The sequence below is a fragment of the Tardiphaga sp. OK246 genome (assembly GCF_900188215.1).
Lineage (GTDB): Bacteria > Pseudomonadota > Alphaproteobacteria > Rhizobiales > Xanthobacteraceae > Tardiphaga > Tardiphaga robiniae.
On record NZ_FZOX01000003.1, the window covers coordinates 743964 to 859306 of the forward strand.

Below are 115343 nucleotides of genomic sequence, written 5' to 3' on the forward strand. Positions count from 1 at the left end.
TCTTCACGCTGCCAAGACAACGGCATGGCAACGGCGGCGTTATCCCGGCTCGCTATCCCACCGGCAGCGGTGCGTCGCGCTTCACTTCTTCCATGACGGCGTAAGTACGGCTCTCGCGCACGCCGGGAAGTGCCAGCAGACTCTCGCCGAGAAAGCGACGATAGGCGCTCATGTCGGCAACGCGCGCCTTCACCAGATAATCGAAACCGCCGGCCACCATGTGGCACTCCAGCACTTCCGGCGCGAGCCGCACGGCGCGGGCGAAGCGCTCGAACACGTCGGGCGTGGTCTTGTCGAGCAGCACCTCGACGAAGACCAGGAGGCCAAGACCGAGCATCTGCGGATTGAGCCGCGCGCCATAGCCTTCGATATAGCCTTCGCGTTGCAGCCGCTTCAGCCGCTCGCCGATCGAGGTCGGAGACAGGCCGACCTTCTCGGCCAGCTCGACATTGGCGATTCGGCCGTCAGCCTGCAGGACGGCGAGGATTTTCCGGTCAATCTTGTCGATATCGCTCATACCGGGTGTATAGCACGGCTATTTACGGATTATCTAAGGTAAAATCGCGATATCTCCTATCGAACTACGGGAAGACCGGGATTAGGCTTGCGGGATATCCGAGGAAACGCCCATGACGCCCGATTTCATGCCTCCCTTCACCGCTCTCTATGCACCGGATGATGGGGCCATCGCCGCCGGGCTTCTGGCCGACGCAGCCATGACGCCCGCCCAGGACGCGCGGATCGACGCAACGGCCACGCGCCTGATCGACGCGATCCGCGCCAAGGACGACCGCTTCGGCGGCGTCGAGGACATGCTGCGGGAATATGCGCTCTCCACCAAGGAGGGCCTGGCGCTGATGGTGCTGGCCGAGGCGCTGCTGCGGGTGCCGGACGCGCGGACCGCCGACGCCTTCATCGAGGACAAGCTCGGTCAGGGTGACTTCATTCATCACGAGACCAGATCCAGCGCCTTCCTGGTCAACGCCTCTGCCTGGGCGCTCGGCATCTCCCAGCGGGCGATCCAGCCCGGCGAGACGCCGACGGGCACGCTAGGCCGGCTGGCCAAGCGGATCGGCCTGCCCGCGGTGCGCACCGCGACGCGGCAGGCGATGCGGCTGATGGGCAGCCATTTCGTGCTCGGCGAGACCATCGATGCGGCGCTGGCCCGCGCGCGTGCACCGTCCGAGCGTCCGGCGCGCTATTCCTTCGACATGCTCGGCGAAGGCGCGCGCACCAAGGACGACGCGCAGCGCTATTTCGACTCCTATGCCTCGGCCATCTCGGCCATCGGCCACGCCGCGGGCAACAACCCGCTGCCCGACCGGCCGGGTATCTCGGTCAAACTCTCGGCATTGCATCCGCGCTATGAGGCGGTGAGCCATCAGCGCGTGATGCATGAACTCGTGCCGCGCCTGATCGTGCTGGCGCAGCAGGCAAAGGCCTATGACCTCAATTTCACCGTCGATGCCGAAGAAGCCGACCGGCTCGAACTCTCGCTCGATGTCATCGATGCGGCCTTTGCCGATCCGTCGCTGACGGGTTGGGACGGCTTCGGGCTTGCGATCCAGGCCTATCAGAAGCGCTGCGCGGATGTGATCGATCACATCGACGCGCTGGCGCGCCGTCACGATCGCAAGATGATGGTGCGGCTCGTCAAGGGCGCTTATTGGGACACCGAGATCAAGCGCGCGCAGGAACGCGGCCTCGCTGGCTATCCGGTGTTCACGCGCAAGGCGATGACCGATCTCAACTATATCACCTGCGCACAGAAGCTGCTGGCTTTACGGCCGCGCATCTTCCCGCAATTCGCCACGCACAACGCGCTCTCCGTCGCGACCATCCTCGAACTGGCTGGCACCAGCGGCGGCTACGAATTCCAGCGCCTGCACGGCATGGGCGACGCACTCTATGAGCAGCTCGGCCAAGATCATCCCGCGATCCGCTGGCGCACCTATGCGCCGGTCGGCAGCCACCGCGATCTGCTGGCCTATCTGGTACGACGTCTGCTGGAGAATGGCGCGAATTCATCTTTCGTGGCGATCGCCGCGGATGACGCTGTGCCTGTCGCCACGTTACTGCAGCGACCGGCCGCGATTATCGGCGCGCCCGATCGTGCGCGGCATGCGAAGATTCCATTGCCTGTCGATCTCTATCGACCCGAGCGCACCAATTCACGCGGCATCGAATTCGGCGAACGCGCTGCGTTGAACAAATTGCTGGCCGAGATTGCGGCCAGCAAGCCAGACATGGACAAGGTGGTCGATGCCAATGCCGAGCAGGCAGGTGCTGCAGTGATGGCAGCACGCGCCGGCTTTGCATCGTGGAGCAGCAGCCCGGCCGAAGACCGCGCGGCGATCCTCGACAACGCCGCCGATCGTCTGGAACAGCGCCGCGCGTCCTTCATCGCATTGCTGCAACAGGAAGGCGGCAAGACGCTCGACGATGCGCTGTCGGAGGTCCGCGAAGCCATCGACTTCTGCCGTTACTACGCCGCGCAAGGCCGCAAGCAATTCGGCGAGGGCGAGGTGATGCCCGGGCCCACCGGCGAGAGCAACGTGTTGAGCCTGCGCGGCCGCGGCGTCTTTGTCGCCATCTCGCCGTGGAATTTTCCGCTGGCGATCTTTCTCGGCCAGGTGAGCGCCGCGCTGATGGCCGGCAATGTCATTGTCCCCAAGCCGGCCGAACAAACGCCACGCATCGCGACGCAAGCCGTGCGCCTGCTCCATGAAGCCGGTGTACCCACATCAGCATTGCATCTGATCCAGGGCGACGGCCACATCGGCGCGGCTTTGGCGGAGCATCCCGCCATTGCTGGCGTGGTGTTCACGGGATCAACAGAGGTGGCCCGATCGATCAACCGCACCCTCGCCGCCAAGGATGGCCCGATCGTGCCACTGATCGCCGAGACCGGCGGCATCAATGCAATGATCGTCGATGCTACGGCTCTGCCCGAGCAGGTCGCCGACGATGTGGTGATGTCCGCGTTCCGGTCGGCCGGGCAGCGCTGCTCGGCACTGCGGCTGCTGCTGGTGCAGGACGATGTCGCCGACCGCATGATCGAGATGATCGTGGGCGCGGCCCGGGAACTCAAGCTGGGCGCCCCCCGTGATGCCGCCACCCATATCGGCCCAGTGATCGATGCCGAGGCGAAGCAGAAGCTGGATGCGCATATTGCGCGCATGACCATCGAGGCACGCGTGCACTTTGCGGGCACGGCACCTGCAGGCAACTTCGTCGCACCGCATATTTTCGAACTCGCGAGCGCACGTGAGCTCACCGAAGAAGTGTTCGGTCCGATCCTGCATGTGGTGCGCTACCGCGCTGCCGACTTCGACAAGGTGCTGCAGGACATTGCCGACACCGGCTTCGGGCTCACGCTCGGCGTGCATTCGCGGATCGACGATATGGTTGAGCGCGTGATCGCCCGCCTGCCGGTCGGCAATGTCTACGTGAACCGTAACATGATCGGCGCCGTGGTCGGCGTGCAGCCCTTCGGCGGCTTCGGCCTGTCCGGCACCGGCCCGAAAGCCGGTGGCCCGCATTACCTCGCCCGCTTCGCCACCGAGCAGACGGTCACGATCAACACGGCTGCCGCAGGTGGCAATGCAGCATTGATGACAGATCAAAACTGATCCTTCTTACCCTCCCCTGGAGGGGAGGGTCGGTGAGCAGCACGCAACGCGTGTTGCGAGACGGGGTGGGGTGAAGCCACAACGACGGAGCTTGCTGCTTCACCCCACCCCGCTGCGCGCTATGCACGTAGCGACCCTCCCCCTCCAGGGGAGGGTTAGCTGAGCCCGTTGCATCACCCGTCGAAGATGGGTCAAATGCGCCACCGGATTCCGGATGGAATTAAATTCCGGCAGACGGCAAGAACAACACGCAGAACAAAAGCGACGGGAGTGACGTATGGAAGACGGTCTGTTCAAGGGGCTGAAGGTGCTTGACTGCGCGAGTTTCATCGCCGCGCCCGCCGCAGCCACAGTGCTGTCCGACTTCGGCGCCGACGTCATCAAGATCGAACCGCCGGGTGCCGGCGACCCCTATCGCAACCTGCCCAACCTGCCCGGTTATCCCAAGAGCGAGCACAACTATGCGTGGATGATGGAGAGCCGGAACAAGAAGAGTCTCGCGCTCGATCTGGCCAAGCCGGAAGGCCAGGCGGTGCTCTACAAGCTCATTGCCGAAGCGGACGTGTTCATCACCAATTTCCCACCGCCGGTGCGCAAGCGCCTGAAGATCGCCTATGAGGATATCGCGCCGCTGAACGAGAAGCTGATCTATGCCTGCTTCACAGGCTATGGCGACAAGGGCGCGGAAGCCGACAAGCCAGGTTTCGACTCCACCGCTTGGTGGGCACGCTCCGGCATGATGGATCTGGTGCGCGCCGACGAGGACACCACGCCCGCGCGTTCGATCGCCGGCATGGGCGACCACCCCTGCGCCATGGCGCTCTACGGCGCCATCGTCACCGCGCTCTACAAGCGCGAGAAGACCGGCAAAGGCTGCCAGGTGAAGTCGAACCTGATGGCCAATGGCGTATGGTCGTCGAGCGTGCTGGCGCAGGCCAAGCTGGTGGGCGCCAAATTCGAGAAGCGCCGCTCGCGCGAGGAAGCGCTCAACGCCGTCACCAATCACTACAGGTGCCGCGACGGCCGCTGGATCATGCTGTCGCTGCTTGCCGAAGAGCGGCAATGGCCGGCTTTCACCAAATGCCTCGGCCGCGAGGACCTGCGCGACGATCCGCGCTTCGCAACCAAACCCGATCGCCATGCGCGCTCGGTCGAACTGATCAAGATCCTCGACGAGGTGTTCGCGACCCGCGACCTCGCCGACTGGCGCGAGCGACTTGACGGCAATGGCCTCGTCTTCGGCTTCGTCGGCATCCTCGACGATATTCCGAACGATCAGCAGATGAAGGACAACGATGTGCTGATCCCGTTCGAGGGAACCGACATCCTCACCATCAACAGCCCGATCTGGATCGGCGGCGAGACCAAGCGCAAGCCGCATCTGCCGCCATCCATCGGCCAGCACAGCGATGAAATCCTGCGCAGCGCCGGCTTCGATGACGCCGAGATCGCACGATTGCGCGCTTCCGGCACGGTAGCATAGTCGCGCAAGCCGCGGGTTACGCAGCCCGCGCGAAAGAGTTTCAAATTGCGATGCGGCCTGTGATCACGAAGTGGTCACAGGCCGACCTGAAACCGCCTCCCCTAAAACGCGTAGCTGGTCTCGTTAGCGCAACAGGCACTCGCCATGTCGCGCGGCAACGAGATCACCACGCCTGCGGATTCCCCGCCGGCGACGCCACTATCAACCGGGAGACGACCATGTCCAAGAAGCGCATTGCACTGCTGTCATTTGCCGCCTTCAGCACGCTGATGATTTCGGCGAGCTTCCTTGAGCCTGCTGCTGCCAAGATGATGAAGGGCGAGAACACCGTCATGGTTGGCGGCGCCGCGATGTATCCGTCGAAGAACATCGTCGAGAACGCGGTGAATTCGAAGGATCACACCACGCTGGTCGCCGCCGTGAAAGCTGCCGGCCTCGTCGATACGCTGGCCAGCCCCGGCCCGTTTACCGTCTTCGCGCCGACCAATGCCGCATTCGGCAAACTGCCGAAGGGCACGGTCAATACGCTGGTGCAGCCCGAGAACAAGATGACCCTCGCCAAGATCCTCACCTATCATGTGGTGCCCGGACGGCTCTCGGCGGCCGACCTCACCGATGGCAAGAAGCTGACGACTGTTGAAGGCGAACAGCTCACCGTCAAGCGTTCGGGCGGCAAGGTCACGATCGTCGATGCCAAGGGTGGCGCTTCCACCGTGACGATCCCGAACGTCAACCAGTCGAACGGCGTGATCCACGTCGTCAACACCGTGCTGATGCCGGGCTGATCGTTCCAACGCACAGTCCGAATTGACGCATCTCGCCTCTCCCTGTCCGCAGGGAGAGGCATATTTTTCGACTACCGCGCCAGCAGCCAGCCGAAGAAGCCGAGCCCGAGCAGAACCGCCACACCGATCGCCCAGACGCTGACGCGGATGCTGCTTGTCGTCTGCTGTTTGCTCTCGTTCTCGGCGATCGCGATGTCACGTTCCTTGATCTCTTTGTCGGTCTCGTTCATCGCGCCCTCATTTCATTTCACGAAACACATGCCGATCGCAGACGATGCATCGGCACCAATCTGCTGACAGGCGAGACCTTCGGCACAGGTCCAGGTCGCGAAACTCTTGTCCGCGACACCTTTCAGCTTCGGTCGATAACATGTCGCACCCCAGCCATCGAGGAGAGGCGATCCCGCGAGTTCATTGTTACCACGCATCTGCGGGCGATCGGAGAAGCCGCGCGAAAAATCCGGCGCCTTTCCATCGCGCATCGCCATGACGATATCGCGACGGCGGGGCTGGTCACCGATGAAATGCGGCGATGCGGCAACCGTTCCCTGCGATTGGTCTGCCAGCGTGTCCGCGCCCGGAAAATGGAAGCCACCGATGCCGCGGATCTGGTGGCAACCACCGCAGGTGATGTCGTTCAGCCGCCGCGCGAAGCCAGCCGGCGAACGGATATTCTCCAAGGCGCCGCCCTGCGCCACTGCCCGCTCCAGCGCGGCGACGACGTCACGCTCGCTGAACACGCCCTTCCCCTTGCTGTCTATCAGCCCGAATTCCGGCTGCAGGGCCGACGGTGCAAAGCCGGCTGGTGTCGACGACAGCGACGTGGTCGCAAGGAATTTCTCGGGGATCAAAACTGTACCGCGATCGAAAGCAAGGAGATTGACGGGCGCAAGCAGCCAGTCGCGAAACGCGCGACCGAGCGCCGCATCAGCCAGCAACCGGTCACGGTCGATCTGGTTCTCCATGGGTGCCTCGCGAAACTGCTTCACGGTGGCATCGAAGCGAAACACCTTCTGCAAATAGTCGGTGCGGAATTCCTGCGTCTCGGACTTCGGTCGATGCACAATCTGCAGATTGGTCTCGACGCGATCGACATGCGCGGCTGTGATTGTCGCAAGCGGACCATCCGGTTTCAGCAAGCGATCTGCGCGTGCTGCGCCAGTCTCGGTGAATGACGCAGAGTCGAGCCAGCGCCCGGCGAGATCCGTGCATGTCACCGACCTATCATTCGGGTCCTTCGCATGAAGCACAAGATTGAGCGTCATCGGCAGACGCGGCGGCGTCGTGCCAGCGGCCGTGCGTGTGAGGCGATAGATCAGCCTGATTTCACCGCAGGTATCGGGTGCGACATAGGCGCGATCCATGCGGTTGACGATTCCGGCGAGCACGAACCGCGCGTCCGGCGATGTCAGCATCGCCTGGTCGAACAGTTGCACATCATGGCCGGGGCCGACACCAATGCTCACGCGCGGCTGGCGGCTCCGGTGATCGGCGAGATAGCGCGTGAACGCATCATCCAACGCGGCGCGGACCGGCGTCATCGCAGGCAGAGCGAACAGGGTATCACTGGGGATCGGTACCGATCGCGCGGGATCGAGCAACTGCGCGAGACCGAGACCGTGGGTCCCGTGCGTCTCCAGCGCCCGCAACACACCGGGATCGGTGACGGCGAGACCGTTGCCCTCGTCAGCCTGCGCGACGGGAGCCACGAGGCACAGCAGGATAGCGATGAAGTTCAAGCGAAGTCGCACGGCGCAATCCCGACGGGTCAGGACGCAAGGCTAGCGCAAAACAAAGGCCGCTGCACCAGCAGCGGCCCGAACGCTTTCATCGCAGGAGGAGGGAATCAGCGGGCGACGATCAGGCCGCGGCTCGTGACCACCGTCCAGCGGCCGTCTTGCTTGCGGATCGCATCGACGCGGCCGAGACCCGGAACCGGATCGCCGGCATAGACTTCGAAGATTCCGGCACGGCCCTCGATGGTGGCGCCGCCGCCGGCGATGTCGATGATGCGCCAGCCTTCGACCATGGGCAGGCGCGCAACTTCGGGCTTCGGTGCCGGGGTCGGCACCGGGGCGTTGATCGAACCGGTCACTTCCTTGGCCGGTGCCGAGGCAACCGGTGCAGGGGCCGGCGCGGGTGCAGCAGCAGGCGGCGGCGTGGTGCGCAACTTTTCGACGGTCTCGCTCAGCTTGGCGAGTTTCGCGGCCGGTTCAGCCTGCGCCTTCTCGAGCTTGTCGAGACGCTCGGCAGACTTCGCGCGCGCCGCAATGGACTGCTTGGCGTTGCGGTCTACCTCGGCCTTGAGCGCCGAGAGTTCGCCGTCGAGACGGGCAATGTGTTCTTCCAGTGCCTGGTTGGTCGACTTGGTGTCGTCGGCGGCAAACAGCTTGCCGAGGCCCGACATCGCGACCGAACCGCCGACTGCGCCGACGGTGATGCCCAGCGCGATCATCGCGGCAATCGCCATCATCCGGCTGCGGCCAGCCTTCTCTGCCGACTCAATCTTCGGCTCGGAATTGACGAAGTCTTCCCAGGAGCGCTCGCGCGACGCATTCTCACGGGAAGCGCCCTCATGCGGGCCGCTGTCGCGGGAGGGAGCCATGATGGTGATCCGGCCGGGCGCTCCGAGCTTCGGCGCTTCCCTCTTTGGCATCTGGGCGGGCCGCTCCTCGCCCTGCTCCGGTGCGAGCTTCGGCGAATCCACGTTGATGTCAGCATCGTGGGAACCGGCCGCCGCCGCCGCGCCGGTGTCGACGTGATCGCCGCTGACGTCTGGGGTGGAATCGGCCTTGTGCTCGCTCACGATCAAATTCTCCGGAATAGATGAACACTTTGGTAACTTTCATTGCTTGCCAAATCCTTACCGGGTGCAGTGCTTACGAAAATTTCACCTCTTGTCCGGCGATGGGAACCGTTGCTTGACGCGCACGCGCCCCGCCCGCACAACACCGGCAAACAGAACAATCGGGGAAATGCCATGAAGCTCTACGATTCCATCGGACCGAATCCGCGCGTGGTGCGCATGTTCATGGCCGAGAAGGGCATCAGCCTCCCCGTCCAGACCGTCGATCTTGCTGGTGGTGAGAACCGCGAATCCGCGCATCTGGCGCGCAATCCGCATGGGCAGATGCCGACGCTCGAACTCGACGACGGCGCCTATGTGTCCGAAACCGTCGCGATCTGCGAATATGTCGAGGAGACCCATCCAACGCCGCCGCTGATCGGCACCACGCCCGAACAGCGCGCCGAAGCGCGAATGTGGCGGCAGCGCATCGATCTCAACATCTGCCAGCACATCGCCAACGGCTATCGCTTTTCGGAGGGATTGAAGCGCTTCGAGACGCGCATCGTCTGCGTACCCGAAGGCGCGCCGGGCCTGAAGACAATTGCCATCGACCGGCTGCGCTGGCTCGACGGACAGATGGCCGGCAAGACCTTCATCTGCGGCGAACGCTTCACGATGGCCGACATCGTGTTGTTCTGCTGGCTCGATTTCGCCGACAAGGTGAAGCAGCCGTGGGACCGAGGGAATGCGAAGGTCGCGGCGTGGTTCGAACGCGTGAATACGCGGGAGTCGGTGAAGGCGTAGCGCTACAGCACCACCGGCGCATCTGGCAGTTCATTCACCGAGCCGGCATCGCGCGGAAAGTGAGCCGCCAGATGCTGCGTCACCGCGTCGATCCCCTTGATCACGCCGCGCTCGAAATGCCCAGCGCGAAACTCCGCTTCCATCATCTGGCAGATCGCTTCCCAGCCGGCTTTGCCGACGCGGGCATCGATGCCGCGATCGACCACGATCTCGACGTCGCGATCGGCGAGCAGCAGATAGATCAGCACGCCGTTGTTATGCGCGGTGTCCCAGACGCGCAGTTGCGCGAACACATCGATGGCGCGTTCGCGCGCGGATTGATTGCGGAACAGCGGCGCGCCGTCGAGCGCGCCCTCGACCACGAAGCGGATCTGTCCGGCATGGCTGGCTTCGGAGGCCTTGATGGCCTGTTCGATCGCCGCCAGCGATTGCGGCGGGAACGCCTTGCGGACCCGCGAGCGATTGCCGAGCAGATGGTTGCCGATGCGTTTCAGGCTCATCACCAACTCCCCGAAGCGCCGCCGCCACCGAAACTGCCGCCGCCTCCGCTGAAGCCGCCGCTGCTCGATGAACTCCCTGATGACCAGGAACCGCCGCCGCCCCCGATATAGCCACCGCCGCGACGTCCACCGCCTCCGCCACCCGACATGAGGGCCTCGCTGATCAGCGTAAAGAAAAACGCGACCGCGCCGAGAATGCCGCCGAACAGCAGGCTGCCGGCGACCAACCAGACCACCGCGGTGACGAGCCCGCCGGTGGCCAATGAGCCGAACAGCCGGCCGAAGATATTGCGCAAGATGCTGCCGAAGATCAGCACGCCGAACAGCAGGAACGGCGCATATTCCATGATCTGGTCGAGGGCATTCGAATTGCCCTTCCATTCATCTGGCGCCGGCAGCGGCTCGCCGTCGACCACCTTGATGATCTGGTTGACACCCGCCGAGATGCCACCGGCGAAATCGCCGGTCTTGAAGCGCGGCGTGATGATCTCGTCCATGATCCGTTTTGTCGTGACGTCGGTCAGCGCGCCTTCGAGGCCGTAGCCAACTTCGATGCGGAGCTTGCGATCGTCCTTGGCGACCAGCAGGATCGCGCCGTCATCGACTTTCTTGCGGCCAATCTTCCAGGCTTCGGCAACGCGGATGGAGTATTGCGCGATGGCTTCCGGCGCCGTGGTGGGCACGATCAGCACCACGATCTGGCTGCCCTTGCGCGACTCGAAATCACGCAGCGTGCTGTCGAGCGATGCCTGTTCGCCCTGGCTCAGCGTCGCGGTCTGATCGACCACGCGCCCCGTCAAAGCCGGCACGGCCACATCGGCCAGAGCGACGGCGCTCCAACACAGCAGCAATGCCAGCAGACAGGCTTTGATCGCCTTCATCGGATCGGCCTGATCGGCACCGGCCTATTTCGCGGGCGCCGGCGTCGGGTTGAAGTCGACCTTCGGCGCGGTCGAGATTTCGCTCTCATTGGCGACGGAGAAATTCGCCTTCTCCTTGTAGCCGAACATCATGGCGGTGAGATTGTTCGGGAAGGTGCGCACGCCGACATTATAATCCTGCACCGACTTGATGTAGCGGTTGCGCGCCACAGTGATGCGGTTCTCGGTGCCTTCGAGCTGCGACATCAGATCCTTGAACAGCGCGTCCGACTTGAGCTGCGGATAGTTCTCGGTAACCACGAGCAAGCGCGACAGCGCGCTGGAGAGTTCGCCTTGCGCGGCCTGGAATTTCTGCAGCGCGGCGGGATCGTTGACCACATCGGGCGTCGCCTGCACCGAGCCGACCTTGGCGCGTGCATTTGTGACGCCCAGAAGCACGTCTTTCTCCTGTTGCGCAAAGCCCTTCACGGAATTCACGAGATTCGGCACGAGGTCCGCGCGGCGCTGATACTGGTTGACCACCTCCGACCAGGCCGACTTGACCTGCTCATCATTGGTCTGGATCGCGTTGTAACCGCAATTGGTCAGGCTGAGGGTCGCCAGTGCTGCCAGCACGGTCAAAAACTTGCGCATGAAATTCTCCTGTGACGCGGCTCAAATGGCTCGACCGCTTCTAGCACAGGCAAACGACGAAAGCCGCCACAAGTTCATCGCGAATGCTGCAATGCCCATACGGGTTTATGTTTGCATGCCCGGCATTCATTGTTAGCCTTGCCGCAACCATCGGCCCGCAGAAGCCGAGGACATTTGGGGAGGTTTCCATGACGGACGTGCTGAACACGTTTCCGACCGTTGGCGCGCAGACCCTGCGGGCCCTGGCGCGCTATCCGGATCGCATCGCTTTCAGCTGGCCCGGCGGCTCGATCACCTATCGCGGCACCACGGACCTGATCGGGCGGCTGCAGAATGTGTTCATGAACCTCGGCGCATCGCCCGGCACGAAAGTGGCGCTGCTCACGGCCAACCGCGCCGACACCTGGTGCGCCGGCGTCGCCGCGCAACTGTCGCGTTTCGCAATCTCCTGGCTGCACCCGCTGGGCTCGATGCAGGACCAGATCGACCAGATCGAGGACGCCGAAGCAACGATCCTGATCATTGACGCCGACAATTTCCTGCAGCGCGGCGGCGAGCTCGCCTCGCGCGCGCAGGGCCTGCAACACGTATTCACGCTGGGCCGTGCAGACTACGGCATCGATCTGCTGAAAGTCGTCGGCTCGGGCGGCAGCGCCACCGCGCGGGACTTTGCACATGTCGATGATATCGCCGTGCTCAACTACACCGGCGGCACCACAGGAAAGTCCAAGGGTGCGCTGCGCCGCCATCGCGAAGTGTCGGGTTTTGCCAGCGCCATTCTGTCCGACTTCGAGATCCCGGACACGCCGAGCTATCTCACGGTTGCGCCGATCAGCCATGTCGCCGGCACCAAGGTGCTGCCGACGCTGATGCGCGGCGGCACGGTGCATATGCTGAAAGGTTTTGATCCCGAGACGGTGCTCAAGACCATCGAACGCGAGCGGATCAATTTCACGCTGTTCGTGCCGACCATGATCTATGTGTTGCTCGATCATCCGACACTGTCAAAGACCGATCTATCGTCGCTCGATCTGGTGCTTTACGGCGCATCGCCGATGTCACCGAGCCGGCTGGTCGAAGGCATCGAGCGGATCGGTCCGGTGTTCTCGCAACTTTATGGACAGACCGAATGCTATCCGGTCTCGGTACTGCGCAAGACGGATCATGATCAGAAGAAGCCCGAACTGTTTTTGTCCTGCGGTTTTCCGATCGCGGTCTGCGATGTCCGCATTCTCGACGATGACGATCAGGAGGTCTCGCCCGGTGAGGCCGGCGAGATCTGCGTGCGTGCGCCGCATGTGATGAAGGAATACTGGAAGCGGCCGGAGCAGACGGCCGAAACGCTCAAGAACGGCTGGCTGCACACCGGTGACATCGCCCGCGCGGACGAGCGCGGCTACATGTTCATCCTCGACCGCAAGAAGGACATGATCGTCTCCGGCGGCTTCAACATCTTCCCGCGCGAGATCGAGGATGTGCTCACCACGCATGCCGATGTCGCCATGTGCGCCGTGGTCGGCGTGCCCGACGACAAATGGGGCGAAGCCGTCACCGCCATCGTGGTCGCGCGTGGCGGTGCGAAGCCGGATGCGGATGAGCTGATCAATCTGGTGAAGACCCGCAAGGGTTCGGCCCATGCGCCGAAGCACATCAAGTTCGTGACGGAGCTGCCGATGACCGGCGTCGGCAAGATCGATAAGAAGGCGCTCCGTGCGAGCTTCTGGGTCGGACGCGAGCGGATGGTGGGGTAAGGGGCTTAGCACTAACGCCGTCATTCCGGGGCGCGTGTGCATCTTGCGCACGCGAACCCGGAATCTCGACATGGCTGAACACTTCGGGATTCCGGGTTCGCCTGCCAGCGGCTTCGCCGCTGACCTGCGCCCCGGAATGACCGTGGAGGGTCACCACCAAGTTACTTGCATGATGATAGTTACTCCCCTATCTTCCCGCCATGGAGCGCAAGAGTTTCGAAAAACTGGAATGCCCGGTCGCCCGCAGCCTCGAGCGCGTCGGCGAGTGGTGGAGCATTCTGATCATGCGCGATGCCATCTACGGCATGACGCGGTTCGATCAGTTCCAGAAGAACCTCAACATCGCGCCGAACATGCTGACCCGTCGGCTGGCAGTCCTGGTCGAGGCGGGGCTGCTCACGAGGCGGCAATATTGCGAAAAGCCGCCGCGCTACGAATATATCGTGACCCCGCGCGGCCGGGATTTCCGCTCCGTGCTGTGGTCGCTGCAAAGCTGGGGTAACCGGCATTTCGCGCCTGAGGGTGAAAGTGTTGTTCTGATCGACAAGGAGACCGGCGAGACCGCCGACCCCATCCTGGTCGACCGCCGTACCGGCAAACCAATCACCGAAGCCACCCACGCCAATGCGCCCGGCCCTGCCGCGAGCGCACGCGTGCAACGGCGGCTCAGCAAACCGCGCCCGCAGAAGGACGGATCACCATGAAACTGGAAACGCCGCAGGCCATCGTCGCCGCCACGGCCGCGCCCGTCCACGAGATGAACCCGCGGACGCGCATGCTGCTGCAGGCGCCGATCGCTTCCACGCTGGTCAAGCTGGCCTGGCCCAATCTGCTGGTGATGCTGGCGCAGGCCTCAACAGGCCTGATCGAGACCTGGTGGGTCTCGCATCTCGGCTCTGATGCGCTGACCGGCATGGCGGTGGTGTTTCCCGGCTTCATGATGATGCAGATGCTGTCGGCCGGCGCCATGGGCGGCGGTATTTCCTCGGCGATTGCGCGTGCGCTCGGCGCGCGGCGCACCGACGATGCCGAAGCACTGGTGATGCATGCCACGCTCATCAATATCCTGCTCGGCCTGATCGGCTCGGCAATCTTCCTGATCTGGGGCCGTGCGATTTACACGGCGATGGGCGTCAGCGGCGGCGCGCTGGACGCGGCCATGCAGTATTCTAACGTGGTGTTCGGCGGCAGCGTTTTAGTTTGGCTGATGAACGGCTTTGCCAGCATCATCCGCGGCACCGGCAATATGCTGGTGCCGTCGCTGTCGATCTGTATCGGCGTGGTGCTGCTGATCCCGCTGTCGCCGCTGCTGATCTTCGGCTGGGGACCGATTCCGGCCCTCGGCATTGCCGGCGGCGGCTGGGCCGTGGTGCTGTCGACCTTCACCGTGGGCGCGGTGCTCGCAGGATACATCCTCTCCGGCCGCTGCATCGTCCATTTCAAGCTGGCCCGCCTGCGCTGGGATCTCTCGGCCGACATCTTGCGCGTCGGCGCCATCGCTGCGGTGATTTCGCTGCAGACGAGTTTCACGGTGCTGCTGACCACCGCACTGGTCGGCGGCTTCGCTGGCGGCGACGCCGTGGCGGGTTTCGGCACCGGCGTCCGGCTGGAATATCTGATGGTGCCATTGGCGTTTGGATTTGGCGGACCTCTGGTGGCCCTGGTCGGCACCAATATCGGCGCCGGACAGGAGCAGCGCGCGCTGCGGGCGGCGCTGATCGGCGGCGGCATGGTGTTCGTGATCACCGAAACCGTCGGCCTGGCGGCCGCGATCTGGCCAGCCGCGTGGCTCGGCCTGTTCGGGTCGGATCCGCAGATGATCGAGACCGGCAGCGCCTATCTGCGGATTGTCGGCCCGGCCTATGGCTTCTTCGGCCTCGGCCTGTCGCTGTATTTCGCCTCTCAGGGCGCCGGCAAGATGCTCTATCCCCTGCTCGCCGGCGTGCTGCGGCTGCTGATCTCGATCGGCGGCGGCTGGCTGGCGCTGCGGCTGACGGGATCGCTGACCTGGCTGTTCGCCTGCCTGACCTTCGCGCTGGTCGTCTACGGCACTATCATCGTCACGGCGGTGGCGTCCGGGACCTGGTTCAAGACCAAGCCGGTCTGACGGCGATGTGATCGCCAGCGATGTAATCGCCTGACAGCGATGTGATCAGCCGAAAGCGGATTTTCCGCTGGGAATAAAGATGTGCATATGCCTCATGCAGTTACACGCCTGTAGGGGCAAAGCGAACTATCCTAGATAGCGCGGATCGGCGGTCAGTTCGGCCGCACCCAGGAATCCCCAGCTATGGCAGACGGTATCGTGGCACAGGCTCCCCAGCCGACGGAAGGGCTGACGCCGAGCCAGCAGCGTTGGGCGCGGCTTGCCATCTTTACCGCCCTTGCCATGGCCTCGCTCGATACCGCCATCGCCAATATCGCGTTGCCTTCCATCGCCAGCGACCTCCATGCCACGCCAGCGGATGTGATCTGGGTGGTCAATGTCTACCAGATCGCCATGGTCGCCACGCTGCTGCCATTCGGCGCGCTGGGCGAGATTGTCGGCCATCAGCGCATCTATCTCGGCGGGCTGATCCTGTTCACGATCGCGTCGGTCGCCTGCGCATTCGCGTGGTCGCTGGACACTTTACTGTTCGCGCGGGTGCTGCAGGGCCTCGGCGCCGCCGGCGCCATGAGCGTCAATGCCGCGCTGGTCCGCGTGGTTTATCCCCCAAGCCATTTCGGCCGCGGGCTCGGTCATAACGCCCTCGTCGTTGCGACGGCCTTCACCCTCGGCCCCACCATCGCCTCGGGCATCCTGTCGGTTGCAACCTGGCCCTGGCTGTTCGCGATCAACCTCCCCTTCGGCCTCGCCGCCATTGTCATCAGCCTCAAGACACTGCCAAAGACCGCGCGCGCCACCCATCGTTTCGATTTTCTCGGTGCCCTGCTGACCTCGCTCTGCCTCGGCCTGCTGATCCTCGGCATCGACAGCGCCGCCCATCACACGGCGCCATCCATCGTCGTCGCAGAACTGGTTGCCGGCCTGTTGTTCGGGTGGCTGCTGCTCCGCCGGCAGGCCGATCACCCTGCACCGATGCTGCCGATCGACCTGTTTCGCCGCCCATTGTTCGCGCTGTCGGCGGCCACGGCGGTTTGCTCCTTCTCCGTCCAGGGCCTCGCCTTTGTGTCGCTGCCGTTCTATTTCGAAGAAGTTCTGCATCGTTCGGCAGTCGAGACCGGCTTCTTCCTGACGCCCTGGCCGCTAGTCGTCGGCATCATGGCGCCGATCGCCGGCCGGTTGTCGGACCACTATCCCGCCGGGCTTCTTGGCGGTATCGGCATGGCCCTGCTCGGCATCGGCATGGTGCTGCTGGCCACCCTGCCGCCCGACCCGAGCGTCGCCAATATCGTCTGGCGGATGGTGATCTGCGGCGCCGGCTTCGGCTTCTTTCAGGCCCCGAACATGAAGGCGATCATGTCGAGCGCGCCGGCCGGCCGCAGCGGCGGCGCCAGCGGTATCGTGGCCACCGCCCGGCTCACCGGCCAGAGCATGGGCGCGGCACTCGCCGCCTTCTGCTTCGGCCTGTTCGGCCATGGCGGCGCGACCTGGGCGCTGGCGCTCGGTGCCGGCTTTGCCGCGCTCGGCTGCGTCATGAGCTTCCTGCGGCTGATCGTCCCGTCGTCACCCAGTCACTGATTTCAGAGATAATTTAGCGAACTCACATTTCTCTTTTGCAATGCCGTATTAAGTGATGTGATATACTGCAGTGCAGAGACAGATATTTTGCAGCGCAAGTAACAAAACTGAGTTCCATTGCCCTTCGGTTCCGTAAGTACCCAAAGACGCTGGACCAGTTTCGTATCCTTGTAGCCGCGGCGGGCACGAGGGCATTTCTTGAGGGTACTGTTCGTCACTCCAGAGATTGACGACTTCATCCGGGTGGGCGGCCTTGCAGCCGTGTCCGCCGCTCTCCCTAGAGCCCTGCGCATCTGGACCGACGTTCGCATCATCCTTCCCGGCTACCGCGACGTCGTCACGCAGTTTCCTGACATCGAGATCGTCGGCGAATGCCCGGCACTGGCGGAAATGCCCGCCTGCTCGGTCGGTCTGGCTGCGACCAAGGATGGACTGCCGATCTACATCCTGCTCTGCCCGCAGCTCTATGACCGTCCCGGAAATCCCTATGGCGACGCCTGCGGCCGGGACTGGCCGGACAATGACATCCGCTTCGCACGCTTCGCCTCCGCCGCGGCACTGCTCGCCTCCGGCAAGCTCGACAAGAACTGGTCGGCCGATCTGGTTCACGCCAATGACTGGCAGGCGGCCCTGGTGCCGGCCTATCTCGCCTGGAGCGGGGTGAAGATCCCGACCATCCTGACGATCCACAATCTCGCTTATCAGGGCCTGTTTCCGAAGTCTTCGCTGCGCCGGATCGGTGCGCCGGCGGAGTCGTTCCATATCGACGGGCTGGAATTCTACGACAAGCTCTCCTTCCTCAAGGGCGGGCTGATCTACTCATCGCACCTCACCACGGTGAGCGAGACTTACGCGCGCGAGATCACCACGCCGGAACTCGGCTGCGGGCTGGAAGGCCTGCTCACCAAGCGCTCCAACGAGTCGCGCCTGACCGGCATCCTCAACGGCATCGATGAGAGCTGGGATCCGCGCGTCTGCGCGGAGCTCATGAGACCGTTCGGCGCGGGCGACTGGGAAGCCAAACGCGCCAATGCCGACGGGGTACGTCAACAATTTGGGCTCGCACTCTCCCGCGGGCCCATTTTTGGTTTGGTCGCCCGCCTCGTGCATCAGAAAGGCGTCGACCTCGTATTGTCGGCGGCCGACGCCATCGTGTCCGCCGGCGGACAGATCGTCGTCACCGGCCGCGGCGAGACCGAACTCGAAAACGCGCTGATGGACGCGCATCGCCGCCGTCCGGATGCGATCGGCGTCGCCATCGGCTTCAACGACCGCGAGGCACGGCGCATCTTCGCCGGCAGCGACTTCACGCTGATGCCGTCGCGCTTCGAACCCTGCGGCCTGAGCCAGATGTATGCGCAGCGCTTCGGCTCGCTGCCGATCGGCCACCAGACCGGCGGCCTCGCCGAAACCATCGTCGATGGCGAGACCGGCTTCCTATTCACGCAGCCCTCCACCGAGTCATTTCTGGGCGGCATCCTGCGGGCCTTCGCGACCTATGGCTCGAAGGATCGCCTGAACTCGATGCGCCGCAGCGCCATGTCGAAATCGTTCAGCTGGAATATTTCTGCCGCCAGCTACAGCGCGCTGTATCGCAAGACGATCGTCGCCGGGGTGTGATACCTGCGAGAGTCTCGAGCTGCGCCGTTGTCTATCGATCCGTCATTGCGAGGAGCGAAGCGACGCGGCAATCCAGTCTTTACCTACTACCAAGGAAGACTGGATTGCTTCGCTACGCTCGCAACGACGAAGGATAGGCCTAGACCTTCGTCAGACTTCCACCACGCGCTCGACATGCACGCGGCGGCAATCCATCTCGTATTCGAGATCGACGACCGGCGGGCGGTTGAAGTGCCAGGTCAGGCCGTTGCGGAACACACCGCGGCGGCCGAGTTCGCTTTCCAAGAGCGCATAGACGTCGCGCACGGTGTAGAGCTGCGCGCCGGTGGTCTGATCCCAGGTGCCGGAGAATGCGCTCATGCGGCGCTCCATCTCGTCGAGCACGAACTTGGCTTTTTCCAGCATGCCCGATGGGCTGATGTCGCCGAGGCGTACCGTGTTGTCGCGATAGTCGCCCTTGCCCTCGGCGGCCTCGCCGCTGCCGGCGATGACGAAGGATGCCGGCGCATTCGGCGCGAAGGTCGTGAAAGAGAAGGCGTGGAAGCCGGGCTCCGACGGCGGATCGATCTTCGGACACACATTGCTGCGCGCAATCGGATTCACGCGATCCTTCATGACGCCCCACTCTTCGAGCGTCTTGATGTAGATCTCGTTGAAGTCGATGAACCCCTGCTCCGTGAACGGCGCCGGCGAGCGCAGTTCGCAGGCTGCAAAGGCGGTCAGTGGCCGGCCGGCCGCCTTGATGATCTCGGCAACCCTGGCGAACCCCTCCTTCAGCGGAACGACTTTGGAGAAGCGCACGCGCTCCAGCGCAAAGCCGGGCAGCGCACCGACGCCGCAGGAATACTGGCTGACGCCGGGCATGTAACGGTAGCCGCTATTGGGGGCTTCGACGGTCTCGATCATGTTTGCCTCTTCAGGTGAAATCAAAGTCAGTCTTCGAGGACGCCGAGATAGGCGTCGCGAATGATGGGATCGGCCAGCAATTCGGCGCCCTGCCCGGTGCGCACGATGCGGCCCATATCCATGATGTAGGCGTGATGGCAGAGGTCGAGCGCCGTGGTGACGTCCTGCTCGACGAGAAGGATCGACATGCCTTCGGAGTTCAACTGGCGCAGCGCCGCGACCAGTTGCTCCACCAGCAATGGCGACAGGCCGAGCGAGAGTTCGTCGATCATCAGGAGGCGCGGCGCGCTCATCAGCCCGCGGCCGATGGCGCACATCTGCTGTTCGCCACCGGACAATGTCGCCGCCGCCTGGTTGCGGCGCTCACGCAGCTTCGGGAACGTCGTATAGACGCGGTCGAGATCGCGATTGAGCTCAGTACGGCTGACGCTGCGCGAATAGGCGCCCATCAGGAGATTGTCCTCGATGCTCATCGCACCGAACAGACGGCGCCCTTCCGGCACATGGACGATACCATGAGCCAGCATCTGTGCAGCTATCGCCTTCGACAGATCGACGCCTTCCGAGACATATTTGCCTGATGTCAGCGGGATCAGCCCGGACAGTGCGCGCATCAGCGTGGTCTTGCCGGCGCCATTGGAGCCGATCAGCGCGGTAATCTCGCCGGAGCGGACCACCATATCGATGCCCCACAGCACCTGGATTTCGCCGTAACCGGCGCAGACCCCATTCAGTTCGAGCATCGGATGATCAGCCACGGGCGGCGTTCCGTTGTGCATATTGCTGGCCCAGATAGGCATCGACGACGGCGGGATCCTTAATGATGTCGCGCGGCGCACCGTCAGCAATCAGCCGTCCGTTATGCAGCACCGCGATGCGGGTGCAGACATTGAGCACGACCTTCATCAGATGTTCGATCATCACGATGGTGATGCCATCGGCCGCGAGCTGGTGAATGAGCTTGGTGGCGCGCTCGACTTCGGCGCTGTTGAGACCGGCATTGACCTCATCGAGGAACAGCAGCTTCGGCTTCATCGCCAGCGCCTTGGCTAGCTCCAGCCGCTTGCGCATGGCCAGCGTCAGCGTCGCCGCGGACTGGTCGGCCTGTGCGTCGAGGCCAACGAATGCGAGATGCGCGCGGGCGGCCTCGCGCGCCGATTTCAGGCTCTCGCCCGGCTGCGAGAACAAGGCAGCGGCAGCGACATTGTCGAGCGCCGAAAATTCCGCAAAGGGCTGCACGATCTGGAAGGTGCGTGACAGACCGAGTCGCGCAGACTGATAGGTCTTGATCCGCGTGATATCCTTGCCATCGAAGGTGACAACGCCCGACGATGCCGGGGTGACGCCGCAGATGGTGTTGACCAGCGTGGTCTTGCCGGCACCGTTCGGACCGATCAGGCCGACCACCTCGCCTTTGTTGACCGAGAGCGAGACGTCGCTCAGCGCCTTCAACCCGCTGAAGTTTCGCGAGACGTTGCTCAGATGCAGGATTTCGTGACGGATCTCAGACATGCTTTGCCTTTCGTCCGGTCAATCCGCGCCAGATCTTGCCGGCATGGAGGGATATCAGCCCATGCGGCAGGAACAGCAGCAGCAGGATGATGAGGACACCCAGCACGCCCGAATGGATCTGGATGTAATTGCGCCAGACCACTTCCTCGAGGCCGAGATAGACGAAGGCGCCACAGACCACGCCGAGCGGCGAACCGAGCCCGCCCATCAGCGCCATCACGATCGGCTTCACCGAATAGAGGATGTCGAATACATCGGACGGATCGATGTAATGCACCCAGGCCGCATAGAGCCCGCCGGCCGCACCGACGGAACAGGCGGACAGGCCGAAAGCCACGGCCTTGTAGAGCGTCGAGTTGAGACCGACCATGTTCGAGGCCGTCTCGTTCTGCCGGATGCAGTTGAGACCGAAACCGAGCTTCGACATCGACACCGCGATGACGACGATCGCGGTGATCAGCAGCAATCCCCACATCGCGTAAAAGAAGAACGTCGCGTCGGAGAGGACACTGGAGCCAGACACCAGCGGGATATTCAGGCCCATGCCGCCGCCGGTGAGGTCGGTGGCGTTGTTGACGAGTTCGCGAAACACCTCGACCAGCGACAGGCTGGCGATGGCGAAGTAATGGCCACGCAGCCTGAGCAGCACGGCGCCGAGCGCCGCAGCCAGCACCAGACACAGCACAAGCGAACCAAGCAGCGACACGGTGAGCGGCACGCCCTTGTTCATGAGAATGCCGGTGGTGTAGGCACCGAGCCCGAAGAAGGCCGCCGTCGCGAAGGACGGATAGCCGGCGAAGCCACCGACGATATTCCATGATAGCGCGAAGATCGCATACATGCAGGCCATGGTGCCCAAGCGCAGCGCATAGGCGTCGCCGAACAGCGGCAGCGATGCTACGCAGGCAATGAGGACGAGAAGCGCGATATTGGTCCGGGTCATTCAAAACCCTTTCGGCCGAGCAGGCCCTGCGGCCTGACCACAAGGAAGATGATGAGCAGGACGAAAGACAGCGTCACCGCATGGGCCGGCCCGAGATAGACCGAGCCGACGCCCTCGACGAGCGCCAGCAGCAAGCCGCCAGCCAATGCGCCGGACACGCTGCCGAGACCGCCGAGGACACAGACCACGAAGGCCTTGCCGAGATAGGCCGACGAGGTCAGCGGCGAGATCGGGAAGATCAGCGCCATCAGCACACCGGCGCAACCGGCCAGCGCGGCACCGAGGCCGAAGGCGATGGCGTAGATCGATTTGACATCGACGCCCATCAGCACGGCAGCGTCGCGGTCGAGCCGGACCGCAACGATGGCGCGACCGACTTTCGAACGCCGCAGCAGCAGATAGAGCAGGAATGTCAGCGCCAACGCTGAGGCGGTTGCGATCAGACGGTCGACGGGGACGACGACGTCGAAGATCGAGATCGATCCCGTGGGCGGATTGAGGATCAGCTTCCGGTAGTCGGCCTTGAAGTAATAGATCATCGCATTGTTCAGGATCAGATCGAGCCCGAAGGTCAGCGTCAGCGTCACCAGCACCGGCGCAGTGATGACACGGTTGAGCAGCAGCCGTTGCAGCAGGTAGCCGAACACGAAGAAGGCCGGCGCGGCGATCAGCAGCGCATACCACGGCGATAGTCCGAGCGAATTATAGGCGCCCCAGGCGAGATAGGCGCCGAGCACGATGAAGGAGCCGTGGATCAGGTTGATGACGTTGAGCACGCCCCAGACCAGCGAGAAACCGATCGCAATACAGGCATAGAGACACCCGAGCACGAGTGCATTGATCAGGACCTGGATGGCCAGCATATCGATCCCCCGCCGATCCCAGCCGTGCTCAGTTCACGCCGAGCTTGAATTCGCCCTGCTTGATGGCGTCCGGGAATAGCACCACCGGCTTGCCGGCCTGGATCTGGAAGACCGGAGGTTCGAGTGAGTTGATCTGGCCATTGGCGCCGAACTTCACCGGCCCCCAGAAGGTCACGACATCCATCTTGGCGAGTTCGTCACGCACCTTGTCACGGTCCAGCGAGCCGGCCTTCTCGATAGCCATCTGGAACAGCGCACCGCAGACCGCAGCCGACGCATGGGCGTAGTCGGGCTCAAGCTTGTACTTGTCCTTGAACAGCTTCACGAAGTTGGCCGTGGTGCCGAAAATGTCCTTGCCATTGTACTGTTCGGCCGGATGCCACCACGAGGCGCTGGAGATGTTCTCGGCGCTCTGCCCGGCGGATTCGATGAATTCCTGATAGGCCGGACCCGCGATCATGGTCACGACATTGGCCTTCATCTGCTGATCGACCATCTGTTTGCGGATCAGCAAGAGGTCGTTGGTGTAGCCGGTGACGAACACCCATTGCGGATTCAGCGACTTGATCTGCGACAGGGTCGCGGAGTGGTCGAGCGTGTTGATGGCGTATTTCTCGAAGTAAACGACTTCGAGACCGTTGGTCTTGGCGGATTTCTCCATTTCCTGCGCGATGGCCAGCGGAAACAGATCGTTACGTGCAAGGATCGCGACCTTCTTGACGTCGGCCGCCTTGGCCTTGACGAGCTGCGTCAGCGGCGTGGTCAGCGTGTCGTTCGGGGTGAAGGTGCCGAACAGATATTTGTAGTTCTGGTCATAGACCTGGGATGACGATGCCGTCGCGGCCAGCATCGGCACCTTGTACTTCTCGGCGATCGTGCTGGCGGCCTTGGCGGCACCCGAGCCGAACGGGCCGAACATGAAGTTCACCTTGTCCTGGGTGATCATCTGTTCGGTGGTCTGCACCGAGCGCGGCGTGTTGGACTGGTAGTCGGAATAGACGATCTCGACCTTGTACTTCTTGCCGCCGACATCGATGCCGCCGGCCTTGTTGGCCTGCTCGGCCCAGAGGTCGTAGCCCTGCTGCTGCTTCACGGCTTCCGGCGCCAGCGGCCCGGTGATCGGCAGCGGCGCGCCGAAGCGGATGACATCCTCCGCCGAAGCCATTGAGGAGGTCGCTCCCAAACCAGCCGCAGCCAGCAGGAGGGATGCGGAAAAAGCCGAGACAGCAAGCCGGGGATGAAACATCCAAATTCTCCATCGATGACGGGACCGTGACCTGATCAAAACTCTGTCAAATTTAGATTTCGAATAAAAGCATTGAATTTCGATGTGAGAGGTCTGAAAATCAGAACGCTAGTCAGGTCCTGCCATCGCGCTGGGCAGCCAGCCGCGAGGGACTGACGATGATCGAATCCACCGCCATTCGCTATTTTCGCGTGGTTACCGAGTCCGGATCGATCAAACAGGCGGCCGCAGCGCTCCGCATCGCCCCCTCCGCCATCAGCCGGCAGGTGCAGGGTCTGGAGGAGGAGCTTGCGGTCAAGCTGTTCGAGCGCGGCGCGCGCGGCATGAACCTGACCGATGCCGGCCACGTGCTCTATCGCTATGCAGTCGAGAACCGCAGCCAACTCGACGGGCTGCGTAGCCAGGTCGAGGAATTCGCATCGCTGCGCCGCGGCCAAGTGAAGATCGCCACTGTCGAAGGCATGCTGTCGAGCTTCCTGCCCAACTCCTTCGTCGACCTGTCGCAGCAATATCCGGGGATCGCACTATCTGTCACTGCCGTGGGCGCTCGCGATGTGGTCGAGATGGTCAGCCAGAACGAGGTCGATCTCGGCCTGATCTTCGGCCGCGCGCCACGACGCGATCTGATCGAACTCGGACGCATGCGACAACCGGTCTGCCTGATCGTCGCGCCCACGCATCCGCTCGCCGGCCAGAACTCTTACGCGATGAAGGATCTTGCAGGGTTGCGCGTGATCCTTCCGGATCCATCCTTCGGCATTCGTCAGGAACTCGACAAGTCCTGCGCACAGGCCAGTGTGCGGCTGGAAATGTGCAGCGAGACCAACTCGCTGGCCTTCACCCAGACCGTGGCTGCCCGCACCGACCTTGCGACCTTCCTGCCGATGGTCTCGGCGACGGCGGCGATCAATGCCGGCACACTTGTCGCGATCCCGCCGCGGGACCGCAGGCTGGAGTCAACACAGGTGACGCTGGTGCAGTCGGCCGCACGCATGGCATCGCCCTCAACGCGATTGGTTGCCGAAATGCTGGTGGCGCAAATGAAGGACAATGAGGAAGGGTAGACGCCCCGCTTATGCAGCGGTCGTTTTCGTCAGTATCCTGGCCAGCGCGCGGAAACGCTCAAGCTGATCCTGCTTCAGCGCGCGGGTCTCGTCGCGGCCCACGAAGACCTTGAACATGACGCCACCATCGACATTGAGAAATGCGACGAAGGCCGACGACTTGCCCATGAACGGGCGCTCGACAAACGCCACGCCGCCGCAGCGCTCGTGACGCAGATGGCCATGCAGGCCCTTGGGCTGCGTCAGATTGTAGTAGCCGTGGCCGATGGCGCCCGGCGACAGCGGTGCGGTCGTTTCGAAGATGCCGTCCTCGGTATGCACGATCAGCGTCACCTCGCCCCATTCGGCGATATCCGTCATCGCCGTGACGAACGCATCGCCGCCGCCACCGATGGTCACCATTTCCGAAGGCAGCGCTTCAAGCACCGCACGCGGCGTGATGTTGCGCTCGCGCGCAACGGTCTCGATCACGGCACCGGGATTCTCCGCCATATAGGTCTTCAGCGCGGCGAGATCCGTGTTCAGCATGAGATGGCTCCGTGATCGATCATTGGTGTGAGACGCAGTGCCTGCGATCAGGCCGCAGCGCTCTTACGGCGCTCGGACTGGATCACCTCGAAACCCTCGAACTTGGGGTGACCGAGATAGAGGCTGGCGCCTTCCGACTTGTTGTCCGCGCGGGCATGCGCCTTGCGGAACTGCTCGGACTTGGTCCAGCCCTCGAAGTCCGCCTTGCTGGCCCAGACCGTATGCGACGAATACAGCGTGTGATCCTCAGCTGCCGGCCCTTTCAGCAGGCTGAACTCGATGAAGCCCGGCAATTCTGAGAGATAGGATTCGCGGGTCGCCCAGATATTCTCGAAAGCGGCTTCGGATCCGGTTTTGACCTGAAAGCGGTTCATGGCGATGAACATGGATGTCTTTCCTTTCGTGACGTCGAGAACCTATCATAACCGAAATCGCGCCCGGACATGAGCGCGATTCCTTGGAGGCTGGTGGATGCAGATGGCGATTATGCGCCGCCGAAATGCACCTTGATGCCACCCTTATAAACGATGCCCGGACCAGGGGCGGTCCACAACGCGTCGTTCTGCGTTGTGCCATCGCTGGTCGACCCGGGAATAGCATAGGGGCGGTAATACTGGTTCAGGATATTGTCGACCCCGAAATTCAAGGTGATGTCCTGCGTCGGTTGATAGGCGACGTAGAGATTGACGAGATCGTAGGAGGTCGATGGCACGTACCCGGCCGGAAGGTCGGTATTGGCCGCGACCGAAGCCCACTGAGCCGAGATTGTCAGCTTGCGATCGAGCAGGCGGACGCCACCGGTGGTCGTGACCTTGCGCGGCTGGATTGTCGCCAGACCAACATTGGTCTGGGTGTTCTTGCCGCTTTGAACCGTCGCGCCGACGCCCAGGAACCAAAGGCCCGCGTCATAGGCCGTCTCGGCCTCGAAGCCTTCGATCTTCGCATTGGCAATGTTTTGGTACTGATAGAAGTTGCTGTTGAGGATGGTGCCAGGACGCCCCATGAATACATAGTTGACGAGAACTGGCGTAGAGGCGACGAGGTCGATGTAGTCATCAACGTCGTTGCGGAAGAAGTTAAACTTGGCGCGGAAACTGTCGCCAGACGTAAAGACGTCGTTGTATTTCAGATTGATGCCGACTTCCTTGTTCTTGCCGACTTCTGCCCGGAGGTTCGGGTTCGGCAAGAAGCAGAACAGGCCAGCGGTACCATCAGCACAGGTGACGAAAGTCGGTCCGCCGCCGGAAGCGTGGCCACCTGCAATGAGCGTTTCACTGATGGATGGTGCACGATAACCCTCCGCATAGCTCACATAGGGCGTAAAGCCCGCTACCGGCGTCACGCCGAGTGTGATCTTGGGCGACAGGCGGTCACCGCTGGATGAAACATTGTTAACACCCACGGCTGTCCCGCTTGAATTGAGCTCATAGTGGTCATAACGCAGCGCGCCTATGACTTCGAGCCAACTCGAATAGTTGGTCTTTAGCTGGACGAAGCCGCCGGAGACTGTGCGCTCGCCGCTCGGCGTGGTGATGTTGGAGTTTCCGCGCGAGTCGAATGTTTTCACCTTGTCGTTGAAGACGTCGAAGCCATAGGTCACAGCATTGCGCCACTCACCGATATTGAAGCGAGACGTGTTGTTGACGTCGACGCCGAACGTATCCAGCAAGTAGCCGCGCTGATCGCCAACGCAACCAGAAATGTTGTTACCGGCACTACCAGCACCGCAGAGCGCGGTGCCGGCCGTCGAATAGTGGTAGGTCTTGGTCTGGTCGTTGTCGACGCGATTGCCGTAAAGCGAGACATTGAAATCGAACAGCATGTCCTCCGGACGCGCGTATTTCCACGTCACCGTACCAGTATAGTTCTTTGCATTGGAGGCGTAGACGGACGAGCCCTGATTCAGAGCGATCAAGGCCTGCGTTGTGGTTGGAGCACGATTCAACTGACCAATTGTGTAGCTATAGTCCTGGAACAGGCCGCCAAACTTCACCTCATGGCCGTCGGCCGGGCGAACCGTAACTTTCATCAGGCCCGCAGCGATGTCGTTGCCTGTATTGCCGATCTCGGTACCGGCGCCATCCTTGTAGTTACCCTGGGTGCGATAGACCGCACCGCCGAACGCATCGACCGTCGGATCGACACGCACGCCGCCGAACACGGAGCCGAGACCGCGACTGTTGTTGGAGCCGTAGGAGCCGCTCATATCCACGCCCCAGCGCTCGCCGGGTCGCAGAACGTCATTGATATCCTTGGTGCGGAACGAGGCCACGCCGCCGATGGCACCAGAGCCGTAAATATTGGCAGTCGGGCCGCGGGTGATATCGATGCCGCCGATCAGCTCGGGATCGAGAAAGAACGAGCCATTCGCATTGTGACCGGAGCGCTGATAGTTCTGGCGAGCGCCGTCAACGACAACGGCGACACGTCCGAAATCCTGCAAGCCGCGGATATTGATCGCCGTGGACGGATCATCGCCACGATCCTGCATCCAGACACCGGGGACATTGTAGAAAAGCTGGCTCAGCCGGCTCGGCTGCTGCAGCTGGATCTGCTCCTGCGTCACGACGCTGACGGGCGCCAGCGCATCGATGGCGCGCTCCTGGGTCTTCGAAGCCGTCACCGTGATTTCATCGAGTGACTGGCCGCTGCGGCTGGCCTGCGCATTGGCGTTAGCTACCTGCGCCGGCACGGCCGCCGGCTTGGTAGCAGCACGCTTTTTCTTGGCGGGTTTCGGCTTTTGCGGCTGCACGTCGCCTGCCTGCGCGGCGGCCTGTGCCAAGGCGGTCTCGGAGACCAACGCCCCCATTGATACGATCGACACACCCAACAACAAGGCGCGCGTAGTCATGCCCCCAAGAGCCATAGCCTAATCCCCAAACACAAATTTCAACGGATCGTGGCTGGCTGGCGCTGCACGAGGCAGTGAGCTTGCTGGCTCTCGAATGCGACTCGGGGACCCCTGCCACCAAGTTGCCATTTTCGATTACGGTTCATTAACGGGGGGGTCAAGCAATCCCCGCCCTGTTTATACTGATTATAGACTGCAGTGCTTGGCGATGAGGTGCGACAAAACCTATAACGATGACAGAGACTTTTACGGATGGGATAGATCGGCGCTATGGATACGGGTTCTCACGACGGCAGCGCTGCCGCTCACGCCAAATCCTCAGCCGGACGCAATGTGGTCATAAATGGCGACCGGATGGACAGCAAGGAGCTGTTCGCGGATCAGCGTGAGTTGCTGATTACGCATGGCGACGAGACTTATCGCCTGCGCCTGACGTTCCAGAACAAGCTGATCCTCACCAAATGACCGCCGGTCTCCCCGTTCGACGTCATCGCATCGCACATGCGCTGCAATGTGTAGCGCTTGCCGGCACGCTGGCGCTGTCAGCCGCGGCCGCGGCGGAAGACGCCGTTGTGCGCGACGCACGCGGACGCGACGTCACCATCGGCCACCCGACCCGCATCGTCTCAATCGGCGGCGCGGTGACCGAAATCCTTTATGCCCTCGGCGCTGACGACCGTATCGTCGCCGTCGATACGACCAGCCTGTATCCGCCGAAGGCCATGGCCGACAAACCCAATGTCGGTTACATGCGGCAACTCTCTGCGGAAGGCGTGCTGGGGCTGAATCCGCAACTGGTGCTCGCCATCGCGGGCTCCGGCCCGAAGGAAACCATCGACGTCATCGACGCCGCCAAGATCCCGCTCATCATGGTGCCAGATACGTTCACCGAAGCCGGCATGGTGGAGAAGATCCGGTTGATCGCCAAGGTCGCGGGCGTCGAGGCACGCGGCGAATGTCTTGCCAATGCCGTGGCCGGCGATCTTGCCGCACTGCGTGAATTGCGCGCCAAGGTGAAGACCCCGCCACGGGTGATGTTCGTGATGTCCTTCCTCGATGGCCGCACCATGGTCGCAGGCCAGAAGACGGCAGCCAATGAAATCATCAAGCTGGCCGGCGGCGTCAATGTCGCGGACAGCTTCGACGGCTACAAGATCATGAGCGATGAAGCGATCGCCGCAGCCAAACCGGATACCGTGCTCTCGATGGAGCGCGGCAAGGATACGCTGCAGGCCGACACCGTGTTTGCCAGCCCGGCATTCGCACTGACGCCGGCCGCGAAGACCAGGAGCCTGGTCGCCATGGATGGCCTCTATCTGCTCGGCTTCGGTCCGCGCACGGCCGCCGCCGCACGCGACCTCGCCGTCAAGCTCGACCCGGCGCTGTCGTCCGAGGCTGCAACGTTCAAGCCCGTCTCGCTCGCCGTCAACTGCCGCCAATAAGATGAGCGCTGCCGACGCCAAGCTGACTGCGTTTGTCAGAACGACCGGTCGGGTGCGTCGCCCTGCCACCGTTATCGTGCTGTGCGGCCTGCTCGCGGCACTGCTGCTGACGGTGCTGCTTGCCGCCACCGTGGGTGCCGCCGGCATCCCGCTGTCCCGCCTGCCCGCAGCACTTGGCCTTGCGGCCGCCGATCCCGGCAATCCATTTGCCGCGCGCGATCAGCTGATCCTGTGGTCGATCCGGATTCCGCGCATTGCCATCGCCGCCATGATCGGCGGCATGCTGGGCGCCGCCGGCGCGATTATGCAGGGCCTGTTTCGCAATCCCCTCGCCGATCCGGCGCTGGTCGGCGTCTCCAGCGGCGGAGCGTTTGCTGCGGCGGGCGCCATCGTCATCAGCGACAGCCGCTTTGCGCATTATGTTGCTTTTCTGCAGCCGTTTCTGTTGCCGCTGGCGGCTTTCATCGGCTCGCTGCTGACAACGATCATTCTGTATCGGATTTCCAGCCGCAGCGGGCGTACGTCGATTGCGCTGTTTCTTCTCGCCGGCATCGCCATCGCAGCCATCGCCAATGCGGGTATCGGGCTTCTGGTGTTCATTGCCGACGATCGTCAGCTCCGCGACATCACGTTCTGGCTGCTCGGCTCGCTCAGCGGCGCGACCTGGAGCAAGGCGGCGACGATTGCGCCCATGCTGGCGCTGGGGCTGATCGGCATGTTCTTCACCAGCCGCGGCCTCGACGTGCTGATCCTCGGCGAGTCCGAGGCTTTCCATTCCGGCGTCGATGTGGAGCGCCTCAAGCGCATCTGCATCGTCCTGATCTCCATTATGACCGGCGCAGCGGTTTCGGTCTGCGGCGTGATCGGCTTCGTCGGCATCGTCGTGCCGCACCTACTGCGGCTGATGATCGGACCGGGTCATCGGCTATTGCTGCCCGCATCCGTCGGCCTCGGCGCCAGCCTGCTGGTCGGGGCCGATACACTGGCCCGCACCATCGTGGCGCCGGCCGAGATGCCCATCGGTATCCTGACTGCCGCCGTGGGCGCACCGATATTCCTGCTGATCCTGCTGCGTCAGCGCGGACTGGTGGGGCTGTGACACAGATGGCCGACGCACCCGTCCTCGCAGCATCCGGCATCTCGCTGACGATCGGCCAAGCCACGCTGCTCAATCACGTCGATCTCGCCATCACCAGCGGCGAGATGGTGGCCATCGTCGGTCCCAACGGCGCCGGCAAGTCGACGCTGCTGCGTCTGCTCTCGGCCGATCTGCGTGCGTCGCGCGGCGCCATCACGCTGAAAGGCCGCGACCTCCACGCCTGGTCGCCCACCGAACTGGCGATGCGGCGCGCGATGCTGTCGCAACATGTCAGTGTGAGCTTCCCATTCACGGTCGAGGAAGTCGTGCAGATGGGTCGGGGCAACCTGCCGCTGGCTTCAGCGCAAGCGCTGGTCGATGCCGCCATCGATGAAGTGGGCCTTGGCGACTTCCGTCATCGCGAATTGCCGACGCTTTCCGGCGGCGAGCAACAGCGCGCGCATTTCGCGCGCATCCTCGTACAGCTCGCCTGCGGTGAGGCGGCGCATGGCGCCGGCATCCTGCTGCTCGACGAGCCCACATCATCGCTCGATCTGCGCCATCAGATCGAACTCGTCGAAATTTCGCGGCAGCGTGCGCGCAACGGCACGGCCGTGATCGCAGTGCTGCACGATCTCAATCTCGCGGTTCGGTTTGCGGATCGCATCATCGTAATGCGCAACGGCGCCGTTGCAGCGGAAGGAACGCCTGCGGAAACGATCACGAGCGATGTGATCCGCCGCGTGTTCGATATCGACGTCGTCGTTGCACGAACGGACGATGGCGCGCCCTATCTGCTGCCGCAGATGATGCAACAGATTGCAAACTCAACTTCCGTAGCGGGTTAGCTGCAGTTCTGCCGGCACATCATCCTGCGCAGGCATGTAATTTGCGTGAGTAACATTGTTGCTCACGGGAACTCACTTTTATCTGAACCCCTGATGAACTCACGCATTGCCCTCCTGTCGCAACCAAACCACGGAGGCTCCCCCATGGGTTATGCACACAGGTCGACAGCGCTGGTGGTCGAGAACGACGAAGCACAACGCACACTGGTCAGCCTGCTGCTCGAAGAGAGCGAGATGAACGTCATCGAATGCGAAAGCGCGGAGGCCGCCGTGCTGGTGCTGGAGGAATCCGGTGACAATGTTGCGATGGTCTTCACGGACGTGGAACTCGCGGGCATGATGGACGGCATCGAGCTCGCTTATCTCGCCAAACAACGATACCCCGATATGCATGTGATCGTGACCTCAGGTGCGCCTCGTGTGCGTCGGCTGCCCGACGGCACACTGTTCATGGCCAAGCCATGGAGCCCGATCGATCTGCTCCGCGCCGCACAACAATCGTTTCACTGATACAGGTCAAATCGGTCCGCGCGGACCGGCGGATGCCGCCCGCGTGGGACCGTCTTGCATTGCTGCAGCGCAACGTCGATAATTCGGCGATCGCACCTGCAGCAGCAAGGGTTTCATGCCGTTCGACCTCCTCATTCGCAACGCCACGCTTCCCGACGGCCGCACCGGCCAGGATATCGCCATCGCCGCGGGCCGTATCGTCGCGGTGCAGCCCAATCTGGCGGGAGAAGCCGGACGCGTGATCGATGCCGCCGGGCATCTGGTCTCGCCGCCATTCGTCGACATCCACTTCCATATGGACGCGACGCTGTCGCTCGGCCTGCCGCGCCTGAATGTCTCCGGCACCCTGCTCGAAGGCATCGCGCTGTGGGGCGAATTGAAGCCACACCTCACTTATGAGGCCCTGGTCGAACGCGCGCTGCGCTATTGCGACCTCGCGGTGGCACAGGGCCTGCTCGCGGTGCGTACCCATGTGGATATCTGCGACGACCGGCTGCTGGCTGTCGATGCGCTGCTCGACGTCAAGAAGCAGGTCGCGCCCTATCTCGATCTCGAACTGGTGGCGTTTCCGCAGGACGGCTATTTCCGCTCGCCCACGGCTGCGCAAAATCTTGCGCGCGCGCTCGATAAGGGCGTCAGCATTGTCGGCGGCATTCCGCATTTCGAGCGGACCATGACCGATGGCGCCGCATCGGTGAAAGCACTCTGCGAGATCGCCGCCGCGCGCGGACTGCGCGTCGACATGCATTGCGACGAAAGCGACGACCCGCTCTCGCGCCATATCGAGACCCTCGCCTATGAGACCCAGCGGCTGGGATTGCAGGGCCGCGTTGCCGGCTCGCATCTGACCTCGATGCATTCGATGGACAACTACTATGTCTCGAAACTGCTGCCGCTGATCGCCGAGGCCGGCGTCGCTGCGATCGCCAACCCGCTGATCAACATCGTGCTGCAGGGGCGCCACGACAGCTATCCGAAACGCCGCGGCCAGACCCGCGTGCCCGAGATGCGGCCCTACGGCATTAACGTGGCCTTCGGCCAGGACTGCTGCATGGACCCGTGGTATTCACTGGGCTCGGCGGACATGCTCGAAGTCGCGCATATGGGCCTGCATGTCGGGCAGATGACCAGCCGCGACGCCATGCGCTTCTGCTTCGATACCGTCACCACCAATCCGGCAAAGATCATGGGCCTCGATGGCTACGGCCTCGATGTCGGCTGCAACGGCGACCTCGTGCTGCTGCAGGCCCGCGACCCTATCGAGGCAATCCGGCTGAAGGCGACGCGGCTCGCGGTCGTGCGCCGCGGCAAGGTGATCGCCGAAACGCCCGCGCGAATCGGCCGGCTCGCACTCGACGGCCGCCCGGCATCGGTCGATCCGGCCGCCTACGCGCCGCCGACCTGATATCTTCGACATCCTTTCCTCGCATCGTCCGGCAGCATGACATCAGCCTCCCCCCATTCCCTACGTGTTGCCGTCATCGGCGGCGGCGTGGCCGGCGCGTTTGCAGCGCTCATTCTGTCCAAGCTGCCGCAGATCGGGGCGATCACCGTACTGGATCGCGGCGGCGCCTTCGGACGTGGGCTCGCCTATTCCGCGAAAGCGAAGTGGCACCGCATCAACGTCCCAGCCTCAAAGATGGGCGGACTCGGCGCCGAAGATAACGGCTTCGTCGAATGGTTGACGGAAACCGGCCAGGCGGACTGGCCGGACTATTCAACCTCCTTCGTGCCTCGCCGGGTCTATGGCGACTACATCTCCACGAAGTTCAACGAATTGACGGGCAGCGGACGCGTAACGCCGCGGCAGGATGTGGCTCTGAGTGTGACGCGACAGGGCGATGGTTATCGCGTTGCGACGGCATCGGGTGCGATCATGGACGCCGATCTGGTGTTCCTCTGTCTTGGCAACCAGCCGCCGTCGCCATTTCCCGGCATCGAGGCATCGCCGCGCTCGATCACCAATGTCTGGACACCGGGCGCGCTCGATCGGATCGGCAACGACGATCGCGTGCTGGTCATCGGCACTGGCGCCACCGCCGTCGATATGGTGATCGATCTCGTCCATCGCGGCATGCGCGCGCCCCTCACGATGGTCTCGCGGCGCGGGTTGCTGCCGCTGATCGACGTGCCGGCACAGACCGATCCCGATCCGATGAACTCATTCCCGGTGCCCACCGCACGGGGCCTTCTGGCGGCATTGCTCAGGGACACCCGCCGCAAGGTTGCCGCGGGCATTCCATGGCAGACGATGGTCGACACGTTTCGATTGTCCATCGGTGAACTCTACAGGAACGCCTCCGAGACCGAACGTGCCCGCTTCGCGCGGCATCTGCGCGCGATCTGGATGGTGCACCGGCATCGGCTGGCACCCGACGTCGCCGAACTGCTGGAAGAATTGCAGCAGGACAACCGCCTCGACGTGGTCGCAGGTCGCATCACCAGCGCAGTTGCGACACCATCAGGACATGACGTCACTATCCGCAAGCGCGGACACGGCGAGACGGTCAACCTCGCCACCAACTGGATCCTGAACTGTACCGGCCCGGAAGAGCGTTATGATCACCTGGGCGATCCGCTCATCAAGTCGCTGCTCGAAACCGGGCAAGTGCGGACCGGCTTCAACGGCCTCGGCCTCGATGTCGCCCCAACCTGCGAACTGCGCGACAGCGCCGGTCATGTTCAGCCCGGCTTCTATGCCATCGGCCCGGCGACGCGCGGCGCGTTCTGGGAAGTGACTGCGGCATCCAATATTCGGCGGCAGTTGCTGGCCGTGAGCGAGCAGTTGAAGACGCTCTAGCCCTTCCGCCACGGCACGATGGCGCGCTCCAGCGCGTCGAAGCCGGCATTCATCACGAAGCCGATAATCGCAATGACAAACAGGCCGACATACATGGTCTGGACATCGAACAACTCCCACGCATTCCAGATCATGTAACCCAGCCCCTGTTTGGCGCCGACCATTTCGGCGATGGCGATCAGCACGAGGCCCATGCCCGCGCCGAGCTTGATGCCGGTCATGATCAGCGGCAATGCGCCGGGCAGCGCCACGGTGCGAAACATGTTGAAGCGGCTGGCGCCAAAATTGCGGCCGACATCGAGGAAGATCGGTGCGATCTGTCGCACGCCGGCCGCCGTATTGATGACCACCGGATAGAACACGCCGATCGCGACCATGGCGATCTTCGAGCTTTCACCGAGACCGAAGATCAAGAGGATCAGCGGCAGCAGGGAGCTCTTCGGAATTGGATAGGTCGCGGAGATCAGGGGATCGAAGGCCGCACGTATCGGCCGATAGAGGCCGATAGCGAGTCCGATCACGATGGCCGGCACGCAGCCGACGACAAAACCGGCAGCGAGGCGATAGAGGCTAGCTCCCACATGACGCCACAGTGCGCCGGAGGAAGCGAGTTCGAACAGATGCCCAATGATGTTAGAGGGCGCCGGAAAGAACCTGACATCAACGATGCCGGTGCGCGCGCAGATTTCCCACAGGCCCAGCAGCACCAACGGCGACAGGATGCTGATAGCGCGCTCGCTCCACAGCGAGCGAGGCTGGCCCGCGCTCATGCCTTGCTCCCCGGCTCGCGGCTGCGCGCGCGATCGACCTCTTCACGCAGCTGCGCCCAGATATCATAGACCAGCTCGCCATAGGCCGGCGTGTGCCGGAGTTCGACAACATTGCGCGGCCGCGGCAGGTCCACCGGCACGATGGTCTTGATGCGGCCGGGGCCAGCCGTCATCACCATGATGCGGTCGCCCAGCGTCACGGCTTCATCGACACTGTGGGTGATGAAGACCACGGTCTTGCGGGTCTCTTCCCAGATCCGCAGCAGCTCTTCGTGCAGCAATGTCTTGTTCTGTTCGTCAAGCGCCGAGAAGGGCTCGTCCATCAGCAGGATATCGGGATCGTTGGCAAAGGCGCGCGCGATGGAGACGCGCTGGCGCATGCCGCCGGACAGCTGATGCGGATAGAGCGTGCGCGCACCATACATGCCGGTCTTGTTCAGATAGTGCCCGACCACGTCATCGATGCGCGCCTTCGGAACATTGCGCATCGTCAGGCCATAGGCCGCGTTGTCCCAGACGGTCATCCAGGGAAACAACGAGTCCCCCTGGAACACCATGGCGTTCTGCGGATGACCGGGCTGCGGATTGGCGATGTCGATCCGGCCCTCCGATGGCGCATCCAGTCCGGCAAGCATGCGCAGCAAGGTCGTCTTGCCGCAGCCGCTTGGACCGACCACCACGAAGAAGGTGCTGGCCGGGATATCGAGCGTGATCCGGTCCAGCGCCAGTTGCGTATCGTGCCGCTTGGTGACGTCGCGCAGGCTGATCTTCGGCGCGGCTGCTGAACCGCCATCCGGGATTTCTGCTGCTGTCGTCGGCACCGTCATCGCCACACTTCTCTTCACCGTTTCACTTGGGCCGTGCGAACGGCCCCAGGACTGGCTTCAGTGCATCGACATAGGACATGTCGACGACCTTGGCTGCCTCGATGTCGCTGGTGACCAGCCCGCGCGACTTGAAGTAAGCGAGATCGGTCTCGACACTGGGCAGATTGATCTGGCCGTCGGGATCGATGAACACCGGCACGATCTGATGCAGCAGCGCCGTGTCCTTGATGCCCGTCATCTCGGCAATGTCCTTGATCATGTCCTCGGCGCCGGGCCCCGCGATCTTGCCGTCCTTCAGCGTCGCAGCATAAGCGCGCACCCCGCGCAGATAGGCCTTGAGAAACGCCGTCACTGTTTTGCGGTCCTCGGCAAACTTGCCATTGATCAGCAGCATGGCTGTCTGCTGCACCGGATAGAAATCGTCGAGGCCGACGAAGCGCACGGCGGCATTGTTGCGCACCATCGCCGTCACGCCCGGCTCCGCTGAAATCGCCGCGTCGATCGCCTTGTTGGCGAAGGCGGTGAGATGCTGCGGGAATGGCAAGAAGACCTTTTCGATGTCCTCGTCCTTTAGCCCGGCCTTCTTCAGCGCCTGGTTGATAACGGACTCGTCCGCCGCGCCATTGGCGATGATCGCGACCTTCTTGCCCTTGAGATCCGCAAGCGACTTGAAGGCGCCAGACTCGATCAGATCCTTGCGCACCATCAGCGCCTTGTAGCTATAGCCCGCGATATTGGTGCCCTTGTCCGCCACCATCTTCAGCTTGAGACCGCGATTGACGGCGTTATAGAGTCCGGCGGAGGCCGCGCCTGCCGATGCGTCGAGATCGCCCGCGCCGAGCGGCGCAACCATCTTGGCGCCGGAATCGAACGGGATCAGTTCAACCTTGACCCCCTCTTCCTTGAAGTAGCCGCGCTTCTCGGCGAGGAACAGACCGATATCCGACGACAGATTGGTCGTCCCCACCTTGACCGTCTTTATCTCCTGGGCGTTCGCAAGACCCAGCATCGACATCGCAACACCAGCGGCAACAAGCAGACGTTTCAGCATGATCGGTCCTCTTTATTTCGCATGAAAGTGATACAGCAAAACGCGCCGCAGCTCAGGGCAAACGTGGAAACAGACGCCTCGGATTGGTTTCAGTAATCAGTTCTATATCGGCAGCGGAAAAGCCCGCAGCCTTGACGCTGGCGAGAGGATCGCAATCCGCCGGCGGGAAGGACTCGTCAGTACCGAGCGCCACACGTTCGATGCCCACGGTATCGGCGAGAAAACGCAACGCTTTCGGCGCATGCACGATGCTGTCATAGCCGATGCGCGAGGCGTAGACCGACGGGTCGCATTGCGCAACGTCGCCCTGTCCCGCGCGATCCATCCGCGCATGCATCACGTCGAAACGGCCCAGCAGATAAGGAAATGTGCCGCCGCCATGGCTGAGGACGATCGAGAGCGCCGGGAAGCGATCGAGCACACCCGAGAAGATGATCGAGCCGATGCCGAGCGTGGTGTCGAACGTATATTGCGCAATCTGCGTCAGCGCGAATTTCGCGGCACGCGGCGCAGCATCCACCAGCACGGGATGCAGGATGACTGGCAGTCCCAACGCTTCCGCCTTGGCCCAGAACGGATCGAGCGGCTTCTCTCCGATATTGACGCCCTCAACATTGGCCGGGACCATCACCGCGACCGCCCCGAGATCCACGGCGCGATCGAGTTCGGCCGCAGCATCTGCAGCGTCGACCAAGGGCACCGATGCGACGAACGAAAAGCGGTCATTGTTTGTATGGCACCACTCGCCCAGCGTGTCGTTGAGCATGCGGTGCCAATGCGCGCAGGCATCTTTCGCCAGACCGTAGCCGTAGATGTCCGGCCATGTGGCAACCAGTTGCCGGTCGAGACCCTGGCGGTCGAGGCTGGCACGGCGTTGTTCAACCGGCTCGACCAGTTGAGGGAAGAACGGCCGAACCCTGAAACCATAATCGAAGCCGAGGGCCGGCGGCTTGCCATTCCCGGCTGGCAGCAGCCTCACGCCGCAATAGGCGCCGCGGCCCTCGATGGCGGACAGCAGCTGCGGCGGCACATAATGGGCATGGATATCGATCGGCACAATCAGTCCCTATGCGGCATTGGTCGTGCGCTCGCGCGCATTCTTGATGAGGCGCCACAGACGCGGCGGCGTCAGCGGCAAGTGATGAATCTCGACATTGAGCGGCGCCAGCGCTGCCGCCACCGCATTGGCCGTCGCCGCGGCCACAGCAACGATACCGCCCTCGCCCGCGCCCTTGGCGCCCAGCGGATTGCTCGGAGACGGCCGCAGCTCCAGCGTTACCGCGCGCAGCACCGGAAAGTCGCTCGCGGTCGGCACCAGATAATCGGCCAGAGAGGCGTTCAAGAGCTGTCCCTGATCGTCATAGATCAGATGATCGAGGAAAACGCCACCCAGTCCCTGCACGATGGCGCCGATCGCCTGTCCGTGCACGATGGCCGGATTGATAGCACGACCAACATCTTCGACTGCGATATAATCGAGAACTTTCACCGCGCCCGTGCGTGGATCGACGGTGACATGCGCCGCATGGGTGCCGTAGCTGTAGGTGCGCACATCGTTGGAGAATGTGCCGTCTGCCTGCAATTCGCGCCCGGCTGCGAGCGCCGCAAATGACACTGACGCGCCGTTATCGGCGACGACGTTCGCATTGATGATCTTCAACTCGCTGTTCGGCCTGCCCAGGTGATTGGACGCCTGCTGCAGGATCTTCTCGCGCAGCCGGGTGGCGGCGTCGAGCACGGCCGAGCCGCCCATCACCACCGCACGCGAATGATAGGTGCCGAAGCCCTCATCGAGCAGTGTGGTCGAGCCGTGCAACACGCGGATGCGCTCGAACGGGATCGACAGCGTATCCGATACGATCTGGCCGAGCACTGTCTCCAGACCCTGCCCCAGCACGGACGAGCCCACGGCAACCGTCAGCGAGCCGTCCTTTTCAAGGGTGAGCGCAGCGTTCTCCTTCGGGCCGGCGCCGCCGCTTTCGACGAAACAGCCGAGCCCGATGCCATGACGTACGCCATCGATCAGTTTTCCCTGCAAATGACGTTTCTCGTGCCAGCCGATCTCCTTCAAGGCGCGCTCGAACACCTCGACATAGTCGCCCGTGTCGTAGGACGTCGGCCCTTCATAGGGTACGAGCCCATCGATCGGATAAGGCAATTCCTGTTCGGTGATCAGGTTCTTGCGCCGGAATTCGGCGATGTCGATGCCGAGATCGGTCGCGGCCATGTCGATCAGCCGCTCGCGAAAGAAATTCGCCTCGAAGCGGCCCGGTCCGCGATAGGTGCCGACCGGCGTCTTGCTGGTCATGAAGGCTTCGACCGACACGCTGACATGGGGGATGCGATAGGGGCCGGGCAGAAACTGCGCCGCCTTGGCCGGGACCACGCCGCCATTGGTGCGGATATAGGCGCCCATATCGGCGAATACCCGGCCGCGCAAACCCAGCATCATTCCGTCGCTGCGGCAGGCGAGCGACAATTCGCAAGCGATGTCGCGTGAGTGATTGATCGCCATCAGATGTTCGCGGCGATCCTCGATCCATTTGACCGGACGTGCCAGTTTGCGGGCAGCGAAGGGGATCAGGAAATCCTCGGGATAGAATTCGCCGCGCACCCCGAAGCCGCCGCCGACATCGATCTCGATCAGGTCGATATCATCCTCGCGAAGGCCCAGCATTTGCGCCAGCGCGCGGCGGTTATAGAACGTAACCTTTGTCGCGCCTGTGACGACGAGCCGACCGGCCGATGAATTCCATTCTGCGAGGAGGCCCCGCGTCTCCATGGGCAGCGCCGTATGGCGCTGCACGCTGAAGCGCTCCGTGCGCACATAGTCCGCGGACGCGAAGGCCGCATCGGCATCGCCAAACCCGGCATCGTAGCGTAGCGCGACGTTATCTTCGGCGAAGTCGAACAGCGGGGTTTCACTTGCGCCGCGCTCAGTGACTGCGGACAGCGCTTCAAATTCGATGCCGATCCTCTCCAGCGCGTCCTCGGCCAAAGCGCAGCTGTCGGCGACGACGATAGCGATTGGCTCACCGACATAGCGCACCTTATCGCTGGCGATGACAGGCTGGCGGAATGGCTCGAATTCGGGCAGCGGCGCCAGGCGCAGCGGGATGATGGGGATGGTGTCGCCGATATCCTGCGCCGTAAGTATGGCGTGAATGCCCGGCATCGCCAGCGCAGCCGATGCATCGATCGCCATGATCCGCGCATGCGCGATCGGGCTGCGCAGGATCGCGGCATGCAGCATCCCCTCGACGGCAAGATCATCAGCGAAATAGCCGGATCCCGACAGGAAGCGCGCATCCTCCATGCGCTCGACCGCGCTGCCGACCAGGAGTTTGGCCACATCGCTCATTGCGCCGCCTCGCATTGCACGTCGCCATAGGCAATACGGGCTTCCATGATCGCCGCGATGATCGGCAGATAACCGGTGCAGCGACATAGGTTTCCGGAAATCACCTCGCGGATGCGATCCTCGTCCGCATGCGGCTCATCGGTCAGCAATGCATGGGCAGTCGTGAGGATGCCGGCGGTGCAGAAGCCGCACTGCAAAGCGTGATGCTTGCGGAACGCAAGCTGCAACGCACTGAGATGCGCGGCGCTGCCAAGACCCTCGACGGTGGTTATCTCGCGCCCTTCTGCCTGCGCCGCCAGCATCAGGCAGCCGCGCACCGCGGCACCATCGACGATGACCGTGCAGGCACCGCAGACACCGTGCTCGCAGCCCAGATGCGTGCCGGTCAGGCGGAGCTCATTGCGCAGCGCATCCGCCAGCGTGGTGCGAGGTTCGACCGTGACGGTCGCCGCGACACCGTTGACGGTGAAATGGACGGGACGGGCCGACGTCATGCGGCCTCCGGCAGAGTGATATTGGCTGCGCGCGCCAGCGCCCGCTCCAGCAACACGCCGAGAAGATCACGCCGATAAGCGGCTTCCGCGTGGATATCATCGGCGGGATCGACCGCATCCCGCGCGACAGCCGCGGCCTGCAAAATCACGTCGGCATTGATCCGACGACCATCGAGGATCGCCTCGACACCGGGCAGACGCATCGGACGATCGGCAACGCCGATCACCCCGATATGGGCATTATACGCCAGGTCCTGCGCGTCGATGTCGTAGAATGCGGCAACACCCGCCAGCGCAAAATCTCCGCGGCGGCGGGCGAATTCCTCGAAGGCCCAGCGCCGCGCCTTCTTCCAGAGCGGCAGACGTATGCTGGTCAAGATTTCGTCGGCCTCCAGAACCGTGCTGAGGCCGCCGGTGATGAACTCGTCTGCGCTCACGATGCGCGTCCCGGTCGGTCCGACGATCGTTAGCATCGCATCGCAGGTCACCGCAATGCCCGGCATTTCGGCCGCCGGATCGGCATGGGCCATGCTCCCGCCGACGGTGCCGCGGTTACGGACCTGGTAATGCGCGACATGGGCGATGGCAGCCGCCAGTAGCGGATGCGCCTGTGCGAGCCGCGCATCACGCTCGATATCCCGCCAGGTCACGAGGGCGCCAAAGTCGATACCCTCAGCGGAAATACTGATACTTTTGAGATCTGGCAGCCGTCCGATATCGACCAGCACGCTTGGCGCCGCCAGCCGGAAAGCAAGCATCGGCATCAGGCTCTGCCCACCCGCGATCACCTTGGCATTGCCGCCATGAACCGCGAGCGCGGCAATCGCCTCGGTCAGCGTAGCAGGGCAAATATAGTCCAGCGGCGGAAGCTTCATGGGCTGATTTGCTACTTCTCAATTGCTGAGAACACTATCTTATCTTATAAGAAGGTACGCGCACGGCAATGTTTGTTGGTGCGCAAATGATATCCACATGCTGCCGTTTCCATTGGCAAGCATTACCGAATGGAGGTTCCGTTGGCCATCAAGAGAGCCGCAACTGCGTCGAAACGCGTCGACCAGACGGACCGTCCTGCTGCTGCAGACGGCAGTTCTCGAAAGATACTTCGCGCGTTGCTGGCCTTCTCCACCGATCGTCCGAGGCATTCCGCAGAAAGCCTGTCTGAACAGATCGGGGTGCCACTGTCGTCGACCTATCGGTACATTGGCATCCTGCGCGAAGCCGACCTCATCGACGAAGATGGCCGCGGCTCGTTCGTGCTCGCGCCGCGCGTGATCGGCCTTGCGCAGGCGGCCCGCGCCGGCACCGACCTTGCCTCCATTGCGCGCCCCTTCATGAAGCGCGTCTCTCAGGAAGTCGGCGAAACCATCATCTTGCTGCGCCGCTCGGCCGATCGCGCCGTGTGCATCGAGCGCGCCGAGTCATCGTCACGCATTCGCCTGACCTTCGAGGTCGGAACGGCGTTGCCGCTGCACCGTGGCGCCGGACCGAAAATGCTGCTCGCGCACATGCCCGAAGCTGAATGCGAGACAATCCTCGACGACGCCGTTCGGCGCGATCCCGGCTTCGCACCACATCGCAGGCTGCTGGTGCGCGAGCTCGCCGTGATCCGCGAGCAGGGATGGTCGGAGTCGCGCGCGGAAATCACACCGCATGTTTATGCCGTCTCTGTTCCTGTCCGCGATTCCGGTGGCGTGATCGCCGCAATCTCTTTCGTGACGCCGGCATTCCGCACGCCGAAAGCCAGCCAGATCAGGTTGCGCGAGCATCTGCAGCACGCGGCCGCAGATATCAGCAAGGCCTACGCTGCCGTCAGCTTCTGACGGCCGCGTGTAACGGACACGATCAGATCGGATAGTGCTGCGGGCCGGTCTCGATGGTGATCCAGCGCAGTTCGGTGAATTCGGCAATGCCGGCCTTGCCGCCGAACCGACCGTAGCCCGACGCCTTCACCCCGCCGAACGGCATCTGCGCCTCGTCATGCACGGTCGCGCCGTTAATGTGGCAAATGCCGGACTCGATCCGCTTGGCGACTTCCAGCGCCCGGGCGATATCGCGGCCGAACACCGCCGCCGATAGTCCGTATTCGGTATCGTTGGCAACGCGCACGGCTTCGTCCACGCCATCGACGCGCACGACACTCACGATCGGCCCGAATGACTCCTCATTGTAGATCCGCATCGTCGAGGTAACGTGATCGAGTACTGTAGCCGACATCAGCGTGCCATCGACGCTGCCACCCGCCACGACACGGGCACCCTTGCCCACGGCGTCCTTGATCAGCGCCTGCATGCGATCCGCAGCATCCTTGCCGATCAGTGAACCGAGCGGTGTATCGCCCTTGCGCGGATCGCCGGCGACAAGATGACCGGCCTTGGCGGCGAGCTTGGCCACGAAAGCATCAGCGACCCTCTGATCGACCACAAGGCGCTCGGTAGACATGCAGATCTGCCCCTGATTCATGAATGCTCCAAAAGCCGCGGCCGCTACTGCTGCATCGAGATCAGCATCGTCGAGCACCACCAGCGGCGCCTTGCCGCCGAGTTCGAGCAGCACCGGTTTGAGATATTTGGCGGCGGTCTCTGCGATGATGCGGCCGACGCGGGTCGAACCGGTAAAGTTGATCCGGCGCACGGCGGGATGCGAGATCAGTGCATCGATCAGCGCGGGCGCATCTTCCGGCGCGTTAGTGATCACATTAAGTACGCCCGGCGGCAGACCGGCCTCGCGCAGACACTCGCCGATCAACCGATGTGTGCCCGGACAGATTTCCGATGCCTTGAGAATGACAGTGTTGCCGCAAGCTAGCGGCAGCGCCACAGCCCGCACGCCGAGAATGACCGGCGCATTCCACGGCGCGATGCTGAGCACGACGCCTGCGGGCTGGCGGATCGCCATCGAGATGCAGCCGGGCTTGTCCGATGGAATGACCTCGCCGGAAATCTGCGTCGTCATCGACGCCGCTTCGCGCAGCATGTTGGAGGCGAGATGAACATTGAAGCCGGCCCAGCCGGCAGTCGCGCCGGTTTCCGACGCCATCCAGGCAATGAAATCAGGCGCCTTGCTGGCAAGGATATCGGCCGCCTTCAGCAGGACGGCGCGGCGGGCACCGGGGCCTGTTGCGGACCACGCTGGAAAGGCAGCGGCGGCGGCATCGGCTGCGCGCTTGGCATCGGCGATCTGGGCGGCAGCGGCGCGCGAGGCGATATCGCCGGTCATCGGATTGAGACGATCGAATGTCGCGCCGTCGATGGCCTGCACATCCTGGTTTTCGAGCAGCAGATTGATCTGGTTCATGGCGATATCCTCCGTTGAATGCTTCTTGGAACGCTCAGGCCGCGCCGCTGGCGAGACCGCCGAGATAGGCGCGGCGCACGGCGTCGTCGGATTGAAGGGCTGCGGCGGTGCCGCTGCCGGTGATCTTGCCATTCTCGATCAGATAGCCGCGATCCGCGATGGCGAGACTCTCGCGCGCGTTCTGCTCGACCAGCAGCAGGCCGACGCCGGTCTCACGCACCTTGCGCAAGGCGGCGAACAATTCACGGACCAGCAGTGGCGACAGGCCGAGCGACGGTTCGTCGAGCAGAAGGATGTCGGGGTTTGACATCAGCGCGCGGCCGATAGCAACCATCTGCTGTTCGCCACCGCTCATGGTCCGCACGGTCTGCGCCAGGCGTTCGCCGAGCCGCGGAAACAGCGTCATCACCTTGGCACGCTGCGTTGCCTCGACCGCCCGCGCACGTCTTGGATTGGCGCCGAGCAACAGGTTTTCAGCCACGGTCAACTCGCCGAATACACCGCGCCCTTCCGGTACCAGCGCAAGCCCGGCTTCCACGATCTCATGAGGCGGCAGACGGGACAGATCACGACCGGCGAGTTTGACGCTCTTGGCTGGTGACGGCAGCAAACCGGCAATGGCCTTGAGCAACGATGACTTGCCGGCGCCATTGGCGCCGAGAATGACGATGATCTCGCCGCGCTCGACATGGAGCGCCGCATCGCTCAGCGCGTGATGCTGGCCATAGGTGACGCTGATATTGGAGACCTCAAGCATCCAGCGGCACTCCCAGATAGGCTTCGATCACCGCGGGGTCGCTCAGCACAGCAGCTACAGGCCCTTCTGCAATCTTGCGGCCACTGCTCATCACCACGCAGCGATCGCAGAGCGAACGGATCGCATCCATTACGTGCTCGACGAGTAGGATCGACAGCCCTTCCTGTTTGAGCGATCGGATCAGCTCGATCCCGATCAGCAATTCGGACGGGTTCAGACCGGCAAGCCATTCGTCGAGCAGCAGCAGGCGCGGCTGCAGCGCCAGCGCGCGTGCCAGTTCGAGCCGCTTGCGGTCGATATAAGTGAGCTCCGATGCGGGCCGTCCGCCAAATCCGGCGAGACCGACTCGCGCGAGCAGGCCGGCCGCAGCGGCCGCCATCGCGTCGCGTGCAAGCGGCGCATGATGAAAGGCCAGCCCGGCCTCCACATTCTCCCCGCAGGTCATGCCGTCGAGCACGCGGACCAATTGGAAGGTGCGCGCCAGACCGAGACGCGCGATGCGATGGGTCGGCCAGCCCGCGATGTCGTGGCCGGCGAAGGCAATCACGCCCGCATTCGGCGACAGCACGCCGGAGATCAGGTTGAGCGCCGTCGTTTTGCCGGACCCATTGGGACCGAGAAGGCCGACGATCTCGCCAGCATGCACCGTCAGATCGATGCCGTTGACAGCGATGAGACCGCCGAACGCGCGGGTCAGGCCTTCGATGCGAAGCACTGGCGTTGCACTAGGGGTCATGCCTGCGCTCCCCGCATCTTCGAGGCCGTGGGTCGCCAGGCTTTCAACTTCTCCCAGAGGCCAACCACACCTGATGGCAGCGCATAGACGATCAGGAGGAACACCACGCCCATGATCAAGGTCGATGTGCTGGGGAAGCGTGCGGACAGGAAGTCGAACAACAGCGTCAGCGGAATGGCGCCGAGCGCTGGCCCCCATAACCGATGCGCACCGCCGAGGAGTGCCATGATCACCACTTCGAAGGAGATGGTGGCGTTGAAGGCGATGGATGGCTCGATATAGGTGAAGCGCGGCGCCATGATCGCACCGACCAGCGTCATGAAGGTGGCCGTGATGGTGAACAGCGCGACCTTGGCGATGGTGACATTGATGCCGCAATGCCGCGCCACAGTCTCGTCTTCGCCGATGATGCGCAGTGCGAAGCCGAAGCGCGAGCGGGCGATCAGCCAGCCGCTACCGAACACGATGACGGCAAGCGCCAGCAGCTGCCAGTAGATGTCGTTCTGGGTGATATCGACAAAGACGTAACGGCCGAGCACGCGGGTCTTGTTGACCTCGTACCAGACCACGATCTGGCGCACGAGTTCGGCGAGACCGAAAGTGAAGATGACGAAATGCACGCCGCTCAGCCGTAGCGTCGACAGGCCGACGATGACGGCCATGACAGCCCCGATCACGGCCGCGATCAGCAGCACCAGCGACCACGGCAATTGTTCGCCCAGAACGGCGACGGTGTATGCGCCGACACCGAAGAAGGCTGTGGTGGCCAGCGAGACATAGCGCGTCGGGCCTGAAAACATGCCCCATGCCGTCGCCAGCACCGTGAATTGCAGGAGACTGATGGCGAGCGCGAGGTGATAGGCATCGACAATCATCGGGACGAATGCGAGCGCAACCACGGCTGCGAGACAGATCGCGCCAGTCGTCATTTGGGTACGGCTCATCGCTGCGCCCTCCCGAAAATGCCGGCTGGCTTCACCAGCAGCACGCCGAGGAACAGCGCAAAGTTAACGGCAAGCGTCAGGCCGGGATCGATGAAGGTCGCCACCAGCGCTTCGCTCAGTCCCAGTGCCAGCCCGGCGACGAGGCAGCCCAGCAAATTGCCGACGCCGCCCATCACGACCACGATCAGCGCCTTCATGGTGAACACCACGCCGGAGGTAGCGCTGAAGGTGAGGAACATGCTGATCAGCACGCCGGCAGATGCCACCAGCGCGCCGCCGAGCGCAAAGGCCAGTGCCGATGTCTTGGTGACATCGATGGCAACAAGCTGCGCCGCGATGGGATCGACTGCCACGGCGCGGATGGACGTCCCGATCCGCGTGCGGGTCAGCGTGAGATACAGCGCCAGACCAACGACGACCGCAAGCCCGAAGGCAATCAGGCGATTGAGTGCCAGCACCTCGCCGACGACTGTCACCGGCACAGCGAGGAACGAGTAACTAAAGTAAGCGCCACCGAACATGGTCAGCATGATGCCCTGCACAATGAACATCATGCCGAAGGTGGCCAGGATACTATCGACCTCAAGGGCGTCGCGGGTGCGCGCGCGGCGCACCAGCGGCGTGAGCAACACGCGGTACAAGAGATAGCTGATGCCGAAACTGACCGGAATGACAAACGCCAGTCCTGCGAGCGGATTGAGCGCCCAGCCGGTGAACAGCCAATAGGACGCAAAGGCCGCGCCGATCAGGAACTCGCCATAGGACAGGTTCATGATCCGCGCCACGCCATATTGCAGGGTCAATCCCATGGCGATCAGCGCGTACATGCCGCCCAGCACGAGGCCGGTGAGAACCGCGTTTGTCATTCTGTCAGACCAGATACAGGAGCGACGCGATCACTGCGCCTTCCATGCCGGCTTCGGCACGACCGGCGCACGCGCGCCCTCGTTACCCGACGGGCCGACGCCGTAGAACTCGCCGTCCTGCCACTGCCCGACCCACCAGTATTTGGTCGGCATGTTGTTCTCGAGCTTCACCTTGCCGATCACGGTGTCGAACGTGCCGCTCTGCAGGTCCTTGATGACCGCAGCGCGATCGACCTTGCCAACCCGCTCGATCGCCTGCTGCAGCATCTGCAGGCCGGCATAGGTGACTGCACTGGCCCAGCGATCCGGCTCCGCGCCATTCGCCGCCGACGCCTTGTGGCGCGCCAGATAGTCCTTGATGGCCGGGCTGTCGCCATTCCAGCCGCCGATGCCCATCACGCCTTCCGCGTTGGCGCCGAATTTCTGCTTGAACAGCGGAAATGCCGTGCCGACACCGGTGTAGAAGATCTTCGGATTGAAGCCGGAGATGCGTGACTGTTCGGTGATGGCGATCGTGTCCGGCGGATAGCTGAAGGCGATGAACACGTCGGGATTCAGCGCCTTCACCTCATTGATGATCGGGCTGAGATCCTGTGTGCCGACCGGATAGGTCTTGTCATAGGCGAGCTTGAACTTGGCAGCTGTAAGAGCTGGTCTGGCGGCACCAGAGAGATCGATGCCGAAGCCGTCGGCGATGCTGGCCATCGCCACGGTGTCGCCGATCTTGCCTTCGGTGCGCAGCTTCACCAGCAGCTCAACCAGCGTCTTGGCGGCATCGGCGCTGGTGCCGAGCAGCCAGAAACTGTTGGGCCAGCGCTTCGCCAGTTCAGGCGCGCGGTCGGTGACCGCCGTCGAGGCGATGTGCGGATAGCCGGCCTTGTTCAAGATCGGTCCGACCGCGAGATTCAGACCGGTGCCCCAGGGCGGCAGGATGAAATCGACCTTGTCCTGGGTGATCAGGCGCTCGAGCGCCTTGGCGGCTTCTTCGGCGCTCGACCGGTCGTCATACTGGACGACCTCGATTGGGACGCGCTTGTCGCCGAGCTTGAGCCCGCCGGCGGCGTTCACCTCTTTGACCCACAGCTCGTAGTTGGGAATCGTCGTCACCGCGGCGCCGCCGGCGGCTGGGCCCGTGCGCGAGATGGCATAACCGATCTTGACCGACGTCTGGGCCTCGGCTCCGCCGCCCCATCCGACGGCCACCGCACCGGCAACTGCGAGTAGTCCCGCCGCAAGGCGCTTGACTGCTGACACCATGTTATCCTCCCCGAATTCTTTTCACCGACGCCTTGTGGCGTTCGATGGCCGGAGACTAGTCCAGCGTTTGGGGCTGGGAATTGGACGCATCCGGGGAAAGATTGTATTGATCCGTGTAGGCGAGCTATTTCACGCGACGGATTGTCCCAGTGCTTGAGACCGCGCACATCGTTTCGGGTCCCACCGGCTTCGCGGAGAAGCCGCTTCCGGCACTGCATGCGGAAAGATTCGCACCCGGACTGGCGCCGCGCAGCTGGATCATCCGGCAGTCGGTCGCCAGGCGCTCGCACCTGCTGGTGATCGAAACCCGGCGCGGCACCGCCACGATGCGCGGCACCACGGTTGCCATTCAGTCCCCCGGCCTGTTGTGGCTTCCCGGCGATCACGAAGGCACGTTGGAAGTCGATGCCGGCGCACAAGGCTATCTGATTTCAGTGTCGGACGATGTCCTCACCCGCACCGTCGCCGGCAGTGCCGAGGCGCTGCATCTGCGGCGAACCATCGACCGGCTGGTCCTGCGCGAAGGCGCGCAACTCGCGACGACTTTTGCGGCCATCACGGAATCCTGCAGCACGCTGGTGCGTGAATTGAATGCGCCGGGCCGCGGCAGCGCGACGATGACGTCGTCGCATGTGTTGTTGCTGTGCCTACATCTCTGGCGCTCGGTGATTTCGGAGGAAGCCCCCGACGATGCAGCACAGCGCGGCGACGGTCCGCGCCTCGTTGGCAATTTCCTGCAGATGGTCGAACTGCATTATCGCGACGGCTGGCCCATCGCACGCTATGCGGCTGCACTCGGCGTCACTGACGACAAGCTGCACGCACATTGCAAGCGCGAGAAGGGCTACAGCCCGCGCGCCATCGTGCATCAGCGCCTGATTCACGAAGCCTGCATGCGGTTGCGGCAGCTCGATCTGCCGGTCGAGCAGATCGGCTATGGCCTCGGCTTCCGCGATCCCGGCTATTTCAATCGCTTCTTCCGCAAGTATCAGAATGCGTCGCCAGGCGTCTATCGGCGTCGCGCGCGGCTCGATCCAAGTCAGCACGGTCCGTCCTATGCAGCCTGGCCGTAACTGTCCCACGCTCGATCAGTGCTGTGTCTCTTTGAAACCTGCGTGATCAATTTGGAACAGCGCGCGTTAAGCATGACTCAATATTGAAGTGGGGTCACAATATCCATTTCCGCGCTCTGTTTCAGATGTCACTTCAAGACGCCGTTCACCATTCAGCCCGAAGCGCTGGTGAAAGGTGCCTACGAGATCGTCGTCGACGTAGGATTGCACCCATAAGACGCATGCGACGGCGCCAATTACCGACTCCAGGTGGAGCGGAATACTACTTGGCGCGGCAGGGCTGCATTTGCTCGACTGTGTCCGAGTGTTTCCGCTGATATGCCTTATCGCGAAGGCAAAATCTTAGACGTTGTGCTGGTGACAAAAGCCTGCGAAAGCAGGATATTGATGAAATTGCGACTTATCAGCGCACCTACGGTATTGGCGTTCACCCGTTTTCATAGTGTCGGCCCATGACCATCGAGATCGTCCAGATCGTCCAGGAGTTGAGTTCGGTCGGCGGCGTTGAAAGCGTGGCCAGCGAACTCGCATGCGCATTCAGTCGCGCCAAAATCGCCAACACAGTTCTCGCGAGCGCCGTCGGCGACAAGGCAACGCCAGGTACGCGCATCGAGCGCGTCGGCGCTTGGCTTTCGCACATCAAGACGCGCGGCATCCTGCGCTATCTCGGTCGCGCTTTTGTCGTTCCCACCTTCACATTACTGGCGACGCGCGCCGCCTATCATCATCCCAAGGCCGTCATCATCAGCCACGGCGACAGCCTGACGGGCGACGTCCTGGTCGTGCACGCGGTCAATGCGCAGAGCCTCGCCGAAAAGCGCAACGCCGGCTCCTGGTCATGGATGCTGAATCCCATGCATCTGTGGGTGGCCCTGCGTGATCGCTGGATGATCGGCGGCCTGCGCTATCGCATGTATGTCGCGGTCTCGCCGCGCGTCGCAACTGAACTGCAAGAGATCTACAAGGTGCCAGCGTCGCGCATCCGCGTGATCCCCAACGGCATCGACCTCAATCGCTTCGCCCGCGACACCGCGGCCGGTCTCAGGATCCGTCAGGAATTCGGCATCCCGGTGGACGCAAAGCTGCTTCTGTTCGCCGGCCATGAATTCCGCCGCAAGGGTCTGGCACATGCCATCGGCGCGCTCGAACACCTGGGCCCCGATGTCTGGATGCTTGTGGTGGGCTCGGATAATCCCGCGCCCTATCGCAAACTGGCGACAACCTCCGCCGATCGGCTGGTCTTCGCGGGATCGCGTACCGATATGCCGGCCCTCTACGCTGCGGCCGACGCCTTTGTACTGCCGACTGCCTATGAAACTTTCTCGCTGGTCTGCATGGAAGCCATGGCCTGCTCGACGCCGGTTTTTGCAACGCCGGTTGGCGGCATCGAAGATTATCTCGTCGATGGCGTAAACGGCTATCAGATCAAGATGGACGGCGCAGATATCGCCGAGAAGATCGCGATGGCCTTCTCCGATCCGGCAGCGCTGGCCCGGCTGTGCGAAGGCGCGCATGCCACGGCACTGAATTACGGCTGGGATTATGTCGGTTCGCGCTACATCGAGCTGCTGGAGCAGGTGCAGGCGTCGAAGAACGAATTTGCGCCGGGCGCTATGGCGGTCGGCGCCTGATCGCAAGCGCCTGCTTCAAGGGCACGGCCGATCAGCCCCCCGCTTTGCATCGGCGGCCTGCTGGCAGGCCGACACCAGCGCATTCGCCACCACCTCGTAAGTAAAACGCGTCAGCACGTTGTCGCGCGCGGCCGCGCCGCGGTCCAGCAACTGCTGCGGGTCGGCAGCAAGCCGATCCAGCAGTGTCGCCAGCGCATCGGGATCCCGTTCGGGAATGATCCAGCCGCCCTTGCCGACAACATCGGGAATAGCGCCGCCCGTCGAACCGATCACCGGTACACCGCAAGCCTGCGCCTCGACGATCACCCGGCCGAACTGCTCACGCACGGCGCTGGTGGTGCGCGTCAGCAGGATCATTGCATCGAGCCCGCTCAGGAATGACGCGACATCGGCCGGTTTGCCCCAGCCCCGGAATGTGACGCGGTCGGTCAGTCCCAGTTCGTTGACGCGCAGTTTCAACGCAGGCTCATGCGGACCTTCGCCCATGATCGCCAATGTCACATCTGCCGTGGCGCGTTTCATGGCGTCGAGCGCGTCGTCGAGACCCTTCTCCTCGACGAGACGCCCGACATAGCCAATGCGTAGTCCCCGCCCGGGCGCAATCGGCGCCTGGCGCTCGCCGGTCTGATTGAAGGTCGCGAGATCGACGCCATAACCAATCGGCGACGTCGGCCCCATATAGCCGCGCGCGCGGACGACTGCTGTCGCCTCCGGACTGCGCGAGAGAATATGATCGGTGTTCCGCAACACGTCCTTGCGGATGAACTCGAACGGTGGTGGCAAGCGCTTCAGGATGTTCTGATCGACTTCCAGGACCATCGCGGCCCGGCCCTTGAGGGTGCGCGCCTGCATCGCGACGACGCTCCACGGCTCTTCCCAGAGATGGATCACATCGGGATCGACCTCGCGGATGAGACGCCGCAAGCCCGGATAAAAATGCAGATACCAACTCATCGGGCCGGCGCGCGGCAGGCGGATCGGCATCACATGCACGGTCATGCCGGGATCGTCGGACGGATCTGCAATGATCGTACGGCCGAACTGATACCACGTAGCCGGAACGACGAGATGCATATCGACGTCATCGCGCCCGACGAGTGGATAGTATCGCAGACGCCCCGCATCGCGGCTGACGGCGGAATGTGCAATCGAGAGGACCTTGAGACGACGACTGCTAGACACGCCCCGTCATCCTCGCGGCCACACCCGTCAGGCCAGACAGATGAAGCTCCATGGTCGCGAGACTGCGATCCGCGCCGTTGATCGTGCAGCGTGGCAAGTTGTAGGCATCCTGGCCGTTGCGCACGAGGCCCTTGCGGGTCGTCGCTGCACTCGCATAACCGGCATCGCGCGCGATCGCGAAATCGCGCGGACCGCAATCGCCCGAACGTCCATAAGGAAATGCGAAATGCCTGGCGGGAATGCCAAGGCGCTCGACCAACCGATCGCGACTGCCCTTGAGTTCGAAGCGTGCACCATCCGGCGACAACGACGAAATACGGGCATGCGTCACGGTGTGGCCGCCGATCTCCACCAGCGGATCGTCGCGCAGCTCTTCAAGCATCTCCCAGGTGATCGCATGCTTCCAGTGCATCGCGTCGATGTCGACACCATTGAGCTCGCAAAACTTCTTGTAAGAAGCCGCGGCCTGCGGACCGTCCCAACGGTCTGCAATACGATGGAATGCCGCACGCTTGGCGTCAGATGTCGGCACGTCGATCGTGCCATCCTCAAGGATGACGCGGTCGTTGTTGAGCAGCGCATCTTCCAGACCTGCGGCCCACAGCGGAAGCGTGCCGTCAGGAATACCCGTCGTGACAAATAACGTCACCGGCACGTTGTGGCGGCGAAACAGCGGCACGATTTCCTCATAGGTATCGCGATAGCAATCGTCGACGGAGAAGTTGACGAAGCGATCGTTGGACTTTCCCGCCTTCGAGCGCTGGATCGCTTCTTCCATCGTCACGACATCCCAGCCGCGCTGCTTCAGATGCGACAGGAACTGATCGAGAAAATTCGTATCGAGATAGAAATCGCGGTTCGGCAGTTTTTCCCAGGCCCGAGCGGAGGCGCCGCGATGAAAGGTCATCAGGCAGCCACGCGTGCCCATGAACATATCGGCAGCCATGCTGATCGGGCGAACCAGCGCTTCGGAAGACGCCATGCGTCGGGCGGCGCTGGATAACAGGTGCTTCATCGAAAAGTCCTCAGACGATCAAGGCACTCTCTAATACAAAAACACATATCAAAATCACAAGCGCCCCCGGACGCGCGCAAATGCCGCAATGTAGACGCCCGGCATCAGCATCGCGACAGACAGCGCGAGGCAGACCAGATAGGCAAAACCACCGGCGAAAAGCCGCTGCCACGGGCCCGTCAGAACCTCGTGAATTTGCCAGCTGAAGAGTGCCATCAGCGCTGCCGGGAAACACGCGAGAAACATCAGGTAGAGCAGCTTGCGCCGGGACCCCAGGACGATCATGACACCAGCCAGAAGAACGATACCACGGGCGGCTTCGCCCAGTCCAAGCAACAAGGTGCCCCATTCATGCGCCGTGGGCAGGTATGAGGTGAGAAGGTTAACTACGATATTAACCAGATAGGCAGTGACGATGATGGCAGCGGCCGCAAAATTCCGGCCTGCGCCATTGAGGATGCGGATCAGGATCCAGCCAAGCGTCGCAGCCCATAGGCCAAGCGCGATGCCGCGCAAGGCCTGACTGGTCAGGAACAGCGCCTGCTCGTTGAAGGCGCCGCGCAGAAAAACCAGCCGCACGATCTCCGGCGCGAACATGGCGAGAAAGACCGATGCCGGCACCGCGAGTGCGAGAATAGGCCGAGCGATCCCTTCGATCTGCGCGCCGACGTCCTTTGGTGGATGGCTGGACAACACCGCCAGCCCGACCGGCTGGCTGATCAGCAGCAACGCGCTTTCGGTCAGCGTGCGTGCATAGTCCAGCGAGGCCACTGCACCGGTCCCGACCCGCGATGCCAGCAGGCGTTCGATCCAGACATTGGCCTGTTCGGCGACCGGTAGCGCGAGCAGCGGTCGCAGCCGACGAAAGAATTCGCGGCCTGACGCCAGCACTGATGACAGCGACAGGCCCTTGAAGCTGAGCACGCCCTCGCGCCACATCGTGTAGAGCCCCCAGGCGCCGAGCGCGTTGAAGGCAGCCGAGAACGACCAGGCCAGTGTATGAAAGTTGCCGGACACAGCAACGAGGGCAATGCCCATCAGCACGGCGACGTTCAGGATGCTGGCGCGGATATTCGTCAAGCGGGTCCGACCGAGCGCGATTTCGCCTGCAGCCAGCACGTTGATCATCGCCGAGGCCGGCATGCCCAGCGCCATGATGCGAATGAAGTCGAGAGTGAGGCTACGCCCCTCCGCCGAAAAGCCGCCGACCAGCGCATCCACAGCCCGCTCACCGAGCGCCTGCAGCCCGATCATCAGGATCATGGCAATGCCGGTGATCGCCACCGTCATGGCGCCGAGGCGCTGAGGTCCGTTGCCGTCCTTCAGCGCATCCCGGTGCATTGGGATCATTACGGCGGGGACGGTTTCGTTCTGCAGAAAGGCCAGCGGCAGCATTACCGCCGTGATCGCACCACGAAAACCGTCGGCGACCAGCGAAGCGCCAAGCACCTGCGCCATCAAGATCTCACGGCCGAAACCCAGCAGCTTGCTGGTCAGCGCACCGCTGATGAGAATTGCCGTAAACTTCCGCGTCGAGTGCCGGGCGCCGCTCATAAGCGCGCCGCTACGGCCCGATCGGGGGCCGTCCAGGAACTCAAATTGCAAACTGAGCGGCGATACGCGGTCACACGGGAGCTCCGGCAGCCGCTCGCCCGATCAGGTTTGAAACCGTCTGCAGCATCTGATCGACGCTGTAATGCGACCGAGCCCGCGCTTCGGCATAGTGCAACTGGCTCGCCAGTTCTGGCGGGCGCGACATGACCTTGGTAATAGCGGCGGCCAGCGCATCGGCGTCCCCTGGCGGCACCAGCGTCCCCGCCTTGCCGGCTTCGAGAATATCAGACGCCGCACCGGCATCCGTCGCAATCACAGGCACATCCGCGAGCATGGCTTCGACCAGCGTGCGGCCAAACGGTTCGGGATCGATCGAGGGATGGATCATCGCATCGACGGCGCGCATCAGCCGCGGCACGTCGTTGCGCTGGCCAAGGAAATGCACGCGATCGCCGAGACCGAGATCCGCCACCATCCGGTTGAGCTTCTCGGCATAAGGCTCTTCGCCAAACAGCGCAGCCCCTGCAATAATACAGCTGACGCCCGGCGTCTTTGCCAGAGCCTGCAACACGATATGCTGGCCCTTCCAGGCCGCGAGGCGACTGAAGACGCCGACAAGCGGTCCTTCAGGCAATTTCAACTCGCGCCTGATCTCAAGCGGCGTGCTGGCGTCCGGCGGCACATCAAGACCGTTAGGCACGATCGCGACCAGCTCCTTGCGGCCGCCTTGGGCAATGAAGGCATCTGCAGCAGCTTGCGAAGGAACGACCACCTTTGCCGTACAATAATTCGCCAGCGCCACCTGCACGCGGCGCTGCGTGGCGCCGAAATGCTCACTGCTGATGATATCGTGCAGGTGCCAGATCAGCGGACGCCGCGCCAGCGTGGCGGCGACGGCCGATAACACAAAGGCCTTCTGCGAATTCGCATAGATGACGTCATGACGGCGCGCTTCGCGCGTCAATTCGGCAATGATGGCCCCGAGCCGACCAATCAGCGGAAAGGCTTTCAGGATTGAGCTATCGCGCCTGACATCCGAGAGCCCCTCGCCCCAGCGCGACACACGCACCTTCAGGCCCTTGGCTGCAAGCGCCTGATGCAGCGGGCCATCCTCGAACAGGAAGGCCGCCTCGCCCGCCCATGGCTGAACAAGATCGATCAGAACGAGCTCAGCGCCGGAGATAGAGCCCGTATGGCAGACGAACAGAACGCTGGGAGCGGGCATCACGTCGCTCCGGCATAGGCATTATTCGAAACCCGGTCTGTGCCGCTCGGCGTATTGGCGTCCGGCATCATGGTGACGGCAATGCCGAAGACGCTGCCGCCAGCGACACGGATCGCGCTGGATGTCGCCACTGCCTGCCCGATCGACGAGCGGCCGGAACGCATGCAGAGCAGCACGCCATCGACCTGTCTGGCCAGTACGCCAAGATCCGTCTGGATGCCCGGCGACGGCGCGTCGATCAGGACGACGTCGTAGATCTGGCTCCAGAGCAGGAGATCGCCGAGCGGTTTACGCATCAGCAATTCGGCGGATGCCGAGAATGGCCCGGCAGGAATGACGTCGAGATTGGGAGTCGCGGTGCGGACCACCGCTTCGCGCGGCGTGATGTCGCCGCGCAGAATTCCCTGCAACCCCATGCTGCTGCGCAAGCCCAAGGCTGTTTCGAATTTCGGCGCGCCGAAATCGCATTCGATCACCAGCACGCTGCGGCCAGCCGTTGCGAGATATTGCGCCAGGGTCAGGGTCAGAAACGTTTTGCCCTCGGCCGTCGTCGGCGACGCGACCAGAATCTTGCGGCGTGTCCTGGCGTCGTTCGACGCGAGCAGGCCCGTCGCCAGATCGCGGAGTGCATCCTGATAGTGCGGATCCTGCAGCGCGAGCGGCAGCGCACGCGCCAGCGAGGCGCCGGACTGCGCCGTGAGGATCGCACCGATCGGCGATTCCGATGGATCGCGCTTGACGGTCGGCAATCGTGCCAGAACGGGCGCGCCGGTGACGACGGCCAATTCCGATGACGACGTCGGCAGCGGCGGTCCGGGACGCGGCGTCACGGGGGCAGTCGTCTGGACGGGCGCTGGAGCGACTGGCGCAGCGACCGCGACAGGTGCAGTTATGGCGGCAGGCGCAGCGGCGGCAGGCGCGGCTGCGCGCGTCGGGCGAATAGTTGCAGTCCGCAGCCGGGACAGACCCGCAAGATTGACCCGGTCGCCGAAGAAGGCTGCGACGAATGCGAGCAGCAGGCCGAGCGTGCCGCCAGCGGCCAAGAACGGAATTTTCTTCGGGAAAAACGGTTTGGTCGGCAGTTCGGCAAGACTGACCAGCCGTGTATTGCCAATCAGCACGCGACGCTCGGTTTCGAGTTCGCTGGCGCGCTTGTAGAGATCGGCATATTGCTGGCGCTTGATCTCGGTGCTGCGCACCATGCTCTCAATCGAGGCTTCGTCCGATGTCGCCGAGCCGACTTCAGCCTTCACGGCATCCATCTGCTTTTTAAGCGCGTTCACGAGGGCATCATTGGCGTCGAACGCCTTCTGCGCGCTGGCGGCAATGCTGGCCACTTCCGTGGCCATGCGCTCCTTGATCGCGGACTGCTCCTGCTCCAGCGCACGCAGCGACGGATGCCGCGGCCCCAGCACATTGGCCTGGCTGGCGAGCTGCGCAGTGACAACCGTGAGCTGCTGCTTGAGATCGGCGATGGAGCGGTTCGACAGCACGGAAGGCGAGTCCACAGCACGGGCCTGATTGGCCTTGATCTCCTGCAGGCGGGCGAGCGCATCGGCACGCGCGGTTTCGGCGGTCGACAGCTGCTGGCTGATGCTGCTCAGCCGCTCCGAGCTGATCGGCGCCAGCGATCCGCGCATCAGGCCTTTGTTGCGGCGAAATGCCTGGATCTTGGCATCGGCATCCCGCAACTCTGCATCCAGCTGCTTGGCTTCCTTCCAGAGATAGGATGCGGCAACCTCGCGGCTGCTCGCACCCGATGTCCGCTGCTCGTCGAGAAACGCATTGGTCAGCGCATTCGCTATCTTCTGCGCGACTTCGGGGATCGACGAGGTGTAGGAGATATTGATGACGCGCGAACGTCCGACAGCACCGATCGCGAAATTTCCCGACACATAGTCGATCAGCGCCGCCGTATCAGTCTTCATCTTTTCGCAGGTGGAGCTGCTGCTCCTGCTCTGACACTCTTCAATCGCGGCTTCCGTGACGCCCGGCTGCTGCATGGCGAGCCGCATCACCCGCGGCGAGCGCGCAATCAGCAGTTGGCTTTCGACGTCGGCGGGGTCGCCGATCTTCTGCGCCCAGGCGGCGGATGCATTGCTATTGCTGGGCTCCTGCTCGGCAACGATCACCGAACCTGTGGCGAGATAGCGCACCGGCAGCACAACCAGCGCAATGACCGTCAGGATCATCACGCCGAGAAACACAGCACCGAACAGGCTACGATTGCGCCAAACCCTGAGCAGCGGGCTCTCGCCCGCCGCGCCATCGGCGGCTTCCGTATTCGTAACGATGGCGCGTTTGATGAACATGCGCGTCAGACTTTACTACGGGGCGCTGGCACCGCACATCCCTGCGCCGTAACGGTGCTCACCCAGCGCAACCACCCATGACCGACCGCGACACGCATACTGAACCCTTTGTCCCCCGAACCACAAATCCACTGCGGGGAGCAGGTCTACTATCCATTCATTAGGGATGTTTTGGTTAAGGGCGGGTTTAAAATGCTAACCAATACCTTTGCGCTGCCCAATTAGTAGGCTGTTACGCATCTCCCCGGGTCGGTGCCGCATTAGCGAGCTACGGACACATGGCAGCTTTGGTTGCGAGCCGGAACCAAATCTCGCAGCGCGGCGTTCCGGAATTGCTGCAACCGGAGTTCCCCGATGAGCCTTCTGAAATGGGCGCTGATCTTCTTTCTGATTTCCGTCGCCGCCGGCCTGTTCGGCTTTACCGGCATTTCCGCCGCCACGGCGGATGTCGCACGCGTACTTTTTTATATCTTCCTCGTGATCTGCATCGTGCTGCTGGTATTGGGGATCACGATCTTTCGGGCCTGACGCGCCGGCCGGCGCGCCAGTTCCGGAATCTAGTGAATGCCGACACCGACCAGCCGATCGACCAGCGCGCGGTCGGCGGTCAGAACATCCGGCGCACCGCTCCAGCTGGTGCGGCCACGCTCCATCACCATGACGCTGCTCGCGAAATCCAGCGCGCGCTCGATTTGCTGCTCGACCAGAATGATGGTGACTTCACTGGTGGCGGCAAGCTTCGCCAACAATGCCATCAACTCGTCGCAGATCACGGGCGCGAGGCCTTCCAGCGGCTCGTCCAGCAACAGGATCGACGGCTTGCCCAGCAGTGTCCGGGCCATCGACAGCATCTGCTGCTCGCCGCCTGACAGCTGCTTGCCGTAATTGCCGCGGCGTTCGCGTAGCCGCGGAAACATCGCATAGGCTTCATCGAGCGCCGACGCCGGCCGCCCCTTCAGCCCGGTGCGCAGATTCTCCTCCACCGTCAGCGAGGCGAAGATGTCGCGGGTCTGCGGCACATAGCCGATACCGAGATCGGCGCGCGCCGAGGTCCGCTTGGCCGTGACGTCCTGGTCGCCGATCCTGATCTCACCGCCATGGCGCGTCGTCAGGCCCATCAGCGTCGCCAGCAGCGTGGTCTTGCCCATGCCGTTGCGGCCGAGCACGGCGAGACGATCACCTGCTTTCACCGAGAACGAAATACCCTCGATGATCCGCGTCGGGCCGTAGCCGGCGCTCAGGTTCTGGATATCAAGTGGCGCGGCGGGCATCGGCATAGCTCCCCAAATACGCGCGGCGCACTTCGTGATCGGCGGTGACCTGATCAGGCGATCCCTCGAAGATCAACCGCCCGGCCGCCAGCACCAGCACACGCCTGGCGAACTTGAACACCAGATCCATGTCGTGCTCGATCATCAACACGGCGATATCAGGTGGCAGCCGATTGATCGCCTCAAGGATTTTGGGCGCCTCGTCATGCGGCACGCCCGCGGCGGGCTCGTCGAGCAGGAGCACCTTCGGATGCAGCGCAAGGCCGATGGCCAGCTCGATCAGGCGCTGCTGGCCATAGGCGAGCTCGACCACCTTGCGATAGGCCAGCCTGTCGAGACCTAGATGGCTAAGGATCTCACTCCACTCGGCACGCACCTCCGGCAGCTCCGTCGAGCTCGAGAAAAACCGCCGCGTGATGCGCTTGCGCTGCATGATCGCCAGCGCGACATTGTCGGCGACAGTGAGATTGGCAAACAGCCGCGTGGTCTGGAACGTGCGCACCAGACCGCGACGCACGCGATCCGGAATGCTGAGACCGGTGATCTCGTCACCGCCCATGAAGAACTGCCCTTCGCTCGGCGCAATGTCACCGGTGATCAGATTGACGAGCGTGGTCTTGCCAGCGCCGTTTGGGCCGATCAGCGCTACGCGGTCACCGGCAGTCAATTTGAAATTGACGTCGCGCGTCACATGCAGACCGCCGAACGAGCACGACACACCACGGGCTTCGAGGAGATTGGTCATGCCGCCTCTCCCTTGCGCTTGAAGCGGGAGGCCAGCGACAACACCGGTTCGATCAGCCCGCGCGGCGCGAACACCACAATCAGGATCAGCAGCAGGCCGACCAGCGTCATCCAGTGGAACGGATTGGCGGCGGCCACGATATGCTCGAAGATCATGAAGATGATCGTCCCCGCCAGCGCGCCCCACAGATGCCCTGCACCGCCAAGCACCAGCATGACCAGTACTTCCGCCGAGCGCTCGAAGCTGACGCTATCGAGACCGACGACGCCGGTGCTGATCGCCGTCAGCGCTCCACCGATCCCGGCAACGGCACCAGCGACGCCATACATCACGACAAGGCGCGGATAGATCGAGACGCCGATCATCTTGGCGCGCAGATCGTCGTCCTTGATGCCGCGGCACATCAGACCAAACGGTGAGCGCACGAAACGCTGCAGCAGCACGAACACAATGACCAGCACGCCCAGCGAGAACAAAAATGCCGTGCGGCTGTACATGTCGAAATTGAAGATGCCGAACACCTTGCCCGGTGTAATGCCTGACAGGCCGTCGCTGCCGCCCGTCAGCCACGACAGCTTGTTGGCAAGTGCGGCGACCAATTGCCCCACGGCAATCGACAGCACCAGTTGTGGGAGCCCGCGAAACCGCGTGATCAGCGCACCGGAGATCAGCCCCATGACCGTTCCCGCGAATACACCGATCGCCAGCAACGCGATGGGATCGGTGATGCCACGCACGCAAGCAATGCCGGCGGCATAGGCGCCGACGCCGAATTGCGCGGCATGGCCGAGGGTGGCGACGCCGCAATAACCGGTGACCAGATCGAGCGACAGCACCAGGAATGCGATGCCGATCAGCCGCGTCAGGAACGCCAGATCGTCCGGATACAGAAAGTAGCCGATGGCACCGAGCACGATCATACTCAGCGCACCTGCCGCCTCCTGACCGAAGGGAATGCTGCGCTTGTGCGGAATGTGGGTCGCGACGATCTCGCTCATGCGTGCGACCTGCCAAATAGGCCATGCGGAAACAGGAACACGACGACGATCACCGACAGATAGAAGAAGAAGTCGCCGAACTCCGGCGCGAGATACTTGCCAGTGGTGTCGGCGAGGCCGAGCAGGAGCGACGCCGACAGAGCACCAAGGATCGAGCCTGCGCCGCCGACAGAGACGACGACGAGGAACGTCACCATATAGCGCAGGGCATAGAACGGTTCGATCGGCAGGATCTCCGCGCCGACCACGCCACCGAATGCGCCGAGCCCGATCGCCAGCGCGAAGGTCACTGCATAGATGATTTCGGTGCGGATGCCCAAGGCGTCCGCCATACCACTATGATCGACCGAGGCGCGTAGCTTGATTCCGAACTCCGTCTTCTCGATCAGCAGCCACAGCGCCAGCGCCGTAACCGCGCCGCAGGCGATGACAAAGATGCGATGGGTCGGCAGCATGCGGAAACCGATATCGAGCGGACCACTGAGGGTCTGTGGCAGCGGAATCGATTTCAGCGACGGGCCGAAGATGAAATTGACGATGCCGATGATGAAGAACGTGATGCCGATGGTCATCAGCACCTGAATCAGCGGATCGGACTTCCGGTAGATCCGGCGATACAGCAAAATCTCGAACGGGATCGACACGATGATGGTGCCGATCACTGCCATCAGGATCGCGACGCTGTAATGCACATGCAGGTCGCGGATCGCATAGGAGGCCAGATAACCGCCAATCATGGCGAAAGCGCCATGGGCGAGGTTCACGACGCGCATCAGCCCCATCATGATGGACAGACCGATGGAAATGATGAACAGCACCATCCCGTAGGCGACGGCGTCGGTCATGATGCTGAAGATGGTACGCATGATTGATCCTATGCCGAAGCAGCGCCCGAGCGCCATTCCGGAAACTGCGGCATGGCGTCATGGACGACGGCGCCGCGCACCATGGTGAGCAGCACCTGCATCTCTTTCAGAGGGAGGCACTCGGCGGCGAAGGGATCGCGATCAAGGGCGATCAGATCGGCCGCCATGCCCGGCATCAGCGTGCCGCGCCAGTCTTCCTGCCTCATCGCGATGGCGCCACCGACCGTGTAGCTGTGAATGGCTTCGCGGACGCTGACGGCTTCACCCTGCCCGATCGGCGCACCGCTGTCCGAGGCGCGACTCACCGCATCGGCGATGCCATCCCACGGCGACCACGACCCGGTCGGCGCATCTGAGCTTGCGATGTAAGTGACGCCCGCGTCGATCACCGAACGGCCCGGATAGCAACGATCGGCGCGCGGACCGAAAGCACCGGTAATCGAGCGCCGCATCCGGGTGAGGAAACTTGGTTGGGTGACGACGAGCGCGCCCAATGCCTTCATCCGCGCCAGCCCACCGGCGGGCGGCACGAAGTAATGTTCGATGCGGTGCCGGACATCGGCGCGGGGATGTGCCGCCTGCGCCTTCTCATAGGCTTCGATGATGCAGTCGATACCGCGATCGCCGGTACAATGAACGGCAACCTGCCAGCCGTCCGCATGGGCCTCGGCGATCACGCGCTGCAGTTCGGTTGTATCGCGCATGAACATGCCGCGCGATGGCGTATCGAAGAAATCCTCGCTCACCGCCGAAGTTCGCGCGCCGACAATGCCATCGGCGAAATATTTCAGCGTCATGGACTGCCAGTCGACGCCTTGCGTCGGCACCAACCCACGCGCCGCCGCTTCAGCCGGGTCGAGCTGGTTCATGAAGCCGAGCCGCATTGGCAGCACATCGCCATTCGCGCGGATCTCGTTCCAGATGGCGAATTCATCATCGAAGCCGACGGTGAATCCGACCGCGGCTTCTACGACAGCAACAAGACCTAACCTGGCGCTATCGGCAATTGTGGCGCGCAGAGCCGTGGTGAGCTCATTGCGATCCATCGGCGGCGCGGCACGGAATATCAGTTCGGCTGCGCTTTCTTTAGCGCTGCCGTCCAGTCGACCATCCTCGGAGCGCCCGAACGTGCCGCCTTCCGGATCGGCAGTGGCATCGTCGATGCCCAGCAGTCGCAGCGCGGCACTGTTGACGACGGCGACATGACCGCAGAAGCGGCGGATCAGCACCGGATGATCGGGAATGGCGACATCGATCTCAGCCCGTGTCGGCAGCCGATGCTCCACCAGTCCGTTCTCATCGAGGCCCGCACCGTAAACCCATTTATCACATGGAATGGCGCGCGCACGCGCAACCAGAAAATCAAGCACATCGGATATCGTGGGTGCATCGCGCGGCGTCACCGGCACCTGCAGTCGCGCATGGGCGATGGCAAACAGATGAATATGCGCGTCGGTGAGGCCGGGAATAACGGTGGCGCCCGCGAGATCGATCGTCTGGTCGGCGGACGGCGCAACATCCGCTGCACCAATCCAGACCACCTTGCCATCACTGACAACGATGCTGTCCGCGGGGGTATCATCCCAGGCAGAACGATAGATGCGGGCGTTGATCAATCGAAGCGAGCGCGCGCGGCTAGTCATGTCGAAGGAAATCTCATCTCGCGCGACGATGTCGCAGAAAGAGGGGGATTCCGCAACGAGGCGGAATCCCCGGCATCGCCTACTTTGTGCTCAGCGCCCAGTCCGGCTGATCGGCGAAGGTCTGGCTTTCCTTGTTGATCAGCTTGCCGTCCACCTTCTCCACGCTGCGCAGATAGACGTTCTGGCGAATGTGACGCGTGGTGGGATCGATCGACACCGGACCGCGCGGCGAGACCCACTTCATGTCCTTGACGGCATCGACCGCCTTGGCGGCATCGCGCTTACCGTCAGTGGCCTCGATCATCTTGTAGATCAGGCGCGCGCCGTCATAGGCCGCGACCGACGTCATGGTGACTTCGTCGAGGTTGCCGCCGCCCTTCTTGATGGTGGCAAGGAAGGCCGCGTTTTCCTTGGAATCGTGCGACACCGAATAGTGATAGGTCGAGAGGATACCGATGCCGGCATCGCCGATATTCGGGAGATCCGGCTCGGTGACGACGTCACCGGTCGACATCAGCTTGACTCCGCCGGCCTTCAACCCGTTGTCGATATAGGCCTTGACGAAGCCCAGCGTCGGCGGGCCGGATGGCAGGAAGGTGAAGATGGTGTCCGCGCCGGAATCCTTGATGCGCTGCATGATCGGGCTGAAGTCGGTGGTGGCGAGCGGAATGCGAACCGCTTCGACCACCGCGCCGCCCTCACCTTCGAACGTCTTCTTGAATGCCGCTTCAGCATCGACACCCGGACCGTAATCGCTGACCGCGATGGCCACCTTCTTGGCGCCGTTCTTCAACGCAATTTTCGCGGCAGGCACGGTGTTCTGCCACATCGTGAACGAGGTACGGACGATATAGGGGCTCTTCTCGACGATCGACGAGGTCGCCGCATTCATCACGATCAGCGGCGTCTTGGATTCTTCCAGCAGCGGCGCGATGGCCATCGCGTTCGGCGTGAAATAGACGCCAGCGAGGTATTGCACCTTGTCCTTGACCAGCAGCTCCTGCGCCAGCGCCTTTGACTTGGCGGGATTCGGGCTCTCTTCATCGCGATAGATGAATTCGACATCATGCTTGCCTGCTTTGGTGCCATGCTCGGCGACCCAGGCGTCGATGCCCATCTTGAAGTTCTTGCCAAACAGCGCGTAAGGGCCCGACATGGTGCCGATCACGCCGACCTTGATGGTGTCGGCGGAGGCCGTGCCGGTCATCAGGCCGAGAATGGCCAGTGCAAGAATGGATTGGCTGCGTCTGTTCATTGCGATTGTCCCCGTTGGAAAGTTAAGAAAGCTATTCGGCAAATCTGTATTCAATAAACGTGCCGAGATGGCCCGTTTGATCCGGCGTGAGCGCGCCGAAATGACGCGTCAGAACATCTCGAAATATTCGCGCTGCTCCCAGTCGGAGACTTCCGCCTGGAAGCGATCAATCTCGGCATTCTTGATATGCGTATAATAGTCAACCATCGTCGCGCCCATCTTCTCGCGGAAGAAAGGATCTTCCTTGAGCGCGAAGGTTGCCTCGCGCAGCGACTTTGGCAACAGATCGGCATTGGTCTCGTAAGGCGTATCGGCTGATGGCCCTGGATCGAGCTTGCGATCGACGCCGTCGAGACCCGAGAGGATCTGCGACGACATATAGAGATAGGGATTGGCGGCGGGTTCGCCGACGCGATTCTCGATACGCGTCGCGGAATCACCGGCACCGCCGAGCACACGCAGCATCGCGCCGCGATTGTCGCGCCCCCAGATCGCACGGTCCGGCGCCAGCGAATAGGAGCGATAGCGCTTGTAGCCGTTGATGGTCGGCGTCGTGAATACGGTCGCCGCGCGCGCATGCGTAAGAAGCCCTGCGAGATAGCCCTGCCCGAACGATGACAGCGGCTGCGTGCCCTCGGTCGGCATGAACGCGTTTGCGCCGGTTGCACGCGATACGATTGACTGATGCAAATGCCAGCCAGACGACACGACGTTCGGAATCTTCGGCCGGCACATAAACGTGGCGTGGTAGCCGTGGCGATGAGCGATCTGCTTCACGGCGCTGCGGAACAGCACCATGCTGTCGGCCGGTGTCAGGCCCACTGTCGGCGCGAAGGTAAATTCGCACTGGCTCGGGCCGTATTCGACTTCGACAGACCGCAGCGGCAGACCGAGCGCAATCACGTCGCGCCGGATGATTTCGAGCACCGGCTCCATCTGGTCGTAGCGCTGTTCGGTGAGGTAATTGTAGCCGTGCGAGAGAAGACTGACCTCCGGCGGATTGCCGGGCTGGCCGGCATCCTCCGGCTTCATGCGGTTGTTCTCGACGTTGAAGATATGAAATTCAACTTCAAGACCGGCGACGAAATCATAGCCACGTGCGCCGAGATCGCCGAGCACCTTCTTGTAGAGATTGCGCGTCGCGAACGGCACTGGGCGGCCATCGGCGAAATGCACGTCGCACAGCACCCACCCGGTCTCAGGCGCCCAAGGCAATATCCGAAACGTGCTGGGATCGGGGATCATCAACACGTCGGCCGCGCCCTGCATTTCGGGAATCCCGAAGCCGCCGCCGGCGGTGAACACCGGAAACACCGTCTTGTGCGACGTGTCCTTGGCGAACATGGTCGTGGTGATCGAGCAGCCGCTTTCGAGACAGCGCAATGCCTCACTGGCGATCAGCGTCTTGCCGCGCAGGATGCCGTGCTGATCTGGAAACGACAGCCGGATCACTTCGAGCTTGTGCTCTTCGACCATGCTGCGCAGCCGGACGGCTGCTTCCTTTTGCTCCGCGGACCACAAACCGTGACGTTCAACGAAACTCAACGCACTCTCCCGCGGCTGTTCTGATCGATCTTCACTCTGCCGCCGGCAGATGGATGACATTGGACCCCGGCTCGGTCTGGTCGGCCGGAGCGGCTGCCATCCATGGCGCACCGCGACGACGGGCGACGTCGACTTCCATCCAGTAGGTTTCCCAGCCCTTGGTCGGCCCGATGCCGTCCATGGTGCCCGGGCCCTGAATACTGCGCGCGGTGTCCGCATCGAGCGACATCATCGGCTTCTGGCCGCCGGCAACCTTCTCGATCTCCGCACGCAGCAGCTTGCGATAGGCGATGATTGCCTTGTCGCTGGAGCCGAGATGCTCGCGGGTTCGGTCCTGGATCTTGCCCATCGATTCCACGGCCCACTGGTCGTGGACATTGATGTCGGCGCCCATGCCGGTATAGGTCTCGTGCTTCTGCTCGTGCGGATTGAAGCCGTAGTCGTTGGTCTTGTTCTTGCGCGAGGTGTAGTTCGGCAGCTCGTAAAGTTCGAGCCGCTGGTCGGTCATCTTCTTCTTGTCGACCGGCATCGTGTAGCTGGTGAAGATCGCATACCAGTAGCAGTTCTCGTCATCGACCGGCACGTGCCACTGGGTGATCGTCATCTCCGTGCTCATGGGGATGACGAAGCCATGCGGGAATAGCTGGTTGGTGACGCGCACATGGGTACGCTCCTCGTCGAGCTCGCGCAGCGCAATCAGGCGCAGGCCGTATTCGGTCGATTCCACATTGATGATCGGGCGATCATATTCGCGCAGGATCTTGGTCATCGGCAGTTCGGTGCCCGCGGAGGCGCCGCGGAACTGCTTGCCATAAGATGCCTTGACGTCCTCGTCCTCGAAGAAGCGGTGCAGGAACGACGCGTGGGCGGGATCGATGCCGACTTCCAGCGCTTGCAGCCAGTTGCATTCGAACAGGCCCTTGAAGGCGAAGGTGTATTGGCCGGGTGCGGCGAAACAGTCGAGCTCGGGGAATGCCGGCGGCTCGCCCTCGCCCAGATAGGCCCAGAGGATGCCGCCCTTCTCGACCACGGGATAAGCCCGCTGCTTGATGCCGGCGCAGAGCTTGGAGGTCTTCGGCTCGGCCGGCGTCTCCAGGCACTTGCCCTCGACGTCGAACAGCCAGCCGTGAAACGCGCAGCGCACGCCGCCGCCTTCGAGACGACCGAAGGCAAGGTCAGCGCCGCGATGCGGACAATCGCGGTCGAGCAGGCCATAGCGCCCCTGCTCATCGCGGAACAGGACGAAGTCCTCACCGAGCAATTTGACCGGACGGATCGGACGATCCCCTTCGAGCTCATCGACCAGTGCCGCCGGCTGCCAGTATTGGCGCATCAGCTTGCCCGCGGGCGCCTTGGGCCCAATGCGGGTGATCAGGTCGTTCTGCTCTTGGCTCATCATGGCAAGATTTCCTTTTTAACTCTGGCGATGCGCCTTTTAACGCTGAAATACAATCTTGCCGCCGACCATCGTCATATCGGCGGTGATGTCCTTGATCTGGTCGTCCGGCACCGTCATGAAGTCGGCGGAGAGCACCACGAGGTCGGCCAGCTTGCCGGCCTCCAGCGTCCCCTTCCGCGTTTCCTCAAACATGTAGCGCGATGCCGCGCTAGTATAGAGGCGAAGCGCCTGTTCGCGCCCGATCGCTTCGGATGCGCCGTAGACCTGGCCAGCCGGGTCCTTCCGCGTCACCATGATATACATCGTGAGGAACGGGTTCAGCGGATTGACCGGGAAATCGGTGCCGGCGCCGAGATTCTCCAGTCCCATTTTCTCGATCAAAGTGCGCGTCGGGACCGCACGATCCGCGGTCGGCCTGCCGAGGAAACGCGCGACCGTCGCCGCCTTGTCCCACATGAAGGCGTTCTGGAAATCGATCCGCGCCCCGACGCGGCGTGCCCGCTCCATCTGTTCGGGGCGGATCAGGCTGGCATGGATCAAAACGAAGCGGCGATCCTTGATCGACTTTTCCTTGTCGGCGGCTTCGAACGCATCCAGCACCTGATCGACGCCGAGGTCGCCGACGACATGAACGCCGACCCGCCAGCCGCGAAGGTTGGCGATCGACACCAGCTGCTTCAGCCGCTCGGGCGTGACCTGCGCGATTCCATGATAATCGTCATGGGAGTCCGGATAGGCCTCGCGCATCATGGCCGTCTTCAGGGTCATGCCGCCGTCGTAGAAAATCTTGATGCCGCCGAGCTTCAGCCAATCGTCGCCGAAGCCCGACGTGGCGCCGTTGCCGCTCATGATGGCGTCCCAACCGGCGGAGTCCGCGGGCGGCTCCGGTCGAAACATCGTTCCGACCCGCACTGTCGCATCGCCGGCCAGAGCGAGCTTCTGCAGAATCTGCGTGTCGCGCGCGCTTGTCGCCCCCTCGACGACGCTGGTGATACCGAGGCGGTTGAGCGCGGCCTCGGCGAGACGATATTGCCGCAACTCCTCGTCTTCGGTGTAGGGCGGCACGATGTTCTCAACCAGCGGGATCGCCGTCTCGACGAGCACGCCATTGATGTCGCCGCTCGCGTCCCGCTCGAACGCGCCGCCGGCTGGATCCGGCGTGCTCTTGCTGATGCCCGCCTTCTGCAACGCCAGCGAATTGGCCATCGAAAAATGACCGACGGTCCGCAGATAGACCGGATTGTTGGGGGACACGCTGTCGAGTTCCTGGCGGGTCAGGTAGCGCTTTTCCGCCAGCTGCGACGGCGGATGCCAGCCGCCGGTCGTGATCCACGCGCCGGGCTGCTTCTTCGCAACGAACGCCCGAATGAGATCGAGGGCGCCGGCCACGTCCTTGGCGCCGCCGAGATTGACCACATAGTCGCCGAGCCCGGCCGCCTTGAAATGCGCGTGGGTGTCGATCAGGCCGGGGACAACCGACTTGCCGGCGAGATCGATGACCCGGGTCTGCGGACCGGCCAGCGGCTTGATCGCGGCCTCACTGCCGACCGCGAGGATCTTGCCGTCGCGGATGGCCAGCGCTTGCGCGATCGTCGATTGGCCGTCGAGGGTGAGGATCTTGCCGCCCGTCAGGACGACCTGGGGCGCGTTCGGGTCAGATTGCTGCGCCACCGCCGGCAAGACGGAGGCGCCAATTGCAACGGCTCCTGCAATCAGACATTTCGCACCCAGATGCATCTCGCCGCTCCATCAACAATGTTCAATAGACGAACGAATGTGCGAATATTATCGTTAGACTAATTCCAGGCAAGCAGAATTTTGCAGCATGATTTGACGCCTTAGTGAGCAAACGCAGCAATTCACGCCTAAAGCATCACCTTGCGCGGAACGAACACTTGTTCAATATACGGACGCAATTCGGGAGTTGATGATGTCGAAGACTTTGAATTCGCGTGTGGATCGGACCCAGGGAGCGCGCTCGTGAGCGGCCTCGTGATCATCGGCGCCTCTTATGCGGGCGTCCAGGCCGGCATCAGCGCGCGCGAGAAGGGCTATCAGGCGCCGATCCGCATCGTCGCCGATGAAATCCATCTGCCCTATCAGCGCCCACCCTTGTCGAAGGCATTCCTGTCCGGCGATGTGGCGCACAACAGCCTTTTCCTCCGCGGCGAGGACTATTTCAAGACCCAAGGCATCGAACTGGTGTTGGGCCACCGCGCCATCGGACTCGATCGCGCGGCCGGCCGGATCGCACTGGACGGCGGCGACAGCCTGCCCTTCGATCAGCTTGTCATCGCCACCGGCTCGCGGGCGCGACGGCTCAGCGTGCCCGGCCATGAGCGCGACGGCATCGTCTATCTGCGCACCCTCGATGACGCGCTGCATCTCAAGCCCCGGCTCGAAGCAGCCAACGACGTCGTCATCGTCGGCGGCGGCTTCATCGGCCTCGAAGTGGCATCGACTGCCGCCAAGGCCGGCAAGAAGGTGACGCTGATCGAGGCGCAGTCGCGCCTGCTGGAGCGCGCGGTATCGCCGCTGATCTCGCAATTCCTTCTGGATAGCCATCGCTCCCATGGCCTCGACATCCGCTTCAACGAATCCGTCGTTGCCATCGAAGGCAACAGCGCCGTGCATGAGGTCGTCTGCTCCAGCGGCCTGCGGGTGCGCGCCGACCTGATCGTCGCCGGCATTGGCGGCATCGCCAATGACGAGCTGGCCGCGCAGGCGGATATCACCTGCACCAATGGCATCGATGTCGACGAACATGGCCTGACCAGCGCGCCGAACATCTATGCCGCCGGCGACGTCAGCAATCACCACAACGGCTTCGCCGGCCGCCGCGTCAGGCTGGAAGCCGTGCAGAACGCCACCGATCAGGGCAAGGCTGTGGGCGCGATGATCGCCGGCAGACCCGAAGCCTATGACGCAGTGCCGCGTTTCTGGTCGGATCAATATGACGCCAAGCTGCAGATCGTCGGCCTCTCCGCGCCGACCGACAGCGCGGTGATCCGCGGGTCGATGGATGATGGCAAGTTCTCGGTGTTTTATTATCGCGACGGCAAGCTCACCGCCGTCGACAGTATCAACCGGCCGGGCGACCAGATGATCGCGCGTCGCCTGATCACCGCGTCACTGTCGCCAACACCGGAACAGGCCGCCGATCTGTCATTCGATCTGAAAAAATTCGAAGCAGGCAAATAGGGCGGACCCACGGCTCATGCCCAAGATCAAGCGCCCCGACGACGAACGCGGCAATACCGACTTCATCGAGAGCCTCGATCGGGGCTTGAGGGTGTTCGAACTGTTCGGCGCACATTCGCGCCCGATGACGCTGAGCGACGTCGCCAAGGCCGCCGAGCTGCCGCGTGCCACTGCGCGCCGCATCCTGTTTACGCTGGAACGCAAAGGCTATGTGACCAGCGACGGCAAGCTGTTCGCGCTGTCACCGCGCGTCCTGGCGCTGGCTGGTTCTTACATGACGTCCAATCAGGTCGTCACCATCCTGCAGCCGGTGCTCGACAGCATCTCCAGCGACGCGCAGGAGATTTCCTCGCTCGCCGTGCTTGAGGGCCATGAGGTGATCTTCGTCGCCCGCGCCAGCCCGGCGCGGGTATTCTCCGCCGGCATCGATCTTGGCTACCGGCTACCCGCCTTCTGTTCGTCGGTGGGGCGCGCCATGCTCGGCAAGTATTCCAACGACGACCTCACCGCGACGCTGGATGCCATGGACCTCGTGGCAATGACGCCGTTCACGGTCATCGACAAGGAACTGCTGAAGGCCACCATCATCACCGACCGCGAGAAAGGCTATTCGCTGGTCGACCGCGAGGCCGAACCGGGCTTCCGCTCAATCTCCGTGCCCGTGCGGCGCTACGATGGCGCCATCGTCGCCGCCATCAATATGGGCGCCCATGTGGACCGCGTCTCCACCGGGGAAATGATCGACCGCTTCCTGCCGCTGCTGCGCGATGCCGCGGATTCGGTGAAGCCGCTGCTTCTTTAACGCTGTCCCCTCATCCTGAGGAGCGGCCACTTGGCCGCGTCTCGAAGGATGAGGAGCCCTACACTCATGGTTCGAGACGGCGCCAAGTGGCGCCTCCTCACCATGAGGTCCGAGATTGAACACGCACCAGGAATTGTCGTCTCATGCCCCATATCGTCATCGAACATTCCACCGACGGCCATGGCGACGCGCTCGACATCGCCAGCCTGATGCAGGCGTTGCACAATGCCGGCGCCGCCACCGGGGTAATGAAGGCCGCCGACATCAAGGTGCGCGCGATCCCGTATGCGCATCACCTGATGGCCGGCCGGGCCGAAGGCTTCTGCCACCTGTCGGTCTCGATGCTCGAGGGCCGCACACCCGAGCAGAAAGTCGCCGTGAGCGAGGCGTTGCGCGCGGCAATGGTTTTGCTGCTGCCGCACACCAAAAGCCTCAGCGTCGATATCAGGGATATGGACGCGGTCGCCTACAAGAAGCGCGTGAACGATTAGAGCCGCGCTGACTGCCTTCTCCCCGCCTGCGGGGAGAAGGTGGCGTCGCGAAGCGACGACGGATGAGGGGGAGCCTCCGCAGGCGCGGAGCGAATGGAGAGCCCCCTCACCCGACTTCCACGCGCTTCGCGCGTTGCAGTCGACCTCTCCCCGCAAGCGGGGAGAGGTAAGGCACTCCCCCAAACGAAAACGGCGCGGCATCCCCAGGGAATGCCGCGCCGTCCTCAATTCTGGTCGGCTGCGGTCACCTCATGGGCGACCGCGCCGGAGGTCCGCTTAGACCGCGTCCTTCGCAGCCTTGACCGGGCGGGCGCGCACGATCTTGCGGGCCGGCTTGGCCTTGAAGGTCATTGCTTCGCCGGTGAAGGGGTTGGTGCCCTTGCGTGCCTTGGTGGCGGGCTTCTTGATGACGACGAACTTGGCGAAGCCGGGAACGAGGAACACGCCGCTCTTCTTCAGCTCTTTATAGCCGAGGGTCGCCATGGTCTCGATAACGCCCTTGACGTCCTTCTTCGAGAGCTCAGTGGTCTCAGCGATTTTCTCGATGAGCTGCGACTTCGTCATTTGGTCTGCCATTTTGCACCTTTTGGTTTGCCGTGATTCGGTGAGACAGACACTATGAGGAATTACGGGAAAAAACCCGTGCTCAATGAAATTTTCACAGATTTTGCCGGGAAAAATGATGTTTTTTGACCATCAAACCCCGATTCGACTTGTACGGCAGGGTTTCAGGACCCTCGCAAGCGCAAAATACTTAGATTAAGGGGCCTACGGAGTCGCGGCAGGCGACAGAAGCGCACTGCAAAAATCACCCCCAGATTCGCCCCCTCACCACATGGTCTGGCGCGCCCTTTCCGGCCATTGCCGATCGTATTCCGGACCGCCGACCCGGCGCTCGCTCATCTCCGCCAGGATCTCGCCGGGCGTCGGCAGGGTCTTCGGATCGACGCGTTTATCAGGGTTCCAGAGATCGGACCGCACGATGGCGCGGGCGCATTGGAAATAGATCTCTCCGACCGTCATCACGATCACCGTGCGGGGCGCCTTCTCTGTCACCGCAAAGGATTCAAGCAATGCGGGATCCGCCGACAGATGCGCCTCTCCATTGATGCGCAGCGTCGTGCCCGAGCCCGGGATCAGGAACAGCAGCGCGATCCGCGGATCACGCACGATGTTGCGCAGGCTGTCGACGCGGTTGTTACCGCGGCGGTCGGGCATCATCAGGGTCTTCTCATCATGGATGCGAACGAAGCCCGGCAGGTCGCCGCGCGGCGAGCAATCCAGCCCCTCGGGGCCGGTGGTCGCCAGCGCCGCGAAGGGCGACACTTCGATCAGCCGGCGATATTGCGCCGTCACACAGTCCGCGACCTTGGCGGTGGAGGCTTCGCCAATGTCATCGAAACGGCCGTAGATCTGTTCGAGCTGTTCGATCGTTCCTATGACTGACATGATCGCCCTCCCGTTCGCCTGACTATTGACCCCTGATGACCCGTATCAGGTCATCCGCATGATCTTCCGCGACACCAATATTGTTGATCGTGACGTCGGCACCTGATGTCTCGACGCTACGCTTGAGCCGATCGCCGATCGGCCCATCGGTTGAGCGTCCCCGCGCCGCAAGTCGCGCCGCAAGCACTTCCGGCGGCGCCGTGATCGACACTACGACGACATCTTCATAAGCGGCACGTAGCGCCGGGATAACCGTTCGTGAGATATTGGCAACGACATTGCGGCCGGCGCGAAGCGCATCATCGATCGAGCGCGGAAGTGCATAAGAAAGTCCATGCGCTTCCCAGTGGACGGCGAAAGCGCCGCTGGCCTGTGCCTGACGGAACGCCTCCGGCGTGACCTGCGCATTATTTTCGAATTCTGACGCCTCGCGCGTCACCACGCGGCGCGTGAACACCACATTGTCGTCATCCGCGCAGGCGGCCTGCGCCAGACCGATCAGCGTATCCTTGCCGGCACCCGACGGGCCGACCACCAGCACCAACCGGCCGGGGCCGATCCGGCCTGCTTGCGCTTCGGATATCGCCGCGGTGTCGGTCATGCCACGCGATGTCCTTCGCGCCAGACATTGCGCACCACCGGCACCTCATGCGCCACATGGACGCGGATCACGTCGGCGCGCTTGCCGACCGCAATCTCGCCGCGGTCCATGAGCCCGACGGCTTCCGCGGGCCGCTTGGTCACGGTGCGGATCGCGCTCGCCAGATCGATGGAGGGTACCTTGCTCGAGAGCTGCAGGGCTCCCATCAGAAGGCTCGACGGCACATAGTCCGACGACAGAATATCCAGCATGCCTTCGCGGGCGAGATCGATCGCCGCGATATTGCCGGAATGCGAACCGTTGCGGACGACATTCGGCGCACCCATCAAGATGCCGATGCCAGCCTTGTGCAGGCCTTGGGCCGCTTCCAGCGTCGTCGGGAATTCGGCCACCGAGACCTTGTCTCCAACGGCTTCGGTGACGTTGTCTTCCGTCGTGTCGTCATGGCTCGCCAGCGGAATATTGCGCCCGTGAGCCAGCGCCACGATCGCGCGCATATTGCCGGCCGCATATTGCTGCTGACAGGCCAGGCGCTGTGCGAACATCACATCGAGCTCGGCATCGGACTTGCCGCCCTTCCCGCGATAGTAGGTACGCAGCTTCTCCTCATCGCGGAACTGGCGCTGGCCAGGCGTGTGGTCCATCAGCGACATCAGCCGGACGTTCGGCTTCTCCAAGAGCGCCTTCGCTTCCCCGACCACGGTCGGCATCGGAATCTCGCAGCGCAGATGCAGGAAGTGATCGACCCGCAGGAGACTGGCTTCGCCGGCAGAGGCAATGGAATCCACCAGCACGCCGGCATAGCTGTCGATGCCCTGGCTTGAGTCCTCACACCCGACCCGTACAGAGTCGAGCACCGTCGTAATGCCGGACGTGGCAAGTTGACCGTCATAGGAGACGACAGCAGCGATGGGATCCCAGAACACCTTCGGCCGCGGCATGAAATGCGCTTCGAGATGATCGGTATGCAGTTCGACAAGACCCGGCATGATCAGGTCGCCGCGCGCATCGTCGCTACCGCGTGGCGCATCACCCTCGCCGAATTCGGCGATGCGTCCACCAGCGAAGGCAATCCAGCCCTTGTCGATGACGCGGTCGGCGAGAACGATCCGGGCGTTGCCGATGACGGTTTCGGTCGATGATGCGGTCATGGTTCTCTTTCTCAGGCAGCAGCAGCGGCGAAGGATGCGACGTCCACCAGCCGATCGGCGATCAAGTGCCGCACTTCGTCGTCATGCACAATGGCAACCATGGCGACGCCGGCACGTTTTTTCTCGGCGACCAGTTCAACGACCACGGCTCGGTTGGCGGCATCGAGCGACGCGGTCGGTTCGTCCAGCAACAGGATCGGCAGATCGGAGATAAAACCACGCGCGATATTCACGCGTTGCTGCTCACCGCCGGAAAAGGTCGAGGGCGGCAGCTTCCACAGCCGCTCGGGAATGTTGAGGCGCTTAAGCAACGCACCGGCACGCGCATGGGCCTCCTCGCGCGTTACGCCAGCAGCGAGCAGCGGCTCGGCCACGACATCGATCGCTGCCACACGCGGCACTGCGCGCAGGAACTGGCTGACATACCCGATGGTGTCGCGGCGCACACCCAGGATCTCGCGCGGCTCGGCGGTGGCGATATCGATGACGTCACCGTTGTGGCGCACTCCAATGGTGCCGCCGTCGCAGCGATAGTTGCCGAAGATCATTTTCAGGATCGACGACTTGCCCGCCCCCGAGGGACCGGACAGCACAACGCATTCGCCCGGCGCCACATGAAACGACACGTTGCGCACCACCGGCAGGCGGATGCCGTCCTGCAGATGCATCACGAAGGTCTTTTCGGCGTTGCGGATATCGATCATCGGAATCATGTTGACCTCACGCCGGCAGGATCGAGGAAACGAGCAGTTGCGTATAGGGCTCTCTGGGATCGTCGAGCACCTGATCGGTGAGCCCCGTCTCGATCACGCGACCGCCCTGCATCACCATCACGCGATGCGACAGCAACCGCGCCACCGCGAGATCGTGCGTCACAACGATCGCGCTAAGGCCAAGCTCGCTGACCAGCGTACGCATCATGTCCAGCAAACGGGCCTGCACCGACACGTCGAGACCGCCGGTCGGTTCGTCCATAAAGACCAGCCGTGGTTCGGTGACGAGGTTGCGCGCGATCTGCAGCCGCTGCCGCATGCCGCCGGAATAGGTCCGCGGCGCATCGTCGATACGATCGGGAGAAATCTCGACGCGCTCGAGCCACGAGGTCGCCGTGTCACGAATCTTGCCGTAGTGATTCTGGCCCACAGCCATCAGCCGCTCGCCGACATTGGCGCCGGCCGAGACCGCCATGCGCAGCCCCATCGCCGGGTCCTGATGCACAAAGCCCCAGTCGGTGCGAAACAGGAAGCGGCGCTCGGCTTCGCCCATCGCCGCGAGATCGCGGGTCACGCCGTCGCGCATCCGGTAGGAGACGCTGCCGGTGGTCGGCGCCAGTTGGGCGGAGAGCATCTGCAGCAGTGTCGATTTGCCGGACCCGGACTCGCCGACAATGGCCAGCACCTCGCCGGAATAGAGTTCGAAGGACACGTCGCGGCATGCCGCAAGACGGCCATAAGATTTTCCCAGGTTTGCCGCAACGAGCAACGGCTCGTCACTCGCAGCCCCGCGCGCCCCCGGTGCAGTTGAATTCGCTGTCACATCAAGCATTTGCGCTCTCCGCATAAGGCGCAGCATTCTCGCTGCCGCGATGCCCCTGTGATTGCCGCGTTTCGCAATAGTCGGTGTCGGAGCAGACGAACATCCGGCTGCCCTTGTTGTCGGTGACGATCTCGTCGAGATAGCTATCCTCGGCATTGCACAGCGCGCAGCAGGCCTTGTGCTTGTAGGGCTCGAATGGATGATCCTCGAAATCCAGCGACACCACCGATGTGTAAGGCGGGATCGCATAGATGCGCTTCTCGCGGCCGGCACCGAACAGTTGTAGCGCCGCGCAATTGTCCATCTTCGGATTGTCGAATTTCGGCGTCGGCGATGGGTCCATCACATAACGCGCATTGACCTTCACCGGATAGGCATAGGACGTGGCGATATGGCCGAAGCGCGCGATGTCTTCATACAGCTTTACATGCATCAAGCCGTATTCGGCGAGCGCATGCATACGCCGCGTCTCTGTCTCGCGCGGCTCGAGGAAGCGCAGCGGCTCGGGGATCGGCACCTGATAGACCAGCACCTGATGCGCCTGCAGCGTCGCTTCGGGAATGCGATGCCGTGTCTGGATCACAGTCGCATCGCCCGTGCTCGTGGTTACCGCAACGCCGGCAGTTTTCTCGAAGAATTTACGGATCGAGATCGCGTTGGTGGTGTCGTCAGAGCCCTGGTCGATCACCTTGAGCTTGTCGAAGGGGCCGAGAATCGCCGCCGTGACCTGCACGCCGCCGGTGCCCCAGCCATAGGGCATCGGCATTTCCCTGCTGGCGAACGGCACCTGATAGCCGGGGATCGCGATCGCCTTGAGAATGGCGCGGCGGATCATCCGCTTGGTCTGCTCGTCCAGATAAGCGAAGTTATATGTCGGCGCGTTCATTCCGCGGCCTCCTGAAGAGCAACTGGCGTCTCGTTGGCATCGGCGAATTCCTTGCGCAGCTTGCGGAGCAAGCCGAGCTCGGACTGGAAGTCGACGTAATGCGGCAGCTTCAGATGCTCGACGAAGCCGGTCGCCTGCACATTGTCGGAATGCGACATGACGAATTCCTCGTCCTGCGCCGGCGCCTTGATGTCCTCGCCGAGTTCGCGTGCACGCAGCGTGCGATCGACCAGCGCCATCGACATCACCTTGCGCTCAGACTGGCCGAAGGCGAGACCGTAACCGCGGGTAAAGCAAGGCGCCTCGGTATCCGAGCCCTTGAACTGATTGACCATCTGGCATTCGGTCAGCGTGATCGATCCCAGCGGCACGGCGAAGCCAACATCCTCGGCCATGAATTCGACCTCGACTTCGCCAAGACGGATTTCGCCGGCAAAAGGATGGTTGCGGCCATAGCCGCGCTGCGATGAATAGCCGAGCGACAGAAGAAACCCTTCATCGGCCCGCGCAAGATTCTGAAGGCGCAGATCGCGGTCTGCCGGGAAGCTCAGCGCATCGCGGGTGAGATCGCCCACCGGCTTCTCGGGATCTTCGATGGGCGACGTTTCAATCAGGCCGTCGCGGCCAAGAATATCGGTGACGCGCGGCATCACACCCGGCTCTGCATCGGTCATGGCCGGCTGTTCGGGCGAGGATTCGCCGGTCAGCACCGGATCGAGCAAACGATGCGTATAGTCGAAGGTCGGGCCAAGCACCTGGCCGCCCGGCATGTCCTTGAAGGTCGAGGAGACGCGGCGACGCACCTGCATCTGCGACGTATCGACGGGTTCACTCGAACCGAACCGCGGCAGCGTCGCGCGGAAGGCGCGCAGCAGGAAGATCGCCTCGATCATGTCGCCGCGTGCCTGCTTGATGGCCAGCGCCGCGAGCTCGCGGTCATAGAGCGAGCCTTCGGTCATCACGCGATCGACGGCGAGACCGAGCTGATTGGAGATCTGTGCCAGCGATACTTCCGGCACATCGCGATCACCCCGGCGCTCATGAGCCAGCAGACGATGCGCATTCTCGATGGCGCGTTCGCCACCCTTGACGGCGACATACATGCTCAGCCCTCCTTCGCGACAAGACGCGTGGTACGCGGTAGCGCGACAATGGATTCGCCGGACACCAGCACGAGATCGATGCCGCGGGGAAACAGCGAGGCATTCAGCGCGAGACGATCCAGCAGATCCGGCACGCCGATTGCGGCACGCAGGATCGTGACACCATCGATACCGGGACCGCGCAATTCATAGGTCGGGCCTTCAGTCAGGCTCGCCACCTGCAGAACGATCGTGGTGGAGCGATCCGGATATTCGCCGGTGCCGAAGGCGAAGTGCTCGAAGGACGGCAGCGCGGCAGCATCAGCCACCACGGCGAAGGCACACACGGCGGGATCGGCGATGACCGGCGCGCTGGTGTGAAACTTGATCCACTTGGCAACATCCATCGTCGCCGCCAACTTGCTATCGAGCCACACCGGCGTGTCCTGATCGAACAGCGTGAGCGCGATAGCGGCCGCGCCGCGCATCATCGGCGCAGGTACGCCCGAAACAGCCTGAATCCGCTGCACAGTGCCGGGACGCGCCATCGCATCCATCACCGAACGGAAGGTCGATTGCGCTGCGAGGACCTTATCCGCGAAACCGGCCGGCATTTCCGCAACTGTCGTCATGATCAGCCCTCCCCGCGCACGAGCGTGTAGAAATCGACTTTGGTCGCTGCCGTCTCTGCGGCCTTCCGCTTGACATCGGCGACGACGCGCGCACGCAGCGGCGTCAGCACCTTGCTCTCGACAGCATCTGAAAATTCACTGGTCTGGATGAGTGCATCGCAGAGCGCGATCAGGTGCGCCTTCGCGCCGTCACGGCCCAGTGTGTAGCCGAAGCCGACCTCACCGCTGGCAAGCCGTACAGCGGCACGCGACACGGTCGCTTCGCCCAGATTGAATGGCGCGCCATCGCCGCCGATCCGGCCGCGCAGCATCACCAGGCCGTTTTCCGGCTGACGCAGTTGTTCATGGGCGGGAACAGCCACAGCATCGAGATATCCGGCGATATCCGCCGTGGCGGAGTGCCCAAGCACCCCCATCGCCTCACGGCGCCGGGCCTGCTGGTGGTTCAGGGAGGATGAAGTCATGTCACCGCCGCTCAACAAGTTGTATGATTTACTAGACAACTTTATAGGCGGAGGCAATGACCGTTTCGTGACAGCGGCACGATTTTTCGCTAATGCGTGGTCGACATCATTCCGGGACCGATTTTGTGACCATTCAGGACAAGCCAACAGGCGTTGCATTGTGGCGGCACGTCGCCGACGGCATCGAGCGCGGCATTGCAGATGGCCGCTATGGCGCTGGCGAAAAGCTGCCCGGCGAGACCGAACTGGCTGACATCTACCGCGTCAATCGCCACACCGTGCGCCGCGCCCTCGCAACCCTGGCCGAACGCGGCCTGGTGCGCGCCGAGCGCGGCAGCGGCACCTATGTGGAATCGCCAAAGCTTGCATATCCCCTGCGATCACGCACCCGCTTCTCGGAAATTGCCGGTGCCGGCGGGCGCGAGCCGCAAGCGCAATTGATCGGAGCCTGGGACGATGTGGCAACACGCGATCTCGCCAGGCAGCTTGGCCTCAAAGCCGGCGCTCCGCTGATCCGCATTGAAGCCTTGCGGTTGGCGGACAAGACGCCGATCTGCGTCGGCACCAACTGGCTGTCGGCCGAACGCTTTCCCGATTTCGGCAAGGTCTATGAGCGCGTGCGCTCGATGACCAAGGCCCTGGCGCATTACGGCATCAAGGACTATCGCCGCGCCTCGACGAAGGTCACCGCGGGGATCATCGACGCAACCGATGCGACACGGCTTGGCGTTGCACTCGGGCGTCCGATCTTGATTGTCGATTCCATCGATGTGGATGCCGACGGCACGCCGCTGAGCGCTACGCATTCACGTTTCGTCGCCGAGCGCGTCGAATTCGTGGTCGATAGCGGCTCGCTTTAGTTAGAACGGGTCGGTGCCGAGACCCGGCACATCGGCCGGACGTGGCCCCGGCGCCGGCCACAGGAAACGGCGATCCTTCTCGGCAATGGCCACATCGTTGATACTCGCCTCGCGGCGGCGCATCAGGCCGGCCTCGTCAAACTCCCATTGCTCATTACCATAGGAGCGATGCCAGTTGCCGGCGTCGTCATGCCATTCATATTGAAAGCGCACGGCAATGTGATTGCCGTCGAACGCCCACAAATCCTTGATCAGCCGATATTCGTGCTCCTTCGCCCATTTACGGGTGAGGAATTCGACGATCGCCGGGCGCCCCTGAAAGAACTCGCCGCGGTTGCGCCAGATCGAGTCCTCGGTATAGGCGAGCGACACTTTCACCGGATCGCGCGAATTCCAGGCATCTTCGGCCATGCGGGCCTTCTGGGCGGCGGTCTCTCGGGTGAAGGGCGGAAACGGTGGACGCGACATGGGACCCTCGGCTTTGCGATGTTGCAGGGATTGTAGCCCTGCCGCATGCGGTGTCGATGCCGTTTCACCTATGGGGCGATTGCTAAATCTGATCGGCCTTCATGGCGATCCGCAGCGCTTTCGGAATCGGCTTGGCGCGGCCGCCGGACACGAAGGCCACCTTGACCTTGGCCTCAAGCAGCAACTCATCGCCGCGGCGCACTTCCTGCCCGAGCAGGATCGAAGCGCCCCTCACCTCTTGTGGAATCGTGACGACGTCAAGCAGATCGTCCAGGACTGCCGGTTTTAGAAAATCAATTTTCATCGAACGAACAACGAAGGCAAAGCCGGGCGCACCCTCTCGCGCTTCTTTCAGCAGCTCTTGTTGACTCGTTCCGAGCAAACGCAAGTAATTCGTTCTGCCGCGTTCCATGAAACGCAAAAAATTTGCGTGATAAACAATCTGGCCGGCGTCAGTATCTTCGAAATAAACACGGACCGGCATATGATGACGACCGTCGCGAATTTCGCCATCAAGAGAGGCTGTCACAGGGAGATTCCTCTTATCACACTCCGGGGAGTAATCGTCTTGCACAGAGGCACCTTCCCCAGCAAGTGCCAATCGCTTTGGGCTTGAACCTTGCTTGGGATGCACCTGGAATCTTGGTCGCGGGAACGCGCATCTCTTTGTCGAATGACAATCAGCCGGCGTTGGTCAGTGTCCGGCGGATTCCCGGCTCATTTTCTCCAAAAGACCGCGCATCGCGTCGATCTGCGTGCCGAAGCCTGCCCAATCCCCAGACCTCAACAGCTTCATTGCCTCGTTATAGCGATCAAGCGCCTCCTGCGCCCTGTTTTCCGCAGGGCTCGCACGTGGCATTTCCGTCGCAGCACTCAGCGATGTCGGCGACGCGTTAGTTTCGATGAAGAGCGCGGACAAGGCCTCGGCAAGCGTGTCTTTCATGACGACATGCTCGCCGTAGGCGGCGATCACGCGCTTGAGCTCCGGCAAGTGTCCGTGGACCGCGCGCAGGTACAGCGGCGACACGTACAGGATCGAATTCTCGATCGGGATCACCAGAAGGTTTCCGCGGATGACCCGTGAACCCATCTGGTTCCACAACGATATTTGCTGGGAGATCTCCGTGTTCTGATGAATGCGCGCCTCGATCTGGAACGGTCCGTAGACGAGCTTCTCCTTGGGAAATTCGTAGACGATCAATTTTCCATAGTCAGGAGCGTCGCAGCGCGCTGCCAGCCATGCGATCATATTGTCGCGTCGGCTTGGCACCATGGGGATCATGATAAAGAACTCGGCCTGGGTTTCTCCGGGCAGCCGCATCACAATGTAGTAAGGGACCATCGGCGCGACGCCGTCGCCGGCCGGCTGGCGCGGAAACTGCCAAAGATCCTCCCGGTTATAGAAAACGTCGGCAGATGCCATGTGATAGGTCTGGTAAAGCTGCGCCTGAATCAGGAAGAGGTCCTCGGGATAGCGAATGTGCTTTTGCAGATCGGACGGCATCGCCGCAAACGGCTTGAATAGCCCCGGAAAGATTCGCTGGTAGGTGGCCGCGATCGGGTCCGCCTGGTCCATCAGATAAAAGTCGACACTGCCGTTATAGGCGTCGATGACGGCCTTCACGGAATTGCGGATGTAGTTCAGATTGCGGCCGGGCGCAGGCTGCGCAGAGGGAAAATAGTTACTGGTTGTATAGGCATCCTGGATCCAGAACATCCGCCCCTCGCTGATGACCAGATAGGGATCGTGGTCGAGGCTGAGGAACGGGGCGATCGTACGTAGCCGTTCCCCGATATTGCGCCGGATCATGATCCGGCTGTCGTCGGTGATGTAGCTGGAGAGCAGCAGGTTCATGTCGTTGAAGTGGTGAGCGAAGATGATTTTTCGCACCATACCCGTCAGCGGTACGCCACCGGCACCGTCGTAGACCGTGTATGCGTTTTCACTCCCCTTCGGATAGTCGAATTCCGGCGTGGTCGTCCTGACGACAACGTAGTTGCTCTCCTCTTGTCCATAATAAATGCGCGGTTCGCGGATTTCGGGGCCGCCGTCCGCAACGGGAGGAATATCCCGCAGGTAAAGTAGCGGGAGCCCTTCAGCGCTCTTGTGCATTACCGGGCTCATCACCGCTCCATTGCCATGGGTGAACAGCAGGTGGAGGTTGACCCACGTCTGGGCGTTCGGCGGCAGCAGTGAGGATCTGAGCTCGCGTGCCGAGAGCATCACGCTCTGGTAGGTGCCGCGAAGCCAGTAGCGGTCGACATCCAGGTCACTTAATTTGTAATAGGTGCGTATCTCCTGCAGCTGGGCGTAGGTATCCGCCAGCGGCTGCCCGTCCCACAATCTGATGTTCTCGATGGTCGCCTTGTTGGCTTCGAGTGTCGCGAAGGTAAGGTCCTGTTCGGCAGGAAAGGGCTTGGCGGCGATCTTGTCGAGATTATAGGCTTCCCTGGTCAGACGGATGCTGCGCTCGATGTAGGGCCGCTCCAGTTCCAGTTCGTTCGGTTTCACGTAGAACCGCTGAAACAGCGTCGGGATCACGCCGGACAGCAGGAAGGCGCCCCCGAAGACGAGCAACATCGCGGCAGTGGGGAGCCAGTAGGTACGCGCCCACAGGTTCGCCCACGCGGCGCATGCCGCGACGATCGAAAGCCCGATCAGCAACCAGAGAACGGGTAGCAGAACGTGGACATCGGTGTAGCTCGCGCCAACCACTACGCCATTGTCTCCGTAGAGCAGCAAATAACGGTCGATTCCGTAGGACCATGCCTTCACCGCAAAGAGCAAGCCGAGCAGCGCCGAGCCGTGAGCGACCGCTGTCGGTGATATCGACCACCGCTGGACCTGGTATTCGATCTGACCATGCAGCCAATAGATCACTGCGGCGAGAAGTGCGCTCATGAACAGCGTTAGCAACGCCCAATTCTTGATGGCGATATAGGCGGGCAGCGAAAACAGATAGAATCCAATATCCTTGTCATACAGCGGATCATTCGCGCCATATGGCACCTGATAGAGGAACTGCAGAATGATGCTCCAGTTGCCGACCTCCTCCCATGCAACAAGCAGAGCGAGGAATCCGGCGCCGCCAGCGATGGCAAGGCGCCATGGCAACCGATCGCGTATGAATTCGAACGGATCGGGCGGCACCGCGGTGGCCGCGAGCTTCCAGTCGAAGTCGACGGGAAGCCGGCCTCGCCGCCGTCGGACAAGAAAAAGTGCCAGCCGGGCGTTCGCCCACGCAATGACGGCAGTTGCCGCGAAGACGACAGAAAAGACTGCGGCTTTCGCGCCGATCGATGTCCAGAAAACCTGCGAATAGCCGACCGCGGAGAACCACATCCAGTCGACCAGGAAGTCGCCGACAATCGCGAGAAGGATCAGGCAAATTCCGGAGAAGATGGCAGTCACAATCACCCCGACCACGGCGTTTCGCCCTGGCGTCTTCCGTTCGGGCCCGGTAATCCCGATCGTCATGAACGGATTATAGCAGAACGCGAGAGGTGGCGGTGCCTGTCGTGAGCCCTCGCACCTTTTTTTTCTGCGTCGGCCTTCCTACATCAGAACTGAGGCGCGCATCGCCTTAGGCGCGCCCAATCGGGAGAGCGCTTGTCATGACCGATTTCGCCGGTCTTGAAGCCCGTTTTGGTGCAGGAAACTATGCACCATTGCCGGTCACGATCGTCCGCGGGGCTGGAGTCTACGTGTGGGACGAGGCTGGCAGACGCTACATCGACATGATGGGAGCGTATTCGGCGGCAAGCTTCGGCCATTGCCATCCGCGCCTCGTCAAGGCGCTGACAGAACAGGCACAGCGCCTGGACACGATCTCGCGCGCTTATTTCAGCGATCGGCTGGGGCCTTTCCTCGCCAAGGCTTGTGCACTTACCGGCATGGACGCCGCGTTGCCGATGAACAGCGGCGCGGAAGCCGTCGAGACGGCGCTCAAGGCGGCACGTAAATGGGCCTACAGGGTCAAGGGAGTGCCGACTGACCGGGCCGAAATCATTGTCGCAGAAGGAAATTTCCACGGCCGCACCATCTCGATCGTCGGCTTTTCTTCGCAAGCCCAATATCGCGACGGCTTCGGGCCGTTCCCACCTGGCTTCACATGCGTGCCGTTCGGCGATGCGCCGGCGCTCGCCGCGGCCATTACCTCTGACACCGCAGCCTTTTTGGTCGAACCAATTCAAGGCGAAGGCGGGATCAATGCGCCGCCCCCTGGATATCTCGCTGAGGTCGCGCGCATTTGCAAGGCGAACAACGTGCTGCTGCTGTGCGACGAGATCCAGAGCGGTCTGGGACGCACCGGACGTCTGCTCGCGTGTCAGCATGAAGGGGTAACACCCGACGGTCTGATGCTCGGCAAGGCGCTCGGTGGTGGGATGTTGCCGGTTTCGCTTTTCCTCGCCCGTCGCGAGGTCATGCAGGTTTTCACTCCGGGTGACCACGGCAGCACGTTCGGAGGCAACCCGATTGCATCAGCGGTTGGATTGGCGGCCCTCGACACACTGATCGACGAGCGATTGATTGAACGCGCCGCGACTGTCGGCGCGCATCTCCTCGATCGGCTCTCCGCGATCAAAAATCCGATCATTCGCGAGGTGCGCGGTCGCGGCTTGTTTGCGGGGGTCGAGTTACACCGCAACATGGCTAGTGCCGGTACGGTGATCAGCCGCTTGCTTCAGGCGGGAGTGCTGACCAAAGATACTCACCGGAACACGATACGCTTTGCGCCCCCCTTGATTATCGACAAGTCACAGGTGGATTGGGCCGTAGACCGATTGACCGAAGTACTGGACGAGATCGCCGCATCGACGGTTCAGGCCTAGCCGCCGCCAATATTGGGCAAGGCTGATCCGCGCGGCGACAATTGCGCCTGAGCTTGTGCTAAGGACGAGATCAAAGCGCTCGCGAAGCCGGCGTCCGAGCACCCCTTCGATCTCTTGGCTCTTGACCCCACAAAGACCATGGCGCCGCACCTGCATGCGATGCAGGCCGTCGGCGATGGCGCCGTCGAGATGGAAGGTCGTAGAACTTGTCATAACGAAAAGCCGTGAGCTGCGAGTGGCAGCACGTGATCACGCGTCAATGGCGCCAGGACGATAGCCTCAGGCGCAGTTGGATTGATCCAAATCGCTTCGGCGATCTCGGCCTGGGGCGCGATCGCTCCATCCACCTTCACCGCATAAACACTGGCCTGCACCTGCCATCCCGGCTCATTGGCGGCGACGCTGTTGAACTGCCCGAGCGCTTGCGCAGAGCCCGGCACCATCCGGCAGCCGAGCTCCTCGCTGATCTCGCGCTCCAGCGCGGCCAGATCGTCTTCGCCAGCATCGCGCTTGCCACCCGGCTGCATGAAGGCCTCGGTGCCACGCTTTCGCACCACCAGCATGCGCCCGCAATCGTCACGGATCAGCGCGGCTACCACGCCGATAATCTTTTCGGTCATCGCGCTACTCCTCCTCGCCAAACAATCCGATCTGGCTCGCATCACGTTTCGGCTCCTGGAGTCCGAGATGTTTGAACGCATGCGAGGTGAGCAAGCGCCCACGCGGGGTGCGCTGCAGATAGCCGCACTGGATCAGATAGGGTTCGATGATGTCTTCAATGGCGTCGCGCGGTTCCGACAGCGCTGCCGCCATAGTCTCGACACCAACCGGACCACCCGCATAGTTCATGGCGATGGTGGAGAGATAACGGCGATCCATGGCATCGAGACCCGCACTGTCAACTTCCAATGCGGACAGCGCGTGGTCGGCGATTTTGCGGTCAATCGCTGACGCATCCGCAGCGGAGGCAAAGTCACGCACACGGCGCAAGAGACGCCCGGCAATGCGCGGCGTGCCGCGGGCACGGCGCGCAATCTCGTTAGAGCCTTCAGGGGTCATGCCGATGTCCAGCACGCGGGCGCCGCGCGTGACGATCTTTTCGAGCTCGTCGATCGTGTAGAAATTCAGCCGCAGCGGAATGCCGAAACGATCGCGCAGCGGATTGGTCAGTAGACCCGCACGGGTGGTCGCGCCGACCAGCGTGAATTTCGACAGCTCGATTTTCACCGAGCGTGCCGCAGGGCCCTCGCCGATGATGAGGTCGAGCTGGAAATCCTCCATCGCGGGATAGAGCACTTCCTCTACTGCAGGGCTGAGACGGTGGATCTCGTCGATGAACAGCACATCGCGCTCTTCGAGATTGGTCAGCAATGCCGCGAGATCGCCGGCCTTGGCGATGACGGGACCGGATGTCGCGCGAAATCCGACGCCGAGCTCGCGCGCCACGATCTGCGCCAGCGTGGTCTTACCGAGGCCGGGCGGGCCCACAAACAATGTGTGATCCAGTGCCTCACCGCGCTTACGAGCTGCATCGATGAAGATCTGCAGATTCGCGCGCGCCTGTGCCTGGCCGACGAAATCGGACAGCGACTGCGGGCGCAGCGTGGTGTCGCCGACATCGTCAGAGCGGCGCTCAGGTGTAACCATGCGATCGGGTGGCGTATTCATGATGCGACGTTACCACGGTGCAACGGCCGCGCGAACCACCAGCACAGGCTGGCTGGAATCACGGCAATGCCCGCGAGCAATGCGGACAGCGACAGCGCTTGCGCGAGCGATCGAACGCCGGGCAAAATCACCGCTGAGGATTCCGAGGGCTGAACGAACATTCCAAACCCGATGAAGCCGGCAATGCCGACGCCCGCAGCGAGCCACGCCATCCAGATCGTGTTTTGCCCGGCATAGACGGCCGACAGCGCGAAGACGACGCCGGCACCGAGCGACGGCAGCAGCGCCGCCAATGCAGCAACGAATGCCAGCAGCCACAGTGCAATCGACACAAGCGATCTGAAACCATCGAGATCGGCGACAGAGAAGATCAATTGCAGGATCGACGCACCCAGACCGACCACAAGCAACGACACAAGTGCAGCCACGGATAGCGAACCGACAACACCGAAGATCGCGACAATGCCGATCACGCGGGCGATTCTGGCAAGGCTCACTTCGCCAATTCCTTCAGCCCGAGCTTGATGAGTTGCGCCGTTTCCGCACCCTCACCTGCGCTGCGCGACGCGGCTGCGACGGCGGCCGCCGCCTGTGGCTGGCCATAGCCGAGATTGACCAGCGCGGAGATCGCATCCCTGACGGCGCCTGGTGCGCGGTTGTCGTCCATCGCGCCGGCGAGTTGCGCGACCACCGGATCGACGGACGCAAAGGCCGGCGCCTTGTCCTTCAATTCGCTGACGATGCGTTCGGCCACTTTAGGACCGACGCCCGGCGTGCGCGCCACGGCCGTCTTGTCGCGCAGCGCGATGGCATTGGCGAGGTCGGCCGGCGGCAGTGTGCTGAGCACGGCAAGCGCGACCTTGGCGCCGACGCCCTGCACGGTCTGCAGCAAGCGAAACCATTCGCGCTCCATATCGCTGCGGAATCCGAACAGCTTGATCTGGTCTTCGCGGACATAGGTTTCGATGGCGAGCACCGCAGCTTCGCCCGCCTGCGGCAGTGCCTGCAGCGTGCGAGCGGAACAATGCACCTGATAGCCGACGCCCTGTACGTCGAGGATCACATAGTCCTCGCCGTAGCTGTCAATCAGGCCTTTGAGCTTGCCGATCACGCGCCGACGACCTTGAGGCGCAGCGCCGTGCTCTGGCGATGATGCGCATGGGTGATGGCGATCGCCAGTGCATCGGCGGCATCGGCCGATTTCGGCTCGGCCTTCGGCAGCAGGATCTTCAGCATCACCTGGATCTGGTTCTTGTCGGCGTGCCCCGCGCCGACCACGGTCTTCTTCACCTGATTGGGCGCGTATTCAGCGACGGCAATGCCGAACATCGCCGGCGTCATCATGGCGATGCCGCGCGCCTGGCCGAGCTTCAGCGTCGCGACGCCGTCCTTGTTGACGAAGGTCTGCTCCACCGCTGCCTCTGCCGGCTGGAAATCGCCGAGGATCTTGGCGAGCCCCTCATGAATGCCGAGCAGCCGGCTTGCCAACGGCAGATTGTCCGGCGGTTCCACCGAACCGCAGCCGATATAGGTCAGCCGGTTGCCGTCGATCTCGATCACGCCCCAGCCGGTGCGGCGCAGGCCCGGATCGATGCCGATGATGCGGACAGGAGGGCGAATCGGAGGGTTTGTCATCCCACAGGGATAACGCCGGTCGGAGCGGAACGAAATAGAAACGCGGAGCCGTCCCAAAGGAAAGAGAGGGAAGCTGAACCCCTGCTCAGCCGCCCATCTTGGCCATCAGCGCGTCCGATACCTCGAAGTTGGCATAGACGTTCTGCACGTCGTCATGCTCGTTCAACAGGTCCATCAGCTTGATCAGCTTCTCGCCGGTCTCGTCATCGACCGAGAGCGTGTTCTGCGGCTTCCAGATCACCGCCGCCTTGCGGGCTTCGCCGAATTTGGCTTCCAGTCCCTTGGCAACCTCGCGGAACGTCTCCTGCGAGGCATAGACCTCGTGGCCGCCCTCGCCCGACACCACGTCATCCGCGCCGGCCTCGATGGCAGCTTCGAGCATGTCGTCGGCAGAGGCCTTGTCGGCGTCATATTCGATCACGCCGACATGGTCGAACATGAAGGAAACCGAGCCGGTTTCACCGAGATTGCCACCGGATTTGGTGAAGTAGGAACGGATGTCGGACGCGGCGCGGTTGCGGTTGTCGGTCAGTGCCTCGACGATGACGGCGACGCCGCCGGGGCCGTAGCCCTCATAGCGGATTTCATCATAGTTCTCGCCGTCGCTGCCGATCGCCTTCTTGATGGCGCGCTCGATGTTGTCGCGCGGCATGTTCTCCTGCCGGGCGGCGATCACGGCGGAGCGCAGCCGGGCATTCATCGACGGGTCCGGCGTCCCCATCTTGGCAGCGACGGTGATTTCGCGCGCCAGCTTGCTGAACAGCTTGGACTTCTGGGCATCCTGCCGGCCCTTGCGGTGCATGATGTTCTTGAATTGGGAATGTCCGGCCATGCGGTCTCTCTTGAAGCGTCAGGGTAGTTGGGGCTGCGGCGCGGGGTTATAGGCCGCGAAATCGGCAAAATCAAAAATTTGCCGCCGAATCCGGCAGATCTTCGCAATACCGCGACCGACCTTAACCATCACTTCACGCCGAGGTGCAAGGTTACCCGTATAGATTGTATTCATTGGGGTCACCGATGGCGTTTGGACTGTTCCGCAAGCGGCAGCCGGAAGCGGCTGAAGTGGTGATGATCGCTGACAACACAGCACCTTCTGTGGCACCGCAGCATCCTGAACCAGATACCGCTCGCGACATCCTGGAGTTGCTGGAACTCGAGCTGGGCGCGCTTATCCGCCAGCTTGAGCGTGCCGCGACATCCGTCGCCGGCGGCGCCGAATCGACCGCCACCACCCTCTCCGCCATCCGCGCCCGCACCGACGTGCTGGCCGACCGCAGCAGCGCCGCGCAATCCACCGCCACGACCTTCGCGCAGGCCGCCGACAAATTCACCCACTCGGCCGAGGGTATCGGCACCCAGGTGCGCGATGCCAGCCGGCTCGCGGACGAGGCCGGCGCCGCCGCGCATGAAGCCAGCGCCAATGTGGACCGCCTGCGCGACTCCTCCGCTGCAATCAGCAATGTGTTGGAGTTGATCGCGCAGATTGCCCGGCAGACAACGATGCTCGCGCTGAACGCGACCATCGAGGCGGCACGCGCCGGCGCTGCAGGCCGCGGCTTCTCGGTCGTCGCCACCGAGGTCAAGGCGCTGGCGGTGCAAACCCAGAACGCCACCGAAGAGATCAGGAAGAAGATCGACACCCTGCAGCGCGACGCTGCGAGTTCGGTCGATGCGGTGCATCGCATCTCCACCGCCATCGACGCGATCCGCCCGGTGTTTGCCAATGTGAATGGCGCAGTCGCCGAGCAGAACGCGACGACCAGCGAGATGTCGCACAATGCCAGCACCGCCTCGCAGTTCATCGTCTCGGTCGGCGACAGCGCCGCGGAAATCGATAGCGCTGCGAAGGAAGCGGCTGCCCATGGCGAGCATGTCGCGCAGGCCGGCCAGGCCGTGACGATGTTTGCCTCACGGCTGAAGTCGCGCTGCGCGGTACTGCTGAAACAGAGCGAGCGCGAAGACGAGCGCCGACGCGAAAAGCTGCCATGTCACCTCAATGTCGATCTTCAGGCGCGCGGCGGCCAGATCCGCGCACCGGTCTATGAAATCTCGATGGACGGGATCCTCATCGGCGGACCAGACGCGAACCGGCTTCCGTTGCACGACATCGTTGCTGCTGAACTCAGCGAGGTCGGCCCCTGCCGCCTGCGCATTGCCGAACATTCCCCCGCCGGCGCACAGGCACTGTTCGTCGCGCCCGACAACCATCTCATCAGCCGGATCGAAGACCGGCTATGGGCTATTCATGACGAAAACACCGAATTCGTCACCCGCGCCATTGATGCCGGCGCCGCGCTCAACAAGATCTTTGCCGACGGTATTGCATCCGGCGCTATCAGCATCGACGACATGTTCGACGACAACTACGTCGAAATCCCTGGCTCCAGTCCGGTGCAGTACCGGACAAAGATTCTCGGCTGGGCCGACCGCGCACTCCCCGAATTCCAGGATGCGTTTCTGGCCAAGGACACCCGCATGGCGTTCTGCGCCATGATCGACCGCAACGGCTATCTACCGGTACATAACAGCATCTATTCCAAGCCGCAGCGCCCAGGTGATGTCGCCTGGAATACGGCCAACTGCCGCAACCGCCGCATCTTCAACGATCCGGCTGGATTGGCCGCCGGTCGCAATACACGTTCCTACCTGATCCAGAGTTATGCCCGCGACATGGGCAACGGTCAGACCGTGATGATGCGCGAGATAGACGTGCCTGTGCGCATACAGGGACGCCATTGGGGCGGCTTCCGCACGGCGTACAAATTATGATTTGGGTTTGTAAACGGCGCTGCGCTGCCACCTGAGACCTGGCGCAGCGCCGCCTATTCCGTCTGCGAGTGGGCTAGCAGCCGAAACTGCCAAGGCGTCCTAGCCGCCGCTCGTTCGGCCCTCCGCATTGTCATCTCCGCCGTATGAACCGCCGCCATATCCATATGGCGCGCTGTATCCATATGAACCGGGGCCGGCACCAAATCCGCGATAGACCGTTACGGGGGCGCTTCCCTCATACCGCGCGTGAGACGACATGATCCGTCGATGCTTGCTGGCAGCGCTATGCCCGTCTTTGGCCTGCGCGGTCCAGCTCGAAGTGCCGGCGATCAGTAAAGCGGCGCCCAACAGAATGAATTTATTCATCACATTTTTCCTTGGTCAACGAGCCCCGCGACCTCAGATGCGCACGCTTGGCTCTCAAGGTAGCGCCAATCACGCGTAGTTGAATTTCGGCTTGCGGTACCCCGTCCTGCATGGACAGCGGCGGCGAGACCCATTGGGGCCATTTGCCCATTCGCTCCGGGCATGGGAGGCAGTGTCACACCGCTGACATTTGCATCGGTCCATAACCGTGGACCCATTCGATACAAGCGGAGCTGCCATGACCGAACATTCCCTCGACGACGCGCAAGCAATCCACGACCGCATTCGTGCAGAGATGCTGGACGGCTTCGACGAAGAACTCGAGCTCGAGATCGATGACGATCGTCTCGACGCCCTGACCAACGAAATGTCCGACCGCAGCCCGGCGGAGACCATCGAGCGACGCCTCTATTTCAAGGAACTGTTCCGCCTGCAGGGCGAATTGGTGAAGTTGCAGAGCTGGGTGCAGCAGAACAAGCTCAAGGTCGTGGTGATCTTCGAGGGTCGCGATTCCGCTGGCAAGGGTGGCGTCATCAAGCGGATCACCCAGCGGCTCAATCCACGCGTTTGCCGCGTTGCCGCACTCCCCGCGCCGAATGAGCGCGAACGCACCCAATGGTACTTCCAGCGTTACGTCTCGCATCTCCCCGCCGGCGGCGAGATCGTACTGTTCGATCGTAGCTGGTACAACCGCGCCGGCGTCGAGCGCGTGATGGGTTTCTGCACCGAGGATGACGTGGAGGAATTCTTCCGCTCGGTGCCGGAATTCGAACGCATGCTGGTGCGCTCGGGCATCATCCTGGTCAAATACTGGTTCTCGATCACCGATGAAGCGCAGCACCTGCGCTTCTCGATGCGCATCGCCGATCCGCTCAAGCAGTGGAAGCTCAGCCCGATGGATGTCGAGGCGCGCACCCGCTGGGAGCAATACACCAAGGCCAAGGAAGCGATGCTCGAGCATACGCATATTCCGGAAGCCCCGTGGCATGTGGTGCAGGCCGTCGACAAGAAGAAGGCCCGCCTGAACTGCATCGCGCATCTGCTCGAACAGCTTCCCTATCAGGAGGTCGAGCATCCGCCTGTGGTCCTGCCTGCACGCGTGCGCAATCCCGACTATCACCGCACGCCGGTGCCAGCCGAAATGTATGTGCCGGAGCGGTACTAACCCCACAGTCGGCAGATCGCGTGCCGTTTTTCGGGCAGGCCGAGCCTAACGCAACCGCAATATTCTTTTGAATAAAAGTCATCCGACGCTCACGACAGAGGGCGTCGGATGACGTCGCGCAGATTTTACCGCGATTTATCCGACAGACACGCTCGCGCGACATACAAACCAATGTATAGTCCTGCTGCATCTTATTGCTGCTTTTGAAATGATGACCGTACGCCTATAGTACCGTCGTTGGTCGATGACGAACCATTCGCCATTGCATCATCGAGTCGAGCAATCGGGGGTCTCACTGTGGCAAATCTCAATATTAACGGCGAGCAGAAGTCCTTCGACGCACCAGACGACATGCCTCTGCTCTGGGTGCTGCGCGACATTCTCGGCATGACCGGCACGAAATTCGGCTGCGGCGTGGCCTTGTGTGGTGCCTGCACCGTGCATGTCGATGGCAAGGCCGTGCGCTCCTGCCTGCTGCCGGTCAGTGCGGTGAGCGGGCGCGCCATCACAACGATCGAAGGCGTCGGCACCACACGGGTCGGCGCCAAGGTGCAGAAAGCCTGGCTCGATCTCGAAGTCATTCAATGCGGTTACTGCCAATCCGGACAGATCATGTCAGCGGCGGCGCTCCTCGCTTCTACGCCAACCCCTGACGATTCTGATATCGATGCCGCCATGGCCGGAAATATCTGTCGCTGCGGCACCTATGTCCGGGTGCGTGAAGCTATCAAGCATGCTGCCTCCGAACGGCAAACCTAGGAGTCGGCCATGAAACTTGCAGACAACATGCTTGTTGCGGCCAGTCCTGCAAACAAGCCTTCTGGCCTGTCACGGCGCAATCTGCTCGCTGGCGCCTTTGCCGGCGGCTTTATGTTCGCCTTCCAGCTTCCGGTCCGCGCGGCCAATGAGCCGACGCAACCTCCCGATACGACGGAGGGCAAATTCGCCCCCAACGCCTTCATCCGCATCGACACTACCGGCAAGACGACACTGGTGATGCCGCAAGTCGAGATGGGGCAAGGCATCTATACCGCCATCGCCATGATCCTCGCCGAAGAGCTCGACGCCGACTATGCGCAGATCACGCTGGAACATGCGCCGCCCAGCGACAAGCTCTACGGCAATCCAATTTTCATCATCCAGGCGACCGGTGGATCGACTTCGGTGCGCGCATTCTGGAAACCGCTGCGCAATGCCGGTGCAACCGCGCGTGCGATGCTGTTGCAAGCCGCAGCCGAACAGTGGCAGGTCGAACCTGCGAGCTGCACGGCGTCGAATGGGCAAGTGATGCATACGGCCAGCGGGCGCAAACTGTCCTATGGCGAGTTGTGCGACGCCGCCGGCAAACTCACACCGCCGAAGGAGGTCGCGCTCAAGGACCCAAAAGACTTCTCGGTGATCGGCAAGCCGCTGAAGCGCTTCGACACACCGGACAAGGTCAACGGCAAGACGATCTACGGTATCGACGCGATGGTGCCGGGCATGACATTCGCGACGCTGGCACAATGCCCGGTGTTCGGCGGCAAAGTCGCCAAGGTCGATGACCGCGCGGCAAAGAAGATTCCGGGCGTGCGGCAGATCGTGGTGCTCGACGACCTCGTGGCCGTGGTCGGCGATCACATGTGGGCCGCCAGGTCCGGGCTCGAAGCACTCGATATCACTTGGGATGAAGGTCCCAACGCCAAGATCAGTTCGAAGGACATCTGGGCGCATTTGCGCGCGGCCAGCGAGACGGACGGCGTGATCGCCAAATCGGTCGGCGACATCGCCAAGGGTCTCGCCACCGGTGAACGGATCGACGCGTCCTACGAGATGCCGTTCCTTGCGCACGCGACCATGGAGCCGTTGAATTGCACGGTGCACTTCAAGGGAGATTCCTGCGAGGTCTGGACGGGCACGCAGATCATGTCGCGGGTGCAGTCCGAGGCTGCCAAGGCCGCTGGCTTGCCGGTCGACAAGGTGACGGTCAATCAGCACATGATCGGCGGTGGCTTCGGCCGCAGGCTTGAGCCTGACATGGTCGTGGCGGCGGTGCGCATCGCCAAACAGGTCAATGGACCGGTCAAGGTGGTGTGGACCCGCGAAGAGGACATCCAGCACGACATTTATCGCCCCGTCTATCGCGACAACATTTCGGCGACACTGTCGAACGGCAAAGTGGTCGGCTTCAAGTACAAGATCGCAGGCTCGGCCGTGATCGCGCGTTGGCTGCCGCCTGCGTTCCAGAAGGGCATCGACATCGACGCCATCGATAGTGCTGCGGACCAGCCGTACGACTTCCCGCATTTCCAGTGTGAATATGTCCGTGTCGAACCGCCGGCGGTGCCGACCGGCTTCTGGCGCGGCGTCGGCCCGAACAACAACGTGTTCGCGATCGAGAGCTTCATGGATGAGCTCGCTCGCAAGGCTGGCAAGGATCCCGTCGCGTTCCGGCGTGAATTGCTCGGCAAGGCGCCGCGGATGCTGGCGGCCCTCAATCTCGCGGCGGAGAAGGCCAACTGGGGTCAGCCGCTGCCAGCGCGCGTCGGACGCGGCGTAAGCATCCAGCCCACCTTCGATACTTCGATCGCGACTGTGGTCGAAGCGGAGGTGGATTCTCAGGGCGAGATCCGTCTGCGTCAGGTCAACGTGGCGGTCGACACCGGCATCGCTGTCAATACCGACACCATCGTGGCGCAGATCGAAGGCGGCATCGTGTTCGGCCTCACCGCCGCGCTATATGGCGACATCACCATCGAGAAGGGGCGCGTGCAGCAGTCCAATTTCCATGACTACCGCATGCTTCGGATCGACCAGATGCCGAAGATCAATGTCCACCTCATCAAGAGCGGCGAAGCGCCCGGCGGCATAGGCGAGTGCGGCGTGATCGGCGGACCGCCGGCACTGCGCAATGCAATTTATGCTGCGACTGGCGTTGCGCTGCGGAGGATGCCGATCGACCGCGATGCGATCGCCGAAAGGAAGAAGTCATGACGCCCGCCGCACGTCGCATTCTCGGCAGCGTCATTGTGATCGGTGTCGTGGCTGCAGCCGGCGCCGCGCTCTATGTTCGCGGTCCCGGACCGATGGCCTTCTCGGGCGGCCCGAAGGTGGCGCTGGCCGATTACAAGGGTCCCAATCCCACGGGCGTTCCCGCCAACATGGCCAACGCCAGCCTGATCGAGCGCGGCGAATATCTTGCGCGTGCGGCGGATTGCATGGTCTGCCACACTGCGCCCGGGGGCAAGGAATATGCCGGCGGCTTCGCATTCAAGCTGCCGTTCGGCACGCTTTACTCGACCAACATCACACCGGACAAAGAGACAGGCATCGGCAACTACACCGATCAGCAGTTTCTCGACGCCGTTCGAAGCGGCAAGCGCCACGACGGCGCCCGGCTCTATCCCGCGATGCCCTATACGTCCTACACTTACATGACCGATGCGGACACGCTCGCGGTCAAGGCCTATCTGTTCAGCCTCGCACCGGTGCGCGCAGCACCGCCTGAGAATACGCTTGCCTTTCCGTTCAATCAGCGCTGGGCAATGACGTTCTGGTCGGCATTGTTCAATCCCGATACGCGCTTCGAACCCGATAGGTCGCAAAGCCCGGAATGGAACAGGGGCGCCTATCTCGTCGAGGCGCTGGCGCATTGCGGCGAATGCCATACCCCGCGCAATCTCGGCTTCGCGCTCGACAACCGCAAGAAATTTGCTGGCGCCCTGACCGCCGGATGGCGGGCCTTCAATATCACCTCGGACAAGACGACAGGCCTTGGCAGCTGGAGCGACGACGATGTCGTTTCCTATCTGTCGATCGGGCATGCCAAGGGTCACGGCACCGCGTCGGGGCCGATGGGCGAAGCGGTGGACCACAGTTTCAGCAAGATGGCGCCGACGGATATCAAGGCGATGGTCGTATTCCTGCGCACGGTGCCGGCGGTGCCCTCACCTGATCTGCCCGCGAAACTCGCGCCACCCGCACCGCCCTCGCACAGGGACGGCATGACGGCGAACGCGCTTGGCAAGACGGTCTTCCAGGGCGCCTGCGTGAGCTGCCATGGCTGGACAGGCGAGAGCGCACTCTCGCCCATGGCCACGCTGACTGGCGCGTGGGCCGTTAACGATCCCGGCGCGACGAACGTGGCGCAGATCGTGATCTCCGGCACCAAGCGGCATACGCCGCAAGGCGCGCTGTCGATGCCAGCTTTCGGCAAGAGCCATTCAGATACGGAGATCGCGGCTGTCGCGAATTACGTGACCGCGCGCTTCGGCAGCAAGGGATCGCAGATCACGGCAAGCGATGTCGCGGATTTGCGCAAGCAGACGGAGCAGTAGGCCGAACTAGGTCAGCCAGAACTCAGGCACCGCCTGCGACAGCCGACCACCGAGCCGCACCGGCGCGATGCGTGAGGCAAGCCCCGTCTTGTCATCGGTTTCGACCGCAACGCCCGACAAGGTCGCCGGGCCGAAGGCGGGCTCGAAACGGCCGGAGGGAATGCCGGTCGTGAAGCGCCTGACAGGCTCTTCCTTCTGCATGCCAATCACGGAATCATAGTCGCCGGTCATGCCTGCATCGGTCATGTAAGCTGTGCCGCCGGACAGGATTTGATGATCGGCGGTCGGCACATGCGTATGCGTGCCGACGACGAGGCTCACGCGGCCATCGCAGAAGTAACCCATGCCCTGCTTTTCGCTCGAGGCTTCGCCATGGAAATCCACCACGATGGCGTCTGCAGCTTCCACCAGCGGACAGGCATCGATCTCCTTGCCGACAGCGCTGAACGGATCGTTGAGCGGCTCCATGAAGACGCGGCCCATGGCATTGATCACCAGCGCACGCGCACCGTTCTTGGTGTCGATCAGTGCAGCACCACGGCCCGGGGTGTGGCGTGGGAAGTTCAATGGGCGGATCAGACGCGGCGCGCGTTCGATGAACACCAGCGCCTCTTTCTGATTCCAGGCGTGATTGCCGAGCGTCACCGCATCGGCGCCGGCGTCGACAAGATCATTATAGATCGTCTCGGTGATACCGAAGCCGCCGGCGGCGTTCTCGCCATTGATGATGACAAGATCGAGCTTCCAGTCGCGGATCAGACCCGGCAGTTTTTCGAGGATCACCACGCGGCCGGTTTTGCCGACCACGTCGCCGATGAAGAGAATACGCAAGTCAGATGCTCCGAAAATCGATCGTCCGGGTTTCGGTTAGCACATAATCCAGCGCCACGTCGTGCGGTTGCATGGGAATGGCCTCGATTTCCTGGGTGTCGAAGGCCACGCCCACGGAGATAAATGGCTTGATGGTGTGCAGTTGCGCGAAGGTGCGGTCGTAATGCCCTGCGCCATAGCCAATGCGGTGGCCGGCACGGTCGAATGCCGCGAGTGGTACCAGCAGGATATCGGGGATCAGTGGCGGCGCGTCCGGTGCTGGTTCCGGAATGCCCAGTGAACCACGCACCAGCGCATCGTTCGGGCTCCAGATCCGGAACATCAGGGGCTCATCACGGGCGATGATCACCGGGAGCGCCAGTCGCGCCCCCTGGGCGGCGAGGTGCTGCATCAGCGGGATCGGATCGATTTCGCTGCGAATGGGAGAATAGCCGGCGACGATGCTGCCGGCCCTGACCGGGAAAGGCAGACCCCGCGCTGCGATCGCCTGCGTGGCTGCCGACCGTTCGGCCTCGCTCAGCGCCGTACGGCGTGCCAGCGCGGCAATGCGGAGCTCAATCTTTGTCGGAGTGGGCGGCGTGTCGGACATGCCGCACGATATGCTGTCCGCAGAGCCTGCGGAAGCGCAGCACCGGTCTTCGCGATCATATTTGGCGATCGAGGCTAAGATTGCACGGCAAACGCCATGCAAGGCCACAGCCATCAAAAAAGTGAAAGTGCGAAGCCACGATGGCCGTTGAAGCACTCGATCCCGGAGCACCTACGAAAGTAGGTGGGCACCATGTGACCAGGTCCACGGACCTGGTCAGGGACAGTTCCCTGAAGGATCGATAAGGCCCCGGGGATATATGGCTCCTGACGCGCGACGCAGCCTCGCCTGAGCAATGTAGGGGTTATGAGACGGATGCGCCAGTGCCCGCTTGGCAACAAAGCCTGCGTTATCCAATAGCAACGCCGCCGCCGATGGTGCGGTTGAGCACCTGGGTGGTCTTCTCGATCCGCTCTGCCGCAGCATTCAGGGCCGCGGCAACCGCCGTCTGCGTCGCCCGTGCGCGATCTGCGGCGACAACGCGCACATCGCGCAATGCGGCGAGTTCTTCCTGCAGGGCACGGATCTGCTGATTGGCATCGACCAGTTCGTCGGCAATGGTCAGCGCCGCCATCACCGTCAGCCGCGCATCGCCGATCTCACCGAATTTGCCGCGCAGGTTTTCGACGCGGGATTCAAGACTTTCCGCCAGCCGCAGCAGGCGGGTTTCCTGCCCCTCCTCGCAGGCCATGCGGTATTGCCGGCCATTGATTGTAACGTTGACGTGGCTCATCTCGCTTTACTCATGCGCGTTGTCAGTCGCCAGCACCGCGCGGATGGTGCCGATGGCGGTGTCGAGCTTGTCGGCGATGTCGCGATTGGCGCGCTCCAGCCGGCGCGATTTCACCAGCGTGCCATCAAGCTCATCCGCCAGCCGGGACCGGTCGGCGCCAAGCGCCTGAATGCGGGTGGCCAGCTCATCCTCGTCGCGATCCGCCTCACGGCGGCGCTCGACCGCACTTTCCAGAGCATCCAGCGCTGCCATCAACCGCCGCGTGGCAGAGTCGATCTCGGCCGCACCGCCATTGGCGGGATCGGAGGCTGTGAGATGGGCGGGTCGTTCGATCATACTGGGTTACGCGGGACCTTGGGTGTGATGCGACGGGAGCTCAAAAACCACGGCTCCGCAAGCCTTTAGGCCCTGAAACTTAGGTTGCAAGCGAGCCGGACGCAACAAAGCTTAAAAGCTATGCACCGCAAAGCCGACAAAAACCGCCGGTAGATATCCACAGACCAGAACTGTCCGGGAGACCTTGGACTCCCAGGAACCCAGATGCTATCCACCAGTTTCTCCTAAGCGATCCCAACATCTCGCTGCAGACCGCCCCTCTTGCGGACGCAGAATATTCCATTCCCTTCAATTTAGACGGAAACCGACATGGCGCAGGTTGATCACTCGAAAATGGCCAACGCGATTCGTGCCCTCGCCATGGACGGCGTGGAAAAGGCCAAATCCGGTCACCCTGGGCTGCCGATGGGCGCCGCCGACGTCGCCACCGTGCTGTTCACACAGTTCCTTAAATTTGACGCGGCCGATCCGAAGTGGCCGGATCGCGATCGCTTCATCCTCTCGGCCGGTCACGGCTCGATGCTGCTCTATGCCCTGCTCTATCTGACGGGCAACAAGGAGATGACGCTCGACCAGCTGAAGAACTTCCGCCAGCTGCATTCCAAAACTCCGGGTCATCCCGAGAATTTCCACACCTCAGGCGTCGAGACCACCACGGGTCCGCTCGGTCAGGGCATCGCCACCTCCGTTGGCTTCGCGCTCGCCGAGCGCATGCTGGCCGCCGAATACGGCGATATCGTCGATCACTACACTTACGTGCTGTGCTCCGATGGTGACCTGATGGAAGGTGTCAGCCACGAAGCGCTGGCCATGGCCGGTCATCTCAAGCTGTCGAAGCTGATCTTCCTCTACGACGACAACGGCATTTCCATCGATGGTCCGCTGTCGCTTGCCGATAGCGTCGATCAGGTCGCACGCTTCAAAGCCCATGGCTGGAATGCCGTGCATGTCGATGGCCACGACCAGGTCGCCATCGCCGCTGCGATCAAGCAAGCGCAGGCGTCCGACCGCCCATCGATGATCGCCTGCAAGACCAAGATTGGCTTTGGCGCACCAACCCGCGCCGGCACCTCGAAGGCCCACGGCGAACCGCTCGGCGCGGAAGAACTCGCAGGCGCCAAGAAGGCACTGGACTGGAATTACGGCCCGTTCGAGGTGCCCGATGATATCCTGCAGGCTTGGCGCAATGTCGGCAAGCAGGGCGCATCGGCGCACGCGGACTGGCAGAAGCGTTTTGATGCCCTTCCGGACGACAAGCGCAGCGAATTCACCCGCCGCAACGATCACGTTCGACCGACAGCCATGGCGGACGCGATCCTCACGCTGAAGAAGAAGCTGATCGCCGAGCCGCAGACCGTCGCGACCCGCAAGGCGAGCGAACTCGCGCTCGAAGCGCTGGTGCAGGTCGTGCCGGAAATGGTCATCGGTTCGGCCGATCTCACGCCATCGAACAACACACGCACCAAGGGCGCCATCGAAGTGAAGCCCGGCGAATTCAAGGGTCGCTACATTCACTACGGCATTCGCGAAATGGGCATGGCCGCAGCCATGAACGGCATCGCGCTGCATGGCGGCTTCATCCCGGCCGGCGCGACCTTCATGTGCTTCACCGACTATGCGCGACCGGCGATGCGCATCTCGGCGCTGGCGCAGATCCCGGTCATCTACATCATGACCCATGACTCGATCGGTCTCGGCGAAGACGGCCCGACCCACCAGCCGGTGGAGCATCTGGCCGCGATGCGCGCGATGCCGAACATGCGCGTGTTCCGCCCCGCGGACACGGTCGAGACTGCCGAATGCTGGCAGCTCGCCATGGAGAAGACCAACGGCCCAACCATGCTGGCCCTGTCGCGCCAGAACCTGACGCCGGTGCGCACCACCCATCACGACGACAATCTCTGCGCCGATGGCGGCTATGAGTTGATCGCGGCCAAGGGCAAAGCCGCCGTGTCGATCTTCGCCTCGGGTTCGGAAGTCGAGATCGCCGTCGCAGCGCAGAAGCAACTGGCCGACAAGGGCATCGCGACCCGGGTCGTATCGGTCCCCTCGCTCGAACTGCTGCTGGAGCAGCCTGAAGAGCGCCAGAAAGCCATCATCGGCGACGCGCCGATCAAGATCGCCGTCGAAGCCGCGGTCCGGTTCGGCTGGGATGCCGTGATCGGACACGACGGCACCTTCATCGGCATGAAGGGCTTCGGCTCGAGCGCGCCGGCCAAGGAGCTTTATAAGCTGTTCGGCATCACAGCCGAGGCCGTGGTCGAGGCTGCAACCAGCAAGCACAACGCGGCTTAACTCTATCGGAACGCTGGTAAATTTGACACATTGCACCAGCGTTCCATTCAGGGCATGAAACGCCCGTCACACGTCACTATATGAAGGCCCTCACGCGAGGTTTGAGCCTAATAAAAGGGAGAAGTTGAATGGCAGTCCGGGTTTCGATCAACGGTTTTGGCCGCATCGGCCGCAACGTCCTGCGGGCGATCTACGAGTCCAAACGCACCGACATCGAAGTCGTCGCCATCAACGATCTGGGTCCGGTTGAAACCAACGCCCACCTGTTGCGCTTCGACAGCGTGCATGGCCGCTTCCCCGGCGACGTCACCGTCGACGGCGACAGCATCCAGCTTGGCAACGGCAACAAGATCAAGGTCACTGCGGTGCGCGATCCGAACACGCTGCCGTGGAAGGATCTCGGCATCGATATCGCGCTCGAATGCACCGGCATCTTCAGCGCCAAGGCGAAGGCGATGTCGCATCTGACCGCAGGCGCCAAGCGCGTGCTGGTTTCGGCTCCGTCCGATGGTGCTGATGCCACGATCGTCTACGGCGTCAACCACAAGACCCTGACCAAGGAGCATCTGGTCGTTTCCAACGGTTCGTGCACCACCAACTGCCTGGCGCCTGTCGCCAAGGTACTGAACGAGACCGTCGGCATCGAAACCGGCTTCATGACCACGATCCACGCTTACACCGGCGACCAGCCGACGCTGGACACGCTGCATAGCGATCTCTATCGCGGCCGCGCCGCTGCGATGTCGATGATTCCGACCTCGACCGGCGCCGCGAAGGCCATCGGCCTTGTGATGCCCGAACTGGCCGGCAAGCTCGACGGCGTTTCGATCCGCGTGCCGACCCCGAACGTCTCGGTGGTCGATCTCAAGATCATCGCCAAGAGGAGCACCACCAAGGAAGAGATCAACGAAGCGATCAAGAAGGCTGCGGCCGGCGAGCTGAAGGGCGTGCTCGGCACCACTTCGCACCCGAACGTGTCGATCGACTTCAATCACGATCCGCATTCGTCGACCTTCGCCTTCGACCAGACCAAGGTGCAGAACGGTACGCTGGTGCGGGTACTCTCCTGGTACGACAACGAGTGGGGCTTCTCCAACCGCATGGCCGATACCGCCGTCGCGATGGGCAAGCTGCTCTAAGACACGACCGTTATCCCGGGCGCAGCATAAGACGCCGCGTCCGGGAGCCAACGACTATAGCGGCCCCCCGCTTCGCGGCGCGCCGCTCTGCGCTGACCTGCGTTTGGGACACAACATCATGACCAATTCTTTCCGCACCCTCGACGACGTCGATGTGAAGGGCAAACGCGTTCTCGTGCGCGTCGATCTCAACGTGCCCATGGATGGTGGCAAGGTTACCGACGCAACGCGGCTTGAACGTATCGCGCCGACCATCACCGAAATTTCCGACAAGGGCGGCAAGGTCATCCTGCTCGCGCATTTCGGCCGCCCCAAGGGCCGCGACGACAAGAACTCACTGAAGCCCGTGGCTGCGGCACTTGCCGATGTGATCAAGAAGCCGGTCGCCTTTGCCGACGACAGTGTTGGCGACGTCGCCGCCGAGGCCGTTGGCGCCATGAAGGACGGCGACATTCTCTGCCTTGAGAACACGCGCTTCCATTCCGCTGAGGAGAAGAACGATCCGGCTTTCGTCGCCGAACTCGCCAAGCTTGGCGATATCTGGGTCAACGATGCATTCTCGGCGGCGCATCGCGCCCACGCCTCCACCGAAGGCCTCGGCCACAAGCTGCCCGCTTATGCCGGCCGCACCATGCAGGCCGAGTTGGACGCGCTCGGCAAGGCGCTGGACGCACCGACCAAGCCGGTGATCGCCATCGTCGGCGGCGCCAAGGTCTCGTCGAAGATCGATCTCCTCGAAAATCTCGTCACCAAGGTCGATGCGCTCGTGATCGGTGGCGGCATGGCCAACACCTTCCTGCATGCGCAGGGTGTCAAGGTCGGCAAGTCGCTGTGCGAGAAAGATCTTGCCGCCACCGCGCTGCGGATCATCGACAAAGCTGAAGCGTCGGGCTGTGCCATCATCCTGCCGGTGGACGCCATCGTCGCATTCCACTTCGCCGCCAACACACCGTCTCACGCCTACGGCCTCGATGCGATCCCCGATGAGGGCATGATCCTGGACGTTGGTCCGCAGTCGATCGAACGCATCAACTCGGCCATCGACGATGCCGCCACGCTGGTCTGGAATGGCCCGGTCGGCGCATTTGAAATGACACCGTTCGACCGCGGCACGGTTGCCGGCGCCAAACACGCAGCGGCGCGCACCAAGGCGAAGAAGCTGATTTCAGTAGCCGGCGGCGGCGACACGGTGGCCGCGCTCAATCACGCCGGCGTCGCCGATGACTTCTCCTACATCTCGACCGCCGGCGGCGCCTTCCTCGAATGGATGGAAGGCAAGCCGCTGCCGGGCGTGGAAGTATTGAAGAAGTAGCAGCGGTACATTTTTGCCCGCAAGACTTGTGGGTACCGCAATGTTTATGGTATGTTCCTGCTATGGCAGACGAACCGATCAACATCACGACGGACATCCTCATCGCGATCCGCGATGATATTTCGTCGTTTCGTAGCTCGGTTGAACAGCGTCTTGATCGGCTGGAAGAAATAAGCCGTAAGCAGCGTCGGGACGCTGCCGGCATGCTCGTGATGATGCGTGCGACTGCTGGCGATTTCGACGAGCGCGTGACTGAAGTGGAAGAGCACGTCGCGGCACTCGAAGCTCGCGAACATTAGTTACCGGGAATTCCATTAGCTGGAACGCTGGGCCATCGTGGCGATTAACGTTGGCTGTATGCGCGACTGATGGCGTCTTGGATTCGCCGTCTCCTCGCGCTAAGAGCCATATATCCCTCGGCGCGGCGTTTGCGCCTGTCCCAATTTACAAGGAGCTTCCTGCATGGCCCGTATTACGTTGCGTCAACTGCTCGATCACGCGGCAGAACACGATTACGGAGTGCCGGCCTTCAATATCAACAATATGGAACAGGCGCTGGCGATCATGGAGGCCGCATCGGGTGTCGATGCACCGGTGATCATCCAGGCCTCGCGCGGCGCCCGCTCCTATGCCAACGACATCATGCTCAAGCACATGATGGACGCGGTCACCGAAATCTATCCGCACATTCCCGTCTGCGTGCATCTCGATCACGGCAACGAAGCAGCAACCTGCATGACCGCAATTCAGGCCGGATTCACCTCGGTGATGATGGATGGTTCGCTGAAAGCGGACGGCAAGACGGCGGCGGACTGGGACTACAATGTCGGCGTGACCAAGACCGTCACTGATATGGCGCATCTCGGCGGTATCTCGGTGGAAGGCGAACTCGGCGTGCTCGGCTCGCTGGAGAGCGGCATGGGCGAGGCCGAAGACGGCCACGGCGCCGAGGGCCAGCTCAGCCATGACCAGTTGCTGACCAATCCCGACGAGGCCGTGAAGTTCGTCAAAGAAACTCAGGTCGACGCGCTGGCGATTGCCATGGGCACTTCGCACGGCGCCTACAAGTTCACCCGCAAGCCGGACGGCGATATTCTCGCCATGAACGTGATCGAGGAAATCCACCGCAAGCTGCCGAACACCCATCTGGTGATGCACGGCTCGTCCTCGGTCCCGCAGGACCTGCAGGACATCATCAACAAGTTCGGCGGCCAGATGAAGCCGACCTGGGGCGTCCCGGTGGCCGAGATCCAGCGCGGCATCAAGCACGGCGTCCGCAAGATCAACATCGACACCGACAACCGGATGGCCATGACCGGCCAGATCCGCAAGGTGCTGAGCGAGAACCCCAGCGAATTCGACCCGCGCAAATATCTGAAGCCGGCGATGGAAGCGATGGTGAAGCTCTGCAAGCAGCGCCTGCAGGAATTCAATACCGCCGGCCAGGCCAGCAAGATCAAAAAGGTGCTGACCACGGCCGAAATGGCCAAGCGTTACGCATCGGGCGAGCTGAACGCGAAGATCGCCTGAGCCCAAACTGCCAATTGACTGTGTTTCCGCCTGCCATACAGCCTATGGCAGGCTGAATTTTTGCCGGAATCGGATGCGGACGGGCTCATTGGCCGGCCAGATGCTCGGATTTTGCCCGAGAACGGTCTAGATTGACCTGCAGGACTAGCCCGCTCAGGACATGCCCATGAATCTCGCCGAACTCAACAAAATCGCCCGCGCCATGACCGCGCCGGGCAAGGGCTTGCTTGCCGCAGATGAATCGTCAGGCACGATCAAGAAGCGCTTCGATGCGATCAGCGTCGAGTCGACCGAGGACAGCCGCCGCGATTATCGTGAAATGCTGTTTCGCTCGCGCGAGGCGATGAGCAGCTACATTTCCGGCGTGATCCTCTACGACGAGACCATCTGGCAAAACGCCAAGGATGGCACGCCGCTGGTGCGGCTTATCGAGGAAGCCGGCGCCATTCCCGGCATCAAGGTCGATGAGGGCACGCAGGCCTTGCCGAACTGTCCCGGTGAGCTGGTCACAGCAGGCCTCGACAAGCTCGCCGAGCGTCTTGCCAAATATTACGCGCGCGGCGCGCGCTTCGCAAAGTGGCGCGCGGTGATCGATATCGGTGCTGGGATTCCCTCGATGACCGCAATCTCCGTCAACGCGCACGCGCTCGCCCGCTATGCCGCGCTATGCCAGGCCGCACAGATCGTCCCTATCGTCGAACCCGAAGTGCTGATGGACGGCGATCACGACATCGACCGCTGCGTCGAGGTGACGCAACGCGTGCTCAACAAGACGTTCCAGGAATTGCGAGTCCAGCGGGTCGCGCTGGAAGGCATGATCCTGAAGCCGAACATGGCCGTCTCGGGCAAGAAGTCGAAGACGCAGGCTGGTGTGGCTGAAGTGGCCGAGAAGACCGTGCGCATGCTGAAGAACTGCGTGCCCGCATCGGTGCCCGGCATCGCATTTCTTTCCGGTGGCCAATCTGACGAAGATGCGACCGCGCATCTCGACGCCATGAACAGGATCGGCAGCCTGCCCTGGCCACTGACATTCTCCTATGGCCGCGCGCTTCAGGCAGCGCCGCAAAAGGCATGGTCCGGCAAAGCCAACAATGTGCCCGCCGGTCAGCAGGCCTTCACCCATCGTGCACACATGAATTCACTCGCCAGCAAGGGCGAGTGGACGACTGATCAAGAACAGAAGGCGCTATAATCTTGGCTTCCAAACCCGTCCCGCCGCCGCCGATGCCGCGCCTCTATCTCGCGACGCCCGTCGTCGAGGATCCGTCAGTGCTGGCGGCGAACCTGCCTGCTCTTCTTGAGAGAGCAGATGTCGCTGCCGTCCTGGTGCGACTGGCGACGACCGACCAGCGCACCATGATCACGCGCATCAAGGCGCTGGCGCCTGTCATCCAGACCAGCGGCGCCGCGATGCTGGTCGAAGGCAATGTCGAGCTCGTCGCACGCGGCGGCGCCGATGGCGCGCATCTGCCCGGTCTCGCTCCCCTGCAGGATGCACTCCCCTCGCTGAAGCCTGATCGCATTGCAGGCTGCGGCGGATTGTCGACGCGCCATAATGCGATGGCAGCGGGCGAGACCGGCGCCGATTACGTGCTATTCGGCGAGCCCGACCCGAACGGCCAGCGCCCATCGGCTGACGCCATCGTCGAGCGCCTTCAGTGGTGGGCCGAATTGTTCGAACCGCCTTGCGTAGGCTTTGCCACAACGTTCGATGAGGCCAGGGAATTCGCAGCTGCCGGCGCTGACTTCGTGCTGGTCGGCGACGTCATCTGGAACGACGCGCGCGGCGCTGCTGCAGCGTTGATGGACGCAGAGAAGGCAATCCAGCAGGGATACGCGACGCTCGTCTCGGGGCAGTCCAAGGTCGAACAGGAATAACGCCGGAATGAAAATTCTGCGTTCCCTCACTGTGATTGCCAGCTGCGTTGCCTGGGCGGCCTGCGCGTCCGCGCAGATTTCGCTGACGCCGCCGGGCGTGCAGACGCCGCCACCGGCTGCAAGCAAGGCAGCGCCAAAAAAGGCGCCGGCACCGGCGAAAGCGCCGACAGCCGCGAAGAAAGCTCCTACGCCGCCTGCTGACAAGCCCGCGCAGCCTGCAGAAGCTGCACCAACCGACCCCAATGCCGACCTGGTCTATGGCGCCTATCAACGCGGCCAGTACAAGACCGCTTTCGACCTCGCCAGCAAGCGCGCGCAGGAGAACAACGATCCGAAGGCGATGACCATGCTTGGCGAACTCTATGCCAATGCATTGGGCGTCAAACGCGATTATGCGAAAGCTGCAGAATGGTATCAGCGCGCGTCGGAACGCGGCGACCGCGAGGCTATGTTCGCGCTGGCGATGCTGCGACTGTCGGATCGCGGCAATGTCGGCAAACGCGATGAGGCCGTGAAGCTGCTGGCATCCTCCGCCAAGCTCGGTAATCCGAAGGCCGCCTACAATCTGGCGCTGCTCTATCTCGACGGACAGACGCTGCCGCAGGACGTCAAGCGTTCGGCCGAATTGCTCCGCGTCGCCGCCGATGCCGGTAACCCCGAAGCGCAATACGCGCTGGCGACGTTCTACAAGGAAGGCACCGGCGTCGAGAAAAGCATCGACAAGGCGGTCCGCCTGCTCCAGGCGGCATCCCTGGCCGACAATGTCGACGCCGAGGTCGAATATGCCATTGCGCTCTATAACGGCACGGGAACCCCCAAGAACGAGGCTGCGGCCATCGCCCTGCTCCGCAAAGCCTCCAAACAGAACAGCCCGATCGCCCAGAACCGCCTCGCCCGGGTACTGGCGCTCCGCACCAATACAGATGACCGGCTGGAAGGTCTGAAATGGCACATCGTCGCCAAAACCGCCGGAAAGGGGGACCTGATGCTCGACGAGCTTCTGGCCCAGGCTACCCCCGAGGAAAAGACCAAGGCCCAGGAAGCCGCCAAGAAGTGGCTGGGCACGACCCAGAAATGACCCCTGTAGCGATCTTGCCTTGACGAGATGCCGCCCGCAGGGCACCCATCGCCTCAGCAACCCCCAATCAGACCTGCCGTCAGGTCGTCGTGAGACGAACGCATGATCAATTCAGCCCTTATGAACGTGATGGTGAAAGCCGCGCGCCGCGCCGGCCGCAGCCTGAAGCGCGACCTCGGCGAGATCGAGAACCTGCAAGTCTCGATGAAGGGCCCCGCCAATTTCGTCAGCCTCGCCGACAAGCGGGCCGAGGAGATGCTCTATACGGACCTCAACAAGGCCCGCCCGGGCTATGGCTTCCTCGGCGAGGAAGGCGGCAACCGCGAGGGTACTGACAAGAGCCATACCTGGATCGTCGATCCGCTCGATGGCACCACCAACTTCCTGCACGGCATCCCGCAATTCGCAGTCTCGATCGGTCTGGCGCGCGAAGGTCAGGTGATTGCCGGCCTGATCTACAATCCGGCAAATGACGAGCTCTATATGGCCGAGAAGGGCTCGGGCGCGTTCCTCAACGACACCCGCCTGCGCGTCGCCGGCCGCAAGCAGCTCAACGAATGCGTCATCGCCTGCGGCCTGCCGCATATCGGCCGCGGCGACTTCGAACTGTCACGCAACGAAATGGCCGCGTTGCAGCCGAAGGTCGCCGGCCTGCGCCGCTTCGGCGCGGCTTCGCTCGATCTGGCCTTCGTCGCAGCCGGTCGCCTCGATGGCTATTGGGAGCGCAACCTGCAGCCTTGGGATATCGCTGCCGGCCTGATCCTGATCAAGGAAGCCGGCGGTACTGTTGGCGATATCAATGGTGGTGATGTGCTGACGACCGGCAACGTCGTTGCCGGCAACGAGTTCGTCCACGGCGCTCTGACGAAGATCCTGCGGCCGCTGACGAAGTAAGATTGATCGCTCGAATAGAAAAGCCCGGATGGCGTTGCGCCATCCGGGCTTTTCGTTTGATTGCCTTAGCTATGCGACACGGACGGTGATGCGGTCGGCGCGTCCTGCTTTGCGTCTTCCGTCTTCGGCGCCTTGTCCGGCGAGAACAGCCGCTGCACCGACACGAAGAACACCGGCACCATCAGCAGCGCCAGGATCACCACCGCGATCATGCCGCCGGTCACCGACGTACCAAGCGCCTGCTGGCTGGCACCGCCGGCGCCCGATGCAACGACCATTGGCAACACGCCGCAGATGAAGGCGAGGCCGGTCATCACGATCGGGCGGAAGCGCAGGAAACAGGCTTCCATCGTGGCATCCACCAGTGACTTGCCCTGCGCGCGCAGGTCCTTGGCGAATTCGATAATCAGAATCGCATTCTTGGCCGCGAGACCGATGATCGTAATCAGACCGACCGTAAAGTACACGTCGTTCGGCAGGCCACGCAAATTCGCCGCCAGCACGGCGCCAACGATGCCGAGCGGCACCGTCATCAGCACGGCCACCGGGATCGTCCAGCTCTCATAAAGCGCTGCCAGCACCAGGAACACCACCAGCGCCGACAGCGCGAGCAGGAACGGCGCCTGCGAGCCGGACAGCTTCTCCTGCAGCGACTGACCGGTCCACTCGAAGCCGAAACCGCGCGGCAACAGGCCAGCCAGACGCTCCATCTCCTTGATGGCGTCGCCGGACGTGAAGCCGGGCCGTGCTTCGCCGGAAATTCGCACTGCCGGATAGAAGTTGAAGCCCGCGATCTGGGTCGGTCCCTTCGCCCATTCCACAGTGGCGAAGGACGAGAACGGCACCAGCTGCCCGCGGCTGTTCTTGACATTGTAATTCAGAATGTCGGCGGCGTTCATCCGGTTGGCGGCCTCGGACTGCACCACGACGCGTTGCATACGGCCCCGATTCGGGAAGTCGTTGATGTAGTTCGAACCGAGATTAGTGGAGATTGTACTGTTGATGTCCTCGAAGGTGACGCCGAAGGCGCCTGCCTTTTCGCGGTCGATCATCAGATTGACCAATGGCGCCGGCGGCAGGCCTTCGACGAACACCTTCTGCAACACCGGGCTGGCATTGGCGTCAGCAATCAGCTTGTCGGATGCAGCATTAAGCGCGACGAACCCCTTCTGGCCGCGGTCCTGGAGGCGGAAGCTGAAGCCTGAAGAGTTGCCGAGGTTATCGATCGGCGGCGGCTGCAAAGCGGAGATCTTGGCGTCGCGGATCGACGACAATTCCCGATTGATATCGTTGACAAGCGCCGCGGCGGAATCGCCGGGCGGGCGTTCAGCCCAGTCCTTCAGGGTAATGAAGGCCTGCGCGGTGTTCATGCCCTGGCCGAGGAAGCTGAAGCCGGTGAGAAACACGACGCTCTCGATGCCGGAACGCTTCTTCAGATATGCCTCGACCTTTTCGATGGCACTTTCAGTGCGGGCGAACGAGGAGTCTGATGGCGTCTGCACGTCAGTGGTGATGAAGCCCTGATCGTCGATCGGCAGAAAGCCGCCGGGCATCCGCATGAAGCCCCAGGTCAGTCCCACCAGCAACGCGACATAGACAATCAGCAAGCGTCCGGTGCGCTGGATCGACCAGCCCACTGTCCTTGAATAGCCATCGCGGGTGGCATCGAGCTTGCGATTGAACCAGCCGAACACGCCCTTCTTCGCATGGCCGTGTCCTTCCTTGATCGGCTTCAGGAAGGTTGCGCAAAGCGCCGGCGTCAGCGACAGCGCCAGCAGCGCGGAGAACGCGATCGAGGCGACCATGGTGACCGAGAACTGGCGATAGATGATGCCCACCGAGCCGGGGAAGAACGCCATCGGCACGAACACGCCGATCATCACCAGTGTGACACCGATGATGGCGCCGGAGATCTGACCCATCGCCTTCTTGGTGGCTTCCTTCGGCGGAAGCCCCTCCTCGCTCATGATGCGCTCGACGTTCTCGACCACGACGATGGCATCGTCGACGAGAATGCCGACAGCCAGCACCATGCCGAACATGGTCAGCATGTTGATAGAGTAGCCGGCCAACAACAGCATCGTGCAGGTGCCGAGCAGCGCGATGGGCACGACGATTGTCGGGATCAGCGTGTAGCGGAAATTCTGCAGGAAGATGAACATCACGATGAAGACGAGGACAACCGCCTCGATCAGCGTCATCACCACCTTCATGATCGATGCTTTGACCACCGGCGTGACATTGTACGGAATGTCATAGGCGATGTTTGCAGGGAAGAAGTTCGACAGCTCCTTCATCTTGGCTTCGATGGCGGAGGCCGTCGCCAGCGCGTTGCCCTTCGGGGACATCAGCACCGACAGGCCGGCCGTCGGCTGGCCGTTCAGGCGCGTGGTGAACTGGTAGCTGAGGCCGCCGATCTCGATCCGGGCGACGTCGCGCAGCCGCACGGTCGAGCCATCGGAATTGGCGCGTAGCACGATGGCGCCGAATTCTTCCGGCGTGGAGAGCTGGCCTTTGACGAGCACCAGTGACGACGTCTTGGTGGTCGCCGTCGAGGGCTCGGCACCGACGCTGCCGGAGGCAACCTGGGCGTTCTGTGCGGTGATGGCCTTATTGACGTCGTCGGAGGTCAGATTGTAGCCAACCAGCTTGGCGGGATCGACCCAGACGCGCAGCGAGCGCTCGGTGGAATAAAGCGAGGCACGGCCGACGCCGGGAATACGACGAATTTCACCAAGGATGTTGCGGATCATGAAGTCGCCGAGGCCGACTTCATCGAGGCTGTTATCGGTGGAGCGCAGCGTGATGATGTTCAGCACCGCGGCAGAGGCTTCCTCGACCAGGATGCCCTGCTGGATCACGGCACGCGGCAGACGCGCTTCCACGCGCTTCAGGCGGTTCTGCACTTCGACTGACGCCTGGCTGGTATCGGTGCCCGGCTGGAAGTTCGCGATGATTTCGACGGCACCCAGCGAGTCGCTCGTCGATTCGAAGTTCAGGATGCCCGCAGCGCCGTTGAGCTCCTCTTCAATCAGCCGCGTCACGCTGTTGTAGAGATTCTCCGGCGACGCACCAGGATAGCTGGTCGAGATCGAAATCGATGGCGGCGCGATGATCGGATACTGCGCA

At 62.6% G+C, this 115343-nt stretch carries 108 protein-coding genes and 1 other RNA gene (1 of these 109 only partly in view); 40 read left to right on the forward strand and 69 right to left on the reverse strand.

The annotated features are described in order from the left end of the window. Positions 1 to 52: 52 nt before the first annotated feature. Positions 53 to 517 carry an Lrp/AsnC ligand binding domain-containing protein gene (locus tag CHC01_RS16465; protein WP_089265307.1) on the reverse strand — a complete coding sequence of 155 codons (465 nt, stop codon included), beginning with the start codon at positions 515 to 517 and terminating at the stop codon, positions 53 to 55. Positions 518 to 629: 112 nt separating this feature from the next. Here CHC01_RS16465 and putA point away from each other — a divergent pair, with 112 nt between their 5' ends. The 3 genes from putA to CHC01_RS16480 all read left to right on the forward strand — a co-directional run bounded on the left by putA (position 630) and on the right by CHC01_RS16480 (position 5900). Continuing rightward, positions 630 to 3632 carry a bifunctional proline dehydrogenase/L-glutamate gamma-semialdehyde dehydrogenase PutA gene (gene putA, locus CHC01_RS16470; RefSeq protein WP_089265308.1) on the forward strand — a complete coding sequence of 1001 codons (3003 nt, stop codon included), beginning with the start codon at positions 630 to 632 and terminating at the stop codon, positions 3630 to 3632. A 277-nt stretch (positions 3633 to 3909) separates the two neighbouring features. Continuing rightward, positions 3910 to 5115 carry a CaiB/BaiF CoA transferase family protein gene (locus tag CHC01_RS16475; RefSeq protein WP_089265309.1) on the forward strand — a complete coding sequence of 402 codons (1206 nt, stop codon included), beginning with the start codon at positions 3910 to 3912 and terminating at the stop codon, positions 5113 to 5115. 218 nt (positions 5116 to 5333) lie between these two features. Continuing rightward, positions 5334 to 5900 carry a fasciclin domain-containing protein gene (locus CHC01_RS16480; RefSeq protein WP_089265310.1) on the forward strand — a complete coding sequence of 189 codons (567 nt, stop codon included), beginning with the start codon at positions 5334 to 5336 and terminating at the stop codon, positions 5898 to 5900. Positions 5901 to 5971: 71 nt separating this feature from the next. On the opposite strand, the gene CHC01_RS32605 is transcribed toward CHC01_RS16480, so the two are convergent. From CHC01_RS32605 to CHC01_RS16490, 3 genes are all read right to left on the reverse strand, one after another. Continuing rightward, a complete protein-coding gene (locus CHC01_RS32605; protein WP_176454609.1) occupies positions 5972 to 6130 on the reverse strand; it encodes a hypothetical protein in 159 nt (52 codons plus the stop codon). A gap of 12 nt (positions 6131 to 6142) precedes the next feature. Then, positions 6143 to 7651, reverse strand: a complete 1509-nt coding sequence (locus CHC01_RS16485; RefSeq protein ID WP_244558383.1) for a hypothetical protein — start codon at positions 7649 to 7651, stop codon at positions 6143 to 6145. Positions 7652 to 7746: 95 nt separating this feature from the next. Continuing rightward, positions 7747 to 8706: a hypothetical protein gene (locus CHC01_RS16490; protein WP_089265709.1), complete on the reverse strand. Its 960-nt coding sequence runs from the start codon at positions 8704 to 8706 to the stop codon at positions 7747 to 7749. Between the two features lie 174 nt (positions 8707 to 8880). Between CHC01_RS16490 and CHC01_RS16495 the strand changes: the two genes are divergently transcribed. Then, complete coding sequence (locus CHC01_RS16495; protein ID WP_089265710.1) at positions 8881 to 9492, forward strand: glutathione S-transferase family protein; 612 nt, start codon at positions 8881 to 8883, stop codon at positions 9490 to 9492. Positions 9493 to 9494: 2 nt separating this feature from the next. Here CHC01_RS16495 and CHC01_RS16500 read toward each other — a convergent pair whose 3' ends face one another. Genes CHC01_RS16500 through CHC01_RS16510 form a run of 3 tightly spaced genes read right to left on the reverse strand, consistent with a single transcriptional unit; the run spans position 9495 to position 11506 of the window. Continuing rightward, the gene (locus tag CHC01_RS16500; protein WP_089265312.1) at positions 9495 to 9992 is read right to left on the reverse strand and encodes a TPM domain-containing protein; all 498 of its coding nucleotides are present in this window, start codon (positions 9990 to 9992) and stop codon (positions 9495 to 9497) included. Continuing rightward, positions 9992 to 10873, reverse strand: a complete 882-nt coding sequence (locus CHC01_RS16505) for a TPM domain-containing protein (RefSeq protein WP_089265313.1) — start codon at positions 10871 to 10873, stop codon at positions 9992 to 9994. Before CHC01_RS16505 ends, CHC01_RS16500 begins: the two co-directional genes overlap by 1 nt. 24 nt (positions 10874 to 10897) lie before the next feature. Next, positions 10898 to 11506: a LemA family protein gene (locus CHC01_RS16510; RefSeq protein ID WP_089265314.1), complete on the reverse strand. Its 609-nt coding sequence runs from the start codon at positions 11504 to 11506 to the stop codon at positions 10898 to 10900. 188 nt (positions 11507 to 11694) lie between these two features. Between CHC01_RS16510 and CHC01_RS16515 the strand changes: the two genes are divergently transcribed. The 5 genes from CHC01_RS16515 to glgA all read left to right on the forward strand — a co-directional run bounded on the left by CHC01_RS16515 (position 11695) and on the right by glgA (position 18559). Beyond that, positions 11695 to 13257: an AMP-binding protein gene (locus CHC01_RS16515; protein ID WP_089265315.1), complete on the forward strand. Its 1563-nt coding sequence runs from the start codon at positions 11695 to 11697 to the stop codon at positions 13255 to 13257. A 200-nt stretch (positions 13258 to 13457) separates the two neighbouring features. Further along, positions 13458 to 13961, forward strand: coding sequence for a helix-turn-helix transcriptional regulator (locus CHC01_RS16520; RefSeq protein WP_089265316.1), 504 nt, complete (start codon positions 13458 to 13460; stop codon positions 13959 to 13961). Next, a complete protein-coding gene (locus CHC01_RS16525; RefSeq protein ID WP_231079783.1) occupies positions 13958 to 15364 on the forward strand; it encodes an MATE family efflux transporter in 1407 nt (468 codons plus the stop codon). Before CHC01_RS16520 ends, CHC01_RS16525 begins: the two co-directional genes overlap by 4 nt. Positions 15365 to 15547: 183 nt before the next feature. Further along, positions 15548 to 16939, forward strand: a complete 1392-nt coding sequence (locus CHC01_RS16530; protein ID WP_089265317.1) for an MFS transporter — start codon at positions 15548 to 15550, stop codon at positions 16937 to 16939. 198 nt (positions 16940 to 17137) lie between these two features. Continuing rightward, entirely contained in the window at positions 17138 to 18559 is a 1422-nt protein-coding gene (gene glgA / locus CHC01_RS16535) for a glycogen synthase GlgA (RefSeq protein WP_089265318.1), read from the forward strand. 150 nt (positions 18560 to 18709) lie between these two features. On the opposite strand, the gene cnbZ is transcribed toward glgA, so the two are convergent. From cnbZ to CHC01_RS16565, 6 genes are read right to left on the reverse strand one after another with little or no spacing between them, the layout of a single operon-like run. Continuing rightward, on the reverse strand, positions 18710 to 19465 hold the full coding sequence (gene cnbZ, locus CHC01_RS16540) for a 2-amino-5-chloromuconate deaminase CnbZ (RefSeq protein WP_089265319.1): 756 nt from the start codon (positions 19463 to 19465) through the stop codon (positions 18710 to 18712). Positions 19466 to 19491: 26 nt separating this feature from the next. Next, complete coding sequence (locus CHC01_RS16545) at positions 19492 to 20208, reverse strand: ABC transporter ATP-binding protein (protein ID WP_210421684.1); 717 nt, start codon at positions 20206 to 20208, stop codon at positions 19492 to 19494. 7 nt (positions 20209 to 20215) lie between these two features. Further along, a complete protein-coding gene (locus CHC01_RS16550; RefSeq protein WP_089265320.1) occupies positions 20216 to 20977 on the reverse strand; it encodes an ABC transporter ATP-binding protein in 762 nt (253 codons plus the stop codon). Further along, positions 20970 to 21920 (reverse strand): branched-chain amino acid ABC transporter permease, encoded by a 951-nt coding sequence (locus tag CHC01_RS16555; protein ID WP_089265321.1) that lies wholly within the window; start codon positions 21918 to 21920, stop codon positions 20970 to 20972. The genes CHC01_RS16550 and CHC01_RS16555 overlap by 8 nt, the downstream gene beginning before the upstream one ends. Beyond that, a complete protein-coding gene (locus CHC01_RS16560; RefSeq protein WP_089265322.1) occupies positions 21917 to 22783 on the reverse strand; it encodes a branched-chain amino acid ABC transporter permease in 867 nt (288 codons plus the stop codon). The genes CHC01_RS16555 and CHC01_RS16560 overlap by 4 nt, the downstream gene beginning before the upstream one ends. Positions 22784 to 22811: 28 nt before the next feature. Beyond that, complete coding sequence (locus tag CHC01_RS16565) at positions 22812 to 23948, reverse strand: amino acid ABC transporter substrate-binding protein (RefSeq protein ID WP_244558384.1); 1137 nt, start codon at positions 23946 to 23948, stop codon at positions 22812 to 22814. 239 nt (positions 23949 to 24187) lie between these two features. Between CHC01_RS16565 and CHC01_RS16570 the strand changes: the two genes are divergently transcribed. After that, positions 24188 to 25093 (forward strand): LysR family transcriptional regulator, encoded by a 906-nt coding sequence (locus CHC01_RS16570; RefSeq protein ID WP_089265324.1) that lies wholly within the window; start codon positions 24188 to 24190, stop codon positions 25091 to 25093. Between the two features lie 9 nt (positions 25094 to 25102). Here CHC01_RS16570 and hutX read toward each other — a convergent pair whose 3' ends face one another. The 3 genes from hutX to CHC01_RS16585 all read right to left on the reverse strand — a co-directional run bounded on the left by hutX (position 25103) and on the right by CHC01_RS16585 (position 28472). Then, on the reverse strand, positions 25103 to 25621 hold the full coding sequence (gene hutX / locus CHC01_RS16575; protein WP_089265325.1) for a heme utilization cystosolic carrier protein HutX: 519 nt from the start codon (positions 25619 to 25621) through the stop codon (positions 25103 to 25105). Between the two features lie 47 nt (positions 25622 to 25668). Beyond that, complete coding sequence (gene hmuQ / locus CHC01_RS16580) at positions 25669 to 26007, reverse strand: heme-degrading protein HmuQ (protein ID WP_089265326.1); 339 nt, start codon at positions 26005 to 26007, stop codon at positions 25669 to 25671. A gap of 98 nt (positions 26008 to 26105) precedes the next feature. Next, positions 26106 to 28472, reverse strand: a complete 2367-nt coding sequence (locus CHC01_RS16585) for a TonB-dependent hemoglobin/transferrin/lactoferrin family receptor (protein WP_244558385.1) — start codon at positions 28470 to 28472, stop codon at positions 26106 to 26108. Between the two features lie 270 nt (positions 28473 to 28742). Here CHC01_RS16585 and hemP point away from each other — a divergent pair, with 270 nt between their 5' ends. The 7 genes from hemP (at position 28743) to CHC01_RS16620 (ending at position 35150) form a co-directional block, all read left to right on the forward strand. Further along, positions 28743 to 28937, forward strand: a complete 195-nt coding sequence (gene hemP, locus CHC01_RS16590) for a hemin uptake protein HemP (RefSeq protein ID WP_068735289.1) — start codon at positions 28743 to 28745, stop codon at positions 28935 to 28937. Beyond that, positions 28934 to 29914 (forward strand): heme/hemin ABC transporter substrate-binding protein, encoded by a 981-nt coding sequence (locus CHC01_RS16595; protein WP_089265328.1) that lies wholly within the window; start codon positions 28934 to 28936, stop codon positions 29912 to 29914. Before hemP ends, CHC01_RS16595 begins: the two co-directional genes overlap by 4 nt. 1 nt (position 29915) lies before the next feature. Then, entirely contained in the window at positions 29916 to 31013 is a 1098-nt protein-coding gene (locus CHC01_RS16600) for a FecCD family ABC transporter permease (RefSeq protein WP_089265329.1), read from the forward strand. Between the two features lie 5 nt (positions 31014 to 31018). Then, positions 31019 to 31840 (forward strand): heme ABC transporter ATP-binding protein, encoded by an 822-nt coding sequence (locus CHC01_RS16605; protein WP_089265713.1) that lies wholly within the window; start codon positions 31019 to 31021, stop codon positions 31838 to 31840. Between the two features lie 144 nt (positions 31841 to 31984). After that, entirely contained in the window at positions 31985 to 32350 is a 366-nt protein-coding gene (locus CHC01_RS16610; RefSeq protein ID WP_089265330.1) for a response regulator, read from the forward strand. A gap of 115 nt (positions 32351 to 32465) precedes the next feature. Then, positions 32466 to 33755 (forward strand): amidohydrolase family protein, encoded by a 1290-nt coding sequence (locus CHC01_RS16615; RefSeq protein ID WP_089265331.1) that lies wholly within the window; start codon positions 32466 to 32468, stop codon positions 33753 to 33755. Positions 33756 to 33791: 36 nt separating this feature from the next. After that, positions 33792 to 35150 carry an FAD/NAD(P)-binding protein gene (locus CHC01_RS16620; RefSeq protein ID WP_089265332.1) on the forward strand — a complete coding sequence of 453 codons (1359 nt, stop codon included), beginning with the start codon at positions 33792 to 33794 and terminating at the stop codon, positions 35148 to 35150. Here CHC01_RS16620 and CHC01_RS16625 read toward each other — a convergent pair. The 7 genes from CHC01_RS16625 to CHC01_RS16655 are packed head-to-tail and all read right to left on the reverse strand — an operon-like array spanning position 35147 to position 42528. Further along, complete coding sequence (locus tag CHC01_RS16625) at positions 35147 to 35920, reverse strand: ABC transporter permease (protein WP_089265333.1); 774 nt, start codon at positions 35918 to 35920, stop codon at positions 35147 to 35149. The two genes, CHC01_RS16620 and CHC01_RS16625, sit on opposite strands and share 4 nt — an antisense overlap. Beyond that, positions 35917 to 36747: an ABC transporter ATP-binding protein gene (locus CHC01_RS16630; protein WP_089265714.1), complete on the reverse strand. Its 831-nt coding sequence runs from the start codon at positions 36745 to 36747 to the stop codon at positions 35917 to 35919. The genes CHC01_RS16625 and CHC01_RS16630 overlap by 4 nt, the downstream gene beginning before the upstream one ends. 22 nt (positions 36748 to 36769) lie before the next feature. After that, on the reverse strand, positions 36770 to 37798 hold the full coding sequence (locus CHC01_RS16635) for an ABC transporter substrate-binding protein (RefSeq protein ID WP_089265334.1): 1029 nt from the start codon (positions 37796 to 37798) through the stop codon (positions 36770 to 36772). A gap of 52 nt (positions 37799 to 37850) precedes the next feature. Then, positions 37851 to 38855 carry an amidohydrolase family protein gene (locus tag CHC01_RS16640; RefSeq protein WP_176454610.1) on the reverse strand — a complete coding sequence of 335 codons (1005 nt, stop codon included), beginning with the start codon at positions 38853 to 38855 and terminating at the stop codon, positions 37851 to 37853. Between the two features lie 9 nt (positions 38856 to 38864). Then, positions 38865 to 41159, reverse strand: coding sequence for a xanthine dehydrogenase family protein molybdopterin-binding subunit (locus tag CHC01_RS16645; protein ID WP_089265715.1), 2295 nt, complete (start codon positions 41157 to 41159; stop codon positions 38865 to 38867). After that, entirely contained in the window at positions 41156 to 41653 is a 498-nt protein-coding gene (locus tag CHC01_RS16650) for a (2Fe-2S)-binding protein (protein ID WP_089265336.1), read from the reverse strand. Before CHC01_RS16650 ends, CHC01_RS16645 begins: the two co-directional genes overlap by 4 nt. Then, entirely contained in the window at positions 41650 to 42528 is an 879-nt protein-coding gene (locus CHC01_RS16655; protein ID WP_089265337.1) for an FAD binding domain-containing protein, read from the reverse strand. The genes CHC01_RS16650 and CHC01_RS16655 overlap by 4 nt, the downstream gene beginning before the upstream one ends. 141 nt (positions 42529 to 42669) lie before the next feature. Between CHC01_RS16655 and CHC01_RS16660 the strand changes: the two genes are divergently transcribed. After that, the gene (locus CHC01_RS16660) at positions 42670 to 43476 is read left to right on the forward strand and encodes an IclR family transcriptional regulator (protein ID WP_170849559.1); all 807 of its coding nucleotides are present in this window, start codon (positions 42670 to 42672) and stop codon (positions 43474 to 43476) included. Between the two features lie 22 nt (positions 43477 to 43498). Here the strand turns inward: CHC01_RS16660 and CHC01_RS16665 are convergent, their stop codons facing one another. From CHC01_RS16665 to CHC01_RS16690, 6 genes are read right to left on the reverse strand one after another with little or no spacing between them, the layout of a single operon-like run. Further along, on the reverse strand, positions 43499 to 44950 hold the full coding sequence (locus CHC01_RS16665) for an aldehyde dehydrogenase (RefSeq protein ID WP_089265339.1): 1452 nt from the start codon (positions 44948 to 44950) through the stop codon (positions 43499 to 43501). A 34-nt stretch (positions 44951 to 44984) separates the two neighbouring features. Beyond that, positions 44985 to 45707, reverse strand: a complete 723-nt coding sequence (locus CHC01_RS16670; RefSeq protein ID WP_089265340.1) for an ABC transporter ATP-binding protein — start codon at positions 45705 to 45707, stop codon at positions 44985 to 44987. Continuing rightward, complete coding sequence (locus CHC01_RS16675) at positions 45700 to 46443, reverse strand: ABC transporter ATP-binding protein (RefSeq protein WP_089265341.1); 744 nt, start codon at positions 46441 to 46443, stop codon at positions 45700 to 45702. The genes CHC01_RS16670 and CHC01_RS16675 overlap by 8 nt, the downstream gene beginning before the upstream one ends. Beyond that, on the reverse strand, positions 46440 to 47387 hold the full coding sequence (locus CHC01_RS16680; protein WP_089265342.1) for a branched-chain amino acid ABC transporter permease: 948 nt from the start codon (positions 47385 to 47387) through the stop codon (positions 46440 to 46442). The genes CHC01_RS16675 and CHC01_RS16680 overlap by 4 nt, the downstream gene beginning before the upstream one ends. Continuing rightward, a complete protein-coding gene (locus CHC01_RS16685; RefSeq protein ID WP_089265343.1) occupies positions 47384 to 48253 on the reverse strand; it encodes a branched-chain amino acid ABC transporter permease in 870 nt (289 codons plus the stop codon). The genes CHC01_RS16680 and CHC01_RS16685 overlap by 4 nt, the downstream gene beginning before the upstream one ends. Before the next feature lie 30 nt (positions 48254 to 48283). Then, the gene (locus CHC01_RS16690; protein WP_089265344.1) at positions 48284 to 49510 is read right to left on the reverse strand and encodes an amino acid ABC transporter substrate-binding protein; all 1227 of its coding nucleotides are present in this window, start codon (positions 49508 to 49510) and stop codon (positions 48284 to 48286) included. A gap of 149 nt (positions 49511 to 49659) precedes the next feature. Here CHC01_RS16690 and CHC01_RS16695 point away from each other — a divergent pair, with 149 nt between their 5' ends. Continuing rightward, positions 49660 to 50583, forward strand: coding sequence for a helix-turn-helix transcriptional regulator (locus tag CHC01_RS16695; RefSeq protein WP_089265345.1), 924 nt, complete (start codon positions 49660 to 49662; stop codon positions 50581 to 50583). A 452-nt stretch (positions 50584 to 51035) separates the two neighbouring features. Further along, a complete protein-coding gene (locus CHC01_RS16700; RefSeq protein ID WP_089265346.1) occupies positions 51036 to 52214 on the forward strand; it encodes a glycosyltransferase family 4 protein in 1179 nt (392 codons plus the stop codon). A 15-nt stretch (positions 52215 to 52229) separates the two neighbouring features. On the opposite strand, the gene CHC01_RS16705 is transcribed toward CHC01_RS16700, so the two are convergent. The 5 genes from CHC01_RS16705 to CHC01_RS16725 form a co-directional block, all read right to left on the reverse strand. Beyond that, complete coding sequence (locus CHC01_RS16705; protein ID WP_089265347.1) at positions 52230 to 53396, reverse strand: glycosyltransferase family 4 protein; 1167 nt, start codon at positions 53394 to 53396, stop codon at positions 52230 to 52232. Continuing rightward, positions 53389 to 54411 carry a polysaccharide deacetylase family protein gene (locus tag CHC01_RS16710; protein ID WP_089265348.1) on the reverse strand — a complete coding sequence of 341 codons (1023 nt, stop codon included), beginning with the start codon at positions 54409 to 54411 and terminating at the stop codon, positions 53389 to 53391. The genes CHC01_RS16705 and CHC01_RS16710 overlap by 8 nt, the downstream gene beginning before the upstream one ends. A 54-nt stretch (positions 54412 to 54465) precedes the next feature. Continuing rightward, positions 54466 to 55965 carry a lipid II flippase MurJ gene (locus CHC01_RS16715; RefSeq protein WP_089265349.1) on the reverse strand — a complete coding sequence of 500 codons (1500 nt, stop codon included), beginning with the start codon at positions 55963 to 55965 and terminating at the stop codon, positions 54466 to 54468. A 70-nt stretch (positions 55966 to 56035) separates the two neighbouring features. Then, on the reverse strand, positions 56036 to 57190 hold the full coding sequence (locus CHC01_RS16720; RefSeq protein ID WP_176454611.1) for a glycosyltransferase family 4 protein: 1155 nt from the start codon (positions 57188 to 57190) through the stop codon (positions 56036 to 56038). After that, positions 57190 to 59502 (reverse strand): GumC family protein, encoded by a 2313-nt coding sequence (locus CHC01_RS16725; protein ID WP_089265351.1) that lies wholly within the window; start codon positions 59500 to 59502, stop codon positions 57190 to 57192. Before CHC01_RS16725 ends, CHC01_RS16720 begins: the two co-directional genes overlap by 1 nt. Positions 59503 to 59856: 354 nt before the next feature. On the opposite strand from CHC01_RS16725, the gene CHC01_RS16730 reads away from it, so the two are divergent. Further along, positions 59857 to 60030 (forward strand): DUF1328 domain-containing protein, encoded by a 174-nt coding sequence (locus CHC01_RS16730; RefSeq protein WP_089265352.1) that lies wholly within the window; start codon positions 59857 to 59859, stop codon positions 60028 to 60030. Positions 60031 to 60059: 29 nt separating this feature from the next. Here the strand turns inward: CHC01_RS16730 and CHC01_RS16735 are convergent, their stop codons facing one another. The 9 genes from CHC01_RS16735 to CHC01_RS16775 all read right to left on the reverse strand — a co-directional run bounded on the left by CHC01_RS16735 (position 60060) and on the right by CHC01_RS16775 (position 70961). Continuing rightward, entirely contained in the window at positions 60060 to 60773 is a 714-nt protein-coding gene (locus CHC01_RS16735) for an ABC transporter ATP-binding protein (protein ID WP_089265716.1), read from the reverse strand. Beyond that, a complete protein-coding gene (locus CHC01_RS16740) occupies positions 60754 to 61518 on the reverse strand; it encodes an ABC transporter ATP-binding protein (protein WP_089265353.1) in 765 nt (254 codons plus the stop codon). Before CHC01_RS16740 ends, CHC01_RS16735 begins: the two co-directional genes overlap by 20 nt. Further along, positions 61515 to 62516: a branched-chain amino acid ABC transporter permease gene (locus tag CHC01_RS16745; RefSeq protein WP_089265354.1), complete on the reverse strand. Its 1002-nt coding sequence runs from the start codon at positions 62514 to 62516 to the stop codon at positions 61515 to 61517. Before CHC01_RS16745 ends, CHC01_RS16740 begins: the two co-directional genes overlap by 4 nt. Further along, entirely contained in the window at positions 62513 to 63382 is an 870-nt protein-coding gene (locus CHC01_RS16750) for a branched-chain amino acid ABC transporter permease (RefSeq protein ID WP_089265717.1), read from the reverse strand. Before CHC01_RS16750 ends, CHC01_RS16745 begins: the two co-directional genes overlap by 4 nt. Positions 63383 to 63390: 8 nt before the next feature. Further along, positions 63391 to 65025 carry an amidohydrolase gene (locus CHC01_RS16755; protein ID WP_089265355.1) on the reverse strand — a complete coding sequence of 545 codons (1635 nt, stop codon included), beginning with the start codon at positions 65023 to 65025 and terminating at the stop codon, positions 63391 to 63393. A gap of 79 nt (positions 65026 to 65104) precedes the next feature. After that, positions 65105 to 66280, reverse strand: coding sequence for an ABC transporter substrate-binding protein (locus CHC01_RS16760; protein WP_089265356.1), 1176 nt, complete (start codon positions 66278 to 66280; stop codon positions 65105 to 65107). Between the two features lie 108 nt (positions 66281 to 66388). Continuing rightward, positions 66389 to 67825 (reverse strand): glutamine synthetase family protein, encoded by a 1437-nt coding sequence (locus CHC01_RS16765; RefSeq protein WP_089265357.1) that lies wholly within the window; start codon positions 67823 to 67825, stop codon positions 66389 to 66391. Positions 67826 to 67856: 31 nt separating this feature from the next. Beyond that, entirely contained in the window at positions 67857 to 69224 is a 1368-nt protein-coding gene (locus tag CHC01_RS16770) for an aromatic ring-hydroxylating dioxygenase subunit alpha (protein ID WP_089265358.1), read from the reverse strand. 36 nt (positions 69225 to 69260) lie between these two features. Further along, the gene (locus CHC01_RS16775) at positions 69261 to 70961 is read right to left on the reverse strand and encodes an amidohydrolase (RefSeq protein WP_089265359.1); all 1701 of its coding nucleotides are present in this window, start codon (positions 70959 to 70961) and stop codon (positions 69261 to 69263) included. A 243-nt stretch (positions 70962 to 71204) separates the two neighbouring features. Between CHC01_RS16775 and CHC01_RS16780 the strand changes: the two genes are divergently transcribed. The 3 genes from CHC01_RS16780 to CHC01_RS16790 all read left to right on the forward strand — a co-directional run bounded on the left by CHC01_RS16780 (position 71205) and on the right by CHC01_RS16790 (position 73718). Next, the gene (locus CHC01_RS16780; protein WP_089265360.1) at positions 71205 to 72425 is read left to right on the forward strand and encodes an NAD(P)/FAD-dependent oxidoreductase; all 1221 of its coding nucleotides are present in this window, start codon (positions 71205 to 71207) and stop codon (positions 72423 to 72425) included. A gap of 16 nt (positions 72426 to 72441) precedes the next feature. Beyond that, positions 72442 to 73227, forward strand: coding sequence for an IclR family transcriptional regulator domain-containing protein (locus CHC01_RS16785; protein ID WP_089265361.1), 786 nt, complete (start codon positions 72442 to 72444; stop codon positions 73225 to 73227). A 143-nt stretch (positions 73228 to 73370) separates the two neighbouring features. After that, positions 73371 to 73718, forward strand: coding sequence for a 5-carboxymethyl-2-hydroxymuconate Delta-isomerase (locus tag CHC01_RS16790; protein ID WP_089265362.1), 348 nt, complete (start codon positions 73371 to 73373; stop codon positions 73716 to 73718). 276 nt (positions 73719 to 73994) lie between these two features. Here CHC01_RS16790 and CHC01_RS16795 read toward each other — a convergent pair whose 3' ends face one another. The 10 genes from CHC01_RS16795 to phnG form a co-directional block, all read right to left on the reverse strand. After that, entirely contained in the window at positions 73995 to 74294 is a 300-nt protein-coding gene (locus CHC01_RS16795) for an HU family DNA-binding protein (protein WP_068735221.1), read from the reverse strand. A 252-nt stretch (positions 74295 to 74546) separates the two neighbouring features. After that, the gene (locus CHC01_RS16800) at positions 74547 to 75167 is read right to left on the reverse strand and encodes a pyridoxamine 5'-phosphate oxidase family protein (protein ID WP_068735219.1); all 621 of its coding nucleotides are present in this window, start codon (positions 75165 to 75167) and stop codon (positions 74547 to 74549) included. Positions 75168 to 75189: 22 nt separating this feature from the next. After that, positions 75190 to 75768, reverse strand: coding sequence for a phosphonate metabolism protein/1,5-bisphosphokinase (PRPP-forming) PhnN (gene phnN, locus CHC01_RS16805; protein ID WP_089265363.1), 579 nt, complete (start codon positions 75766 to 75768; stop codon positions 75190 to 75192). After that, positions 75765 to 76919, reverse strand: a complete 1155-nt coding sequence (locus CHC01_RS16810; protein WP_089265364.1) for an alpha-D-ribose 1-methylphosphonate 5-triphosphate diphosphatase — start codon at positions 76917 to 76919, stop codon at positions 75765 to 75767. Before CHC01_RS16810 ends, phnN begins: the two co-directional genes overlap by 4 nt. 11 nt (positions 76920 to 76930) lie before the next feature. Next, positions 76931 to 77632, reverse strand: a complete 702-nt coding sequence (phnL, locus tag CHC01_RS16815; RefSeq protein ID WP_089265365.1) for a phosphonate C-P lyase system protein PhnL — start codon at positions 77630 to 77632, stop codon at positions 76931 to 76933. A gap of 7 nt (positions 77633 to 77639) precedes the next feature. After that, positions 77640 to 78464 carry a phosphonate C-P lyase system protein PhnK gene (gene phnK / locus CHC01_RS16820; RefSeq protein ID WP_089265366.1) on the reverse strand — a complete coding sequence of 275 codons (825 nt, stop codon included), beginning with the start codon at positions 78462 to 78464 and terminating at the stop codon, positions 77640 to 77642. Then, on the reverse strand, positions 78457 to 79341 hold the full coding sequence (locus tag CHC01_RS16825; protein ID WP_089265367.1) for an alpha-D-ribose 1-methylphosphonate 5-phosphate C-P-lyase PhnJ: 885 nt from the start codon (positions 79339 to 79341) through the stop codon (positions 78457 to 78459). The genes phnK and CHC01_RS16825 overlap by 8 nt, the downstream gene beginning before the upstream one ends. Next, complete coding sequence (locus tag CHC01_RS16830) at positions 79338 to 80444, reverse strand: carbon-phosphorus lyase complex subunit (protein WP_089265368.1); 1107 nt, start codon at positions 80442 to 80444, stop codon at positions 79338 to 79340. The genes CHC01_RS16825 and CHC01_RS16830 overlap by 4 nt, the downstream gene beginning before the upstream one ends. A 2-nt stretch (positions 80445 to 80446) precedes the next feature. After that, positions 80447 to 81055, reverse strand: coding sequence for a phosphonate C-P lyase system protein PhnH (phnH, locus tag CHC01_RS16835; RefSeq protein ID WP_089265369.1), 609 nt, complete (start codon positions 81053 to 81055; stop codon positions 80447 to 80449). A 2-nt stretch (positions 81056 to 81057) separates the two neighbouring features. Beyond that, positions 81058 to 81519 carry a phosphonate C-P lyase system protein PhnG gene (phnG, locus tag CHC01_RS16840; RefSeq protein WP_089265370.1) on the reverse strand — a complete coding sequence of 154 codons (462 nt, stop codon included), beginning with the start codon at positions 81517 to 81519 and terminating at the stop codon, positions 81058 to 81060. Positions 81520 to 81644: 125 nt separating this feature from the next. Here phnG and phnF point away from each other — a divergent pair, with 125 nt between their 5' ends. Next, complete coding sequence (phnF, locus tag CHC01_RS16845; protein ID WP_068735417.1) at positions 81645 to 82379, forward strand: phosphonate metabolism transcriptional regulator PhnF; 735 nt, start codon at positions 81645 to 81647, stop codon at positions 82377 to 82379. On the opposite strand, the gene CHC01_RS16850 is transcribed toward phnF, so the two are convergent. From CHC01_RS16850 to CHC01_RS16860, 3 genes are all read right to left on the reverse strand, one after another. Next, entirely contained in the window at positions 82380 to 82847 is a 468-nt protein-coding gene (locus tag CHC01_RS16850; RefSeq protein WP_089265371.1) for a nuclear transport factor 2 family protein, read from the reverse strand. 82 nt (positions 82848 to 82929) lie between these two features. Next, complete coding sequence (gene ybgC / locus CHC01_RS16855; protein ID WP_089265372.1) at positions 82930 to 83376, reverse strand: tol-pal system-associated acyl-CoA thioesterase; 447 nt, start codon at positions 83374 to 83376, stop codon at positions 82930 to 82932. A 165-nt stretch (positions 83377 to 83541) separates the two neighbouring features. Then, entirely contained in the window at positions 83542 to 86325 is a 2784-nt protein-coding gene (locus CHC01_RS16860) for a UPF0182 family membrane protein (RefSeq protein WP_089265373.1), read from the reverse strand. Between the two features lie 137 nt (positions 86326 to 86462). On the opposite strand from CHC01_RS16860, the gene rocD reads away from it, so the two are divergent. Beyond that, entirely contained in the window at positions 86463 to 87680 is a 1218-nt protein-coding gene (gene rocD / locus CHC01_RS16865; protein ID WP_089265374.1) for an ornithine--oxo-acid transaminase, read from the forward strand. A 209-nt stretch (positions 87681 to 87889) separates the two neighbouring features. Here rocD and CHC01_RS16870 read toward each other — a convergent pair whose 3' ends face one another. The 7 genes from CHC01_RS16870 to CHC01_RS32610 form a co-directional block, all read right to left on the reverse strand. After that, positions 87890 to 88300: an NUDIX hydrolase gene (locus CHC01_RS16870; protein WP_089265375.1), complete on the reverse strand. Its 411-nt coding sequence runs from the start codon at positions 88298 to 88300 to the stop codon at positions 87890 to 87892. Between the two features lie 4 nt (positions 88301 to 88304). After that, positions 88305 to 89348: a Holliday junction branch migration DNA helicase RuvB gene (ruvB, locus tag CHC01_RS16875; protein WP_089265376.1), complete on the reverse strand. Its 1044-nt coding sequence runs from the start codon at positions 89346 to 89348 to the stop codon at positions 88305 to 88307. After that, entirely contained in the window at positions 89345 to 89845 is a 501-nt protein-coding gene (locus CHC01_RS16880) for a hypothetical protein (RefSeq protein ID WP_244558386.1), read from the reverse strand. The genes ruvB and CHC01_RS16880 overlap by 4 nt, the downstream gene beginning before the upstream one ends. Beyond that, a complete protein-coding gene (gene ruvA, locus CHC01_RS16885) occupies positions 89842 to 90459 on the reverse strand; it encodes a Holliday junction branch migration protein RuvA (RefSeq protein WP_089265378.1) in 618 nt (205 codons plus the stop codon). The genes CHC01_RS16880 and ruvA overlap by 4 nt, the downstream gene beginning before the upstream one ends. Beyond that, positions 90456 to 90983 (reverse strand): crossover junction endodeoxyribonuclease RuvC, encoded by a 528-nt coding sequence (gene ruvC, locus CHC01_RS16890; RefSeq protein ID WP_089265379.1) that lies wholly within the window; start codon positions 90981 to 90983, stop codon positions 90456 to 90458. Before ruvC ends, ruvA begins: the two co-directional genes overlap by 4 nt. Positions 90984 to 91068: 85 nt before the next feature. Continuing rightward, positions 91069 to 91815 carry a YebC/PmpR family DNA-binding transcriptional regulator gene (locus CHC01_RS16895; protein WP_089265380.1) on the reverse strand — a complete coding sequence of 249 codons (747 nt, stop codon included), beginning with the start codon at positions 91813 to 91815 and terminating at the stop codon, positions 91069 to 91071. Between the two features lie 18 nt (positions 91816 to 91833). Then, positions 91834 to 91989 carry a hypothetical protein gene (locus CHC01_RS32610; protein ID WP_176454612.1) on the reverse strand — a complete coding sequence of 52 codons (156 nt, stop codon included), beginning with the start codon at positions 91987 to 91989 and terminating at the stop codon, positions 91834 to 91836. A 62-nt stretch (positions 91990 to 92051) separates the two neighbouring features. On the opposite strand from CHC01_RS32610, the gene CHC01_RS16900 reads away from it, so the two are divergent. The 5 genes from CHC01_RS16900 (at position 92052) to CHC01_RS16925 (ending at position 99599) form a co-directional block, all read left to right on the forward strand. Beyond that, entirely contained in the window at positions 92052 to 93752 is a 1701-nt protein-coding gene (locus CHC01_RS16900; protein ID WP_502695670.1) for a methyl-accepting chemotaxis protein, read from the forward strand. 604 nt (positions 93753 to 94356) lie between these two features. After that, positions 94357 to 95283, forward strand: coding sequence for a polyphosphate kinase 2 (gene ppk2, locus CHC01_RS16910; protein ID WP_089265383.1), 927 nt, complete (start codon positions 94357 to 94359; stop codon positions 95281 to 95283). Between the two features lie 297 nt (positions 95284 to 95580). Next, positions 95581 to 96042 carry a (2Fe-2S)-binding protein gene (locus tag CHC01_RS16915; RefSeq protein WP_176454613.1) on the forward strand — a complete coding sequence of 154 codons (462 nt, stop codon included), beginning with the start codon at positions 95581 to 95583 and terminating at the stop codon, positions 96040 to 96042. 9 nt (positions 96043 to 96051) lie between these two features. Continuing rightward, positions 96052 to 98256 (forward strand): xanthine dehydrogenase family protein molybdopterin-binding subunit, encoded by a 2205-nt coding sequence (locus CHC01_RS16920; protein ID WP_244558387.1) that lies wholly within the window; start codon positions 96052 to 96054, stop codon positions 98254 to 98256. Beyond that, positions 98253 to 99599, forward strand: coding sequence for a cytochrome c (locus tag CHC01_RS16925; RefSeq protein ID WP_089265385.1), 1347 nt, complete (start codon positions 98253 to 98255; stop codon positions 99597 to 99599). The genes CHC01_RS16920 and CHC01_RS16925 overlap by 4 nt, the downstream gene beginning before the upstream one ends. A gap of 6 nt (positions 99600 to 99605) precedes the next feature. Here CHC01_RS16925 and CHC01_RS16930 read toward each other — a convergent pair whose 3' ends face one another. The 5 genes from CHC01_RS16930 to CHC01_RS16950 form a co-directional block, all read right to left on the reverse strand. After that, positions 99606 to 100430 (reverse strand): TIGR00282 family metallophosphoesterase, encoded by an 825-nt coding sequence (locus tag CHC01_RS16930; RefSeq protein ID WP_089265386.1) that lies wholly within the window; start codon positions 100428 to 100430, stop codon positions 99606 to 99608. Between the two features lies 1 nt (position 100431). Beyond that, positions 100432 to 101019 (reverse strand): 5-formyltetrahydrofolate cyclo-ligase, encoded by a 588-nt coding sequence (locus CHC01_RS16935; RefSeq protein ID WP_089265719.1) that lies wholly within the window; start codon positions 101017 to 101019, stop codon positions 100432 to 100434. A 128-nt stretch (positions 101020 to 101147) separates the two neighbouring features. Continuing rightward, a non-coding RNA gene (gene ssrS / locus CHC01_RS16940) (6S RNA) lies at positions 101148 to 101307 on the reverse strand. A gap of 61 nt (positions 101308 to 101368) precedes the next feature. Further along, entirely contained in the window at positions 101369 to 101752 is a 384-nt protein-coding gene (locus CHC01_RS16945) for a cell division protein ZapA (RefSeq protein ID WP_068735170.1), read from the reverse strand. 6 nt (positions 101753 to 101758) lie between these two features. After that, entirely contained in the window at positions 101759 to 102088 is a 330-nt protein-coding gene (locus CHC01_RS16950; RefSeq protein WP_089265387.1) for a DUF4164 domain-containing protein, read from the reverse strand. Between the two features lie 309 nt (positions 102089 to 102397). On the opposite strand from CHC01_RS16950, the gene tkt reads away from it, so the two are divergent. The 9 genes from tkt (at position 102398) to CHC01_RS16995 (ending at position 112214) form a co-directional block, all read left to right on the forward strand. Continuing rightward, a complete protein-coding gene (tkt, locus tag CHC01_RS16955; protein WP_089265388.1) occupies positions 102398 to 104383 on the forward strand; it encodes a transketolase in 1986 nt (661 codons plus the stop codon). A 128-nt stretch (positions 104384 to 104511) separates the two neighbouring features. Continuing rightward, positions 104512 to 105522, forward strand: a complete 1011-nt coding sequence (gap, locus tag CHC01_RS16960) for a type I glyceraldehyde-3-phosphate dehydrogenase (RefSeq protein ID WP_089265389.1) — start codon at positions 104512 to 104514, stop codon at positions 105520 to 105522. A gap of 118 nt (positions 105523 to 105640) precedes the next feature. Further along, the gene (locus tag CHC01_RS16965) at positions 105641 to 106834 is read left to right on the forward strand and encodes a phosphoglycerate kinase (protein WP_089265390.1); all 1194 of its coding nucleotides are present in this window, start codon (positions 105641 to 105643) and stop codon (positions 106832 to 106834) included. Positions 106835 to 106896: 62 nt separating this feature from the next. Beyond that, positions 106897 to 107133, forward strand: a complete 237-nt coding sequence (locus CHC01_RS16970; protein WP_089265391.1) for a hypothetical protein — start codon at positions 106897 to 106899, stop codon at positions 107131 to 107133. A gap of 163 nt (positions 107134 to 107296) precedes the next feature. Further along, on the forward strand, positions 107297 to 108364 hold the full coding sequence (gene fba / locus CHC01_RS16975) for a class II fructose-bisphosphate aldolase (RefSeq protein WP_089265392.1): 1068 nt from the start codon (positions 107297 to 107299) through the stop codon (positions 108362 to 108364). A 166-nt stretch (positions 108365 to 108530) separates the two neighbouring features. After that, positions 108531 to 109556, forward strand: a complete 1026-nt coding sequence (locus CHC01_RS16980) for a class I fructose-bisphosphate aldolase (protein WP_089265393.1) — start codon at positions 108531 to 108533, stop codon at positions 109554 to 109556. Between the two features lie 2 nt (positions 109557 to 109558). Beyond that, entirely contained in the window at positions 109559 to 110242 is a 684-nt protein-coding gene (locus tag CHC01_RS16985; protein ID WP_089265394.1) for a thiamine phosphate synthase, read from the forward strand. A gap of 7 nt (positions 110243 to 110249) precedes the next feature. Continuing rightward, positions 110250 to 111320 carry a tetratricopeptide repeat protein gene (locus tag CHC01_RS16990; protein WP_089265395.1) on the forward strand — a complete coding sequence of 357 codons (1071 nt, stop codon included), beginning with the start codon at positions 110250 to 110252 and terminating at the stop codon, positions 111318 to 111320. A 102-nt stretch (positions 111321 to 111422) separates the two neighbouring features. Beyond that, entirely contained in the window at positions 111423 to 112214 is a 792-nt protein-coding gene (locus CHC01_RS16995) for an inositol monophosphatase family protein (RefSeq protein ID WP_089265396.1), read from the forward strand. A 65-nt stretch (positions 112215 to 112279) separates the two neighbouring features. Here the strand turns inward: CHC01_RS16995 and CHC01_RS17000 are convergent, their stop codons facing one another. Continuing rightward, positions 112280 to 115343, reverse strand: the 3' portion of a protein-coding gene (locus CHC01_RS17000; RefSeq protein WP_089265397.1) for a multidrug efflux RND transporter permease subunit. It continues 95 nt past the right edge of the window; only the last 3064 of its 3159 coding nucleotides appear in the window; its start codon lies off the right edge, out of view; it ends in the stop codon at positions 112280 to 112282.

Coding starts and splice junctions, on each gene's coding strand:
- CHC01_RS16465 (WP_089265307.1), bottom strand. CDS start 517: ATGAGCGATATCGACAAGATTGACCGGAAAATCCTCGCCGTCCTGCAG.
- putA (WP_089265308.1), top strand. CDS start 630: ATGACGCCCGATTTCATGCCTCCCTTCACCGCTCTCTATGCACCGGAT.
- CHC01_RS16475 (WP_089265309.1), top strand. CDS start 3,910: ATGGAAGACGGTCTGTTCAAGGGGCTGAAGGTGCTTGACTGCGCGAGT.
- CHC01_RS16480 (WP_089265310.1), top strand. CDS start 5,334: ATGTCCAAGAAGCGCATTGCACTGCTGTCATTTGCCGCCTTCAGCACG.
- CHC01_RS32605 (WP_176454609.1), bottom strand. CDS start 6,130: ATGAACGAGACCGACAAAGAGATCAAGGAACGTGACATCGCGATCGCC.
- CHC01_RS16495 (WP_089265710.1), top strand. CDS start 8,881: ATGAAGCTCTACGATTCCATCGGACCGAATCCGCGCGTGGTGCGCATG.
- CHC01_RS16500 (WP_089265312.1), bottom strand. CDS start 9,992: ATGAGCCTGAAACGCATCGGCAACCATCTGCTCGGCAATCGCTCGCGG.
- CHC01_RS16505 (WP_089265313.1), bottom strand. CDS start 10,873: ATGAAGGCGATCAAAGCCTGTCTGCTGGCATTGCTGCTGTGTTGGAGC.
- CHC01_RS16510 (WP_089265314.1), bottom strand. CDS start 11,506: ATGCGCAAGTTTTTGACCGTGCTGGCAGCACTGGCGACCCTCAGCCTG.
- CHC01_RS16515 (WP_089265315.1), top strand. CDS start 11,695: ATGACGGACGTGCTGAACACGTTTCCGACCGTTGGCGCGCAGACCCTG.
- CHC01_RS16520 (WP_089265316.1), top strand. CDS start 13,458: ATGGAGCGCAAGAGTTTCGAAAAACTGGAATGCCCGGTCGCCCGCAGC.
- CHC01_RS16525 (WP_231079783.1), top strand. CDS start 13,958: ATGAAACTGGAAACGCCGCAGGCCATCGTCGCCGCCACGGCCGCGCCC.
- CHC01_RS16530 (WP_089265317.1), top strand. CDS start 15,548: ATGGCAGACGGTATCGTGGCACAGGCTCCCCAGCCGACGGAAGGGCTG.
- cnbZ (WP_089265319.1), bottom strand. CDS start 19,465: ATGATCGAGACCGTCGAAGCCCCCAATAGCGGCTACCGTTACATGCCC.
- CHC01_RS16545 (WP_210421684.1), bottom strand. CDS start 20,208: ATGCTCGAACTGAATGGGGTCTGCGCCGGTTACGGCGAAATCCAGGTG.
- CHC01_RS16550 (WP_089265320.1), bottom strand. CDS start 20,977: ATGTCTGAGATCCGTCACGAAATCCTGCATCTGAGCAACGTCTCGCGA.
- CHC01_RS16555 (WP_089265321.1), bottom strand. CDS start 21,920: ATGACCCGGACCAATATCGCGCTTCTCGTCCTCATTGCCTGCGTAGCA.
- CHC01_RS16560 (WP_089265322.1), bottom strand. CDS start 22,783: ATGCTGGCCATCCAGGTCCTGATCAATGCACTCGTGCTCGGGTGTCTC.
- CHC01_RS16565 (WP_244558384.1), bottom strand. CDS start 23,948: ATGGCTTCGGCGGAGGATGTCATCCGCTTCGGCGCGCCGCTGCCGATC.
- CHC01_RS16570 (WP_089265324.1), top strand. CDS start 24,188: ATGATCGAATCCACCGCCATTCGCTATTTTCGCGTGGTTACCGAGTCC.
- hutX (WP_089265325.1), bottom strand. CDS start 25,621: ATGCTGAACACGGATCTCGCCGCGCTGAAGACCTATATGGCGGAGAAT.
- hmuQ (WP_089265326.1), bottom strand. CDS start 26,007: ATGTTCATCGCCATGAACCGCTTTCAGGTCAAAACCGGATCCGAAGCC.
- CHC01_RS16585 (WP_244558385.1), bottom strand. CDS start 28,472: ATGACTACGCGCGCCTTGTTGTTGGGTGTGTCGATCGTATCAATGGGG.
- hemP (WP_068735289.1), top strand. CDS start 28,743: ATGGATACGGGTTCTCACGACGGCAGCGCTGCCGCTCACGCCAAATCC.
- CHC01_RS16595 (WP_089265328.1), top strand. CDS start 28,934: ATGACCGCCGGTCTCCCCGTTCGACGTCATCGCATCGCACATGCGCTG.
- CHC01_RS16600 (WP_089265329.1), top strand. CDS start 29,916: ATGAGCGCTGCCGACGCCAAGCTGACTGCGTTTGTCAGAACGACCGGT.
- CHC01_RS16605 (WP_089265713.1), top strand. CDS start 31,019: ATGGCCGACGCACCCGTCCTCGCAGCATCCGGCATCTCGCTGACGATC.
- CHC01_RS16610 (WP_089265330.1), top strand. CDS start 31,985: ATGGGTTATGCACACAGGTCGACAGCGCTGGTGGTCGAGAACGACGAA.
- CHC01_RS16615 (WP_089265331.1), top strand. CDS start 32,466: ATGCCGTTCGACCTCCTCATTCGCAACGCCACGCTTCCCGACGGCCGC.
- CHC01_RS16620 (WP_089265332.1), top strand. CDS start 33,792: ATGACATCAGCCTCCCCCCATTCCCTACGTGTTGCCGTCATCGGCGGC.
- CHC01_RS16625 (WP_089265333.1), bottom strand. CDS start 35,920: ATGAGCGCGGGCCAGCCTCGCTCGCTGTGGAGCGAGCGCGCTATCAGC.
- CHC01_RS16630 (WP_089265714.1), bottom strand. CDS start 36,747: ATGACGGTGCCGACGACAGCAGCAGAAATCCCGGATGGCGGTTCAGCA.
- CHC01_RS16635 (WP_089265334.1), bottom strand. CDS start 37,798: ATGCTGAAACGTCTGCTTGTTGCCGCTGGTGTTGCGATGTCGATGCTG.
- CHC01_RS16645 (WP_089265715.1), bottom strand. CDS start 41,159: ATGAGCGATGTGGCCAAACTCCTGGTCGGCAGCGCGGTCGAGCGCATG.
- CHC01_RS16650 (WP_089265336.1), bottom strand. CDS start 41,653: ATGACGTCGGCCCGTCCCGTCCATTTCACCGTCAACGGTGTCGCGGCG.
- CHC01_RS16655 (WP_089265337.1), bottom strand. CDS start 42,528: ATGAAGCTTCCGCCGCTGGACTATATTTGCCCTGCTACGCTGACCGAG.
- CHC01_RS16665 (WP_089265339.1), bottom strand. CDS start 44,950: ATGAACCAGATCAATCTGCTGCTCGAAAACCAGGATGTGCAGGCCATC.
- CHC01_RS16670 (WP_089265340.1), bottom strand. CDS start 45,707: ATGCTTGAGGTCTCCAATATCAGCGTCACCTATGGCCAGCATCACGCG.
- CHC01_RS16675 (WP_089265341.1), bottom strand. CDS start 46,443: ATGACCCCTAGTGCAACGCCAGTGCTTCGCATCGAAGGCCTGACCCGC.
- CHC01_RS16680 (WP_089265342.1), bottom strand. CDS start 47,387: ATGAGCCGTACCCAAATGACGACTGGCGCGATCTGTCTCGCAGCCGTG.
- CHC01_RS16685 (WP_089265343.1), bottom strand. CDS start 48,253: ATGACAAACGCGGTTCTCACCGGCCTCGTGCTGGGCGGCATGTACGCG.
- CHC01_RS16690 (WP_089265344.1), bottom strand. CDS start 49,510: ATGGTGTCAGCAGTCAAGCGCCTTGCGGCGGGACTACTCGCAGTTGCC.
- CHC01_RS16700 (WP_089265346.1), top strand. CDS start 51,036: ATGACCATCGAGATCGTCCAGATCGTCCAGGAGTTGAGTTCGGTCGGC.
- CHC01_RS16710 (WP_089265348.1), bottom strand. CDS start 54,411: ATGAAGCACCTGTTATCCAGCGCCGCCCGACGCATGGCGTCTTCCGAA.
- CHC01_RS16715 (WP_089265349.1), bottom strand. CDS start 55,965: ATGAGCGGCGCCCGGCACTCGACGCGGAAGTTTACGGCAATTCTCATC.
- CHC01_RS16720 (WP_176454611.1), bottom strand. CDS start 57,190: ATGCCCGCTCCCAGCGTTCTGTTCGTCTGCCATACGGGCTCTATCTCC.
- CHC01_RS16725 (WP_089265351.1), bottom strand. CDS start 59,502: ATGTTCATCAAACGCGCCATCGTTACGAATACGGAAGCCGCCGATGGC.
- CHC01_RS16730 (WP_089265352.1), top strand. CDS start 59,857: ATGAGCCTTCTGAAATGGGCGCTGATCTTCTTTCTGATTTCCGTCGCC.
- CHC01_RS16735 (WP_089265716.1), bottom strand. CDS start 60,773: ATGCCCGCCGCGCCACTTGATATCCAGAACCTGAGCGCCGGCTACGGC.
- CHC01_RS16740 (WP_089265353.1), bottom strand. CDS start 61,518: ATGACCAATCTCCTCGAAGCCCGTGGTGTGTCGTGCTCGTTCGGCGGT.
- CHC01_RS16745 (WP_089265354.1), bottom strand. CDS start 62,516: ATGAGCGAGATCGTCGCGACCCACATTCCGCACAAGCGCAGCATTCCC.
- CHC01_RS16750 (WP_089265717.1), bottom strand. CDS start 63,382: ATGCGTACCATCTTCAGCATCATGACCGACGCCGTCGCCTACGGGATG.
- CHC01_RS16755 (WP_089265355.1), bottom strand. CDS start 65,025: ATGACTAGCCGCGCGCGCTCGCTTCGATTGATCAACGCCCGCATCTAT.
- CHC01_RS16760 (WP_089265356.1), bottom strand. CDS start 66,280: ATGAACAGACGCAGCCAATCCATTCTTGCACTGGCCATTCTCGGCCTG.
- CHC01_RS16770 (WP_089265358.1), bottom strand. CDS start 69,224: ATGATGAGCCAAGAGCAGAACGACCTGATCACCCGCATTGGGCCCAAG.
- CHC01_RS16775 (WP_089265359.1), bottom strand. CDS start 70,961: ATGCATCTGGGTGCGAAATGTCTGATTGCAGGAGCCGTTGCAATTGGC.
- CHC01_RS16785 (WP_089265361.1), top strand. CDS start 72,442: ATGCCCAAGATCAAGCGCCCCGACGACGAACGCGGCAATACCGACTTC.
- CHC01_RS16790 (WP_089265362.1), top strand. CDS start 73,371: ATGCCCCATATCGTCATCGAACATTCCACCGACGGCCATGGCGACGCG.
- CHC01_RS16795 (WP_068735221.1), bottom strand. CDS start 74,294: ATGGCAGACCAAATGACGAAGTCGCAGCTCATCGAGAAAATCGCTGAG.
- CHC01_RS16800 (WP_068735219.1), bottom strand. CDS start 75,167: ATGTCAGTCATAGGAACGATCGAACAGCTCGAACAGATCTACGGCCGT.
- phnN (WP_089265363.1), bottom strand. CDS start 75,768: ATGACCGACACCGCGGCGATATCCGAAGCGCAAGCAGGCCGGATCGGC.
- CHC01_RS16810 (WP_089265364.1), bottom strand. CDS start 76,919: ATGACCGCATCATCGACCGAAACCGTCATCGGCAACGCCCGGATCGTT.
- phnL (WP_089265365.1), bottom strand. CDS start 77,632: ATGATTCCGATGATCGATATCCGCAACGCCGAAAAGACCTTCGTGATG.
- phnK (WP_089265366.1), bottom strand. CDS start 78,464: ATGCTTGATGTGACAGCGAATTCAACTGCACCGGGGGCGCGCGGGGCT.
- CHC01_RS16825 (WP_089265367.1), bottom strand. CDS start 79,341: ATGAACGCGCCGACATATAACTTCGCTTATCTGGACGAGCAGACCAAG.
- CHC01_RS16830 (WP_089265368.1), bottom strand. CDS start 80,444: ATGTATGTCGCCGTCAAGGGTGGCGAACGCGCCATCGAGAATGCGCAT.
- phnH (WP_089265369.1), bottom strand. CDS start 81,055: ATGACGACAGTTGCGGAAATGCCGGCCGGTTTCGCGGATAAGGTCCTC.
- phnG (WP_089265370.1), bottom strand. CDS start 81,519: ATGACTTCATCCTCCCTGAACCACCAGCAGGCCCGGCGCCGTGAGGCG.
- CHC01_RS16850 (WP_089265371.1), bottom strand. CDS start 82,847: ATGTCGCGTCCACCGTTTCCGCCCTTCACCCGAGAGACCGCCGCCCAG.
- CHC01_RS16860 (WP_089265373.1), bottom strand. CDS start 86,325: ATGACGATCGGGATTACCGGGCCCGAACGGAAGACGCCAGGGCGAAAC.
- rocD (WP_089265374.1), top strand. CDS start 86,463: ATGACCGATTTCGCCGGTCTTGAAGCCCGTTTTGGTGCAGGAAACTAT.
- CHC01_RS16870 (WP_089265375.1), bottom strand. CDS start 88,300: ATGACCGAAAAGATTATCGGCGTGGTAGCCGCGCTGATCCGTGACGAT.
- ruvB (WP_089265376.1), bottom strand. CDS start 89,348: ATGAATACGCCACCCGATCGCATGGTTACACCTGAGCGCCGCTCTGAC.
- ruvC (WP_089265379.1), bottom strand. CDS start 90,983: ATGACAAACCCTCCGATTCGCCCTCCTGTCCGCATCATCGGCATCGAT.
- CHC01_RS16895 (WP_089265380.1), bottom strand. CDS start 91,815: ATGGCCGGACATTCCCAATTCAAGAACATCATGCACCGCAAGGGCCGG.
- CHC01_RS32610 (WP_176454612.1), bottom strand. CDS start 91,989: ATGAATACAATCTATACGGGTAACCTTGCACCTCGGCGTGAAGTGATG.
- CHC01_RS16900 (WP_502695670.1), top strand. CDS start 92,052: ATGATCGCTGACAACACAGCACCTTCTGTGGCACCGCAGCATCCTGAA.
- ppk2 (WP_089265383.1), top strand. CDS start 94,357: ATGACCGAACATTCCCTCGACGACGCGCAAGCAATCCACGACCGCATT.
- CHC01_RS16920 (WP_244558387.1), top strand. CDS start 96,052: ATGAAACTTGCAGACAACATGCTTGTTGCGGCCAGTCCTGCAAACAAG.
- CHC01_RS16925 (WP_089265385.1), top strand. CDS start 98,253: ATGACGCCCGCCGCACGTCGCATTCTCGGCAGCGTCATTGTGATCGGT.
- CHC01_RS16935 (WP_089265719.1), bottom strand. CDS start 101,019: ATGTCCGACACGCCGCCCACTCCGACAAAGATTGAGCTCCGCATTGCC.
- CHC01_RS16945 (WP_068735170.1), bottom strand. CDS start 101,752: ATGAGCCACGTCAACGTTACAATCAATGGCCGGCAATACCGCATGGCC.
- CHC01_RS16950 (WP_089265387.1), bottom strand. CDS start 102,088: ATGATCGAACGACCCGCCCATCTCACAGCCTCCGATCCCGCCAATGGC.
- tkt (WP_089265388.1), top strand. CDS start 102,398: ATGGCGCAGGTTGATCACTCGAAAATGGCCAACGCGATTCGTGCCCTC.
- gap (WP_089265389.1), top strand. CDS start 104,512: ATGGCAGTCCGGGTTTCGATCAACGGTTTTGGCCGCATCGGCCGCAAC.
- CHC01_RS16965 (WP_089265390.1), top strand. CDS start 105,641: ATGACCAATTCTTTCCGCACCCTCGACGACGTCGATGTGAAGGGCAAA.
- CHC01_RS16970 (WP_089265391.1), top strand. CDS start 106,897: ATGGCAGACGAACCGATCAACATCACGACGGACATCCTCATCGCGATC.
- fba (WP_089265392.1), top strand. CDS start 107,297: ATGGCCCGTATTACGTTGCGTCAACTGCTCGATCACGCGGCAGAACAC.
- CHC01_RS16980 (WP_089265393.1), top strand. CDS start 108,531: ATGAATCTCGCCGAACTCAACAAAATCGCCCGCGCCATGACCGCGCCG.
- CHC01_RS16990 (WP_089265395.1), top strand. CDS start 110,250: ATGAAAATTCTGCGTTCCCTCACTGTGATTGCCAGCTGCGTTGCCTGG.
- CHC01_RS16995 (WP_089265396.1), top strand. CDS start 111,423: ATGATCAATTCAGCCCTTATGAACGTGATGGTGAAAGCCGCGCGCCGC.